Source organism: Bacillus sp. FSL M7-0791, assembly GCF_038627085.1.
Lineage (GTDB): Bacteria > Bacillota > Bacilli > Bacillales > Bacillaceae > Bacillus > Bacillus safensis.
Genome location: NZ_CP152022.1, coordinates 2,648,680 through 2,763,235 on the forward strand (window position 1 = coordinate 2,648,680; position 114,556 = coordinate 2,763,235).

Consider the following 114,556-nt stretch of genomic DNA (forward strand, 5'->3'; position numbering starts at 1 on the left):
TTTTCCCGTCTAGAATCAGTTCTTTTACCTTTCGATGGAAAGGATTGTAGCGATAATTAAAGGTGACCGTGACCTTCCCTTTACTTTCCGCCTCTTTTTCCATCACTTTTTTGGCGTCTTTTGCTGTTGTCACCATCGGCTTTTCAGTGATGACATCTAGATCATGGTCAAGTGCCTGCATGATATATGTGACATGTGTGTCATCCCTGCCTGCCACAATGACGATATCTGGTTTTGTTTCTTTGACCATCTGATCAAATGCATCTTCATGAAAAAACGAAACGCCCCGGAGTGACGGAAAACGCTCCTGACAAAGTATATACCGCTGATGATCTATATCTAGGAGCCCTGTAATCCGATAATGCTCATTGAAATCCTCTATGAGCGGTTGAATAAACATATTGAACGCACGATGGCTCAGCCCGCAAATCACGACCCGTTTCACATTCCCCACCCCATTTTCTATTGGTTTTCACGAAGCTGTTTCATGAGAGACAGCGCCTCTTCCGTCTTATCAGCATACACGGGAATGAAAGCGACCATATCTCGATGTAATTGAAAGGTATAGCCGTTGAGTTTTTTCTTTCCTTTATTGATTTGAACTGCATAATCGACCGTTTTCCCTGTCTTTTTGTCCTCGACCGTATATGGTCCTGCTGCTTGATCGCCTATTTCCATCTCTTCCAGCAGCTGAAAGCTGTCAGGATCATCATACGTTCTAAACATTTCTTCCGGAACAAGCATCACGTCCCCCTCTTTTGAGGTAATTTCAACAAGAAGCTTTTCAGGAATCGCCGGAAAGATGTGGACGCTATAAGTCTCTTGTTTCGGCTGAAAAGCCTTCTCCACTAATTGATCCTTCATTCCCTTTGACATATCAGAAAAAATCAGGACATCGATCCCGTTTGTTTTCCCCTGACAGGCAGATAAACAAATGGCAGCGATGAAACTGATGAGCCATACGGCGGCTCTTTTTTGCCTCCTCATGCCTTTTGAAAAACAGACAGCTTTTCTAGCTCAGTTAACGCCATAATAAAAGCGCCTGCCCCGTGCAAGTCATTTGTGCTCCGCTCTCTTCCAACGTAGTAATCATAAAATCCCGCAGATGTTCCAATACAAATATCATTGATGGTAAAATCACCATTTTCTTTCTCAGCCGTCTTATGCTGAATCAAGCCTTGATATGCTTTGACCACATGATCAACATAACGGAGGCTCACATACCCTTCATTCATGGCCTTTGCCATGGCGTACATGAATAAACACGACCCCGAGCTTTCAAGCCAATTGTCACTGTGATTTCCTTTATCAATGATTTGATGCCAGAGACCTGTCTTTTGATCCTGGTACTTTGCCACACTTTCCAGCATGTCTGTCAGCGTTTCCTTCCACACCTTCCGCCTTTCATGATGCTCGGGCAGGTCCTCGATCATATCTGCTAATGCAAGGACATACCAGCCAAACGATCTTGCCCAAAACTCTGGGGAACAGCCGGTCTTTTGATCAGCCCATGGCATCGTTTTTCGTTCATCCCACGCATGATAATACAAACCTGTTTGTTCATCTTTCGTATGCTTTCTCATGAGATGCTCTTGATGAATGACCATATCCACTAGTGACTCTTCACCTTTAAGCTGAGCATACTTTAAGGCAAAAGGACCGCCCATGTAGAGACCATCGAGCCACATTTGATAAGCATAATTGTCTTTATGCCAAAATCCGCCCTCAGACGTGCGGTTTAGCGTACGATAAAGTCCGCGCAGCTTCTCCGCCGCCAGCACATACCGTTTCTCTCTCGTTCGTTCGTAAAGAGGGAATAAAATGAGTCCTGCTTGAATGGCATCAAGCTCATCCCTGCGAAATAATAAATTTCCGTACTCATCAATGAGAGAGTCCGCATAGTTTTTCACATAATCGAAATACGCCTCGTTCCCTGTTGCCTCATATAGCTTCATGACACCGCAAAGGAAAACCCCTTGATGATAATGCCATCTTCCAGCTGGCGGGAGCTCAATTGGTGTATACGCTTTCATAATGGTTTGTGCTAATTTCTCTGCATGCTCAAGTGGTGATCCCTTTTCAATTGATAATGTCATTCTTCCTCATCTCCCTTTTTAATAAATACCTTCTTCCCCGAATTTCTTCGCTAAACGGTTTGCCAGCATGACCAAAATAAGTCCAACGGCTGCTTTAAATAAACCAACAGCGGTACTATAGCTGAATTGTCCTTGCTTAAGACCTGCTGTATAAACGTACGTATCAAAAATCTCTGCTACTTCCCGGTTCGTTGCGTTCAGTAATAGATAGACATGCTCAAAGCCAAGCTCAAGCGTATCACCGATTTTTAAAATAAGCAGAACCACAATGACACTTTTAATGGCAGGAAGTGTGATGTGCCACATTTGTCTCAGTCTCCCGGCCCCATCCATTTTTGCTGCTTCATATAGCTGCGGATCTACCGCTGTAATCGCCGCAAGGTAAATGATTGTTGACCATCCTGCTTCCCGCCAGATTACCTGTAAAATGTACATCGGTCTAAACCATTCCTGACTAAGAAGGAAGTTAATCTTTTCTCCTCCAAAGAAAGCAATCAATTCATTCATTAACCCGCCATCTACTGTTAACAAAACAAAAGATAAGGACACGACAATTACCCATGACATGAAGTGAGGGATATAAATCATCGTCTGTACAAATTTCTTAAACAATGCCAATCTCACTTCATTTAAAAGAAGGGCTAATAAGATCGGAATTGGAAAGAAAATCACGACATTCATGGCAAATAAAATCAGCGTATTTTTTAATAAGATGAAAAATGTTGGTTCTGTAAATAATCGAATAAAGTGTTTGAAGCCAACCCACTCACTGCCAAGAATGCCGAGAAACGGCTGGTAATCTTGAAAGGCAATGATGAGCCCCCACATTGGCACATATTTAAAAACAATAAAATAAATGAGCCCCGGCAAAATCATTAAATACAAAAACTTTTGACTAAGCAATTGATTAAGTAAGCGCTTTCTTTTTTCGCTTTTCAAAGCTGCCGCAGGCACACCCTTGGCAGTGACATCCTCTGTTTTCATTGATAAAGCCTCCCCTCATGCTAATGCATGTGTTAACTGTATCTTAAGGGTGAAAAATCCGTCTACAATCATATCAACAGATCATATTTTCATAGGTGATGCTACTCAAAACGTTACATAAAACATAAGAAAATGATCCTAATCTCAGAAAATGATTATTGACAAACCTACCAGATTTTTGGATTAATAAATTAAGGGGAAAAGATTGTTTTGTTTGAAATGGGGGGTTTTATGAAAAGAAGGCAGTACAAATTTTATTACAAGCTAGTGACGTTTTTTTTCATACTTAGTACGATTCCTGTTATCATTGTCGGCATTTTTTCTTATCAGCATTCGCAAAAAACAGCACTTGAAAATATCTCAAATGAAAAGCTCGACAGCGTTAAACAAACGCAATCCAATATTGAGCATATTTTAAAAACTGTTGATCATTCTCTCACTCACTATGTCAGTTCGCCGCCTCTCCTTCAAACACTGGCAGAACCTTTAAATCCAGACCAATTCCAGCTTTATAATCAAGTACAGCAGGAACTGAACTACCTGCAAACCTTTGACACCGATCTTTCCAATATTACACTCGTCAGTAAAATGGAAGACTGGTACATGAACAATTCGGGACTTTATCATGTCACAAGCGAAGACCAAGAAAAAGCGCTGACCTCTTACCTCAATATACCAAGTCACTCCAGCTGGGCACTTGAAGAGAATAATCCACTTGTTGCGACAAAAGAAGGAAAAGCATCCTTTTGTAAGTACAATGTGAATTTAATCAAACAACTGCCTATGAACAGCGTTCAAAAAAAGGGAATCGCTGTCGCCAGCATTCCAAGCTGCGTCATTGCTGATAACATGCCTGACTTCTCTCAATCGGATAGTATGTTTGTCATCGATACAAACGGAAAAGTGCTGCTACATAATCGCAAAGAACAAATTGGTGAATCGCTGAAACATCAAGATATCGTCAAACATGTGCTCTCACTTGAAAAACGATCAGGCCAATTTGATATGAAGATCGACGAACTCAACTATCAAATCACATTTCAAAAATCAGATTATAATGAATGGACGTACCTATCCTTTGTTTCTATTCCAGAACTTAAGCAGCAAACGAAATCAATCGGGTGGATTACCTTTATTATCTGCACTATTTTGTTAGCGCTTTCATTGCTATTTTCATGGTTCGGTTCTAGACACTTTTATAAACCAATCCGCTTGTTATACGAGTCATTTGCACGCAATGAATCATTTTTGCAAAAACAGCCTTTTCAAAATGAATTTGAGTTGATTGAATCGAGTATTAAACAAATGAAAGATCAAAACAATGATTTAGAGGAACGGATTGAGCAGCAAGTGACACACTTACAGCAATACTTTATGGTACGGCTGCTGCTTGGAAAGCTGACAGATGAAGAAGTTAACAACCGGTTCCAAAGCTTAGGCTTTCCTCAGGGCTGGTCTCATTTGTCCATGCTTGTGACCCAAATCGATACATTAAAAGGAACACCTTATGAAAAAAAAGATGCTGACTTGCTTTTATTTGCGATCAATGGACTAATCGAGCAGATTATTCCGCAAGAGGAGCACCTTCAGCCAACCGTTGTCAATCAGCATCAAACGACGATTATCCTCAACCACTCAAAGTCAGATGAAGAGTTTACTGAATATTTAAACCAATTAGCAGAAAGCATTCAGCAGCGTATCGAGGAAGAGCTTGGTTTATCGATCAGCATCGGAATCAGCCGCCAGTTTAAGGAGCTCACGATGGCAAAACACGCTTATATTGAAGGAAAGGAAGCCTTAAAATACAGACTTAAAGCAGAGAAAAAGTCCATTATCTTATATGAGCATATTCAGCAAGGAAAGACGTTCAAAACCCATTTTCCAAAGCAGCTGCAGCATGATTTATTTGATGCGATGAAAGCTGGCGATCAAGGCAAAGCGGATCACTATTTACATGTACTCCTGCAATCCATTTTCTCTAAAAATGCAGGACCGCACGAATACCATATCGCCCTCGCTCGTTTTTTAAACAATTTAATCGAGCTGATGCATTTGCTAGGCATTGAATTATTTGAGGTCGAAGATAACAAAATGCTCTATGATACGATTTTTGAATTTAAAACCTTTGAAGATACAGAAGCATGGCTGAAACATGAAATCATCCGGCCAATTATTGACCAGCTTGCTGCACGTGAAGACTCACAATACAAAAACATCTCAGAAAAAATCATTCATATTATTCATCAAGAATTCGACTCAGATCTCACATTGGATGAAATCGCCACACGCCTGCATTACAATCCAAATTATTTAAGCAGTATTTTCAGAAAGGAAATGGATATCTCCTTTAGTGAATATCTCTCTTCCTACAGACACCATGTCGCTAAAAACTGGCTAGTAGAAACCGATATGTCTGTCAAAGAAATTTCGGAAAAACTGAAATATAAAAACCCGCAAAATTTCATCCGGTCCTTTAAAAAGCTGGAAGGTACAACTCCTGGGAAATACCGCGACCAGAAAAAAGGCTCGTAAGACAAAGAGTCCCGCTCTCACAAGAAAGCGGGACTCTTTTATTTAAACTGTTCATTTAAGATGCTGTCTTCCAGCACGGAAAGCGGCTCTCCATACACACGTTCAATATGAGCTGCCCCCCAATCGCATAGCGCATTGAGAATTCTTTCGAGCGACTGTCCGTATTCACTTAATTCATATCCCACTTTAGGCGGCACTTGTTCATAGACAATCCGATTAATGACCCCGTCACTTTCAAGCTCTCTCAGCTGCTGCGTCAGCATTTTTTGTGTGATGTTTGGCATGAGCCGCTTCAATTCGCTCGTCCGTTTTTTCCCGTGTGTCAAATGACATAAAATCACACACTTCCACTTCCCGCCTATGACCTCAAGCGTTGCTTCCACAGAGATATTATATTTTTTCTTTTCCATCGAATGTTCACTCCTCTTTGTACGAACAGGCACTTTTTAGTACCTATATTACAAAAAAGTACGTACTTTTTTTTTCGTCATCTATGTTAGATAATAACTCTTGCCGATCGGCTTCGTCTATCAAAATGTCATCACAGAAGGATGTGAACTTACTTATGAAGAAAAAGCAAAACCATTTTGCTCTTCTCGCACTAGCGATTAGTGCTTTTGCTATAGGAACAACTGAGTTCATTAGTGTCGGTCTTTTGCCAATGATCTCAGAGGACTTTGGAGTGAGCGTCAGTCAGGCGGGCTGGACTGTCTCTTTATATGCACTTGGTGTGACATTTGGCGCGCCTATATTGACTTCTCTTACTTCCACGATGAAAAGAAAGACATTGCTTTTGCTCATTATGCTCGTCTTTTTGATTGGTAATACACTTGCCACCATTGCCCCGACTTTTTCAGTGCTGTTAATCGGCCGGGTGATTTCAGCTTTATCCCATGGAATCTTCATGTCCATCGGTTCTACGATTGCTGCAAGCCTTGTCGTGAAAGAAAAACGGGCAAGCGCGATTGCCTTTATGTTCACTGGTTTAACAGTAGCGACTGTGACAGGTGTGCCATTCGGGACATTTCTTGGTCACGAGTTCGGCTGGCGGACATCATTTGGTGTGATTGTGATCATTGGTCTGATCGCACTGATATCCAACTATTTTCTTGTGCCGTCTCAATTAAAGCAGGGTGTGAAAACATCTTTTAAAGATCAAGCTGTCCTATTAAAAACAAAAAGAATTTTGCTTTTATTTGTCATTACAGCCACAGGGTATGGAGGAACCTTTGTCGTCTTCACGTATTTATCTCCTCTCTTGCAGCATGTGACAGGGCTTGCGCCTGGGGCTGTGGCCTTGATCCTGCTTTTATACGGAATCACGATCGCAGCCGGAAATGTCATTGGCGGAAAAGCTGCTAATGAACAGCCAATGAAAGCACTGATCTATATGTTTATTATCCAAAGCATCATCTTGTTTATCCTTAGCTTCACTGCAGGATTCACAGTGTTAGGCATTGGAACCGTCATGCTGATGGGGCTGTTTGCTTTCATGAATGTGCCTGGGCTGCAAGTAGCCGTCGTTGATTTTGCAGAAAGATACACACCTGGAGCGGTCGACGTCGCATCTGCTATGAATATCGCTGCCTTTAATGCCGGTATTGCCATTGGATCATTTTTAGGAGGCATCGTGACAGATACACTTGGTCTTGTGCATACAGGATGGGTCGGCGGCATCATGGTCCTCATCGCAGCCATTCTTACGATGATCAGCTATCAAATGGAACAAAAAGAACAAATACAAACCATTTAAAGGAGTTTTTATGATGGAACATTTACAAAGTACAAAAACATTAAACAATGGGGTCCTCATGCCAGGCTTTGGCCTTGGTGTATTCAAGGTGGAAGATGGAGCTGAATTAGTTGATGCTGTCAAAACAGCCATCCAATTAGGCTATCGCAGTATTGATACAGCGGCTATTTACGGAAATGAAGAAGGTGTTGGACGAGGCATACAGCTTGGTTTAGCAGAAACAGGACTGCGCCGTGAGGACATCTTTGTCACCTCAAAAGTGTGGAATGCCGATTTAGGTTATGAATCTACTCTAAATGCATACGAAGAAAGCTTAAAAAAGCTTCAGCTTGACTACCTTGATCTGTATTTAATCCATTGGCCGGTTGAAGGAAAATACAAAGAAGCTTGGCGTGCACTAGAAACCTTGTATCGTGAAGGAAAGGTCAGAGCCATCGGAGTGAGCAACTTCCAGCCGCATCACCTAGACGAGCTATTAAAAGATGCAGACATCAAACCAGCGATCAACCAAGTAGAATTTCATCCAAAGCTAACGCAGGAAACACTCTCTACGTATTTGAACTCTCATGGCATTCAAATGGAAGCTTGGTCACCGCTGATGCAGGGTGAGCTGCTGCATCACCCGCTGATCACAGAGCTCGCAGACACATACGGTAAAACACCTGCTCAAATTATTTTGCGCTGGGATATACAAAAAGGTGTCATCACCATCCCAAAATCAACGAAAGCACATCGTTTAAAGGAAAACGCTGATATATTTGATTTTGTCTTATCTGATGAAGATATGAAACGTCTTTCTGACTTAAATGAAAACAAACGTATCGGTCCAGATCCAGATAACTTCGACTTTTAATGAAAACACCCCCGCTTTTTTACTTTGCGGGGGTGTTCTTTTTGATCATTTTGATTTTTTAAAGGAAGCTTCATATTCTTCTATGATTTTATTCCCACCATTTGATTTCCACTTCTCTACATCTTTCTGAAATTGATCTTCACTGATGTCACCAAGAATGAACTTATACGTCGCATCATCGATGATTTTCTTCAATTCGTTTCCACGCTCTGATGCTGTTTCTGAATAAAGGCTTTCAGCAGGATTGGCAACGATGATGTTTTGATTGTCTTCTTCTAGCTCTTCATATTTAGAACGAACTGCATCCCCTTTATTTTTCAAGTAACGTTTATCAATTCCTACAAGACTGACAAGCGGCTGTACATCTGTCTGCCAGCCTTTCACTTGGCTTTCTTCCCTGACAAATGTATTTCCTTCTTCTTTCTTATAATGCTTGCCATCTATACCGTACGTCATGAGACCATATACATCTTCTTCGGCAATACGGTCAAAGAAGGCCAAAATCCGCTTTAATTCCGCCTCTGATTTCACGCTTGTTTTAGGGAATGCGAAGATGCCATTATGCCCCCCTGATGCCCACACACGTTCTTTGCCATCTGGGCCTTTGATTCGGTTGATAATATCTACTTTCATGTTTTTATCTGTCGCATCATCTCTCAGGTTCACGGCATCTACCATATTTCCAACATAGATACCTGCTTTTCCTTGTGAGAATAATTCCTGCTGCTGTGTTTTGCTTGTCACTGGGAAGTCTTTGTTGATATAGCCATTGTCGCGCAGCTTTTTCATGTATTTCATTGTATTCATGTACTCATCTGTCATAAAGTCCGGCGTGAATTTCCCGTTTTCTTCTTTCCAGTCTGTCGGCATTCCTTCATATGAACCAAGTGTTTTAAATGCGCCATAAATTAAATCGTTCCGATCCGTAAAGCCAATTGTATCGGCTTTTCCGTTTTGATTCGGGTCTTTTTCAGTAAAGGCTTTGGCTACTTCATACAGATCATCCAATGTTTTTGGTGTATCCAAATTTAAATTTTCAAGCCAATCCTTTCGAATGACAATCCCTTGTCTTGAAAGTGGTCTTTCTCTATAGATGCCATAAAGCTTGCCGTCTATAGAAGCGTTTTTATTAATCAGTTCGTTCATCTTACTTAAATTTGGATAATCCTTTAAATACGGACCGACTTCCCAAAACATGCCTGATCTGAACGCATTAATCGCAGACGAATTTTTAATGTCTTGAATCGTCACAATTTGCGGCAAATTCCCTGCTGCAAGTGCGGAGTTTAAACGATCTTCCTTCACTGCATCAGGCACCCATGTAATATCAAGCTCTGTATTTGTGAGCTTCTCTATCTCTTTTAAAACTGAATCCTTCGGTGGCTGCTGATGATACAAAATCGCCATCCATGTCAGCTTTACCTTTTTGTCTAAATCAACCTTCTCATCTGATGAGTTTGCCCCTTTACTTGAACATGCTGACAGAAGACCGCTTGCTGCAAATAACAGGACAAACGCAATCAGCCATAATTTCTTTCTCCCCATAAGATCCCTCCGTTGTTCCATCTTTTTAACCCTTTACAGAACCTAGTAATGCCCCTTTGTTGAAATGCTTTTGAATAAATGGATAGACAAGCAGAACCGGAATGGTTGCCACAACAATGACAGCCATTTTAATCGTCTGGTCTGGCGGTGGTGTGGATGAGCCCATATCCGACATATCTCCCTGCATTCCGCTTGAGACAATGACAATCTGTCTCAGCAGTACTTGAATCGGCCACTTCACTGAATCATTTAAATACAGAATGGCAGTCATATACGTATTCCAATACGTCACGGCATAAAAAAGTGAAATAGTAGCAATGGCTGGCAAAGAAAGTGGGAGCACAATTTTAAAGAAAATCCCTAAATCGTTACAGCCGTCCATCTTCGCTGATTCCTCAAGGCTCGCCGGTATGTTTTGAAAGAAGTTTTTCAAAATGATTAAGTTGAACGCATTGATTGCAACCGGGAGAATAAGTGACCAATAGGTATCAAGCAGACCAAGTGTTTTCACCACAATAAACGTCGGAATCATACCTCCGCTAAACAGCATCGTGAAAACAACGAGAAACATCAGTGTTCTCCGGCCTTTTAGCTCCTGACGAGACAGCCCGTATGCCATAAGCGAGGACAAAAACATGCTGACAGCTGTTCCAACGAGCGTCACAAGAATGGACACAATGAGGCTGCGATACACAATATCTGTAGAAAAAATATATCGATATGCCTCTAGAGAAAACGTCGTCGGGAACAAAATAAACTTCTTCGTGATGACCTCTTCTACTGTTGCAAAAGAGGCGGCAATGACATGGATGAACGGAAGCACACATATTAATGCGAACATGAGTAGAAAAGAGTAATTAAATAAATTGAACAATCGGCCTTTAATAGAACGATCTATGTTCATCACGCCCTTTCTTTGAAAGCGTTATCATTTCATCTGAAAATAAGCTGCAGCCTGTGACGATATCGTGATTAAAATGTAACAAACGGGGGAAGAAAGCGTCTATAATCATTTTGACAGACCAACTGGATAGATCATATCAGCCGTGCTTTTATGCTCATGAAACAAAAGAATAAGATCATTAGCTCATGACATGATTATGCCTTATGCTCGATCATTTTCTTCGAGGATTTCCGTCGTATTGACATCTGGTTCATAGCCTAACTCCAGTTTCGTTTTCTCAGTAGACCACGGCTTTTCTTCATTCTCTGATACAGCATAATAGGTCCCAAAGGGAATATCTGATTCAACCGCTGCCTTTATCATACCTGTAAGATCCTCATGTGACAGCAGAGTTCTTTTTGTTCTTTGCTTTTTGTGCAATGCCTTCATCTCATCTGTTACAACTGTTCCAATTCTTAAATTGATGACAGACATTCCCGATTGATCGTGGAACAAACGTCCCAGCTGTTCGGAAGCAAACTTTAATATGCCATAGACATTTTTAGTCGCAGGCACATCGTCAGTTGTAATCTGCCGTCCAAGTAAGGAGCGTCCATCCTCTTCATAACGATCCGTCACATGGTTGCTGCTTGCAAAAATGACTTTTCGTATGCCATGCCGCGCAGCTGAACGAAACATATAATAGGTACTCCTCCAAAAAATATCAGTCATTTTTGCAAATTCTTCATGATCCATCACATCATGCGTCATGTCCATGTTTAGAAGATGCAAGATGACATCTGTATCCCGCGGAATTGCCTCATATACATTCTGTTCATTCGCTGCATCGGCTAAAATGACTCCTTCTACACAGCTTGTTAGATCAATAATCGTGACGCTGTACTCAGCAGAGAGCGCTTTTGTTAAAAGACGTCCAATCACACCGCATCCGCCAATGATGGTGATTTTTTTCATCTGTCTCCTCCTTTCTTTTGACGTAGTATGTCCAAGCGTTTCTTGATTACAGCCACTTTTTCAAAAATCGTGTCGCCTCGTGACGCATAGCGGCTGTTTCAAAATGACCTGCATGAAGACGGGTAAGCTGATAACGTTCTTTCAATGAAGCAGCTTCATAGGTTTGACTCAATACCTTTTGAATCCTTCCAACGCCTTCAGCAGGCGTAAGCTGATCAAGTTTTCCAACTAAGCTTAAATGCGGTCTTGGAAAAATCATTTCTTGAATGTCCGCTGCTGTAAAATGCTTCGCCAAGCCCGGTACATAGTAATAAAAGCCATGTCTGTCCAAATTGTTCGTTTCAATTAATGTATGATGGTCCACCTGTGCACAAAGATCAATACACACACTGACCCTCTCATCAAGTGCAGCCGTCCACCAGGAAAGAAGACCGCCCATTGACATCCCAAAGACAGCTAACCTGTCCGCCAGCACATCAGATCGAGACAGCAAATAATCAATCGCACACATACTTTCATACAGCATCATGCCCCACATCACTTTTCCTGTTAAAAGCATTTCCTTAAAAATTTCACTTTCTGTTCTTCCTCTTCTCTCACCAAACCCTGCATGATCAATGGCCAGTACACTATATCCTTTAGACGTAAACTCTTTTGCATATGAAGGCGTTTGCAAATAATGAGCACCTTTTAACAGCTCTTCCTTCCCATTCACGTAATTCCCGCCATGTGAATGCTGGAACAGCACAACGGGTCTTTTTTTCACCGTATCCTTCGGTTTCACGAAATAAGCAGGGACTTCCTCTACACCATTCATGGAGAGAATGAGAGTTTCCACTACATATGATGATTCACGTTCTTCCATTTTTAACGTATAAGCCTCCACGCGATGACGTTCTGGCATTTCTCCTAACAGACTGAGCAGTTGTTCACGTTTGCTTTCCTTTTCCATTGACGTCACTCCTCATTTTCTTGATCACCTGTTAAAATACGAGACCGATGCGGGAATCACCTTGTTTTCGACAAAATTATGTCCCGGGAAATAAAGAACACCCACCGGTTCATACCGATGGGTGTCATCATTAGTTCGCAACAATATTGACAAGCTTCCCAGGAACTGCAATCACTTTACGAATGGTTTTCCCTTCAAGCTGTTCTTTTACACGTGCATCATTTTTCGCAAGCTCTTCTAACTGCTCCCTTGTTGCATCAGCAGGAACGGTTAATTTTGCTTTTACTTTACCGTTAAGCTGTACAACAATTTCTACTTCATCGTCGACAAGCTTTGACTCATCATATTGAGGCCATGCTTCATAAGAAATAGATCCTTCATGACCAAGTTTATTCCAAAGCTCTTCTGCTAAATGCGGTGCAATTGGAGAAAGAAGCTTTACAAAGCCTTCTGCATATTCTTTCGGCAGTGTATCCGCCTTATAGGCATCGTTGATAAACACCATTAATTGTGAAATTCCTGTATTGAAACGCAAGCCTTCATAATGATCCGTTACCTTCATAACTGTTTCATGATAGCTGCGTTCTAATGCGCCGCCAGATTGCTCTGTCACTTTATCACTGAGTGAACCATCTTCATTTGTAAAGAGACGCCATACACGATCAAGGAAACGACGAGCGCCATCAAGTCCTGTTTCAGACCAAGCAATTGATGCATCTAAAGGTCCCATGAACATTTCATAAAGTCGTAATGTATCCGCACCATGAGATTCTACGATATCATCTGGGTTGACCACATTTCCTTTTGACTTACTCATTTTTTCATTGTTTTCCCCAAGAATCATACCTTGGTTGAACAATTTCATGAAAGGTTCTTTTGTTGGAACAACACCGATATCATACAAGAACTTATGCCAGAAGCGTGCATATAGAAGATGCAGTACAGCGTGTTCTGCTCCGCCGATATACACATCAACTGGAAGCCATTTCTTCAGCTTTTCAGGAGAGGCAAGCTCTTCTGTGTTATGAGGATCAATATAACGTAAGAAATACCAGCAGCTGCCTGCCCATTGCGGCATTGTATTCGTTTCGCGGCGGCCTTTTTTACCTGTAACAGGATCTACAACCTCAACCCAGTCTTTAATATTGGCTAATGGTGATTCACCTGTACCACTTGGCTTAATCTCTGTCGTCTTAGGCAAGATCAGTGGAAGCTCTTCTTCTGAAACAGCTGAAGATGTTCCGTCCTCCCAATGAATGATTGGAATCGGCTCACCCCAGTAGCGCTGACGGCTGAACAGCCAGTCTCTTAAACGATATGTGACTTTCTTTTCACCTTTTTGATGTTCTTCAAGCCATGCAATCGCTTTTTCAATCGCTTCTTCTTTTCCTAACCCATTTAGGAAATCAGAGTTAATGTGCTTTCCATCACCTGTGTAGGCTTCTTTTTCAATGTCTCCGCCTTCTACAACTTCTTTAATTGGAAGATCAAAGGTTTTGGCGAATTCATAGTCACGTTCATCATGGGCAGGAACCGCCATAATGGCTCCAGTTCCATAAGTCGCCAGCACGTAATCGGCAATCCAGATCGGCATCTTTTCACCATTTAAAGGATTGATGGCATACGCTCCCGTGAAAATACCTGTTTTCGTTTTAGCAAGATCTGTCCGCTCTAAGTCACTCTTTGATTGAATCTCTTTGATATACGCTTTAACAGCTTCTTTTTGAGCATCTGATGTAATTTTTTCAACAAGTGCATGCTCTGGTGCAAGCACTGCATATGTTGCGCCAAATAGTGTATCAGGACGCGTTGTGAAAACCGTAAACTGTTCGTCATGTCCTTCTACTTCAAAATGAACGTGCGCTCCTTCAGAGCGTCCGATCCAGTTACGCTGCATATCTTTGATGCTTTCAGGCCAATCAATGTCCTCTAAATCTTCTAACAGCCTGTCCGCATATGCTGTAATCTTTAGCATCCACTGCTTCATAGGACGTCTTTCAACAGGATGGCCTCCGCGTTCACTTTTTCCATCAATGACTTCTTCATTTGCAAGCACTGTGCCAAGCGCTGGGCACCAGTTCACTGGTACTTCATCGATATAGGCCAATCCTTTTTCGTACAATTTTAAGAAAATCCATTGTGTCCATTTGTAGTAATTCGGATCTGTCGTGTTGATTTCTCGATCCCAATCATACGAGAACCCTAGTGATTGAATTTGGCGGCGGAAGTTATTGATGTTCTCTTCTGTAAAGGCCGCCGGGTCATTTCCTGTATCAAGTGCATACTGTTCTGCCGGGAGACCAAATGCGTCCCATCCCATTGGATGAAGAACATCATATCCCTGCATACGTTTCATGCGTGATAAAATATCCGTTGCTGTATAGCCCTCAGGGTGCCCGACATGAAGCCCTGCTCCTGATGGATATGGAAACATATCAAGTGCATAAAACTTCGGTTTATCTTCCGAGTCAGATGTGGCGAATGTTTTATGTGTCAGCCAATAATCCTGCCACTTCTTTTCAATTTCCCGATGCTGAAAACTCAATGTGAAAACCTCCTTTAATATGTACGGCTTTATCTGCTTAGATGACCACTGCAAGAATTCAGATTTTTCTAAAATCAACAAAAAACCCTCATCCCTGGAAAGGGACGAGAGATTTTTTGGTTCCCGCGGTACCACCCTTGTTAGCGTAACATGCTGTTCGTACGCTCACTTAATATCTTTAACGCAGACATGCGACAGAAGCTTTAACGCAACTGCAACTCTGAGGCGAGTTCAGAAGCAGATTTGATTGACTTTCACCAGCCGTCAATTCTCTAAAGACAAATACTGCTTTCCTACTACTCCTCTTCACTGTTCTTATCGTAACCGTCATCTAAGTAGTATTTTATAGAATTATGATCATAAGTGCAAGCAGGTTTGTATACAATGGGAATGTACCCTAGACTAGGGTAAAGTAGAGGATATTATTCGTGTGGAGATCGGTTATGACGGTTGGAGCCTGCATCCTGTGAACGTTCTTCTCTCACAAAATCGAAGCTTCGCAGAACTGCTTCTCCTCCGTAACCTGAAATAATGGATAAGATGATCAAGTGCAGACTAGATTCGGGATTTGAGGATAAGACAAGCAGTGTAGCGGCAATCATCCCAACGAGCCAATCTTCAATAAACCCTAAGTAAATAAACTTTTTTGTCATTCTGGGCTTCTCTAGCCTGCCTTTTTTCTTTACGTGACCGAGAATGCCCATGACCCCTCCAATGGCGCAAGCAATAATGACTTGTTGCAGCATTTTCATCACCTTCCTAAAGCCCTTAGAATAGTAAAGCGACTTCAGGCTGTCCAGCCCCCTGTAATGCCATTCTGCTGTTCCGTCATAATCCATGTAAAAGGTCTATTCTCTCTAACGAAGAAAAAAAGCTTGTTTCTTCCATTATATGTGAATGACCTAAAAACAATCTTGATGCATTGGAATCATTTTCACCTAATCCATATTAACTATTTTTGTCATTTTATGAATGATGAGTAATTGATTCCTTCTTTTTCTAATGAAAAGTCTCCTTACTTACTCTATTCTAATGGAGGACAAACTATGATGACAAATTTAACAAAGCGTTTGCAATCGTTGAAACAGAACATATGTTATGTTACGTTTAAAAGGATTCATTTGGTTGAAAAGACAACCATTTGATATGTCTTATAGCAGCAAAGGAGGGTAATATGGTCAGCTCGAACATTTTCGGCTTGCAAAAACAGCTTGAACTCATCAAAAAAGCGCTGGATCATGCGCGGATCGGTGTTGTCATTACAGACCCTTCCTTAGAGGATAACCCTATCGTTTATGTGAATCACGGCTTTACACAAATGACTGGATACAAACCAGATGAGATTCTTGGTCGTAATTGTCGATTCCTTCAAGGAAAAGATACGGATCAAAAGCAGCTTGCTTTAATTCGCCATGGAATTCAAAACAAAACACCTATTACCACACAGCTAAAAAATTATAAAAAAGACGGCACTTTTTTTTGGAATGAACTCAATATAGATCCTCTATACATTGAACAAGATGACAAAACATTTTTCATTGGTTTTCAAAAGGATATTACGAAACAGAAAGAATATGAACAGCTCCTAGAAGATTCCTTACAGGAAGTCACCTCTCTTTCGACGCCAATCGTCCCAATCAAAAATGGTGTATCTGCTCTTCCGCTTATCGGAAAATTATCTGAAGAACGCTTTGATGCCATTGTCGCTAAGTTAACCTGTATATTAGATGATTCAAAGGATGATTATTTAATTGTCGACCTTTCTGGTTTAATCGAGGTCGATGATTCCGTCGCAGCACGTATTTTCAAACTGCATCATCTTCTCAATCTAACTGGAACCGAACTGATCATCACTGGGATTAAGCCGCAGCTTGCGCTGAAAATGAAAGACCTCGATACAGATTTCCAGAATACGATCACTTATTTGACAGTAAAAGAAGCCATAAAAGGATTACCATTAGCTGAAAACCCTGTGTAAACAGGGTTTTTCAGATTGTTGACAAAGGGCTAAAATGATCTTTATTTTAGCCCTTTGTCTTCTATTCAGCGTGATAGAAAACCTTTGCAGTCTAGGAAGGGCGAGCACCGGAGCGGAGCGAATTCGACATTCGTGAGCACCGGAGCGCAGACCTGACAACCAATGCGAGGGTTTGTCTACACGCTGGAAAACCCTGTGTAAACAGGTTTTTTTTAATTGAACCGCTCCCCAAAATGGAAAAATGAGGTATGATAGGTGTAAATAGCAATTTAGGGGGGCTGTTAGATATGTTTTTACTCATATTAGGTCTTTTATGTGTTTGTTTTGCCATCGGATATGCTGTGAATTTCTTCTTACTCAACCGCAAGAACGAGCTGATTTTTTCAAAGAAACTTTTTTATCCTTTTTTGATCATTGGTCTCTTCTTTTCCATTATGTCATTACCGCTTACTGCTGGAAATGCGCCAAAGGCACAAGCCGATCCATCTTCCGAACAGCTGTTAAAGGATCAAAAGGAACTCTCATCTGACATTTCGCGCTTAAAAGCTGATAAAGAGTCGCTTACCTCCTCTTTAGAAGATGCGGAGAAGGAAAAAGAAAAGCTGGAAAAAAAGCTAGAAACCATCACCTCAGAAAAAGAAACGGTCAAGCAGCAAGAGAAGACCATTCAATCGCTTGAAGAGAAAATAGACAAGCTCACCTCCAGCAATGAAACACTCAAACAAGAAATCAAGAATAGTAGCAGCGATACGAAGTCTTCCACCGTCCAGCGCTCCGCACCTAAAGATGAAGGAAAAAGCACAGGCGGTCATGAATCACAAAAGGAAACAAAAAAAGAATCGGCTGCCTGTAACATTAAAGGGAGTGTCAACGGTATTTACCACACACCAAGCAGCAGATACTACTCTAGAACAAAGAATGTAACCAAAATGTTCTGCTCAGTAGAAGAAGCAGAGCGTGCCGGATACAGGGCACCTAAGCAATAGCAATGTTTAATTAAGATAAAAAAGTACCTCCTGAGCGCCCAATCGGGTTTACAGGAGGTTCTTTTTTAGATTTCTCTTCTTAAAGCTGCTAATACATTCGTTTTTGTTGCCTTACGTGCCGGGTTAAGCCCTGAAATGATCGCTACCCCTGCGCTGATCACTGTCGCTGTAATGACAAGGCTGAATGGAATATAGGAAAAAGTAATCGAGAATTGATCGCTTGATCCTCCCTCAGACATGGACGACAAAATGGCTGGGATGATTAAATTAACGGCGAAACTAATCAAATATGAGATGATAATACCGATGATTGATCCGATTACTCCAATATAAGCACTTTCCATTAGGAACATCCGCTTGATAATGGATGGATTCGCGCCAATGGCTTTCATAATCCCAATCTCTTGTGTTCGCTCTGTTACCGCCATGGTCATCGTATTGAAAATTCCGATGGCAGAAATAATGACTGCAATACATCCGACAAAAATGAGTCCAATTTTGAAGACCGTAAAGAACATATCCATTCCTTCAAGCTGGTTCGTTACAGAGATGACTTGATAGCCCTCATCTGTCAGTTTATTCGTGAGCGTACCGACATTGTCGAATTTATCTGCATAAACAGAAGTCATTTTTTCGACATTTCCAGCTTCAGGAGACAGGTCGAGTATTTGACCAAATTCTTTTTCATAAGCATTCGGAATCAGAATTTTATGATCCTCCTGCCACTCCAAATTCGGCTTTTTCAAAACACCTACTACACGGAAATCAAATGTTTTTTCTTTAACGACTTCCCCTTCTTCATTTAGTTTTGGCACTTTGATTTGAATCACTTTATTTAAAATATCCTTCGTGTAGCCTTTTGGCTCCTTCGGTGTTTCTTCCCCATTTGACGTCTGGTTTAATTCTTTTTCATAGGCTTCGCGTTCTTTTTTTGTCCACAGTTGCTGCGCCATATGATATCCAACCACAATTTCGTTCGCTGATGTTGGGACTTTTCCTCGATCTAGCTCAAGCCCTGCTTCTTTTTCTTCTTTCATATCAGTCAAAGCAGCCTGCGTTTCACTTGAACGATTATCGAGCTCGATGTTAACCGATGGATTGATCGCCGTTCTTGAGACGACAGATTTCACATGATCATATTTCTTTAAATCATCAATCTTAACGTCTCCTTTTTCTTTTCCTAACACTTTAATTTCTGTGATGATTTGCTGTTTCATAATTTCATCTTGAGCTGATTTTTGCAAACCAAAACCAACAGACGCTAGAACGATTAAGAAAGAGCATGCCATTGTCGTCGCAAGAATGGTCATAAACACACGCAATCTATTTTTCTTCATATTTCTTCTAATGAATTTGACCTGATCTCTAAATTTCAATGGATTGTTCCCCTTTCTTTAATACACCGTCGTGAAGCTGGAACGTTGTGTCTGCGATTGAAGCAACTTCATCGTCATGTGTAATGATGACAAATGTAATTCCTTTTTCGCGATTGAGCTGCTGGATAAAGGCTAAAATTTCTCCTTCAGTTTCTGAATCCAGACTCCCAGTTGGTTCATCCGCTAAAATAATAGATGGATTTAAAATCAAGGCTCTTGCAATACTCACACGCTGCTGCTGTCCGCCTGACAGCTCATTTGGGTAATGTCCTGCGTGATGTTCAAGTCCTACTCGTTTCAGCATTTCTTTTACTTTCGCCTTTCGTTCAGACGGCTTCACACCTTTTAGAGTAAGCGGAAGTTCAACATTCTCATACGTTGTTAAGCTCCCGATCAACTGAAAGCTTTGAAAGATAAAGCCAAAGTGATCTAAGCGAAAGTCTGCCCATTCTTTTTCATTAAAGCCGGTCACATCGGTGCCATCAATGACAATTTTTCCGCTCGTTGGCGTAATATAGCCTGATATTAAGTTTAATAAAGTCGATTTCCCCGAACCACTTCGTCCAACAATACAAGCAATATCGCCTCTTTTGATGGACAGGTCAATCCCTTTCAGCACAGGAATTTCATTTTCCCTGCCCTTTTTACCAATTTTAAATACATGATCTAATGCTTGAATCTGAATCATCTCTACTCCCCTGCTCTCTGTTTATCTTTTTCTATAGATTAAAAAATAACTCGTTAAGGCGCCTACGACTCCACCGATGAGCATACCAACGATATAACCAAATATGGAATTATCTGAAGAAAAACCAAACCATCCAAACCCTAGAACACCGAAGACAATGACCATAATCTGAATAGGTCTATCCATACTTGAGTAAAGGAAGAAGCGGCCATTTCTTTCAATTGGATGTTTTATAAAGCTAATTAAGCCAATTAGATAAAACAGAACCACCATGACAATAGGTATAATGATTTTTTCGCCTGAGAACCAAAGAGGATAATCAGATCGGAAAGGTTCATCTATAATATAGTTGATTGGAGATATAGGCGATATCAAATAAGCGAAGCTCTTATCTAACCAACTCCCACTTGTCTTGATAATAAAATCTACATGAACAAGCGGTAATCCGATCACTAAAAAGGGTAAAATAGCTGTGCTGAACCCAACGATTGCTTGCGCAATGGAACTTCCGGTTAAAGTACCCGCTGCAAAAAATAAACTATAAAACATCAAGGAGGACACAAGCGAAATGATATAAACGCTATGAAAGCCAGGTGTTTCTAGTGGGTTAAGTCCTAAAATAAGTAAATAAGTAAGAACATAAGAAACGGCATGAGCGACTGCAATGATTCCAGCACCTAAGAAAAACTTTGTGTGATAGATTGTACTCCTGCTAAATGGTAAGGATAAGGTAAAATCCATCTGCCCTTTATTTCTCTCAAATCCAAGCTGCATGACAGCAAAGAAAATTCCCATTAGCCATGAAAGAGAGAGGAAAGGATCCGTCTTAAAGATATAAGAAAAACGTGGTGCATCCGTAATACACTCTGTATCGTTTAGACACGTTTGAAAAGACGAATATTCCATTAAGAATGCGAAGGGCGTCGCAAGCGCAGCAACAAGCATCACTAAAATGAATGTCAGCTCTGATTGCTTCCACTCCTTATATAATAATTGCCGCTTTACCATCTGCGTTTCCCTCCAAACTTCGCAATGAATACTTCTTCTAAATTCACAGGCAGTTCATGCCATACTTTTGGTTTCAGTGACTTCAAGTACTCTTTAGCTTCTTCGTCGGTTTTTAGAACAAGCGCTGTATAGAAAACGCCCGCTTGATCCAAAATCGCCACGCCATTTTTTCGAATACTTAAGTTCATATCTTCTTCAAAGGCCATTTGGATTTTGACATAGTCATTCTTTAATTCATCTAAATCCATGACACTTGTGAGTTCATTTCCTTCTAAAAATCCAATTCGATTACACATGCGCTCAATATCCTCTAAGCGGTGAGATGTAATTAAAATCGTTGTTTGTCGTTCTGCCACCTCGTCAATCATCAGCTGAAGAACGTCATTTCTTGTGACGGCATCAATACCATCAGTCGGCTCATCTAATAAAATGACCGCTGGTTTGATGGCAAAGCTTAAAATTAATGACAGCTGTTTCTTTAACCCTGTTGACAACTCACGATACTTCACTTTTTCCGGAATTTCATAGCGGTTCACAAGCTCATTGGCATAGGTCACGTCAAACTTTGGATATATATGCTTTAACAGCTGGACAAGCTGTCCGTAATTGTATCTGTCAAAGTAAGGATTCACGACTGGCATGAATACAATATTTTGCTTTACTAAAGGGTGGTCTTTCACCAGCACATCTTTAAAATAAATCTCTCCTTCATCCGGAAGAAGAATTTGCTGAATCAATCTGAGAAGTGTTGTTTTCCCGGAGCCATTCCGGCCAAGCAGACCGAAGATCTCACCTTCGCCTATTTTGAAGGAAACGTCGCTGAGTACTTCGCGTCCATTTAATTTCTTCGATACATTTCTGACCTCAATCAACTTGTTTTCCTCCTTTTAGACTTGAGCCGATCTCTTCCAGCCATTCCTTGAGCTGATGAATATCAATACCAGCATAATGAGCTTCTATGATGAGTTGTCTTAACTGTTCTTTCATCTCGAGCACCTTCCCTTCATTCAGCTTTAACTGAGCACCTTCTGTTACATACGTACCGCGGCCCCGCAGAGTTTCAATAATCCCTTCCCGCTCCAGCTCTTTATACGCTTTACTGACGGTGTTTGGGTTGGCAATAATAATGGTGGCGAGCTCTCTGACAGAGGGCAGTTTGTCACCTGGCTTCATCACGCCTTTTAAACATAAAATTTTGAGCTGCTCAATGATTTGTTCATATATTGGCGCAGCGCTTCTTGGATCTATTTGAATCATGATGACTCCCTCTTTCCTCATTCATGCTTTTGCAGTCCTATCGCTTGATCATGTCCTTGCATTAAAGGAACTGAATTGGGTATCAAATCTTTTTGAACTTCAAAACCAATGAAAACAAGAACGAAAAAAAATGTACATGCTAACGCAACAGCCAGCACCATCCACTTCAAATTGATTGGTTTTTTTTCTTTTTTCATGGTTGAACACCTTTCTTCACTTTTTAAGTGTCTGTAGTGTATTAGTTGATGTAGTACACTTAATACAATATAGACACCCAGCATAAAAGTCAATCACTTATTAAAAAAAATAAAAAACAGACCCTTAAAAGAAGGATCTGTTCATCATTCATTATCGTAAGAAATTCCTAAAATCATTTGGTTTTGCAAGCTCTGAATTTGAACACGCGCCCTGTCTAACCGTTCTCTTTGCTGGTCATTGGCGACATCTTTTAATTTTTCTAATTCATTGACCGTATTCTCAAGCATGAGCTGTGCTTTTGAAAACTCTTCCTCATTATAATGTTCCTGACGTGAGCTCAAATCAAATTGTTCATTTGCAAACTCAAGGGTTTCCGTACTTTTTTGGATAAATTCATCGATCGACTGCCTTGTTGCCATCTTACATTCCCTCCATTTCATCATCGCTCCCGCCTATTTTGCCCATGTAACGCTTTTTCACTAAAGAAAATGTTGGACAGATTCAATTGTCCTCCTTCGTGATTTTTGTTAAACTTTAAGGATGCCTATTATTATGCAAGGAGGTTACTGACTTGGATCAGCATAACCCTTTTTTATATTCAAACAGTGAAAAACGTTATCACACATGGAACTACCATTTGCGTGAACACTTTGGTCATAAAGTATTTAAAGTAGCCTTAGACGGCGGCTTTGACTGCCCAAACCGTGATGGTACTGTAGCCCACGGCGGCTGTACATTTTGCAGTGCCGCTGGATCTGGTGACTTTGCAGGAAACCGGGCTGATGATCTCATCACTCAATTTAACGAAATCAAAGACCGGATGCATACAAAATGGAAAGACGGAAAATACATGGCGTATTTCCAGGCGTATACAAACACACACGCTCCGCTACCTGTCCTAAAAGAAAAATATGAAACCGTTATGAATCTGGATGGTGTCGTAGGTCTATCCATTGCAACAAGACCTGACTGTCTGCCGGATGACGTAGTGGAGTATTTAGCCGAATTAAACGAACGCACTTACCTATGGGTAGAGCTTGGTCTTCAAACAGTACACGAACGGACAGCTATGCTCATCAACCGTGCTCATGATTATGAATGCTACGTTGAAGGTGTAGAAAAACTGCGAAAACACGGAATTCGTGTCTGCTCACATATCATCAATGGACTGCCTCTTGAAAACCGGGACATGATGATGGAAACAGCAAAAGCTGTTGCGGATTTAGATGTGCAAGGAATTAAAATTCATTTGCTTCACCTTTTAAAAGGGACTCCAATGGTCAAGCAATATGAAAAAGGAAAGCTTGAGTTTTTAAGCCAGGAGGAATATGTTCAACTTGTTTGTGATCAACTGGAGATTCTGCCGCCAGAAATGATTATTCACCGTATTACAGGCGACGGCCCAATTGAATTAATGGTTGGTCCAATGTGGAGTGTTAATAAGTGGGAAGTACTCAATGCCATTAATGCTGAGCTCGAAAGACGTAACAGCTACCAAGGGAAACGTTTCGTCAGATTGGAAGAAGCAGCCAAATGATTTTGAAACGCATGCTTCCTTTTAGTAAAGAGCTGTTAGAACGCGCTTGTCAAAAAGGCGACATCGTTATAGATGCAACAATGGGCAACGGCCACGATACACTCTATTTAGCTGACCTTGTAGGAACTGATGGACAAGTGTTTGCATTCGACGTGCAAGAGGAAGCCTTGCAGCAGACAAGCAAAAGACTTGGCGATCAATATCCTTACGTTCACCTCATCCATGATGGGCATGAAAAACTGGCGGATCATCTTCCGAAGGATGCTTATGGACAAATAGCCGGTGCAGTGTTTAACCTTGGGTATCTGCCCGGAGGCGATAAAGCCGTCACCACTCAGGCTCATACAACCATTGAAGCCATCAAGCAGCTCCTCGAATGGCTCAAACCCGGAGGTCTGATCGTCCTTGTGATCTACCACGGACATCCCGAAGGAAAAAGAGAAAAAGAAGTGCTTCTCGACTATTGCAGATCACTGCCTCATGAAGAGGTACAAGTTTTATCATATCAATACATGAATATTCAAAACGACCCGCCGTTTGTGGTCGCCATTGAAAAAAAGCTAAAATGATGTGCATTTTAGCTTTTTTCTTCTTTTCAGCGTGATAGAAAACCTTTGCAGTCTAGGAACGGGCAAGCACCGGAACGGAGCGAATTTGACATTCGTGAGTACCGGCGCGCAGACCTGACACCGAATGCGAGGGTTTGTCTACACGCTGAAGCTCAAATCCTAATGGATTTGAGCTTTTTTATGATGATTTCATCCAAGGCATTTTCTGATAGGTCCTATAGGCTCTTCCGTTAATATAGAAAAAGAACGATGTTTTCCCGCTTGATTTGATCAGCCGCTTTGCCAGCTTGTTCATCTCTTTTTGGGCTGTCACTTTTTCATCGGACAAATAGACCGCCAGTAATCCTCTGTTAATCAATTTGTGAAAGTTTTCATGCGGAATACCTTTCAGCTGCTCATCCGCTTTTTCGATAAAATGCTGAAGTCTATCCATCATCTCATGATGAGAATCATAGTATGAGCAAAAGTTCAGATCTCCCCCAAGCCGGTCCTCTTCTTGGTCTATTAAATAATCGAGTAAAATGTGCAGACCTTGAATATATGGGAAATAGCTTTCGTAAATTTGCTTCGCCTGCTTTTCTGTAAAATCAGGCTGCAGCGCATAGGCCACAAGACAGAATATCCCTAACGTTGATCCCGCACAAGCTGAAAACTCATACCATTCCATCTTCGGCAAATCCTTTTCATATTGGCGGAACCATGACTCTAGCCGTGGTACACGCTCATGAGGAACGACGTGCTTATGTACTTGCAGGTCACTATAGTAATCACACAGCGTGTGTAAATATGGCTGAATGATCGGATAATGCCGAACGCGTGTAAGCACGTCTTGACATGTGCGGACAAGCGCATGTAAATATCCATGATCCTCTTGATCATCACGGAATTGATAGTATGGCTTGAGCTCAGCATGAATATCAAGCGCATCTCTCATCGCTTGATGCAGCATATGAAAATCCTTAGGATCAAGCGACGTGCTGCGGTCACATAGGTTATCTAAGTAGTCACTGATGGTTTGATACGCCACAATGAATTCAATGCACGTTTCTTTCTCATCGCCTGCTAGAAGAGATAAAATGCCTCCGCCTTCACAGTGAAACGTTTTACTCGATATGCTCGCTAGTGCCTGCGTTCTCAGTTCTTCATTTTCAATCATTTCTGCATGAGCCCGCCACTTTTTCAGCTCCTGATGAACAAGCGGAAAAATATCTTTATACACCTTTGTCATCAGTGCAAAAGGACGCTCTGGTACTGACAAATCACTCCACCCCCAACTTAAAGCTCACAATCAAATATATTGATCTGTAAAGGCTCTTGCCGCCTTAAACACATCTTCTCTTTCTGGTTCATTAAAAATTTCGTGATACAGCTCTTCCCATTCACGGTATGATTTATTGGTTGATTCTATGCCATTGAACCATTTAATCACCCTCGTTTTATCGACGATCTTATCATCTCCCGCCTGCATTAAAAGGAGCGGGATCGATTTAAAGACATTCGTCGGCTGCATCGCCGCATCGATATTTTTGATCAGCTCTCGATACCAGCGAACCGACACCTTTGTCACGTAAAGAGAATCATTTGAGTCTGCCTCAATGACCGCCTGATTTCGTGTCGCTAGTTCAATCGACAGACCTGACTCCACTTTAAAAGACGGTGCCAGCACATTTAGACCTTTTGACGCAAAATCCATCAGCTTCTTCGGTTTAAATTGCAGACCTAAACAAGGTGATGATAAAATAAGGCCATTCAACTTCGTATGGGTATACTGCTTCATCCACTCAATTGAAATGAGTCCACCCATACTGTGTCCAAGTAAAAAAGTAGGAAGTCTGAATGATTTCGCATGTTCGATCCATTCATCGACTGTATCAATGTATTCTTGAAACGAACGAATGTGGCCTCGCGCACGTGTTGATGTGCCTTGTCCAGGCAAGTCACCCATGACGACGTGATAGCCTGCATTCCGCCACATTTCAATCAGCCATTTATATCGGCCGTGATATTCACTCGCACCATGTACAATGACAATTGTACCAACTGGTCTTTCAGCATGCCAAGTCCACAAAGTAAACACCTCACAAATGTTGTATTAAGAAAGGAAGTCGAAAAAGTGATTTATCCATATCATCAGTTTACACCTGAGATTCATGAATCGGTCTTTGTCGCAGATAACGCCACCATTACCGGTGATGTCACAATCGGAGAATATTCGAGCGTGTGGTTTCAAACCGTCATCAGAGGCGATGTTGCACCTGTGAGAATTGGAAAGAACGTCAACATTCAAGATTTATCGTGCCTGCATCAAAGTCCTGGAAAAACACTTCTTATTGAAGATGGTGCTACTATTGGACACCAAGTCACATTACATAGCTCAATCATTCGAAAAAATGCCCTCATTGGCATGGGGTCTATTATTCTCGATGGTGCGGAGATTGGCGAAGGCGCCTTTATCGGTGCAGGAAGTCTTGTCCCTCAAGGAAAGGTCATCCCAAAAGGATCACTCGCTTTTGGCCGTCCAGCCAAAGTCGTTCGGCTGTTAACAGATGAAGATATCCAAGACATGGACCGAATCCGCAGAGAATATGTAGAAAAAGGACAATACTATCGTTCCCTTTTATCTCGTTAACATCATACGTGTATCTTCACTTTATCATGTTTTTTTCAGGATATTAAGCAATAACTATGAACCGCTTGTTATTTTACCCTTTTCCACCCCTTTCTATCATGACAAAAAAGGTTTTCAGCACAAAGCTGAAAACCTTTTTTCATTAACTGAAGATGACTTCTTTCGGTTGATGATTCAATTGCTCTGGATCAATACTGCGCTCGACATAAATGCTGTGCCAAATCATAAAGATCAGGACAGTCCAAATCTTACGGCTATGATCTGCTTTACCAGCACAATGTTCATTTAATAAATCAAGCACATACGCTTTGTTAATATATTCGTCAGTTTGACTGTTTTTAATGATGTCTTTCGCCCAAGCGTTCATCTCATTTTTCAGCCAATGACGAATTGGAACAGGGAAGCCCAGCTTCTTGCGGTTTAACACATGGTCAGGCACAATGCCTTCTGCTGCTTTACGCAATAAATATTTCGTTGTGCCATCTTTTGTTTTCAGCTCTTCTGGAATTTTAGAAGCTGCTTCAAATACGACCTTATCAAGGAAAGGAACACGAAGCTCAAGAGAATTCGCCATTGTCATCTTATCTGCTTTCAGTAAGATGTCCCCGCGCATCCACGTATGAATATCAACATATTGCATTTTGTTAATATCACTGTAGCCTGCACTTTCCTCGAAGTATGTCTTCGTCACATCACGATACGTAATGTTCGGATCATACTGCTTTAAGAGGTTTTTCTTTACTGGCTCTTCAAAGATTTTCGCATTACCGATATAACGTTCCTCTAATGGTGTACAGCCGCGGACGATAAAGCTTTTTCCTTTCATTCCTTCTGGCATTAAGCGCGCCAGACGAAGAAGAAGCTTTTTCAGCATAGATGGTACAGATTCAAATGGTTTAAGAGAAAGCGGCTCACGGTAAATATTATATCCACCGAACAGCTCGTCTGCTCCCTCACCAGAAAGAACAACCGTCACTTGTTTCTTTGCTTCCTTTGCCACGAAGTACAATGGAATCGCCGCCGGATCAGCTAAAGGATCATCTAAATGCCAAACAATTTTCGGAAGCTCATTCATATATTCCTCAGGAGAAATCACCGCGCTGAAGTTTTGTAAGCCAAGCTTATCAGCCGTTTCCTTCGCTACATCAACTTCACTAAAGCCATCCTGCTGGAAGCCAACAGAAAACGTCTTCAGCTCAGGATGAAATTCCTTTGCGACAGATACGATGAAAGAAGAATCGATACCACCTGATAGGAATGAACCAACAGGTACATCACTTCTCATATGAATTTTCACAGAATCATAGATTGCATCGCGGACTTCTTCAATCAGCTTTTGTTCTTGTGTTTGCTCAGGCTTGAATTGAACCTTCCAGTAAGTCTTAAATTCAATCTCCTGTCCTGGGCGTAAAGTAAACTGATGACCTGGCTCTACTTTGTGAACCTTTTGATCAAGTGTATTTGGCTCAGGTACGAACTGGAATGACATATATTGCTGTAAGGATGTCTCATCAAATAAAATGTTCTCGTTCACTGCCATCAAGCTTTTGCGTTCAGACGCAAAGTACACTTGCTCATCCATTTGTGTAAAATAAAGCGGTTTGATGCCAAAAGGATCTCTTGCACCATATAATAATTGCGCTTCTTTATCCCAAATTAAAAATGCAAACATGCCGCGAAGCTTTGAAGCCGCTTCTTCTTTATAATGACGGTATGTGGCAAGAAGTACTTCCGTATCAGAATCTGTGCTGAACGTATAGCCTTTTTTCACAAGCTCTTCCTTCAGCTCCACATAGTTATAAATTTCTCCGTTGAAAATAATCCAATACTTTTCATCTTCATAAGAAAGCGGCTGCTTTCCGTGCTCAACATCTATAATACTTAAACGTCTAAATCCAAATCCTACATGCTCATCATGAAAGTAACCCTCATCATCCGGACCACGATGAACGATGAGACGATTCATTTGTTTAATTAGCTCTTCCTGTTCAGTAGTTTCGGACAATGGACGGTGATTAAATACACCAACAAACCCACACATATTATTGCCTCCACGTTATGTTATTTCTTAAAAGTAGACCTATAATTAGACAGTATTTTGTCCGATTTTGTTTCACATTTTTTCGCTTTTTGCAGATTTTTTTTTAATCAAAAGGAAAACCGCTTAAAATAAGCGGTTTTTTATGTTGTTATTGTCCCAATGCTTCTTTGCGAAGTGTATCGGCTTTATCCGTTTTTTCCCACGGAAGATCTAAGTCGTGACGGCCGAAATGCCCGTATGCAGCTGTTTGTTTGTAGATCGGACGGCGCAGGTCAAGCATTTTAATAATGCCAGCTGGACGAAGATCAAAGTTTGCACGAACCACTTCAATTAATTTTTCTTCTGAAGCTTTTCCTGTTCCGAATGTATCAATTGAAATCGATACAGGCTGTGCAACACCAATTGCATAAGCAAGCTGTACTTCACAAGAATCTGCAAGGCCGGCAGCTACGATGTTTTTCGCTACGTAACGTGCAGCGTATGCCGCAGAACGGTCAACCTTCGTTGCATCCTTACCTGAGAAAGCACCGCCGCCATGACGAGCGTACCCGCCATACGTATCAACGATGATTTTACGTCCAGTTAAACCAGCATCCCCTTGAGGTCCACCGATCACGAAACGGCCAGTTGGGTTAATAAAGTATTTTGTCTGTTCATCAATCAGTTCACTTGGAACGACAGGACTGATGACATGCTCTTTTAAGTCACTTTGAATTTGTTCAAGCGTCACTTCTGGTGCATGTTGCGTAGAAATAACCACTGTGTCAATACGAACTGGTTTGTTTTGCTCATCATATTCAACTGTGACTTGTGTTTTTCCGTCTGGACGAAGGTATGCAAGTGTTTCATTCTTGCGTACTTCTGTTAAACGGCGAGATAATTTATGCGCTAGTGAAATTGGCAGCGGCATGAGCTCTTCGGTTTCGTTGTTAGCAAAACCAAACATCAATCCTTGGTCACCTGCACCAATCGCATCAATTTCTTCTTCAGTCATTGTTCCTTCACGTGCTTCAAGCGCTTTGTCTACACCTTGCGCAATATCAGCAGACTGTTCATCAATTGATGTAAGTACCGCACATGTTTCCGCATCAAAACCATATTTCGCACGTGTGTAGCCAATTTCCTTAATTGTGTCACGCACCGTCTTTGGAATATCGACATAAGTAGACGTTGTAATTTCACCGCTTACTAATACGAGACCGGTTGTAACAGAAGTTTCACAGGCAACACGTGCATTTGGATCTTTCTTTAAAATTTCATCCAAAATGCTGTCTGAAATTTGATCACAGATTTTATCCGGATGTCCTTCTGTCACTGATTCTGAAGTAAATAAACGACGATTTTGACTCATAATGGCTATTTCCTCCTGTACAAGACCACATCATCCCAAGATGAGGCCTCCAATATGATACGGAACTCGTTCCCTCTTATATTTGAAAACGTTTATATTAGAGATGTTATTGGCAATTTGTTCATATGATATCCCAAAAATAAAAAAACCATTTCCTTCATTGCGAGGAAAGGGTCTGAGATCGCATGCCTTTCACTCTTATCGCTCAAGGTGTTCTTGTACCTTGCATCAGGTTAGCACCTTGGTTTCTCAGCATTTTCATGCCTTTTTCATAAAAAACCGGTTGCTGGGCTTCATCGGGCCTGTCCCTCCACCAACTCGGGATAAGAGTATCCGTTCAATAAGATATCTTATCTTAAACCCTTGCGTCATGTCAATGCTTCATAAGAATTATCTCCCTCTTTTTTCTCCTCACCATTAGCATCACCAAAAAGCATATTTTCATAGCAGAAATGAAAAAACACACACAAAAATTTTTAAATAGTATAGACTATTATTATTAATGTGTTATACTAATCGAAACAAACAAATTCAACGGTAAAGGAAGGGTTTTTTTATGAACTCAGTGGATTTAAAAGAAGATTTGCAATCATTGCTCTCATTAGAAAATACGCACCAAAATTTATCTGTTCCGAAACTTGTTGAAAAGATTTTGGCACGTAATGAAGGCGTTTTAACATCAACTGGAGCTGTCCGCGCTACAACTGGAGCCTATACAGGACGTTCGCCTAAAGATAAATTTATCGTCAAAGAAGAAAGCTCTGAACATAAAATCGATTGGGGTCAAGTAAACCAGCCGATCTCCAAAGAAGCATTTGACCGTTTATATACAAAGGTTGTGTCATACTTAAAAGAACGTGATGAACTATTCGTCTTTGAAGGGTTTGCAGGCGCTGATGAAAGATATCGTATGCCGATTACAGTTGTAAACGAATTCGCATGGCACAATCTTTTTGCCAAGCAGCTATTTATCAGACCTGACGGGTCAACACCTTCTTCAAACGAAAAACCTTTCACCATCTTATCTGCACCGCACTTTAAAGCAGATCCTGCAACAGATGGCACAAACTCTGAAACGTTTATCATCGTTTCTTTTGAAAAACGCACGATTCTTATCGGTGGAACAGAATATGCAGGAGAAATGAAAAAGTCCATTTTCTCTGTGATGAACTACCTGCTTCCTGAGCAAGACATTTTATCCATGCACTGCTCAGCAAACGTAGGTCAAGAAGGCGATGTGGCCCTATTCTTCGGACTTTCAGGTACGGGGAAAACGACGCTTTCTGCAAGCGCAAGCCGCAAGCTGATCGGAGACGATGAACACGGCTGGTCTGGCACAGGGGTCTTCAATATCGAGGGCGGATGCTATGCGAAATGTGTGAACTTAAGTGAAGAAAAAGAACCGCAGATCTACAAAGCGATCAGCTTCGGATCAGTTCTTGAGAACGTTGTGCTTGATGAAGAAACACGTGAAGCGGATTATGATGATACCTTCTTTACTGAAAATACACGCGCTGCTTACCCAATCGAAATGATTGATAACATCGTGAAACCAAGTATCGCAGGACATCCATCTGCTATTGTCTTTTTAACAGCTGATGCGTTTGGCGTCTTACCTCCAATCAGCCGTTTAACAAAAGAGCAGGCAATGTACCATTTCTTGAGCGGGTACACAAGTAAATTAGCTGGAACTGAGCGAGGTGTCACATCACCAGAAACGACATTCTCTACTTGCTTCGGTTCACCATTCCTTCCGCTTCCAGCTCACGTCTATGCTGAAATGCTCGGCAAAAAGATTGATGAACACGGTGCTAAAGTATTCCTTGTGAATACAGGCTGGACTGGCGGAGGCTACGGTACAGGCAAACGAATGAATCTCGCTCATACAAGAGCAATGGTACAGGCAGCAATCGAAGGTGACCTTGATAATGCCGAGATGATTACTGATGACATCTTTGGCTTACACATCCCGCTTCATATTCCTGGTGTACCAGATGAGGTGCTTCAACCTGCTAAAACATGGGATGACCAAGAGGCTTATCAAGAAAAAGCACACTTCCTTGCCAATGAATTTAAAAAGAACTTCCAAAAATTCAGCCACGCGGCAAGTGACATTGAAGCCAAAGGCGGACCACTCGTATAACCAAATGAAAAAAGCTGAGGAGATTCAATCCCTCAGCTTTTTTTAGTTTGTTGAATGCAATGATACAAGACGGTACGTCACCTTCGTGACATTGTCTGTCAGCTCCAGCTTTTCAACATGTGCTGTCCCTGTTTTTTCTCCGTCTTTGGTTTTGCGCACCTCAAGTGGAATATTTAACGGATAAATGCGGTATCCATCCTTCATGAGTTCAAATACATTTTCTTCAATTCTTGTCTCTTTTCCCTTTGTGACAATCATTGTATTAAATTCAACAGGCATTCCCATAATGAAAATCCCCCTACTTTCTATATTTCGTTATACTGCTTATTTTACCACATTTCCGCTTTTTCGGCTGTGCATCCATGTGGTCAGCCTTCTCACAATTTCTCGATTATGCTGCGGCGGGAAGTAGTGGTTGTATCCATGGAAATACCAGGTCTCCACAGACTTCCCGTGCTGGCGCAGCGCATCTTCTAACAAATACGCATGCTCAATCGATACATTTTGATCTTCTTCTCCGTGGATGATGAGGACAGGTGCTTCAATTTGATTCACATCATTTAAAGGGGTTCTGTTCTCATATGCCTCTGGCACCTTATGCGGCGGACCGCCAATCACACGCTTCATCATCCGTCTCATATCTACACGCTCTTCATAAGTAAGTTTCATGTCACTGACGCCTCCCCATGTGACAAAGGAAGCTGCCTCGTGTTTCATTTCAACAGCGGTCCAAATACCCATAATACCGCCTCGCGAAAAACCAAAGATATGAATTCGGTCCTTTTTCACTTTTTTATGCTGCTTTAACAGCTGAAAGGCAGCAAACGCATCTTTTCGATCTTCTCCGGCAAAATCTTCGTTCCCTTCGCCTCCTTGGTTTCCTCGGTAAAAGGGAGCAAAGACGACAAAGCCCTGCGCGGCAAATTGCACAATCCGGCCTGGTCTGACCATCCCCACATTTTTAATGCCGCCTCGTAAATACAAAAAGCCGTCGTAGAAACCTTCTCCGGCCGGTTCAGCGAGCAGCCCTTTCATCCGAAGTCCATCTGCCTCATAGGTCACTGTATATAAGTGAATATGCGGATGGGGCGACGGAAACCTTCTTTTTTCCACAATCACTCGATTTCTCTCCTTTTCATCTTTGATTACGTCCATTGCTTCAGCATCGCTTCTGCGACAAGCTGGCCTGATTTTGTCACCATCGGCGTGCCGCCGCCTGGATGACTTGATCCTCCAACAAACCAAAGTCCTTCAATATCTTTTGACTGATTATTGATGCGAAAGAACGCCTGTTTGAACGAGTTTGAAGACATGCCATAAATGGCTCCACGATATGCCCCCGTTTTCTGCTGCAGATCGAGCGGGGTTTGAACCGCTTCATATTCAATAAGCTCATCCAAATCAAAAAGACCTTTTTCCATTAATTTGTTTTTTACATGCTGACGATATGTCTCCTTTAGCATGTCCCAATCTTGCTCTTTTGTCACATAAGGTGCATTGGCCAGTACAAACAGGTTGCTTCTTCCCGGTCCTCCGCTTAAAGCTGGTTCTGAATGGCCTGAATAGCATATGTAAAGTGTCGGGTCTTGAGGCAGTTGTTTTTTCTGAAAAATATCCTTGAATTCCTGCTCATAATCCTCAGGGAAAAACACATTGTGATGGACCAGCTGTTCATAGACTTTAGGTACCCCTAATAAGAGAGCAAAGCCCGACAACGACGGTTCAATGCCAGACAGTTTTTGATTTAAAAAACGAGGACGGTCTTTTTCATCTATGAGATGACGGTATACAGTCAGCGCATCTGCTCCTGCAATGACTTGATCTGCCTCATACATCTGCTGATCCGTCTCTACTCCTTTGATGCGCCGATCCTTCACATGAATCTTGTTCACTTGTTCATTGAGGTAAATCTGAACGCCTAATTCTTTTGCCAGCGTCTCAAATGCCTCAACTAAACGATATGTACCGCCCTGTATTCCATAAATCCCTTTCTCTCCTTCTAAATACGCCATCATATTAAAAATAGCCGGCGCCTCGTAGGGAGAAGAGCCAATATAAGTGGCATACCGTCCAAACATCGCCAATGTATGGGGATGACGGAAATATTGACGCAGCAGGCGCTGAACCGATGTGAATGGTTTGACAGCAAGAAGTGCTTTCATCAGCTTTACATCCGCCTTATCCTTCCAGCTCAATAACAAACGATTTAAAAACTGCTCCTCTGCCTTTTGAAAAAGCGTCTTTGATTCCTGTAAAAATGCGCGGTATTGCTTCGCATCTTCAGGACTGAATGCAGCAATTTGTGATTCCATTAGCTCAATATTCGGCGTAAACTCGACCGTATGTCCATCTGGAAAAATATTTTTGGTCAGCGGAGAAATCGGATAAAAGGTCACATAATCCTCCATCCGTCTATGACAGGATGTAAACACTTCTTCAAAATAGGCCTTCATTGTAATGGTGCTCGGTCCTAAATCAAAAGAGTAGCCTGCCTCGTGATGGCGCTGCAATTTCCCCCCTAAAGCCGCTTCTTTTTCTAAAATGGTGACCTGAACCCCGCGTGACTGTAGACGGATCGCGGCTGATAATCCGCCAAGTCCACCGCCGATGATGATCACTTTTTTCATTCGTACCTTCTCCCTTTCCATTCATACCCTTCTTTTTTCAGACCGATTTTCATAGAAGCAAAGCCAATGGCGATCAGGCTTAAAATACTGACCGGCAATAAAAAAGCCATCGCAGATGTCCGCCCATTTTCAGTATCTATTGCCGCTTTAATCGACACACCCAGCCCATAGCAAAGAATGGCTAAGCATATGCTCAAAACATTCAGCTGAAACAATGCGATCATGAAACAAATGACAGGAACCAAATAAAGGAGGGTGTATAAACAAAAGACACTGCTTAATAAAGCAATGCTTCGATTCACACCTGGGAATAAATTTTTCCGGTAACCTTCCCAAACCTCTTGTCCACTTTCATACATTCTCATATACACAAATGGATGAATGCTTGCAAGTGTGAACGGAAAGCCTTTTTCCTTCACCCTTCTAGCCAAAGCCATATCATCAACGAGTGAATCCTTGATCGCTTCATGCCCGCCAATGTCGTGATAACAATTCTTTTCAATGGCAATAAAACCGCCATGTGCTGCGGCAAAAGCGGGGTTCTTAGATTTTCTTACCCATTTCACTGGCAGATGACAGCCAATGGTAAACATCATCATAGGAACGACAAGATGCTCAAAAAATGTACCTGTTTTTTGTTCTGGAAAACCTGACAGCATGCCCGTTTTTTGCATACATAACTGCTTGTATACTGATTCAACTGCCCCTCTTTTTAACCGGACATCCGCATCTAAAAATAGCAGCCAGTCAGAAGCTGCTGCCTCAGCGAGCTGAGAGCAGGCATATGATTTACCAAGCCAGCCCCGCTTTAATGGCTGACCTGACTGGACACGGATCCACGGGTATTTTTCTGCGAACCGCTCCACCATCGCTCTTGTCTGATCTGTCGAATGGTCATCAAGGACGATGAGCTCTTTCGGATAAAAGCGTTGATCAACGATCGACTGAAGACAGGCTTCTATTCGTTTTTCCTCATTTCTCGCTGGAATCAGAATTGATAATGAAATAGGTTCACCCGGCGAAAAGGGTGCTGGCTTTAAAACAGGAAGCTGCTTCATATTCCATATGGTGAAAATAAACTGACAGAGCAAGAGTACACTGATTACGGTTAAGAAGACCGCCATGTTTTCACCCACTTTTTAAAGGAATCAAACGCATCACTTGTTGACTGACTTGTCCTCGTCATCTGTCTAAATTCTTGATTAGTTGTAAAATCAGGATCTGCGATGACCTGTGCTTGATGTGCGTTTAGCTGCGTTTCAAGCAGATCTCTAAGCAGATGCGTCACGTCCTTGCTTCGTAGTTCTCCGCCAGATACTAAGTTATCTTCACCAAACACAGCAGATACTGTCGGCTTTTGAAATTGATTAAATGTATAATGCAAGGTCACAGGCTTCACCACAACTTGCTCAAATTGTCTCACTAAAAATGAAGCCCCGCCCTCCAATTCAAGCGGCCGCATATCCTGATGCATGATTTTCCCCTGTGGAAAAAGCCATACAGCCCCGCCAGCCTGCATGTTCTCTTTTGCCGTCATTAATGCTTGCTTCACACTTTTCAGATTCTCTTTCTGAACCGGAAAGGCACCAAGCTTTCGGAAAAAGGCATATTGCTTCAGCTGTTTCTCCTCCATCATCATATAGTGATCGAGCCCAGATGCTTTTTCTGTTAAAAGAAAGATGATCAGTCCATCCCACCATGAGCTATGATTGGCGAGATAAAGAACAGGCAGCTTCTCGTTTGGGTCCACAGTGCCTTTCATCATCACAGAGCGGAAATGTTTATGAAGTAAATACCGCTCAAGATAAAGAGAAAATATACGTCTAAACGATCGGCTTTTGTCGCTTTCTTTCAAATTGAACCCTTCCTTCACACAAAATAACAATGATCAGTGCTAAATAAAAAATGACATCGAGCCCGCCCTTTAATGCCAGCACACCAAAAAAGAACACCATTGCCTGATAAATACGGCTCGTCCAGCTCAGAGCCTTTTGATCAATCTGAACAAGCGGGAAGAGAAAGGAAAGTCCTGCTCCAATCATACCCCAGCTCACAAAATTCTCAAAAGGAATACCATAAAAACCACCGCCGTCATACCACACCCAAAATTTCCGTTCAGCCGCTACTGGGTCTAATATGAGGTCAAGCAAGACAATCCATATCCCCGTTTCGACAGCTCGTTTCCATTTCGACTGCTGATTGGATAAAAAAAGACTGTTTAAAAACACACCAACCCATGCAAAAGCAATGGTTAAAGGCACCCCTGCCACTAGAAAACCTAACGTCGGATAATAGTCATAGGCCCCGAAAGGAAAACCGGTTGTGATCCCTATCCATTCAACCGTAAATGTCAGCACCCCGACAATAGCTGTCCTTTTGATCACAAACCCCCATGAACCATAAATATTTCGCCCAATTTCTATCACACAGCAGGCATACAGCACAAGGAAAATGCCATTTGCAAACTGAAGCCATGCTGGCACTTCAAAAGAGACCATTAATATGAGTCCTACTAAATACCATCCAAGAAATACCCAACTCACTCTATACACGAAACCGCCCCTTTATTTCTGCCAAATTCAAGAAAGTATTCATGCTTCTAGTATAGAAAAAAAGACACGTTCTATAAATAAACAATGCGCTTCTTATTTTCATCTAGGCACTCACCAAAAATCCCTTTTGACATACTTTAATTAGTGATCTAGAACAAAGGAGGCGAATTACTCTTGAATCGTTCCATCAAAGTCAGACTGGCATTCATCGTCGTTGTCCTGCTCTTTATTCCATTTGTCGCCTGTAAAAAAGAACAAGAGCAGACCGTACAAGTAGCCGAGGTGACCCATTCGGTTTTTTATGCTCCGCTATATGTTGCCTTATCTGAGGATTTCTTCAAAGAAGAAGGGCTAGAGGTTGAATTAAAAACGACTTGGGGCGGTGATAAAACGATGACAGCTCTCTTATCCGGCGGTGCAGATATCGCCCTGACCGGATCTGAATCCTCTATCTATGTAGAGGCTCAAGACACAAAAGACTCTGTCATCAACTTTGCACAGCTGACACAAACAGACGGTACATTTCTTGTTTCAAGGGAGAAAGTGAGCGAATTCTCTTGGGATCAATTAAAAGGAAAAGACTTTCTTGGACAGCGGAAAGGCGGCATGCCGCAAATGGTCGGTGAATATGTCCTGAAAAAGGAAGGCATTGATGTAAAAAAGGATCTCCGCATGATTCAAAATATTGATTTTGCCAACATTTCAGGTGCTTTCTCCTCTGGAACTGGCGATTTTGTGCAGTTATTCGAACCGACAGCATCCTTAATTGAAAAAGAAGGCAAAGGGTACATTACCGCCTCCTTTGGAGAGGCTTCCGGAAAGGTGCCGTATACCACCTTCATGGCAAAGAAGAGTTACTTAGAGGAAAACAAGGAAACAGCTGAAGCCTTCACTCGCGCCATTTATAAAGCGCAGAAATGGGTAGAAGCCAAGCAGCCGGAAGAGATTGCCAAAACCATTCAATCTCATTTTCCTGACACAGAACTTGATGTTTTATCAACTGCCATTAAACGCTACAAACAGCAGGACTCCTACGCAACAGATCCCCTTCTGAATGAAGAGGAATGGAACAAATTGCAGGAAATCATGAAGGAGAGCGATGAATTGCCGAAATTTATCCCGTACAAACAACTTGTCAATTCATCCATTGCAAAGAAGGTCACAGAACACAAATAGAATAGGAGGTAGCACATGTCTTTCCTTCAAATTGACCATGTGACCCACACGTACTTCTCTTTAAAAGAAAAAACAACGGCCATACAGCACATCAATATGGAGATAGACCAAGGAGAATTTATCTCATTTATTGGTCCCAGCGGCTGCGGAAAAACCACCCTGCTGTCTATCATTGCAGGAATAACGCCGCCCTCTGAAGGCCGAATTTTAATCGAAGGAAAAGAACCGAATCAAAAGGAGCATCAAATCGGCTACATGCTCCAGCAAGATTATTTGTTTCCTTGGAAAACCATCAAGGAAAATATCATTCTCGGGTTAAAAATTACCAAGCAAGATTCACATGAAGCCACCTCCGCCGCTCTTGGCTTACTGCCTAAGCTTGGCCTTCATGATGTAGAGGAAAAATACCCGAAGGAGCTGTCAGGCGGTATGAGGCAGCGTGCGGCTCTCGCCCGAACGCTTGCAGTGAATCCCGGTCTGCTTTTACTAGATGAACCCTTTTCAGCTCTAGACTATCAAACCAAACTCACTTTAGAGGATCTCGTCTTTCATACACTCAAAAACTATCAAAAAACAGCGGTCCTTGTGACACATGACATTGGCGAAGCCATTGCGATGAGTGACCGCATTTTCTTATTCTCTAAGCATCCTGGCTCAATCAAGAGAATTTTTACCGTTCCAGATGAACTGAGGACTCTTTCTCCTTTCGATGCAAGACAGACCCAGAGTTTCCAAGAGCTCTTTCAAACGATTTGGAAGGAGCTGAAAACAGTTGAAACACAGTGATCTTTTACATGAAGCCTATCGCAAAAAATACCGAATGGAAAAACGCATGACCCGAATCTATCAGTTCATTATTTTCGCCAGCTTCTTTTCGCTTTGGGAGCTTGCCAGTCATTTTCGTCTTATCGATCCACTGATATTTAGTTCACCATCAGCAGTCTGCCAATTGTTTGTACAAAAAATATCCGATGGATCTTTAATGAATCATATGAGTATTACATTATTTGAAACGGTGCTCGGATTTCTACTTGGTACCTTTTGCGGCATTTTGCTCGCTGCCGCCTTATGGTGGTCCACCCGCCTGGCAAACGTTCTTGATCCTTATTTAGTCATTTTAAATGCCATGCCAAAAGTTGCCCTCGCCCCGATTTTAATTGTTGCCCTTGGACCTGGCATGATCAGCATCGTTGCCATGGGCGCAATCATTAGTGTGATCATTACGACGATCGTCATATATACAGCCTTTCAAGAGGTCGATGAGAATTATTTAAAGGTGATGAAAACCTTTGGTGCGAAAAAAAGCGTCGTCTTTCGCGAGGTCATTTTGCCAGCTAGTATTCCAACAATGATTTCTGCCATCAAGGTCAATGTCGGCCTTTCTTGGGTTGGGGTTATTGTAGGGGAATTTCTTGTTTCCTCAAAAGGGCTCGGCTACATGATCATTTACGGCTTTCAAGTCTTCAACTTTACACTCGTGTTCTTAAGTCTTTTCATTATTGCCGTGTTTGCGACCATCATGTACCAGCTTGTGGAATGGCTCGAACGCCGTTTTCTTCAAAAATAAAAAAGCACAGGGATTGTCGCCCCTGCGCTTTTTTTAACGAATCAAACCGTTCTTTTCTAAATAAGCAATACTTTGTCTTAACACATCATCTTTCATAATAAAACTGAAATTCTTATTTTTGGCGATGGATCTTGGCAAGTCTGCGAAAAGAACGGGTCCTTTCGTTTCAAAATACGTGTCTTGCTTCACTAGCTTTTCAATATCAGCGAAATAAATATTCTTGACAATGACCTTTTCTCTGCCCAGCACCTGATATTGACCAATATACGTTAATTCACGAACAACAGCACCCGTCTCTTCTTGAATCTCCCGTATAGCGGCTTGGTCTGCTTCTTCATCCGGCTCAACTTTCCCTCCTGGAAACTCATAGCCCCGATCCTCATGTTCAGTAAGCAGCCATTTCCCTTGGTAGCGGCAGATGGCCCAAACATGCTTAGGATGACTTGAAAAAGGCTTCTCCTCAAAAGAGAGCTTGACCGTATTATGATAATAGTCTTTAAATACATGCATGTGAAATCCCTCATATCCTGTCCTTGCTTCTTGTAAAACATCATACCACAGATCCCATTTATCTGAAGAATTTTTATCAAAAGTGAAACAAACGAGTGGTTCCAACTCGTCTGTATCTAAAATGAGGTATTGTTGCTAAAACCTTTTTATCATCTCCAACTTCACCCAATTTTAATCATGAAACCTTTTATCCCTATATAACGTAAATGAATCAGTGTTTGTCCTATGACAACGAGGAGGAAATCAGCATGAGTATAAAAAATGGGTCAAAACAAAACGCACCCCATGAGGTGATCAAGAAACACCTCGTGAAAGGGCAAAAGTTAGATTTAACAAAAGACAATCCAGCGGTCGACCAAATTCATATCGGGCTTGGCTGGGACCTGGCTGGTCAGCCAATTGATTTAGATACGCAAGTGTTTCTTTTAAATGAAGAGGACAAGCTGTTGTCTCCTAAGCATCTGATCTATTATCACCAGCAGCAAAGCTTAGATGGAGCTGTTCGTCATCTTGGTGATCATCAATTTGGCGGAGGGTATCGAGACAATGAAATGATTATTATGCAATTAAGCAGAGTCTCACCTGATATTCATAAAATTGTCGTCACAGCCACGATACATGATGCACACGAACGCCAGCATCATTTTGGACAAGTCACCAATGCCTACGTGCGACTTACGGATCAAATCTCGCAGCAAGAGATTTGTACCTTTCAGTTAACAGAGGATTATTCGTATTGTACATCCATTATATGCGCTGAACTCACGAGAGATCAGGAGGAATGGAAAATCACGGCGACCGGGCAAGGGACTACTCTAGATTTAAATGATTTATGCCGCATCTACGGATTTACATCTTGACGCAGGAAAGGAGCCGGCACCTATGGGATTTCATTTCAACACGATAGAAGAACTTACCTTACAAGCAGAAGGCAGCGGAATCTTTTTTGCCAAAAAAGGCGCCATGATTGCTGATCAAGGAAGTTTCCAATACCGCAAGCGATTACTTGGAACGAATAAAGGAAATATGGTCAGCCAAGTATTTAACCATATCAGCAGAAAATTCACAGGTGAAAACCTTGAGATGATGGAAGTGAGTGGACAAGGTACTTGCTACTTCGCGGATGCAAGCGAACATGTAACAGTGATTAATCTTGAGCCAAGCGGTCCTTGGCAGCATGTAAGTGTAGAAAGTGAAGATTTACTTGCCTTTACTGAGGAATGCCATTACGGCGTCACACCAGTAGGCGTTGGTATTTTATCACAGAAAGGACTGTTTACATCAAAACTCTCTTATCAAGGGCACGGAGCGCAAGTCGCCATTAAAACGAATGGAAATCCGCTCATTTTAAAAGCCCCCTGCCGTGTAGACCCTGACGCAATTGTTGCTTGGACAGGCAAAGCACCGAAGGTCAAACTAGATGTGAACTGGAAAACTTTCATTGGACAAACATCTGGCGAATCCTACTTATTTGAGTTTCAGGAACAAGATCAAATCGTCATTATCCAGCCATCTGAGCGCACATCTGGCTTACGGGTGGGCTTAGATGATAATCGCTACAAACCTCAGAGCCAGAGCTCCTCTCATGAATTCACCAATTCACAGCAAGAAAATAGAGGCGGCGGGATCAGTGATTTGATCGGAGGCATTTTACAACCGCGAAAATAAAGCATGTAGAGATTCTCTACATGCTTTTTCAATTCATCAAACCATTTGTCTCAATAAAGCTCCTTGTTTCTTCATTGCCGAGCTCATAAATCATTGTGTAAATCTCTTTTCTTTTTCTATCCATTTCATCATTTGGACTATCATAATGATATTCAAGAAACGGAACATGCGCCCGAAAGAAGCCTTTCCAATCTGTCATATACTGTTCATCGAAGTAGTCTCTCAGCTGCAAAATTTGATCATCATCTGCTTCTATTTGAAATTGCCAAGCCGCTGCATCTCTATGCTGCGATATCGATCCATCTTGTACGGATACATAGTATGTGTGTCTCGCCATCCGAATCATCCTTTTTGCCTTTAGTATGACCAGATATGAGGAAATTACGGCTTTTTGCGCAATTTATTTTTCAACATGTCCAATACATCAATAAACAACTGTGGAATGGGAACTCCAAGGGCTCTGGCTGTCGAGACGATTTGGTAAGATTCATAAATAATATAAAAGATGATCGCTAAATCCTTAATCGTCCCATTTGTCTTCAGCATGACATCGAAGAAATGTGCCATAGATATTAAGGAGACGGTCACGACCTTTCGAACAAGCCGCGTTAAAAACCGCTTCATTGTGAGCTGCCCAGTCAAAGATTCTCTTAGGCTTGAACAAATTAATTCAATAGCCATCAACGTCACTAAAATCATCAGTAAATATCCTGCTCCACCAAACAGAAAGCCCATCGCCGACAAACTCACTGTAACCAACGAAAAGATGCCTAAATCCTTGCTCACTTGGCATCAACATCCTTTCAAAGTGGAACTCCTTACCTCAATAGTATATGCCGAATTCTCGCAATAGCTTGGACGACAAAAAATAAAGGCGCTGTTATGTATTCAGGGAGACGAATGAGACCAAAAAAGCCGCCCATGAGGCGACTTCTCTTTTTAGACTCTGACATCAATAAATGAAGCATCTGAATCCTTTGGCTGAACAGCTTGAGGCTGCTGCTGCACTTGATCCAGCATCACCATAGCTTGTGCTGTATTCGTAGCAAGCTGTGAATTCAACAAACTAATATTGAGTGTCTTTTGAATGCTCGCTACTTGCTGACTCATCATTCCTGCAATAGAAGACATCTTCTTCCCTCCCTTCTCTTTTCTCTTCGGCTGAAAGCCCTATGATTTCAATGGGCTGTCTGTCCCTATTCCAATAAAAAAAGAATGTCGGTCTATTGATGACCGACATTCTTTTCACATACGTGTATTATCCTAAATATGCTTTAAGCATCCAGTTGTGTTTTTCAATGGATTGATGAATCGCAAGCAGCATATCACCTGTAGTTTCATCGCCAACCTCTGCAGCCAGCTCCATTCCTTTCTTTAATTCCTCAGCGATATTGGAGAAATCATTATATAGATTTTTCACCATTTGCTCCGCTGATTCTTTGCCTTCTGCTTCTTGAATGCTGGAAATTTCTAAGCACTCTTTCATTGTCGCAACAGGCTGTCCATTTAAAGCAAGCATACGCTCAGCCAAATCATCAATATATGTAGCTGTTTCTGTATATAGTTCTTCAAATTTCTCATGGAGTGTAAAGAAATCTTTTCCCTTTACATACCAATGATAGTTATGTAATTTCACGTAAAGCACAGTCCAATCAGCTACTTGTTTATTGACGACGTTTAATAATTGTTCAGACATATTTATTCCTCCTTATGTAATTGCGTTTAGTATGAGAATACCCTTTTCTTATTATACTGAAACCTGCCGTGTATTTCTTCTATTTTGACTGCATGAAATATATGTTAATATGGAAATAAGGAGGGAGTTAGATGCTGTTACTTGGGATTATCAGCTTTATCATTATCTCAATCGTTGTCTTTTTATCATTGTGGACGACATCGAAGGCTTATGAATATAAGCATAAAGTCGATTCACCACAGGATGCAGAACCAAATCAACGTCCTAATCCAAAATAAATCCGCTTTTAATGATGTGAGGTTTCTTCTTCTGCAGTAGTTGAACTCTCTTTTTTCACCTCACCTACGTGGATGTTCGTTTTCGGCATATTATGCTGCTGTTTAGCTGTCACATGGACTTGTATGATATAAAGGCCATCTTTTTTGAAGGCTGTGTGCAATTCGTATACACCTTTGTTTTCTTTCTTTGGCTGAATCATCTTGCTGTTATCCTTGTCGCCATCTTTCCACACTTCAAATTGAACATCATCTGCATCATCAACAGGCGTATCACCGTATGTGACAGCTGCTTTTACTATAACGCTTTCATTTTTCTCCACTTGCTCAGGTCCTGTGAGCTTTACTTCTAATAGCTCAGGCACTTCCCCTTTGCCGCTATTTGCTGCAGAGTTTCCACATGCACTCAATAACGTGAGTATCAGAATCATTCCCAACATTTTTCGCATCCTGCGTTTCCCCCTTCTTTTACTGACATGTCCATTTTAACAAATATCCCCTATTTTTACATCTCTGTTTGAATTCAAATAAAAAACCGGACATCTCAATGTCCGGTTCATCATTCTATTAACCAAATACTTTTAAAAGCTCTTCTTGATCCTGAGAAAGCCAGAAACGCATTAAACGTTTTGCCCCTTCAAGATCATGAAGCTTCGCTTGGCCGCATTGCTCTTCGTTTGCAGCAGGAATTTCTGTTACTTCAACCGCATCCTTGAATGTTGCATCAAGAAGTTCAACGATCTCTTTTGGAGTTGGTGCACCACTGACAACTAAATAGTAGCCTGTCTGGCAGCCCATTGGAGAAATATCAATGATATCAAAATGATCATATTTCTCTGAGTGTGTTCTAATATTAAACGCAAGCAAATGCTCTAATGTATGAATCGTATCAGGTTTCATCGCCTGCTTGTTGGGCTGACAAAAACGAATATCGAATTTATTTACTTCCCCATCTGATCCCACTTTATGAACGCCGCAATGACGAACATATGGCGCTTTTACAGCATTATGATCAAGTTCAAAGCTTTCGACTGAAGGCATAATCACCACTCCTATAATTGCAATTTCCTATATTATAACATATTTCTCCGACCAGTTTAGTTTATAAAACTTTCCTTCCTTGTTCTTTTTTCTTATACTGTGGAAGACAGACAAGGAGGAACCTCTATGAAACAAATTTTTATCGGCATAATACGCTTTTATCAAAAATGTATTTCCCCTCTGACACCGCCAAGCTGCCGGTTTTATCCAACATGCTCAAACTATGGACTAGAGGCAATCAAAACGCATGGCGCGGTCAAGGGCGGCTGGCTCACCATAAAACGGATTTTGAAATGTCATCCGCTTCATCCTGGCGGCATCGATCCTGTCCCGCCTAAAAAGGAAAAGTAACTTACTTTTCTTCATATCCGTTGACAACTAAGTCAAGCTTCCCTGTTCCAGGGTCAATGACAAGACCATGTACAGGTACATCTGATGGAAGAAGCGGGTGATTTTTTACTACAGACACACTGTCCTTCACGCTCTCTTCGACTGAACTAAAGCTTTTGAGCCACTGTTTAAAATCAATTCCTGAGTATTCCAGTACTTCAATACGTTTTTCTGGAATACCGCGCTCAACGGCTTTATTTAAAAGTGTTTGGCTGTCTATTTTGCTCATCCCGCAATCATGGTGCCCAATGACATATACCTCGTCAGCATTTAATTCGTAAACAGCAACTAAAATGCTTCGCATAATACTTCCAAATGGATGAGAAACAAGCGCCCCAGCACTTTTGACAATCTTAATATCACCATTTTTCATGTTCATGGCACGCGGAAGCAGTTCAACAAGTCTTGTATCCATACACGATAGAATGACAGCTTTTTTCTGTGGAAACTTTGTTGTTGTAAATTCTTCGTATTTCTTTTCTTCAATAAATTGTTGATTATATTCGATGATTTCATCTAAAAGTTTCATACGTTTGTCCATTCCTTTATCTTTTTTAAAAATAAATATAGCACAATGTAAGAAATTTCGTCACGTTTTGCAGCTTATTTTTTTAGAGGAAACATCTGCTGATGAAAATTTTTTATTTTCCTCTTTTCAAATCGTAATTATTACGATACAATAACTCAGGACATTAAATCGTAATCATTTCTATCTATTAGATTGAGAGGAGACATTTTCTACATGAAAAAAATCTTTTTTATTTTAACAGCTGCTTTATTCGCGATCGGTCTTGCCGCTTGCTCAAGCAGCGCGGGCACTAATGCTTCAAAAGGAAAAGCAGACGGGAAACTAATTGTTTACACCACGATCTTCCCACTCCAAGATTTCACTGAAAAAATTGGCGGCTCTCACGTTCATGCTCAAAGCGTGTATCCTGCAAATGCAGATGCACACACCTTTGAACCAAGTTCAAAAACAATGGTTGAAATGGCTGAAGGTGATGCCTTTATCTACAGCGGCACAGGGGCTGAAGCATTCGCAGACAAAACTGCTGCCACTTTAAAAGACCAAGGTGTGAAAACAGTCAAAGCAGCCGAAGGCATCAAATTGTTATCGACAAATGAAGAACATGCACATGAAGAAGGCGAAGATCATGACCATGAAGATGAAGACCATGATCATGACGGGCACGATCACGGAGATAAAGACCCTCATGCATGGTTAGACCCAGTTTATGCACAGCAAATGGCGAAAAACATTAAAGACACACTCGTCTCTTTAGATCCAGATCATAAAGACGAATACACAAAAAACTATGAACATCTAAAAAAAGATTTGCAATCGTTAGATCAAGAATTTAAAACAACGTTATCTAAAGCTAAACATAAAGAAATTCTTGTTTCTCACGCAGCTTATGGTTATTGGGAAAAGCGCTATGGCATTGAGCAAATCAGTGTTTTAGGGTTATCCGCTTCTGAGGAGCCATCACAAAAACAGCTCGAAAACATTGTACAAAAAGCGGAAAAGCATCACATTCAATACGTTATTTTTGAAAACAACGTCAGCAGCAAAGTATCAGATACAATCCGCAGTGAAATTGGGGCAAAAAGCTTAACCCTTAAAAATCTAGAATCCATTACTGAAGATGATGCCAAAAATGGAGAAAGCTACGTCAGCTTAATGAAACAAAACTTAAAGACCTTAAAAACTGCATTAAATGATTAATGCTTTGAACCCCGGTTGATCAGCCGGGGTTTTTTGCTGTAAAAAAGCACACCGTTATCAGGCGTGCTTTTTTGATTACATTTGATATTTTTTCTTAAACAGCTCGGCTCTTCCGCCTTTTTCTCCGAATTTTTGGCGTCCTGTATAAAAAGGATGCGTATCAGAGCTTGTTTCTACTTTAATGACAGGATACGTTTTCCCATCTTCCCACTCTACTGTCTCATTTGATGTCTTTGTTGATTTACTCAAGAAGCGGTAACCGCTGTTTACGTCCATAAATACAACTTCATGTGAGGTTGGATGAATATCTCTTTTCAATGTCAAAACTCCTTTCGTTAATAAAACGTAATGGTTACGTTTTATATTTATATTCTACTCCCTCTTTTACAACTTGTCAAAAAACAAGCTTTCTTAGTCAGGAAGAATAATCTAAAAATGGTGGAGAATAATAAGCATCATGAAAAAGAGAAGCGATAAGAAAGGCGGAGAAAAAATTGACTGATCTCGTTTTAGCTAGAAGCCTGTTCGGCACAACCATGGGCTTTCATATTATTTATGCCTCGCTTGGCGTTGGCATCCCGCTAATGATTTTGTTAGCTGAACTCATCTTTCAAAAAACGAAGGACCCGCATTATGCCATCATGGCCAAGCGGTGGACAAAAGCACAGGCTGTTCTGTTAGGGGTCGCCATTCCAACAGGTACTATTGCTGGTACGCAGCTTGCCCTTTTATGGCCAGGTTTTATGGAGGTCATCGGAAAGGTCATGTCACTGCCATTCCAGATTGAAATCTATGCGTTCTTTATAGAAGCATTATTTATGTCTATTTATGTGTACGCAGCGGATCGCCTATCAAATGCAATGCGCATCATTACGGTTATTTTTATCGTCATTGGTGCAGCTGCATCAGCGATTCTAATTACAAACGTACATGCTTTTGAAGGGACACCTGCCGGCTTTCAGATGGTGAATGGAGAAATCACAAATATCGAGCCTTGGAAGGCCTTTTTCAATCCAAGCTTTGCTGTAACTGCTACACATGTTGTGCTGTCTGCTTTTACAACAGGTGCTTTTGTGATTGCTTCAGTTGCAGCTTTTAAAATGCTCAAAACGAGAAAAAATGAGAAGCTCTATACATTTCATCGAAAAGCCCTTTTTCTTGGACTCATTGTAGGAGGACTTTTCTCTTTTCTAACAGCCTTAAATGGCCACGAATCCGCTCAGCTTCTGTATGAATATCAGCCTGAAAAGCTGGCTGGAGCTGAAGGTTTATTTGAAACGCAATCACATGCGCCTCTTGCAATAGGTGGTTTTACGGATGCTGATTCACAGGAAATTAAAGGTGCGATCGAAATTCCTTGGGCGCTCAGTTTTCTGGCAGGAAATAGCTTTGATACAGTGGTCAAAGGCTTAAATGATTTTCCTCGTGACGAGTGGCCGCCTTTATTTATACACACATTATTTAACGGCATGGTCATTATTGGATCGGTGCTCATTCTATTTGCGGTATTAGCACTACTTTACCGTAAAATTTTAAAACGGGACAAATTTCCGAAGTGGCTTCTTTTTCTTTACTTATTCGGCGGGCCTCTTAGTCTTTTGGCTATTGAATTTGGCTGGATCTTTGCTTGTACAGGCCGCCAGCCATGGGTTATTTATCGAATGCTCAAAACCTCAGAGGTTGTCACATCATCAGGCTCGATCGGGACACTTTTTATCCTTTTTGCCATTGTCTATCTCATCTTAGGCATAGCAACCGTCATAGTGCTGACTTACTACTTTAGGAAACATACGATTGAAGAAGACCTACGGTTAACAGAATCTTAAAAAGGGAGCGATCTTGATGCAAATGGATGTTACAACTGATGCGCTGATTGCAATCACCATCTTATGGGGATTCGTTTTTATCTATGCAGTGATGGCATCAATGGATTTCGGCGCAGGATTTTGGTCGATGATTTATATGAATAGAGAACAAACAAAGGCAGCTAATATCGCGAATAAGTATCTTTCTCCAACATGGGAAGTGACAAACGTCTTTATTGTCGCCATCGTTGTCGCATTGTTCAGCCTGTTTCCAGGTGCGACCTTTGTACTTGGTACCGTTTTATTAATACCCGGCAGCATTATTTTATTGCTTCTTGCACTGCGAAGCGGGTTTCTCGTGTTTTCTCATTCACTGCCTAAGAAATACCGAAAAGCGGTGACGTATATTTCAGGGATCAGCGGCTTTATCATTCCGTCCATCCTGATCATGGTTCTCCCAATCACCCATGGTGGCTTTATCTTTCAGGAGAACAACGTCTACTCATTAGATCTTGGACTGGTCTTTACAAGTGCAAATGTCTATTCTTTTATCGGCTTTGCCATTTTCAGCACCCTTTTTCTTTCGTCCTTGCTTTTAGCTGATTTCTCTAATGTTGCTGATGAAGATGAAGCTTACAGCATTTATAGAAGAGGGGCGCTCATTACGGGTCCACTTTCACTCATGATGGCCTTTTTTATCATGCTGACATTACGAAGCGAGGCCAATTGGCTGTTCACAAAAATGATGCAGAACATTCCTATTCTTCTTGTATCTCTCTTAATGTTTTTGCTCGCAGGACTGGCTCTATTTTTACCAAACAGCCGGTTTCAGCATCGGAAAGGGAGACCACGCCTTGCCGTCATTGCGATTACCATTCAATATTTCTTAGCAAGCTATGTGTATGGGCGTGCCCATTTGCCTTACATGGCTTATCCAGATATTACAATCATGTCTGGATTTACAGACCCTGTCACATTTAGGGCATTATTTATCACCTATATTGTAGGGTTTATCATCTTGTTTCCCGGATTTTATTTCTTCTGGAAATTATTTATGAAGGATAAGCGCTATATTCGTCAGGAAGATTAACATGAATGGACGAGCTTCATTTCGGTTACATTATAGATGAAAGACATACTCAAAAGGAGGTCATCTGTATGAGTCAAAAAATCCTTTGTGAAGTCAATAACTGTTCCTATTGGAATGCTGGAAACCGCTGTGGTGCAGATGCAATCTATGTTGTCAGCCACACAGGAAATACGGCTGAGAAAAGTGAAGAAACGGATTGTAAAACGTTTAAACCACAAGACCTTTAAGTCTCATTAAAGGAGGCGCTTCAATTTGAAACACGATCGGCTGCTTCAAACGTTTTTTGACGAAATTCATGACGCGGATGAAGCCGCATTCCACCAAGCCGCTCACTCCTTTTTAAATCTTTGGGATTATGAATATGGACATGCATCAAACATGCCAAGTGAAATTCATCAGTATATCGGACAGCTTACTTATGACAGCGAGCTGGTTGAAGAGTAAGAAAGAGCGGATCACCGCTCTTTCTTTTTTGTTCAGACAGGAAGGAAAAACTTTCTCTCACTATACCTAGATTCTATTTGGGATGCAAAAGGTGATTGCTTCGTTTTTATCTCACAAAATCATGTTTTGTAAACACGTCGATTTTATCAGAAAACGAACGGAGCGCTTGGTAATCAACTTCCACGCCCATTCCTGGTGAACGAGGCACCTCAATAAACCCATTTTCAACCTTAATTTCAGGAAAAATGATATCCTGCTCCCAAAATTTTGACGAAGCTGAAATATCACCGGGAATCGTAAATTGAGGAAGCGAAGCAAGTGCTACGTTCTGCGCTCGGGAAATACCTGTTTCAATCATCCCTCCGCACCATAACGGAATTTGATGCTCCTTACTGAACGTATGAATTTTAAGAGCCTCTGTCAATCCGCCAACTCGTGAAGGCTTCACATTAATAATTTGACAGCTGCCAAGCTCTACAGCTTTTCTAGCATCATCTAAAGAACAAATACTTTCATCTAAACAAATCGGCGTTTTTAAATGCTTTTGCAAATGGCGGTGGTCCACAATATCATCTGCAGCTAAAGGCTGTTCAATCATTAATAAACGAATATCGTCGAGCTGCTTAAGCTTGCTAATATCTTTTAATTCATAAGCAGAGTTTGCATCTGCCATTAATGGCAGATCAGGAAAAGACTCTCTGATCTTTTGAAGAAGTCCAATATCTTGCCCCGGTTTAATTTTCACCTTCACCCGCTGATAACCTTGGTCAACAAATTGCTGAATTTGCTCAAGCATATCGTCAATAGGGCCTAACCCCGCCACAACACCAGATGGTATTCTATCTTTTGTACCGCCTAATACATCGCGTAAAGACTTATTCTCACGCTTCGCATAAATATCCCAAACAGCCGCTTCAATGCCTGCTTTCGCCATCCTATTGCCTTTAAAATGATATAGACTGTCAGGGATTTCTGAAGGATGTGTAAAGGTGCGCGTCAGCACGTTCGGTATAAAGAAAGCCCTCAGCATATGATAGCAAGTCTCAATTGTTTCTTCTGTATACCACGGAGAAGAAAAAGCAGAGACTTCTCCCCATCCAGTTAATCCTGTCTGATCTTTGACTTCAACAATAATAAACTCACGCTCTGAAATGGTTCCAAGACTTGTTGTAAATGGCTGTTTAAGCTTCATCGTGACATGATATAAAATTACTCGTTCAATTTGAATCATTTGAAAACCCCTTTGATCTGAGTCTGTGCCTTTGCAATTTATTCGACGCATTTCTTGGCAGCTCGTCCACAAAGTGAAAAGCGGCGGGCCATTTATATTTGGCTAAATGCGACTCACATAAAGCATAGAGCTCATTCTCCGGTATTTTATCATCTGTTACAAGGAAAGCAGCAGGTACCTTTCCCCATCTATCATCATACATACCCGTTACTCCGGCTTCCTTTACATGCGGATGTGTTAGCAGAACCGCTTCAATTTCCGCAGGATAAATATTTTCTCCGCCAGAAATAATTAAATCTGAACGGCGGTCAAGCACAAATAAGAACCCTTCCTCATCCACATAGCCAATATCACCCGTTTTCAGCCAGCCCTCATCAAAGGCAGCCGCGGTCGCTTCTTCACGGTAAAGGTATCCTTTCATCACATTTGCACCTTTCACCATAATTTCGCCATGCTCAAAAGGACGGCAAATGCGATCACCATCTTGAATTTTCAGCTCACACCCAAAAAGAGGTTTTCCCGCTGACCCAAGCTTCTCTACACTAAATTCGGGCGCAAGGGTCACAATTTGTGAACAGGTTTCCGTCATCCCGTACGATTGAAAGACAGGAAAGCCCTTCTCTTTGCTTTCTTGAAGCATCGCATAAGGCGCAGGTCCTCCGCCTAATAAAAGACAGCGCAAAGAAGACGGACATTCTGCCAATCTGCTTAACAAACGAGATAACATCGTCTGCACAACAGAAATCATCGTTACACGATGCCGTTCAATAGAATCCTTTACTTCATCGACGTCAAACTTCTGATGAAGCACGACTGTCATTCCATATATCACAGACTTAAATAAAGCAGATAAGCCGCTAATATGAAAAAGAGGCAGGGCAATGAGCCAGCGGTCATCCTCTCTGAGACCCAGATTCAATGCAGAGGAAACAGCACTATGAAAATGATTGCCAAACGTTTGCTCTACCCCTTTTGGACGTCCTGTTGTCCCAGATGTATACATGATGGTCGCTGTTTCATTCAAATCAAATTCACTCTCGATCTTGTTGACATGGCCTTGCCCTGGTTCAGGTAAAGTTTCCATTGTATAAACGGGTAAATCACCCTCATGATCGCTTGCATAACTAGATTCTGTTAATAACGCCGCGGCTTTTGCATCCTTTAGCTGATAGCGCCTTTCAGCTTTTGTCAGCTTATTATTCAATAGCACAATTTTTAACCCTAATAAAAAACAGGCATGTACAAGCATCACCATATGAGGATGATTGTTCATCAAAAGCGCAACCGTTTCCCCTTTTTTCAATGATGCCTGAGCAAGTCTATTTGAAAGCTCTTCCGCTTCTTGAGCTAATTCGTGAAATGTCCACTCTTTCTCATGATAAATGAGTGCGACTCGATCTGGCGTTAAATAGGCACGGTGCAGCAGCCAATTAGGTTGCTTCATCATGACACCTCCTTTTTGTAAAAGAAAACAGCTTAGTCTGATGCACTAAGCTGTTGTTCATTGATATCATTGAATCAAGGGAAACGCGGGAACTGGCCGAAGTCCGGCTTGCGTTTTTCCTTAAAGGAATCGCGTCCTTCTTTTGCTTCATCTGTTGTGTAATAAAGAAGTGTCGCATCTCCTGCAAATTGCTGAATTCCAGCTAATCCATCCGTATCTGCGTTAAATGCAGCCTTCAAGAATCGTAAAGCAGTCGGGCTCTTTTCTAGCATCTCTTCACACCACTTCACCGTTTCTTCTTCAAGCTGATCTAATGGCACAACTGTGTTAACAAGTCCCATATCAAGCGCTTCTTGTGCATTGTATTGACGGCATAAGTACCAGATTTCTCTTGCTTTCTTATGACCAACAATACGTGCAAGGTAGCCTGAACCATAACCAGCATCAAAGCTGCCTACTTTTGGACCTGTTTGTCCAAAAATCGCATTATCTGCTGCAATCGTCAGGTCACACACAACGTGAAGAACGTGGCCTCCGCCAATCGCGTAACCTGCTACCATTGCGATAACTGGTTTTGGAATGACACGGATCAAACGCTGCAAGTCTAATACATTTAGACGTGGAATTTGATCGTCTCCTACATAACCGCCATGGCCGCGAACTTTTTGGTCTCCACCAGAACAGAATGCTTTTCCGCCAGCACCTGCAAGTACGATCACACCAACTTCTGAATTATCACGAGCCCGTGAAAATGCATCAATTAATTCACTAACAGTTTTCGGGGTAAACGCGTTATGTACGTGCGGACGATTAATCGTAATCTTTGCGATCCCATTGTACGTTTCATATAAAATTTCGTCATACTGACGCTCAGTTTGCCATTCAATAGCCATCAATATTTCCTCCTCTAATCTTGCGCTAAAATAAACTCACTTACTATTTTACCAAAAAAATGTGGTTGTTCCACATGAACTGTATGCCCAGCATGCTCAGCCACTATAAATTGACTTCCTTTCAGCTCCTGCTGCATACGTTTGCCGATATGGCAGAACTTTTCATCTAGCGTTCCACAAATGAACAAAGCAGGCAAATGAATATGCTTTAACGCCTTCCAAACAGACGGCTGTGAACCTGTTCCAATTCCTTCTAAGCTGCGAGCCAGTCCAAGAGGATTGGCTTTTAGTCTTCCCTCTCTCAGCTCAGTCTGCCTTTCCGCTGATAAAGTTTTCTGCGACGCAAACAAAGGGATGCTTTCCCAAAAATCCACAAACTTCACTAAGCCTTCATGTCTAATTTTTTGAGCGAGCTGATGATCATGCTTTAGTCTTGCCATCCGCTCTTTAAAAGTGCGAAGCCCAGGAGATGTACTCTCAAGAATCAATTTATTGACACGATCTGGATAACGAGCGGCAAATGATAAAGCAATACGTCCTCCCATAGAATATCCGAGAATATTCACTTTGTGAAGCTTTAATTGGTTTAAAATCTCTACAAGATCTGCCAGCTGCTGAGACATGGCATATCTTCTCACACTTTCTGGCGAGTCCGTACGCCCATGTCCAAGCAAGCTGATCTGAATCAGTCTTGTATTCTCCAAATAAGCATTCAAGAACGTCCAAGACGCTGCACTTCCAGTGAAGCCGTGTAAGCATAATGTGGCATTTGCTGCCGAAGGGTTCTGGTCCACCACTTCGTACGCTACCCCATCACGCATTCTTATGATGAGCGAAGGCATTCTTTTTTCACTTCTTCCAATATGTCATCCATCATTTGACGGTGCTTGTCTACACGGGAATGACGATCTGTTTCAATTTCAATTAAATGAAGCCCAGGTTCATCGATATGCGCCATGTACACATCATGTAACTCTTGTTTCGTTGCCGGTTTCGAATAGGTTCCCCCATATAACTTCGATGCATACTCAAAATTCAGTCCTGTCGGCGTACCGAAGAGCTTTTCATAATAAGGTTTATCAGACGCCTGCGGAAGGAAAGAAAAGATACCTCCCCCATCATTGTTTATCAAAACAACTGTCAGCGGAATGTCCATCAGCTTAGCTGCAAGCAGACCGTTCATATCATGGTAAAATGATAAATCTCCAATGACTAAAGTGACTGGCTGCTTCAAGGCTGCATACGTGCCAAGTGCTGTGGACACAACGCCGTCAATGCCATTTGCTCCGCGATTCGCCATCATTCGAAAAGGCTTGGACTGAGTCTCAAAAAATGTATCTACATCACGAATCGGCATACTATTACCGATAAAAAGGACACTCTCCTTTGGCAAGAGGTGCTGAAGCTGACGGTACACATTCCCTTCAAAGGACAAATCCTCATCTGAATAGCGGGCTGCATGCGTTCTGAATGAAGAATTAGCATTCTGCCAGCAGTTTAAGAAACTTGTCTCTTTACGTTGTACTGCTTGATTTAATGCTGCTTCTACAAAAGCAGAGACAGTACTTTCAATGACGTATGAAGCACTTAACCCAGGATCACGGAAGCCTCCGGCAGCATCAACAACAATCTGCTTTACTTCCGCATGTTTTTCCAGCCACTTGAATAAGGGCTTAGATACAGGCATCGGTCCAAAGCGAATGACCATATCCGGCAATAGGTGCTGCTGTAATGCTTCATCTTTTAATAAAGAATCATACGCATCGATGATCAGATCTTCATTTTCATGTCCGTTGCGTAAAAGAGACAGCGGGTCAGCTAAAATAGGTAAATGCAGAGCTTTCGAAAGGCGTAAAACCGCCTCTTTTTCTTCCTGTGTATGAAGTTCACCAGCCACAATCAGTCCCTTTTTGGATTGGTTCATGACGGTTACGATTTCAGACATCACTCGATCATTTGGGAAAGCCTGACCTGATGCTAATACCTTTTTCGTGTCTGATTCTTCTCGCGCGAAAGGATCAATAGACAGATCAGGAAGCAATGGTTCTCTCAAAGGTACATTGATTTGAACAGGCCCCTTTGGCTCCTGCATCGACATGTGATTTGCTCTCGCAGCTGCTGTCTGAACATAACGCAGCATCGTTTGACTTTCCTCTGGCAATGCTAAGTCTGTGAACCATTTAACAAACTTACCGAATAAGAATTGCTGATCAATCGCTTGAGGTGCCCCAACTTCCCTCAATTCGTGCGGCCGATCAGCAGTTAAAACAATAAGAGGTACACGAGAATAATGCGCCTCTACAATGGCAGGATAAAAATTAGCAGCTGCTGTACCTGATGTACAAATGAGCAGCACTGGTGATTGACTTGCTTTTGCAAGACCAAGCGCATAAAAAGCAGCAGACCGTTCGTCCACTAAAACATGGACATGGATGTCTTGATGAGCAAGGGCCAGCATCGCAAGCGGAGTTGAACGAGAACCAGGACAGACAACTGCCTCTTTCACACCACCTTGAACGAATTCATCCATCAATCTGCCTATATATGTTGTCATGATGTGATTATTCAATAGGATGACCTCCAAGAGCAGACAGCATTGGTCTTAACTTCACTTGTGTTTCCTCATACTCCTGCTTTGCAAGGGAATCCTCTACAATTCCGCAGCCAGCGAACAAACGAACACGATCTTCCTCAATAAGACCTGACCGAATGGCTACAGCAAACTCTCCATTATCCTGAGAATCAATCCAGCCTACCGGCGCTGCATACCAGCCGCGCTTAAGCGGTTCGATTTCACGAATCACTTCAACCGCCTTTTCTTTAGGATATCCGCCTAATGCCGGCGTCGGATGAAGCTGCTCAATTAATGAAAAGAGGGAACAGCTGCTTTTGATTTCTCCTACAATCGGTGTAAACAAATGCTGAATGTTTTTTGTTTTATAAAGACTTGGTTGATTTGGTTTATGCACATGAAGGCAATTCGCTTTAAATGCTTGCTCAATCATATTGACGACAATTTGATGTTCAATCAAATTCTTCTCATCATGCAGCAGTTCCTCGCCTAATGCGTGATCCTCCGCTTCATCTTTTCCGCGAACAATGGAACCTGCTAAACAGGATGAAAAGACCTCTCCACCGCTTTTTTTCACTAAGCGTTCCGGCGTGGCTCCGACAAATGCTTGTCTTCCCTGTTCAACCGCAAATACATAACTCGTTGTTTGGTGCTTTAATAATTCTGCTAATAGTGGAGCAAGTTCAATTTGATTTTTATAGTGAAGCAAGACTTCTCTTGCTAAAACAACCTTTTCATATTCGTTTGCACGAATGTGGTCTGTCGCTTCTTGGATCGCCTTCATCCACTCGTTCACATCCAGCTCTTCCATATGAACAAGTTCAGCTTGTCCACCAGTCCGTACTGGCAATGCCTCGAAACGGGAGGCTTTTTGTTCTAATTCTTGAATAAGCTGATGAACATTCCCGTCCACCTGCTTCCACTCATTGATCGTAAGAAAACTGCCTTCTTTTGAGACAGTCAGCATGATCGATGGCACAAAAAAATGAGCCTCGCCAAAAGCTTCCCAATGACGCGCCTTCTCTTCCTGCGGATCAAACGAGAATCCTCCAAATAAAAGCGGACCAACAGCCGCTTGCTTTAACTCCTTCACATCATGAAAATGGAACATGTGCTGCTTTAGCTGTTCCCATTCTTGATGGACTATATCGAATCGTTCCTTGCCTTGCTCAGATGATTTAATGACGGCCACTCTGCCAAGTCCAGAAAATATCATTTGGCTTTCTGGATCAGACCAAAAAAACCGCTCGCCTAAAAAATCCGCTTCTCCGCTTTGGAAAAAGGCAAGAGGATCCAGATCGTCAACTCTTCTGGAGTAGCTTATCAAAACAGCATGGTTGACGTTATTCGCTTCTTCTAATGTCGCGAGCGCTTCCTGCCGGAAAGTACTTTGCACTGTTGTCACCATGATACATTCCTCCAAAATCCATGAAATAACATAAAAAATAAAACCATAACAAAAAAATACATGAACATTCGAATATGTCGAATGACCTGCTTTTCTATTATAAACCTTAACAGATGAACTTAGTAAAGAAAACAGCTTTTAAAACCTCGAATCCTTATTATATCACGCTTTCAAGATTTTTTCGCTCCTGCTTATTGAAACGAGAGCATCAAAGATAAAAGGGCAGGACCTGTTCTAAAATCAAGCTTTTCTTCGATATGGCAACGATTAGCAAACATCTTTTTCCCGATTCATCGCATCAATATATTGACACCTTTTTGAACTTTGCTAAACTGGAATTTGGACGTGTACGTATTTTTTTATTTAAAGGAGTATATTTTATGCAGCATCAATCGATATCAGATCAGCTTTCACCAATAAAGCCTGATAAAAACTGGCGAATTTGGTGGAATTTACTACGACCGCATACACTAACAGCGGCATTTATTCCCGTTACTTTAGGAACTGTTTTAGCACTTCCAAGTGGTCAAATACATGTTGGGCTATTTTTAGCCATGCTGTTTGCATCTATGTTTATCCAAATCGCAACAAACATGTTTAATGAGTACTTTGATTATGTTCGCGGGCTTGACAACGAGAAATCTGTCGGCATCGGCGGAGCCATTGTAAGAAACGGTGTGAAGCCAAAGACAGTCCTCAGCCTCGCTTATGCACTATTTGCGCTTTCTTTATTACTTGGGGTATATATTTGCATGATGTCTAGCTGGTGGATTGCACTAATAGGACTTATTTGTATGGCAGCAGGCTATTTCTATACTGGCGGCCCTGTACCAATTGCATATACACCGTTTGGAGAACTTGTTTCAGGTGCTTTTATGGGATTAGGAATCATCCTGATTAGTTTCTATATCCAAACAGGCACACTGACGTCTAAAGCGGTTCTCATCTCACTACCAATTTCTATTCTAGTTGGTGCCATCTTACTATCGAACAATATCCGTGATTTAGACGGGGATAAGGAAAATGGACGAAGAACACTTGCCATTCTTGCTGGACGCAAAGCTGCAGTGAACATTTTACTTTCCATGTTTTTGGTATCATATGTACTCATTTTTGTTTATATCTTCACAGATATCGTCGGTCTTTGGAGTCTTCTTGTTTTACTGAGTGTGCCAAAAGCCTATACAGCCATTAAAGAGTTTAAGCAAAAAGAAAAACCGATTGAATTAATGAATGCCATGAAATCTACAGCTCAAACCAATACATTTTTTGGTTTTCTGCTGACGATCGCTTTAATCATACAATACTATATCGCGTAACAAAGAACGCCTGCAGCCGCAGGCGTTTTTTTAATAAGGAATTGCTTCAAATTGGAACTAGTCTTACATACAAAATTGCTCATACTAACAATATGTTTGATATGAAAGGATGATCGCTTTGTTGTCTAAAGACGTATTACATCATTTGAAGCAGCGCCTTCTTGATGAAAAGAAAGAACTTGAAGCCAAAAGCCATGACGATGAACAGAAAGTATCCTTTCCTTACGATTCGATCGGTGAATTGTCTGCCTATGATAACCACCCGGGTGATCAAGGGACAGAGCTGTTCGAGCGGGGGAAAGATATTGCTTTAAACAGCTTGGAACATGAACATATGTTAGACATCAATGAAGCACTCCAAGCCATTGCAGACGGCTCTTATGGTCTGTGCAAGGTCTGTAAAGCCCCTATTCCAAAGGAACGCTTAGAAGCCTTGCCTACTGCCGTCACATGCACAGAGCATTCAAAAGAACAGACCGTTTCACAAAACCGTCCGATTGAAGAGGATTTATTAAGTCCGCCCGCGGGACAATTTGAAAATGAAGAAAGTGCTGCATACGATGGAGAGGATGCCTACCAAGACGTAGAACGCTACGGAAACTCTGAGACCCCATCTGATATGGAATTCCCTCCTCTAACATACGATGATGTATATACACAATCAGAAGATGAAGATTATGTGGAGGACTACGAAGGATTCGCAGCTGCTGATATTGAAGGAAAAGCAAGCAAGGTGTATCCGAACAAAGCACACGAGGCCTATGAAGAAGCACTAGACGAAGAAGGTGTCATGACGGTATTTGGTGACTTGAAACCGTACGAGGAAGAACCTTATACAGAAGAAAATCATTAGTCCCCTCATATTGGGGGCTTTATGTTTATATCATGTAATTATTGGGAAATCATTTTAAGAGTGAATTTGATTGGAGGAGATTCTTGATGGCTAGAAAAAGTATCATTTGGGCGATTGTTGTCTTCTTTATTACATACGCACTATTCTCTATTGCCGGATTCTTGTTCCCCATCGACAGAGAATGGTATGACGCATTGAATAAACCAGAATGGACGCCTGGTGGCGGTGTGATTGGTGCTGTGTGGGCTGTCTTATTTGCACTCATCTCATTGTCCGCAGCGATCATTTATGGAAAATATGGATTCCAAAAAATCACTTTACCATTTTGGATTCTTTTCCTTTTAAATTATGTTTTCAATCAAGCCTTTAGCTTTTTTCAATTTACACAAAAGGATTTGTTTGTAGCTACAATCGACTGCCTTCTCGTCGCACTGACAGCACTTGCACTTGTCATCGTCTCACGTAAACTAAGCAAAGTCGTTCCAATTTTACTGATTCCTTATGTCTTATGGGGATTCTTTGCCACATACTTGTCTTATACGATCTATTCCATGAATATGTAAAAAAAAGACCGCCATGATACGGTCTTTCGTTTTGGAGAAAATAAAAAAGAGATCTTTGACAAGATCTCTTTTAAAAATGACCCGTACGGGATTCGAACCCGTGTTACCGCCGTGAAAGGGCGGTGTCTTAACCGCTTGACCAACGGGCCAGATCAATGGCGGAGAAGGAGGGATTTGAACCCTCGCGCCGCTTACGCGACCTACACCCTTAGCAGGGGCGCCTCTTCAGCCACTTGAGTACTTCTCCATTTGGCTCCGCAGGTAGGATTCGAACCTACGACCGATCGGTTAACAGCCGATAGCTCTACCACTGAGCTACTGCGGAAGATCATGGTGGGCCTGAGTGGACTCGAACCACCGACCTCACGCTTATCAGGCGTGCGCTCTAACCAGCTGAGCTACAGGCCCATGAACAGATATACAAATGGAGCGGGTGATGGGAATCGAACCCACGACATCAGCTTGGAAGGCTGAGGTTTTACCACTAAACTACACCCGCAAAAATATGTATGGGGCGATTGATGGGAATCGAACCCACGAGTGCCAGAGCCACAATCTGGTGCGTTAACCACTTCGCCACAACCGCCATACTATGAATATTTTTATAAAAGTGGCTCGGGACGGAATCGAACCGCCGACACACGGATTTTCAGTCCGTTGCTCTACCAACTGAGCTACCGAGCCAAGTATTCTTTTGAAAAATGGCGGTCCGGACGGGACTCGAACCCGCGACCTCCTGCGTGACAGGCAGGCATTCTAACCAACTGAACTACCGGACCATTTTGGTTGCGGGGGCAGGATTTGAACCTGCGACCTTCGGGTTATGAGCCCGACGAGCTACCGAACTGCTCCACCCCGCGATGATATGGGTTTTAAAAAATATGGCGGAGGAAGAGGGATTCGAACCCCCGCGGGCTTTGACACCCCTGTCGGTTTTCAAGACCGATCCCTTCAGCCGGACTTGGGTATTCCTCCGTATAGATGGTGGACCTTGTAGGACTCGAACCTACGACCGGACGGTTATGAGCCGTCTGCTCTAACCAACTGAGCTAAAGGTCCTTTATAGCGGCGGAGGGGATCGAACCCCCGACCTCACGGGTATGAACCGTACGCTCTAGCCAGCTGAGCTACACCGCCATGATCAAAATAATCTTTTAAAAAGTGGAGCCTAGCGGGATCGAACCGCTGACCTCCTGCGTGCAAGGCAGGCGCTCTCCCAGCTGAGCTAAGGCCCCATAAAAGATGGTCGGGAAGACAGGATTCGAACCTGCGACCCCTTGGTCCCAAACCAAGTGCTCTACCAAGCTGAGCTACTTCCCGATCTTAATGGCGCGCCCGAGAGGAGTCGAACCCCTAACCTTTTGATCCGTAGTCAAACGCTCTATCCAATTGAGCTACGGGCGCTTATTTATAATGCCGAGGGCCGGACTTGAACCGGCACGGTAGTCACCTACCGCAGGATTTTAAGTCCTGTGTGTCTGCCAATTCCACCACCCCGGCGTGGATGGTATAAGCGGAAGACGGGATTCGAACCCGCGACCCCCACCTTGGCAAGGTGGTGTTCTACCACTGAACTACTTCCGCATTACAGGATTTCTTTATTTTATTTGGCAATGCGGGTGAAGGGACTTGAACCCCCACGTCATAAAGACACTAGATCCTAAGTCTAGCGCGTCTGCCAATTCCGCCACACCCGCATGAAACATGGTGAGCCATGAAGGACTCGAACCTTCGACCCTCTGATTAAAAGTCAGATGCTCTACCAACTGAGCTAATGGCTCGCTTTAAAAGCGACTTGTCTATCTTACCATATGAAAGTGGTGCCGGCAAGAGGACTTGAACCCCCAACCTACTGATTACAAGTCAGTTGCTCTACCAGTTGAGCTACACCGGCTTTATCTATCCTAACATTATGTAAGAATAAATATGGTGGAGGATGACGGGCTCGAACCGCCGACCCTCTGCTTGTAAGGCAGATGCTCTCCCAGCTGAGCTAATCCTCCACTATGTAGGAATCTCTCGATCCGACAAAGATTATTATATACAGGTTTTAATCATTTGTAAAGGCTATATTAAAAAAATTTTATTTCAATTTTCATTGCGTATTTCTTTTAACAAATGATCGTCATTTCACCTATTCAAACAGCTGCTGTTCCACGTTCAGCAGCTGAACTTCTCTCTTCTATATTCTCTTTTAAAACGTTCGATTCCTTTAGAAATATTAGCAGTCCCTCATTTTTATACTTTAATGATATATGTAATCTCTTTAGCCGTAAGCATTTATAAAAATCATATAGGCTTACACATCTTTAATTTCCCTATATAAGCTGATACTCTATCTCTCTATTGTTTTTTATAGATATGTTTTATGCGATAGGCTCATTTTCTCTTTATATCCAAGTATTTTACACGCTGCTTGTGGACATAAAATGAAGCCACGATCTTTTATCAAACAAGTGAATGTATGTACCCTCAACTTGCACAAAAAAGACCAGTTCCGACTGGAACTGATCCTTATAGAAGCTTGGCGGCGTCCTACTCTCACAGGGGGAAACCCCCAACTACCATCGGCGCTGAAGAGCTTAACTTCCGTGTTCGGTATGGGAACGGGTGTGACCTCTTCGCTATCGCCACCAAACCTGATGGAGAGAATGTTCTCTCAAAACTAGATAACAATGTTCATGCTTCACATTAGAATATAGGTTAAGTCCTCGATCTATTAGTATCTGTCAGCTCCACGTGTCACCACGCTTCCACCTCAGACCTATCAACCTGATCATCTTTCAGGGATCTTACTTCCTTGCGGAATGGGAAATCTCATCTTGAGGGGGGCTTCATGCTTAGATGCTTTCAGCACTTATCCCGTCCGCACATAGCTACCCAGCGATGCCCTTGGCAGAACAACTGGTACACCAGCGGTGCGTCCATCCCGGTCCTCTCGTACTAAGGACAGCTCCTCTCAAATTTCCTGCGCCCGCGACGGATAGGGACCGAACTGTCTCACGACGTTCTGAACCCAGCTCGCGTACCGCTTTAATGGGCGAACAGCCCAACCCTTGGGACCGACTACAGCCCCAGGATGCGATGAGCCGACATCGAGGTGCCAAACCTCCCCGTCGATGTGGACTCTTGGGGGAGATAAGCCTGTTATCCCCGGGGTAGCTTTTATCCGTTGAGCGATGGCCCTTCCATGCGGAACCACCGGATCACTAAGCCCGACTTTCGTCCCTGCTCGACTTGTAGGTCTCGCAGTCAAGCTCCCTTGTGCCTTTACACTCTGCGAATGATTTCCAACCATTCTGAGGGAACCTTTGGGCGCCTCCGTTACATTTTAGGAGGCGACCGCCCCAGTCAAACTGCCCACCTGACACTGTCTCCCTGCCCGATAAGGGCAGCGGGTTAGAAGGTCAATACAGCCAGGGTAGTATCCCACCGATGCCTCCACCGAAGCTAGCGCTCCGGTTTCCAAGGCTCCTACCTATCCTGTACAAGCTGTACCAACATTCAATATCAGGCTGCAGTAAAGCTCCACGGGGTCTTTCCGTCCTGTCGCGGGTAACCTGCATCTTCACAGGTACTATAATTTCACCGAGTCTCTCGTTGAGACAGTGCCCAGATCGTTGCGCCTTTCGTGCGGGTCGGAACTTACCCGACAAGGAATTTCGCTACCTTAGGACCGTTATAGTTACGGCCGCCGTTTACTGGGGCTTCAATTCGCACCTTCGCTTACGCTAAGCGCTCCTCTTAACCTTCCAGCACCGGGCAGGCGTCAGCCCCTATACTTCGCCTTACGGCTTCGCAGAGACCTGTGTTTTTGCTAAACAGTCGCCTGGGCCTATTCACTGCGGCTTCTCGGGGCTTTAACACCCTAAGAAGCACCCCTTCTCCCGAAGTTACGGGGTCATTTTGCCGAGTTCCTTAACGAGAGTTCTCTCGATCACCTTAGGATTCTCTCCTCGCCTACCTGTGTCGGTTTGCGGTACGGGCACCTCTCACCTCGCTAGAGGCTTTTCTTGGCAGTGTGGAATCAGGAACTTCGCTACTAAATTTCGCTCGCCATCACAGCTCAGCCTTCACGGGAAACGGATTTGCCTATTTCCCAGCCTAACTGCTTGGACGCGGATATCCAATACCGCGCTTACCCTATCCTCCTGCGTCCCCCCATTGCTCAAATGGTGAGGAGGTGGTACAGGAATATCAACCTGTTGTCCATCGCCTACGCCTTTCGGCCTCGGCTTAGGTCCCGACTAACCCTGAGCGGACGAGCCTTCCTCAGGAAACCTTAGGCATTCGGTGGACGGGATTCTCACCCGTCTTTCGCTACTCATACCGGCATTCTCACTTCTAAGCGCTCCACCAGTCCTTCCGGTCTGGCTTCACAGCCCTTAGAACGCTCTCCTACCACTGTTCGTAAGAACAGTCCGCAGCTTCGGTGATACGTTTAGCCCCGGTACATTTTCGGCGCAGAGTCACTCGACCAGTGAGCTATTACGCACTCTTTAAATGGTGGCTGCTTCTAAGCCAACATCCTGGTTGTCTAAGCAACTCCACATCCTTTTCCACTTAACGTATACTTTGGGACCTTAGCTGGCGGTCTGGGCTGTTTCCCTTTCGACTACGGATCTTATCACTCGCAGTCTGACTCCCAAGGATAAGTCATCGGCATTCGGAGTTTGACTGAATTCGGTAACCCGGTAGGGGCCCCTAGTCCAATCAGTGCTCTACCTCCGAGACTCTTACCTTGAGGCTAGCCCTAAAGCTATTTCGGAGAGAACCAGCTATCTCCAGGTTCGATTGGCATTTCACCCCTACCCACACCTCATCCCCGCACTTTTCAACGTGCGTGGGTTCGGGCCTCCATTCAGTGTTACCTGAACTTCACCCTGGACATGGGTAGATCACCTGGTTTCGGGTCTACGACCACGTACTCATGCGCCCTATTCAGACTCGCTTTCGCTGCGGCTCCGCATCTTCTGCTTAACCTTGCACGGGATCGTAACTCGCCGGTTCATTCTACAAAAGGCACGCCATCACCCGTTAACGGGCTCTGACTACTTGTAGGCACACGGTTTCAGGATCTATTTCACTCCCCTTCCGGGGTGCTTTTCACCTTTCCCTCACGGTACTGGTTCACTATCGGTCACTAGGGAGTATTTAGCCTTGGGAGATGGTCCTCCCGGATTCCGACGGAATTTCACGTGTTCCGCCGTACTCAGGATCCACTCTGGAGAGAATAACATTTCAGTTACAGGGCTGTTACCTTCTTTGGCGGGCCTTTCCAGACCTCTTCGCTTATATCATTCCTTTGTAACTCCGTATAGAGTGTCCTACAACCCCAAGAGGCAAGCCTCTTGGTTTGGGCTGTTCCCGTTTCGCTCGCCGCTACTCAGGGAATCGCATTTGCTTTCTCTTCCTCCGGGTACTTAGATGTTTCAGTTCCCCGGGTATGCCTTCTCATACTCTATGTATTCAAGTATGGATACTACTCCATTACGAGCAGTGGGTTTCCCCATTCGGAAATCTCCGGATCAAAGCTTGCTTACAGCTCCCCGAAGCATATCGGTGTTCGTCCCGTCCTTCATCGGCTCCTAGTGCCAAGGCATCCACCGTGCGCCCTTTCTAACTTAACCATTTCTTACTTTAGAAAGAATCACTATGTGTGATGAACTTTGCATTGCATTCAATGTGAATGTATTACTTATTGTTATCTAGTTTTCAAAGAACAATCCTGTCTCGCTAGAGACATGTTTTGAAGGAATGATCCTTCAAAACTAAACAAGACGAAAACGTACGCTGCTCCATATATCCTTAGAAAGGAGGTGATCCAGCCGCACCTTCCGATACGGCTACCTTGTTACGACTTCACCCCAATCATCTGCCCCACCTTCGGCGGCTGGCTCCATAAAGGTTACCTCACCGACTTCGGGTGTTGCAAACTCTCGTGGTGTGACGGGCGGTGTGTACAAGGCCCGGGAACGTATTCACCGCGGCATGCTGATCCGCGATTACTAGCGATTCCAGCTTCACGCAGTCGAGTTGCAGACTGCGATCCGAACTGAGAACAGATTTATGGGATTGGCTAAACCTTGCGGTCTTGCAGCCCTTTGTTCTGTCCATTGTAGCACGTGTGTAGCCCAGGTCATAAGGGGCATGATGATTTGACGTCATCCCCACCTTCCTCCGGTTTGTCACCGGCAGTCACCTTAGAGTGCCCAACTGAATGCTGGCAACTAAGATCAAGGGTTGCGCTCGTTGCGGGACTTAACCCAACATCTCACGACACGAGCTGACGACAACCATGCACCACCTGTCACTCTGTCCCCGAAGGGAAAGCCCTATCTCTAGGGTTGTCAGAGGATGTCAAGACCTGGTAAGGTTCTTCGCGTTGCTTCGAATTAAACCACATGCTCCACCGCTTGTGCGGGCCCCCGTCAATTCCTTTGAGTTTCAGTCTTGCGACCGTACTCCCCAGGCGGAGTGCTTAATGCGTTAGCTGCAGCACTAAGGGGCGGAAACCCCCTAACACTTAGCACTCATCGTTTACGGCGTGGACTACCAGGGTATCTAATCCTGTTCGCTCCCCACGCTTTCGCTCCTCAGCGTCAGTTACAGACCAGAGAGTCGCCTTCGCCACTGGTGTTCCTCCACATCTCTACGCATTTCACCGCTACACGTGGAATTCCACTCTCCTCTTCTGCACTCAAGTTTCCCAGTTTCCAATGACCCTCCCCGGTTGAGCCGGGGGCTTTCACATCAGACTTAAGAAACCGCCTGCGAGCCCTTTACGCCCAATAATTCCGGACAACGCTTGCCACCTACGTATTACCGCGGCTGCTGGCACGTAGTTAGCCGTGGCTTTCTGGTTAGGTACCGTCAAGGTGCGAGCAGTTACTCTCGCACTTGTTCTTCCCTAACAACAGAGCTTTACGATCCGAAAACCTTCATCACTCACGCGGCGTTGCTCCGTCAGACTTTCGTCCATTGCGGAAGATTCCCTACTGCTGCCTCCCGTAGGAGTCTGGGCCGTGTCTCAGTCCCAGTGTGGCCGATCACCCTCTCAGGTCGGCTACGCATCGTCGCCTTGGTGAGCCATTACCCCACCAACTAGCTAATGCGCCGCGGGTCCATCTGTAAGTGACAGCCGAAACCGTCTTTCATCCTTGAACCATGCGGTTCAAGGAACTATCCGGTATTAGCTCCGGTTTCCCGGAGTTATCCCAGTCTTACAGGCAGGTTACCCACGTGTTACTCACCCGTCCGCCGCTAACATCCGGGAGCAAGCTCCCTTCTGTCCGCTCGACTTGCATGTATTAGGCACGCCGCCAGCGTTCGTCCTGAGCCAGGATCAAACTCTCCGAGGTATGCAGGATGCATATCACACATGCGTTGCTACACGATGTAGCGAACTTAGCATGTGATCATTTCCTGCCTCGCCAGTTTGACTGACTACCTATGAAGTATCATAGGATTTTTTATAAAAAATCGAATTAACAGGTACGTTTTGTCTTGTTTAGTTTTCAAAGATCATCTTCGCCGTCTCTCAGAGGCGACTTTATTAATATAACATTCTATCAAGATAAAGTCAACAACTTTTTTCTTAATGTTATTTATCAACCGCGCTGTTTCAGCGGCGAATACAAATATAACACCTTTTGAAAGAAGAAACAAGTATTTTTTCTAAATAATTTATTTTTCCTTATCTCTTCCTATATATTGATACAAATGCTGCTTATCTCGGGAATTATCTATTGTTGATCCTGCAGGTCTTTAGTATATTTATAATAGATTGAAACTAAATAACCGCAGGGGGAGCTTTGTGCTGAGAGTGAACATTCGTTGTTCTGACCCTTTGAACCTGTCAGTTAATACTGAAGTAGGAATGTGGAATCACTTGAATACATACGGTGTATTCAAATCGATATGTTTTCTATGAATAACATACTCATCCTTACACGGTCTCTCCTTGCTCAATTCATGAAAAAGGAGATTTTTTTATGCAGCAATCAAATCAATTGGTACGACTGATGGAAATCGCAATTATGACTTCACTTGCACTTGTATTAGATTACTTATCAGGTCTCTTTTTAAGAATGCCCAATGGCGGTTCTCTTGCGCTGATTATGATTCCCGTCATTCTCATGTCTATTAGATGGGGAATATCTACCGGATTTATCATCGGTGTGTTAATCGCAGGTCTTCAGCTGATGAATAGCCCGATCATCGCTACACCTGTTCAAGGATTCCTCGATTACTTCGTTGCATCTGTTGTCATTTCTTTAAGCGGCCTGTTTTCTGGACTGATCAAAAAAGCCATTCAGGATCAAAAGCGAAAACAGCAATTCTTCTATATTACCCTAGCTGTTTTTATTGCTAGTTTCTTCAGGCTGCTGACGTTCTTTATTTCTGGCGTCGTTTTCTTTTCTCAATATGCACCGAAAGGAACACCAGGATGGGTTTATTCTTTAGTTTATAACAGCACATATATGGTTCCTTCATTTATTATTTGCAGTATTGTTCTTTGTATACTTATCCCAAGTGCATCCCGTTTGGTTTTTCCTCATCAAAAATAACCGGCTGATTTCAGCTGGTTATTTTTTTATGCATAATTTGCTGCTCTATGGAATCTATTAATAGTAGAAGATTTCATGCTGGAGGTACGACAATGAGCCCTTACTCCATTATGCTGTGCTGTTATATTCTCAGTCTTGCTTATTTTTTGGCAGGCTTCTATGAAGCTTTAAAAATAGCAGGCGTGAAAGGAAAAGTAGAAGCTTCACCGTTTATTTCTTACATGTTGCTTGCTGTGCTCTTCACTTTTTTCTCTCATTATTACTGGAAGCTGACGATTTAATTCGCTGTACATGGTTATTCAATATAGACAGCTCCCATCCATACCCTATTTCATTATGGTTCTCGCCAGCCAGCTCGAACTGGCTGGTAACGACAAAACTAGGTTGAAGTTTTTGATAAAATTGTTTTGCCGAATTTTGTTCAAACACCCATAGCATCAACTTCTGATACCCTTTTTCTATTAAATAATCGACACCTTTAGCAATTAAGGCAATACCCGCACCTGATTTCTGTTTCTGTTGTAATAAATAGATGGCATATAGCTCTCCATCATATGTAGAATAACGTTCGTCACGTTGTTTTCCGAAAGAAGCAAAACCAAATACGCCATCCGCATCTTCTGCGACAAACGTCCCTTCAAGTGACCTTCTTCTCCAGCTCTCTTTCCGATCTTCAATGTTTAAACCATCTAAATACTCCTGCGAAATAATCCCCTGATAAGTCGTCTGCCAGCTTTTCACATGAATCTCAGCGATTTTTGGAATATCTTGATGTACCGCGTGTCTCACCTTCATCCGCGCCACTCCTACTCACTGTTTTTATCCTATTTATATTATGATAAATTCTTATTTTTTAAAATTCAATCAATAAAGGATATCCGTTGACATTTTGTCAACACACCTTTATATTGGGTACGACTTCTTCTATAGAAGAGTTGATACATAATGAAAAGGATGGCGTAGAAAATGGATATTAAGACAACAGAGCTTGGGCAAATTTTAAAGGAAAAATTGCAGCAACGCTCTTTATCTTTAAGAGAGCTCAGCACATACACAGGAATCGATAAAGCGACACTGTCCAGAATCATGAATGGAAAAAGAAAACCCACTTTGAATCATCTGCAGCGGCTTTCAGAATCTCTGAACATATCATTAGATCAACTATTGACTGCTTCAGGGTATCCAATTAAAAACGAAAAGGCGCACGGTGATACGTTCATTCAAGCGGTAGAAGAGATTGAAAAAACCCTAAAAGATCAAGAGATCTACGACGGTACGTTTAGTCAGACCAAATTGGAACAAAAGTTAAACGAATACGAAGTCTACAGCCAAACAGCTGAAGGAAAAGAAACGATTACGGCAAAGTTTGAAAAAAAGATGAAGACGCTAAGCGGCGTCGGGCCATTTCTTGAGCAGTTGAAAAACATGTACAGTTTATTCATAAATGGACGAGGAACTCCTCGAGAATTGATGCTGATGGGAGGCGCACTCCTTTATTTCATTATGCCTGTTGATTTAATACCAGATTATATTTTTCCGATCGGCTATATTGATGACGCTGCCGCGGTGCAAGTCATATTAAACCAACTGACAAATAGGGCATAGCAGGAAAAGAATCCATGAAAAAACAGTACAGCATTGACTTCGCACTTTTACTCACTGTTATTTGTTTATTTGTCATCAGCCTACTAGCTGTTTATAGCGGATCGGGACAGTATGAAACGCAAGATATGCTTTATTTCGTCAAAAGGCAAATTTTCTGGTATATCGTCGGTTTCGGTCTCATGGCAGCAGTTGCCTACTTTGATTATGAGCTGCTTGAGCGTTTATCTTTTCGGTTATTTGCAGGTGGTATTTTTCTCATTATTCTTGTGCATTTTTTCGGAACGAGTCAAAATGGTTCCCAAAGGTGGATCAGCTTCGGTTCAATCAAAATTCAGCCATCAGAGTTCATGAAAATTTTTGTGATCCTGCTGCTTGCGGCTGTCTTGAACCAATACAAGCATCAGCGATTTTCTTTTCAAGAAAGCATCATTCCTACAACTAAAGTCATTTGCTGGACGATCGTCCCTTTTTTCCTCATCTTAATTCAGCCTGATTTAGGAACAGCGCTCGTGATCTTATCCATTGCCTTTACACTGATGCTTGTATCAGGGATTTCGAGCAAGATGACGGCTACATTAATGGCTGCTTTTCTTGCACTTCTTGCCTTTTTGATCTATCTGCACAATCATCATTTTGAGCATTTTACGAAAATCATTAAGCCTCATCAGCTTGATCGCATTTATGGGTGGCTCTCTCCTGATGAATTTGATTCAACATACGGGTATCAGCTGAAACAATCGATACTCGGCATTGGATCAGGTCAATTATCAGGGAGCGGTTTTACAAAGGGGCAACAAGTACAAGGTGGCAATATCCCTGAAGCCCATACGGATTTTATATTTGCCGTCATTGGTGAGGAGTTTGGTTTTATTGGCGCCTCTCTTTTGATGTGTCTGTACTTAATGATGATTTACCGAATCATTCACGTGGCTATGCACGCTAATACACTCTATGGATTATACATATGTGCAGGTGTCGTTGGGCTGATCATGTTTCAAGTTTTCCAAAACGTAGGGATGACAATCGGTTTAATGCCTGTGACGGGACTTGCACTTCCTTTTATCAGCTATGGAGGCAGTGCGCTATTGACCAACATGATCGCCATTGGTCTCGTGTTTAGTGTCAATCTTAGATCATCATCCTATATGTTTGGTCGCAATTGGGGTTGAAGATGATGACATTCCTTTTATCCCATCTCAAAAGAATCGACCGCATTCTTGTTGGTACGATTGTGTTTCTCTGCTTATTTGGTTTACTGATGGTCTACAGTGCAAGTTATCCTTTAGGAGAAGTGAAGTATGAACAGGGCAGCTATTTCTTTATCAAACAATGGCAATGGCTCGTGATGGGGGGATTCTTTTTCTTCATTGCCGCTCTTCTCCCTTATCAGATTTATCGCAAATGGATAAAGTGGCTTGTCTTACTGTCATTGCTATGTCTCATCCTTGTCCTGCTTCCTGGAATTGGTGTTGTCAAAAATAATTCACAGCGGTGGATTCATCTAGGTTCTCTCATGCTCCAGCCTTCAGAAGCTGTGAAACTAGTGATGGTGATCTATTTTGCCTATGTGTATGCGAAAAAACAAGCGTACATTACATCTTTTAAAAAAGGTGTAATGCCCCCACTCATTCTTTTAGGGATTGCTTTTTTATTGATCTTAAAGCAGCCGGATTTAGGCACAGCTGTGTCTATTTTATTAAGCTGCGGCATTATTTTATTATGCGCTGGACTGAAAACGCGCCATCTTATTTTACTGGGATGGACTGCCGCAGCGGGAATCACTTTTTTTGCTGTGACAGCTCCTTACCGTTTAAAACGGCTGACTTCTTTTCGTAATCCTTTTCAGTATGAAAATGGGGATGGATATCAGCTGATTCATTCGTATTTCGCGATGAATTCAGGCGGGCTGACGGGAAATGGCTTAGGCGGAAGCATTCAAAAACTGGGCTTTCTTCCTGAAGCCCATACGGATTTTATCATGGCCATCATCAGTGAAGAACTGGGAATCATGGGGATTTTGCTTGTGATTGGTGCATATCTCCTCATCATGTATCGAGCCATGCGAATTGTGCAAGCTTTACACGACCCATTTGGAAAACTGTTAACGATCGGGCTCACGTTTCAAATCATGCTCCAAGCAGCCTTTAATCTAGGAGCTGTCTTCGGGCTTCTCCCCATTACAGGCATACCTCTTCCCTTTATTAGTTATGGCGGCTCCTCCTTAATGTTTATGATGATATCGGCTGGTATTCTCGTGAATCTTTCTTCATATGTAAAAAAGAATCCATATCGGGCGCATGCCAAATAGACACCTTCTGCTGGAAGGTGTCTTTTGATTTTATTCTTCTATTTGATGATTCGCTTTTTCGCTTTTTCTTGGTTGTTTGATCTCGTTTGTCAGCTCTTGAATGCTTTGCTTCACATTGCCTTTGCCAGAAAAGTTCTCAATAATTTCTTTCACATCTATTCCAGAGGATGCTTTCAGGCTTTCTTGCAGACTGGACATGAGGTTTGTGGCATAGCCAGTGACTTTATTAGCACCGCTGCCTTCTCCGTTACCGCCCGTATCCACAACAGTAATTTTATCAATGTTAGAAAGTGGTGCAGATACTTGCTTCGCATATTCAGGTAGCATTTTCACAATCATATCAAGAATGGCTGCCTGACCATACTGTTCGAATGCTTCAGCGATTTTCTCTTTCGCTTCGGCTTCTGCAAGTCCTTTTAGTCTAATGACTTCCGCTTCTGTTTCCCCTTTTGCACGATCCGCTTCCGCTTTGGCAAGCCCGTCAATACGGACTTTCTCAGCTTCTGCTTTGGCCATTGCTTCAATGCTGTATTTCTTGGCATCTGCTTCAGCGAGGCGTTTGGCTTTTTCCGCCGCAGCTGACTGCTCAACAGCATAACGGTCCGCATCTGCTTTCTTTTTCACTTCAGAATCGTATTGACGTTCACGACGCTGAATCTCTTTTTCTTCTAATTCAATTTGTTTCTGACGCTCAATGATTTTGACTTGCATTTCTTGTTCAGTTACGTGCTGACGGTTACGAGCTGTTTCTAGATCGTACGCTTGGTCAGCACTTGCTTTCGCTGTATCCTGTTCACGTCTGAATTCTGCTCTTTTCAGCTCATTAATCTTTTCTGCTTCAGCGATTTCAGTAGCACGCTCAAGCTCAGATTTCTTCGCATCTTTATCTGCTTCGGCACGTTTGATACGTGTTTCTTTATCTGCTTCAGCTGTTGCAATATCTGCATCGCGTTTTACTTGGGCAATTCTTGGTTTACCTAGAGATTCTAAATAGCCATTTTTATCACGAACATCTTTGATCGTAAACGATACAATGACAAGACCCATTTTCGCTAAATCTTGAGAAGCGACACGTTGTACTTCTTGAGAGAATTTCTCTCTATTTTTATAAATCTCTTCAACTGTCATTGATCCTAAGATGGAACGAAGATGGCCTTCTAATACTTCTCTTGCTTCGTTTTCGCGGTCTTCTTTTGTTTTCCCTAAAAATTGCTCTGCAGCAGTCGCGATTTCTTCAATCGATCCGCCAATTTTAATGATGGCTGTTCCATCCGCCATGACTGGTACACCTTGTTCGGTATAGACTTCAGGTGTTGAAACGTCTAGCTTGCTAGATAGTAAGCTGAGCGGCTCTGCTTGTTGAAAGACTGGAAGTACAAAGGTACCGCCGCCTCTCACAATCTTAATCTTGTTTCCACCTTCATCCACGTGGACATTTTTACTTCCTAGGTAACTTCCTGTGACGATTAATGCTTCATCTGGACCTGCTGTCCGGTATTTAGAAACAAATACACCAATAAGTGCAATAAGAATCACAAGCACAATTCCAATGATCACTAAAATCGTTGTTCCTGGCATAGCATTCCCTCCTAGATTTCTTCATTTGGTATAACAGATAAGACGCCTTTGTTCACTTCGACAACTAGCACACGGGTTCCATATGGAATCTCCTCTTGGTCGAAACTGACAGCTGGCTTTGAGATTTTCCCGCTATTACTGATTAACAGCACTTCTCCAAATCCGTCTTTTGGAACAGATACAATGATCTCCCCAGTTCTTCCTTTTAAATCGGCCTCCGTATAAGAGAGAGATTCTTCAGCAGAGGAAAGCGGGACTAATACAAATACATTCAAACAGGTCACAAGGATCACTGCGAGGATGGCAGATAATACTGCGCCAAGTCCACTTCCTACAATTGCTGTTTTTTCAGAGATAAACCCTCCAGCCGAGAAAAAGGTAAGAAATGCGAGGATCAATGTTGGTTGAAGGAATGGAACAGGGATCGCTTCAAATAATCCATCAAATACATCGCCGAAAAAGACGAAAACAAGTGTCAGGATTCCTGATATCATTAATATGTATAAATACAGCGTCTGAAGAGGCAGCCCGAACACATCCATCTTCCTCATCCTTTCTTCATGAAATGAACATCTTTTGTTTCATTTAGACCTCACCCACCTCCAATGTATTCCTTCTAACAGGTAATACGAACCACTTTTGTAAAGGTTTCATATTTCATCACAATTCTTCAAAGGGATTTTCGGATAGTTCAAGAATGATTGTCATGTACCCTTATGTTAAAATTTGATCTTGAGGTGATGAAGAAAATGAGTTTATTACATGAAGCAAGACAAGAATTGTGGCACGAGCTGCAAGGTTTGAACGAAGAACAATTGAACCAAAAATTATCTGATGATACTTGGAGTATTCAAGAGGTAGCAGATCATTTAAAGAAAATGGACCTAGTTGCAGCAAAACATCTAGCTGCTGAGGGGAAAAAAGCACCGATCAAAAAATATGAACCAAAGCCGGTGGAAATGGCAGAAGACCGTTCAAAAAAAGCCACTGCGCCTAGTATTGTTGCGCCTGACCGCAAGCATGTGACACCTACACATTTAAAGGATGAGCTGGATACAGCTCGTGAGCAGCTCAATCAAATTTTATCAACATTTACTGAGGAAGATTTCAAACGCGTCATTACACACCCTGTGTTTAAAGAGCTATCCCTTAAGCAATATCTTGATTTTATCGGCGCACACGAAAAACGCCATATTCATCAAATCAAAGAAATTAAAGAACAACTATAAAACATAAAAAGGACTCCCTTTAGGGAGCCTTTTTTCATTGTTACACTGTTTTAGGTGTTAACTCAAAGCAGCGAGCATAAATCCATTTGTACGCTTTTTCGTTTAAATCTCTTGGGTTTCCAACTGTTTGCGGATCTTTCATCGCTTCTTTAGATAAACGATCAATCATATCTTTTGATACACCTTGTTCTTCTAATGAAGGAACTTCTAAATCCTCCACTAAATCATACATCCAGTTCACAGCTGCTTTGGCTGCTTCCTCTGTTGTCATTCTGCTTGTATCAATCCCAAACGCTTGCGCAATTCGAGCGAATTTTTCCGGATACCCTTTCCAGTTATACTCCATCACTGGTCCCATCATCGCTGCAACACACTGACCGTGAGCGACAGGAATAATACCTCCAAGTGTTTGACTCATCGCATGTGCAGCTCCAGCTGATTCACTTCCATAAGAAAGCCCGGCAAGCATCGCAGCTTGTGCCATTCCATATCTGGCTTCTAAGTCCTCGCCATCAGCAAAGGCACGACGAATATAATGAGCTGCATATTCAATTGCCATGAGCGCTACCGCATCTGTAATCGGCTGAGCAAATTTCATCGTATAGCATTCAATCGCGTGAGCAAGCGCGTCAATTCCAGTCATTGCTGTCACATGAGGCGGCATGGACACATGAAGCTCTGGATCAATTACTGTTAGATGAGCTGCAATGAGAGGTCCACCAGTATTAAATTTGAATTCTCTTTCTTCATCAGTAATGACCGCCCACTGCGTTACCTCTGAACCTGTACCAGCTGTTGTCGGAATAGTGGTTAAAGGAGGGATTCTGTTTTCTAGCGGTTTTTTTCCCTCTGCCGCTTCGTAATCAAGGACTGAGCCTTCATGAGTCGCCTCTACTCCGATTGCCTTTGCTGTATCCATTGAACTGCCGCCGCCTACTGCGACTAATCCATTACAGCCTTCTTTTTCATATAAAGCAGATCCTTCGTTCACTAGACGGACTGGCGGATTTGGCTCTACTTTATCAAATAGAACGACATCGATTTGTGCTTCTTTTAATGAAGCAATTACTGGGTCCACCACGCCGGCTTGATAAATACCAGGGTCTGTTACAAGCAATACTTTTGAAACGCCGTATGCTTTTACTTCTTCCCCAACATGTTTCACTGCACCAATGCCGTGTTTGATAACAGTCGGAATTTCAAATGTATGGAATTTCTGCATGCTTTCAATTTTCATATTTAGTGTCATATAGAATCTCCTCCAAATGCGTAATTTTTATTTAAACCAATGAACTGCTTCAGGTTTTGTATTTCGATATAAATGCTTCAGCTCGGTATATTCTTCAAGTCCCGTGCGTCCTAATTCGCGCCCAATGCCTGATTGCTTGTAGCCACCCCAAGGTGCTTGAGCAAAATAAGGATGGAAGTCATTGATCCAAACCGTGCCCAATCTTAATTGTCGAGCCACTCTTTCGGCCTTGCTGATATCAGAAGACCACACAGCTCCTGCTAATCCATAAATCGTATCATTTGCCAGCTTGATGACTTCTTCCTCTGTACGGAAGGTTTCGACTGTCAGGACAGGTCCAAAGACTTCTTCCTGCACAATCCGCATATCTGACGTGCAGCCTGAGAATATGGTCGGCAAGTAGAAGAACCCATTTTGCAGCTCCTCTGCGTCAGGTCTTTTTCCGCCTGTCTCTAACTTAGCGCCTTCTTCTAAACCGATGCTGACGTATTTTTCTACTTTTTCTCGATGCTCAGCTGAGATGAGCGGCCCGCTCTGGGTGTCTTCATCAAAGCCGTTGCCTAGCTTGATTTTTTTCGTACGCTTCACCAGTTCTTCTAAAAATTCATCATGAATAGATTCTTCCACCAGCAAACGTGAACCTGCTGAACACACTTGCCCTGCATGGAAAAATACAGCATTCATTGCCTGGTCAACCGCTACGTCTAAATCAGCATCTTGAAACACAATATTCGGATTCTTTCCGCCAAGCTCAAGGGCTATTTTTTTCACATTCCCGCTGGCTCCCTGCATAATTTTCTTCCCTGTTTCAATACCGCCTGTAAATGAAATCAAATCTACTTGATCATTTACAGCAAGCTCATCACCAACGGTTGCCCCAGGTCCAAGCAATAGGTTTGCAACGCCTGCTGGAACGCCCGCTTCTTCCATGAGTTTAAATATTTTTATTGTGGTGAGTGGTGTGATTTCACTTGGCTTTAGAACGATTGTATTTCCCGCCGCAAGTGCAGGAGCGATTTTCCAGCTTGCTTGAAGCAATGGATAGTTCCAAGGAGTGATTTGTCCGCATACACCGACAGGCTCTCTGACTAATTCACTTTTCGAGTTTGGAATTGGTGATGCAATGATTTCCCCGCCATCTTTATCAGCCAGACCTGCGTAATATTGGAACACGTTCGCAATATCGTCCATATCTGCCTTGCTTTCCTCTAATGTTTTGCCTGTATCAAGCGATTCCAATTTGGCTAGTTCATCAAGATCACGTCTAATCAATTCAGCTATCTTAAACACAATATTTCCTCTTTCAAGTCCAGGCAGGTTTGCCCAGTCCCCTTGATCGAAGGCTTTTCTCGCTGCTTTAATGGCTAGCTGCGCGTCATTTCTAGATCCTTCGCTGACTGTCGCGATCACTTCTTGATTGAACGGATTGATGATATCCCGTGTGTCGCTACTTTTAGCGCCAACCCATTGTCCGTCTATAAATAGCGTTTGACTCATAGAAGGAACCTCCTCTGATTCTCTTTGGTAAGTTTGTTAAATAAAAATTTAACGTTTTGAACATAATTAACTTATCATGTTCAAATTTTTCTGTCAAAGGGAGATATGCTTCATTTATTTTGACATTTTGTATTCTTTCGTTAACATATAGTCCATAAAGATTTTTTTGAACGGATTGAATTTTCTTAATAGAAAGCAGGGACAAAATGAAAAAGCAGGAAAAACCGCAAGCAGAAGATCGTATTTTAGCTGCTAAAGATCTAGTCATTGATTCCATAGCTGAAACGATGGATCTCTACGGCATTACAAGAAGTGCAGGTATTCTATATGGAACGATGTATTTAAATGAGGAAATGACACTGGATGAAATGCGTGAAGAGCTGCAAATGAGTAAGCCGAGTATGAGCACGGGTGTGAAAAAGCTGCAAGACATGAATATTGTCAAAAAGACGTTTCACCGGGGCCGAAGAAAACACAGCTTTGTTGCGGAAAAAGACTTTTTTAAGTTTTTCACGAACTTCTTTCCGCAAAAATGGGAACGTGAGGTCGAGGTCAATTTAGCGGCAATTGAAGAAGCGCAAGAGCGGCTTCAAGAGGTGTCGCGTGATGATCAGCTGGAGGAACATGTAAAAGAAGAAGCGCAGCAGCTCATTGAGCAGCTTGAAAGCTCAAAAGCCTATTATGACTGGCTGAGACGATTAGCCCACTCTGTTCATTCTGGTGAAATTTTTGACTATATTCCGATTGAACAGAAAGAAAAATAGACGATGTGTTTACGTTTTACAGCTTGAATTTCATAGGAGGATTGATTATAATAAATTATGTCGTCATACCTCGGGGCATTAGCTCAGCTGGGAGAGCGCTACGCTGGCAGCGTAGAGGTCAGCGGTTCGATCCCGCTATGCTCCATACGAAAAACCATTCTTGTAAAATCAAGGATGGTTTTTTTATGTACATATCTGTTACAGTTCTGTTTGTTTTTTGTTTTTTCTTCATAACTTTATGATGCGGTATGTGATCACAGAAAGATAAGTTAGGATGAGAATGATTATGTAGGACACAGGGAAACCGCTCGTCATTCCGTGATAAATGAAATAGATGAGCAGCATTGACAGCATGATGATCTGGAACAGTTCTTTTTTCATTTTCTCTCCTCTCATGATAGGGATTTGGCCGATTATATCACAAATGAAGTCAATTTTAGTTAGCTATCAGCAAGGAAGCATTTCCTCACTTGCTGATAGCTTTTTTTATAGATCATCACTTCTTCTGTAGTTGTTCGATTTTGTTCTTCGTCTTCGGTCCGTAAATTCCGTCTGCAGCTAAGCCGTTCATGAGCTGGAACCGCTTGACCGCATTCGCCGTTTTCGGTCCATAATAGCCGTCAATCCCGTTGTTTTTTGCCCCTTTGTCTGGGTAATAATAGAGGGATGATAAGGCTTTTTGCACGGCAGTGACTTGAGGGCCTTTTGTTAAGGGCTTGGTGACTTTTAAAATGCCTGATGGCAGATTTGACGATTTCTGTTTGGAAACGGGTGTTTTGTGGCTCAAACTTTCTGCTTGAACTGGTTTTCTTGTACTTTTGCTGCCGGTATGCGTTGTGGCTATTCCAGCTTTAAACTGATCCCACCGTCCGAGAAGTTTCCTTGGACATTCTTTCCCGCTCCAATGTTTATGAGGCACTACATTTGATAAAGGAATTCCGAAATCTCCCATCAGCTTTCGAATGAGCCATTGGGCATTTTCAACTGCTTGTTCAAAATTGCCGTCTGCATTTTCACAAATTTCAATTCCAATTGATTTCATATTGCCGGTGCCTCTGCCATCCCCTGCGTGCCAGCCGTTTTCGTTTAACGGTAAATGCTGATAAATCACCTGATCATCAACGGTGTAATGCCAGCTCACCCCGGTACTTGAACGTGCAACAAATGCTGCATGACTGGCCGCATTAGCACCTTTTGCACTGTTAGATGTATTATGCACTGTAATATAGAGCGGCTTCATCGTGTTTCCGGGTCTGTTGCGATGTTGTTTTGGAATCAATGCTTGAATGATTTTTACCATGTCGTTTCTCCTTCAAGTATTATTTTGTTAGCCCTCTTTGTTTCAGAGCATCTTTTTGTAATTGGCCTTTGTAGGTCACATAATTGTTTTTAAACCAAGCTATTACCGCTGTGACCATAGTGAAAATCGTAGAACCTGCCACATAAAGTGCCTCACCAACGGTTTGTACTTGCTCCTCACTAATCGGCAGCACCGTCTGTCCAAACATGACAAGCGTTTGATTGATCAGAGCAATAAAAAGAAGCACTGTGCGAATCACAGTGCCTTTGTCGAATGTTTTCATGATATTTACCTCCTATTTTAAATTCCGTTCAATTTTGTCAAGCTTGTCGATCACGACATCATACTTCTCACTAAACTTTGCTAACACATCATTTTGCGCCTCGATTTGCTCATTGAGCTTGTTTTCTCTTTCCTTTGTTGTGTTGAGAACATAGAACAGAATCCAGCAAAAGAGAACGGCAAATGGGCCTTGGGTCATTAAGTTTTGAACAACATCTACTTCCATTGGAATCACCTTCTTTCCGGCAAAAAAATAAAGCCATTAGGCTTCGTATTTGTCTCCTGTTATGTCTTGGTAGTGATCTGTGAGTATCCATATTAACTACACAAAAAAGCTTTAGTAGTTTCATTATATGATGACTACCATAGTGGAATTTCCTCATTAATTTCAATACGTGTTACCTTTGACGGATCGTTTGCAATTAATCCATCAAATTTTAGACTACCATCTTTAGATAAAGACATCCTTGCAGACCCGTATGAACCAACCGTCGCACAAGTGAAAACAGTTAAAGAGGAAGGTACATGCGTTAAACGTGCAATTTCTGTTTCATTAGCCGAAACTATTTCAAATGATCCTCTCAAATATAAAATATTTTGTCTGACAGAATATTTCAATGGGTTGGCTGAATATTGTTTTATATTACTATTGAGATTTACATTATACCAGGCAGCATTTAAATCTGAAGACGTGAGATGTTTTTCCCATTCAGTCCATGTATAGTCAGTCTTCCTAATTCTATAAAAAGAGTTCAGACCATTCACTGCATCATATATAGTTTGTAACAGGGTATTCCCATAACTGATAACAATCATAAATGCCCTTTTGATCTCTTTTGGACCATTAAGGCCCGCATTATAAATGAGATACATTCCTGTTTCTATAATTTCGTTATAGTCGGTGGTCTCACCTATACTTTTATAAAAGGGTTGACCGTTATCCCTTGTTATTTTATGAATCTGACTGTTATTCCACTTATCTTTTTCAGCTGCTGTCGGAAGCTGCGTCCAAGTGATAGATATGTGACTAGAATAATAGTAGAAGTAATATGCATTTCCGAATGTATCTATTGCAAAACCTGTTCCAATATTATTTTGTCCCACTGTCTGTATCCCTCTAATGGCATATTGTGAAGGGCTATCCTCTATTCCACTGGGAGCATAGAATGTACATGTCCCTTTGTCTTTAATTGAGTCATAAATTTTTGTGCCGGCAGGAATATTTATAAGATGTACTCCGTCATCACCTGTAATTTTATACAGCTGCGACTCATTCCATTTCTTTTTTTCTACTTCTGAAGAGTGCTGTCTCGAATCATCGATATGATTAGTTAATTGTTCTGATATACCAGTGTCGTTATGAATCAGTATTTTCAACATATCGTTGAATAGATCAGCATGAGCTTTATCACTCGTTTCAAAAGAACGAGGAGTTTTTATATCCAATGTGTTCTCTCCTTTGTACCATTACGTAAGCTGTTTCAACTAGATTGACGAGGCTTTATAGACTTAAAAGTTTTTTAACGTTTTAAAATCTTTGTTATCTTGTTCTAAATCTGAAACCAAACGTGATAAATTCATTAGGGTTCAGATCATTAGAACAATATTGAACGCAGACTTTTCCATCAGTACCTATATATGTTCTATGAATTTGTGGCGTGTTACCTTTTCCCATGCTTGATGCTACACCAATAAAGTGAGTCGATTGCATTGGTCTGAATCCTTCTTTTAAGGTAAAAACAACAGAGTCAAAACCAACCTTACCACCGGCAATTGATCCAATAATTTCAACAACACCAAATGAATCTATACTATATTGCAAGGTATGGGGGTTACCATCAACAGAATTATATATTTTCCAACCATTTTCGAGTTGCGAAAGGTCTACCTTGTTCCACTTCACCTCTGCATCTGCATCGGACAGTAATCTACGCCAGCCTTGCCAGCCCAAATTTAAATCAAGATAATTTGTAAAGACGTTATTACGATAATCCACAGCAATCACCCATCCAAAAGTTCCCTTGTTATTATTATCAGCAGATGTAAAGTGATAAAAACCGCGTGCAGATAAAGCAGAAGGATTGTCTAGTACTCCAGCTGGTGAATAAAATGTACCGAATGTTTTCCCTGCTTGAATAATTTTATCGAGTAAGCTTTCTGTAGCTGCTACAGATACACGAACGCCACCCGTATCATTTGTAATTTTAATGAGCTGACTGCCATTCCATTTATTTTGATCAGACATGTTTGGCAGAGGCGTCCACGTTATAGAAAGATCACTGGAACCATATAGAAAAGTATAAGCATTTCCCGCTGTATCGATCGCTAAGCCTGTTCCTGCATTCGCTTGGCCAACCGTTTGGATACCTCTTAATGCATTGGTTGTTGGACTATCTTCCGTGCCACGAGGAGCGTAAAATGTACATGTTCCTTTATCCTTAATAGCATCATAGATCTTACTAGCAGCTGGGATGCTGATTAAATGTGTGCCGTTGTCTGCCGTTATTTTATAACTTTGAGAATCATTCCATTTTTGTCTCTCTGCTTCAGTTACATGTTGTTTCGTATCATTTTTATGGCGAGTGAACTGTTCCAACAGTTCAGTGTCATTTTCAAGTAAGACTTTAACCATTTCATTAAACAGGTCCGCATGGGCCTTATCACTAATTTCAAATGTTTTCGGTGTTTTCAAATCCATTTTGGACTCCCTCCATTAATAAATATCATCAATCTCAAAAACAAATTCGATGTCGCCATCTTTTTGTTTGTCTGTCATGGTGCGGATGGCGGTGAATTTACCGTCTTCGTCGACAAGTGCTAGTTCGTTGATCACTTCTCCTGCCAGTTCTCCTTCCGCGATCGTGCAGGTGTAGCGGATTTTTGCTGGTTCCATGAAAGTAAACGAATCAATATTTTTTTGAACTAGTTCTTTTTTGAGTTTTTGTTCAGTGCCGTCTAGTGAGATCGGTTTTCCATCCTGCGTTCCCCCATTTCCAAAGGCCATTTTGACGACTTTTGTAAGTTTTGTTCCTTCGGCTCTTGCCTTTGCCATTTGTTGACGTGCATACAGTGTTGTTACAGTTAATTGATCAGCCATTGTGATCCTCCTTATAAATCTATTTTTTTAGAAGTTGCTGCTAGCATTTTTGATCCGTCCAGCGGAACAGATCCATCGAGAATCCAGTAATGATCCTTGATCAGTAAGCTTCCACCCTGCTCAGTTTGGACATGTACTGGCAGACGGAACGTCATCTTCTTCTTTGTTTGATGCTGGAGCTGATTTTTTGTGCGTAAAGTCAGTGCCTCTTTTTGCTTCGTTTCATGTACCGCTCCATTCATGACATAGTTCATGCGATATGCTGTTTCTGACTGATGTTGAAGCGGCATTCTCATGTTTAATGAGTGCCGAAAACGAGCAGGCACATCCGTTGTCCCTCTTGTTCCGCTGAGATAAAACGTACCATTTAATACAAATTCACCATTGAGTAAAATGGGGATATGATCGAAAAAACCCACTCTGCTGCGCAGTGTGAGCCTCCCGTGATGATCATTTTTTTCTTGTACATCAGTATGATGAAAAGCCGTGAACGTATAAGCCAAGTGTGCGGGTTTTAACGTTTCAAGTATTTCTACAATATATCTCGTGTTTTGCAAATCATCTAGGTTCACACGTAAAGCGAAGTGATAGCGATTGGTTGTGAGACGGATGACAGCACTTGGATTCTTGAGAAAGCGATTGACTGATTTTTCTAATGAAAGGTACGTGATTGGGGGAATATTTGACATCATATTGAGTAAGCGTGCCCTGCGCAGTTCAATTGAATCATCTGATTCCCGCTGCACCTTCAGCATTCTTTCCCATCTATTCAATCCCCATGTCGCTGTTAGAGGAAAGAACTGATCCGTTAAGTCGAAAATAGATTCGTCCAATCCCTCAAATTCCGGTGCCTCTGTCTTGAGCAGGTGATCAACTTCATAAATCTCTGTAAAATATGGCGGCAGGTAGTTTTTCATTTCATCCTGTTTGCTCAATAACCTTCACCTGCCTAAGACGCGGAATCTCAATGTCCTGTAATACTAAGTTTTTCGACTCTCCATTCAATAACACATCTGCATAATCTGACACACTTTCTGAATGGTACAGAATATCATTTAAGGCGGACATTCGAATGGTACTCTTTTCAAATGCGATTGATTTCAACAGTGTCTTGACCTTTTCTTCTATTTCTTTCTGAGCGCCTTCAAGGGTCCAGTCCATTTGAAGTTCGACAGCCACTTCAATGTCGATATCCAGCCATTTGGCGCTTTCAACGGTTGCTTTCGAGCCTATAGGCGCTTGTCCTTCTCCTTCACCTGGCACTGGGTCGATATATTCCTGTACCCTTTTGACAAGAAGGTCTGATGCAACATCTAGATTGCCATCTGTGATGACAATTTTGACTGTCCCTTCTCCGTTCCAAAGCGGGAACACTTTCGCTCTGCCAACACCGGGCACTTCCTCAGCCCATTTTTTATAATGCGCCCTGTTGGCACTGACAGCCTCCCGCCTCGCACGTATTAAATATCGATCATATAAAGAAGCGTCATCTTCCTCCTCTTGACCTGGTATCACCAGTTCTTTCATCTTAATCGATTCAAGTCCTGGAATTGTATCAAGTGACAGCAGCGGCTGATCTGTTAATTGAACATTGCCAGCTTTACCAGGTGTCTCGCATTCTAGCGTACCATCCTTCGAATACTGGAAATAAACGTCTTCAATAAAAAAACGTGAGCCAGCTGGTATGTTGATATTGTTTGGCTGAATGACCGCTGACCAAACCGCTTTAGTGGCTGATTTTCTTTCGATCCCTACTTCAGCAGCCCGCCGATCTAGAAACTCTCCTTGTGCTGTGTCTGCAAAGACCAGCTCAAACACTTGGTCAAGCCAAATATAGGACTGGGCCAGTTCAGCGGCAGCAGGTGCCAAGGCATTCCAAATGACGCTGTTTTCTCTTTTATCTATATCATCTGGCAGTCTATCCAGCATTCTTTCCATTAATGCTTCGTACGTCTGTTCCTCAAACATCGCCCTCCATCACCTCCTCTATTTCTAATGTGCCCTCATCTGTGACAATCGCTAGTTTGACATGAAACGAGTCATTTTGTTTTGTGACCTCTAACTCTTCAATATGATCAATCCGTTCGTCAACGAGCAGTGCTTCCTCTATCAGCCTTGGAATCTCCATTTCTTTGTATTCATCCGTAGCTTCTGTATCCGTCAACAGCTCCTGAATTTCAGTGCCAATGTCGTGGCTGTAGATAGGATGTGCATACCGCTCTGTCCTAAGTGTCATATAAATAAATTGCCGGATTGCCTCAATACCTGAAATGGTTTCGCCTGTCAGTCTGCCAGTTTCAAAATCTATTCGATACGTCGTTGAGGTTTCGACCTCTTCATCTTCTTCTATTTCCTCGATTTCTTCCTCTGGTGAAAGTGCCACGTTCATCACCTCCCTTACAATTTGTCGATGATGTAAAAGGACTGGCCTCCTGCCATTGCAAGCACCATAATACTGTCTCCCCTTTTCAGCTCATCATCCTCACCCTTATTTAAGCGCTTCGGCCAAATCAGTAATTCTTCTGGAATGATCAGCTTATGATTTTCATTTAATCGGATGCTCAGAGGGGAAACTGCCGTGACTTCTCCGATAACAAGATCAATTGGCGATTCTGCGTCTACTGCATTTACTGCTAATCGTTTAATCGCTTCACTTAATCTCACGCTTGATCACCCTTTGGCATGGAATTTTTCTCAACAACATCAATGGTCATGGTGTGTTTCACCCCACTGAATTCATGTTTGTCTTGATCGATCCAGTAAGTTTTTTTTACGTTGATTTCAGGAATTTTCAAATAGATTGGGAGACCGCTTTGCAGCTCAGGAATTCCTAGGGCTTGTATACTTTTGACTTCTTGTTTGATGCCTTTTTTCTCTGCCAGCCGTACTTTGGCTCTTTTTTGCAGCTGCGGCTGGTTGATTTGCCCAGTGACTGTCTCAACATGCTGTAAAATACCGTATTTATTCTGACCGGCTTTATCCTGTTCAATCACCACAATCTCGGATTTACTGCCTTTTTTCTTATTCTTCCCCTGTTCATCAGCTGACGTACGCATCTTGACACGAGTGGCTGTCTCTTCGATCGAGGTGCTGTATTGATAGCTGATGAGATTGACGCCTGATTCAATGACCCAGACGTCCTCTGGATCAGGCCAGGCTCTCAGCCCCATCTTGCCTTTAGCAGAATAGATTTGATAGTTTCTTCCTGTTTGCCGCTTCGTTTCTTTCAATGCTTTCAATATCATGTCATACAAGCTCGTATCATTTTTAAACACTAGTGATTTTATGACATGTCCTGTATTGGCTATGGAGGTCATTGGAATTTGAAAGTCAGCTCCAATCCGCCTTAAGATTTGATCTGCTCTTTGATTTGAAAAAACATAGACATCTTGGTTTTTCACCAAATATTGGAGCATATCGTATGCGGTAAAGGTCATCTTCCCTTCAACAGGTGTACGGGAAAAAACAATGCCTCTAAACAGCTCTTTTCCTTTCCATTTAAAAAGAACCGTGTCCCCTTCCGAGACACGGTAATATGTTTGACTGCCTTGCTTTGTGATAATATTTGCCTGAATTGAGCGAGGGGCTTGATACCTTTGCCCCTGAAGTGTCACACTCTCTGTGACAAGCTCATACATGGTGCCGCTTCTGATGGCAAAAAGCTCGATCAATGCCAGCCCCCCTATTGTGGTATTTTTAACCTTTGTCCAGGGAAAATCCAATGCCCCGGCTGCTTAATATTGCGTCTGCTACGTTTAATCATCGCTAATTTATTGGCGTTCCAAATACGCCGCCATTTTGTACTGTCGCCATAAAACCTGCCAGAAATGGCCCATAGCGTATCCCCTTTTTTGACGGTGTACATTTTTGGTGGTGTTTTTGAAGGCCGCTTCTTTTTCGTTTGTTTTGCTTTTTTCTTTCGTTTGATTTTCCTAGGCGATGCGGTTTTATATTCCTTTAACTCGATCGTAAATTCACGATCTCCAATATCATATGACCCTTCCTTGTGGGTGAAGCTTTCAATGCTGCACGTCATATTGATTTTTGTTCCAGTTACAATCAACCGCACGGATTTCTTTGAACGCATCATTCGTTCAATTTTCGCGATCGCATTCTCTGGTGATGGAATGTTTTTATATTCAGCAATCGGCGAATATTTCTTAGGAAATAATGAGGTGAATGATACTTGTTTCGCCGATGGTACGTCAATAAAGGTCAGTTCTCCAAAAGAGGCGACCTTTACCGTTTCATTTTGTACGTTATTTGTGATTTCGAGTTCGGATGGAAGGACAGGGAATCGCAACTTGTCCTTTCCTTGGGAAATCCACAATTGATACACTGATTTACCCATCAATTACGACCCCCTTCGTTCCTGTATGAATCTCTACTTCTAGTTCATCTACAAGCATTTGTTTAATTTTTTCGACTAGCGATTGCTGATCTTGTCCATTATGGAAATGCTGATCTCCATTGAATTGAATCGTGATTTGTTTTTTACCAGGCGATGTTGTACTGCCAGTAGACTGAGCTGAGATAACTTGCTGCATCTGTGCTTCTGGTAAAGGAGCAGATGCATTTGATGGATCATATACTTGCATCCCAAGTGCTTTAGCTGCCTGCGTCAATAAATACCTTCCGCGAATGCCTCTTTCCTCAGGAATAATCCATTCGTGTTTATTTCCTTCACCGACTCTAGCAACCTGCTCTTGAGTAATCAATCCGCCATTTGCATAGCCTTTATAAGGGCCGCCTCTTCTCATACTTCGTAATCCCGGTGTGTTGAAGACTGTTCCATATCTTCCCTTAATGTAGTTAATGGCTGCTACGGCATTATGAATTGGGTTCCAAATGTCATTCATACCTTTGCCTTTATTGGAATTAAAAGTCGGTCCAATGGTTTGCATTAAGCCTTTAGAAGGTGTTCCCTTTTTGGCGTTGGAATCCCATAAGTTGATCGCTCTCGGGTTTCCATTTGATTCATGCTGCGCGATGGTCATCAAACCAGGTAGCCAGCTCATAGATGTGCCAGTTGCCATGAGAGCTGCCATAAGCCATTGCTGAACACTAAGACCTGAAGCCCCCATCCCGCTGAAGGCACCAATCAATGAACCAGCCTGATTTTCAGCAAATTTTTTCACATCAACTGAGTCAAGCCCTTTGACGACACCGATCGATGCAAATTTCCCAAGACTCATCATGACGCGTGAAGGGGAATGAATGTCTAATTCTTCTCTAAACGCCTGCTCTACTTTCTTCGCCATTTCTTTGGCCGCTTGCGTAACTTCGCTTCCTTTGGAACGCATGCCGCTGTTAAAGGCGTCAATCATTCCTGAACCCCAGCCTGGTGATTCTTGTTTCGCTTGCAGGAATGGTTGTTTAATGTTTTGATCTACGTATTGGCTCGTGCCAATTGATGTAGCATTTTGGCCTGCTGCAAAACCACTAACCGTTCCAGAACCCCAAGTGGGTGATGCTGTCATCACTTGTTGGTAGGGTGCTTTTACACGACTTTGCAAGAAGCTATCTGTTCCTGTTGGTGTCATCTGCTGACCATTTGCAAAGGCAGAAACCGTTTGCTGACCATACTTACCTGAGTCTGATGTCAATTGACTAAAAGGCTGCTGAATATTCTTTTGTTTCCATTGATCAAGGGAGATGACTTTACGGTTTAATCCTTGTTCAAAATCGTTATTAAATTGCTCGCCAATGCTAGAGGCTTGAATGCCCCCAGTCATCGAGACCGATCCGTCTATTGAACCGACAGAAGATGATGAAACTACTGCTGGAGGAGCTGGAGAGCTTGACACTCCGCTTGGTACAACAGACATTCCAAGTTGAGAAGCTGCCTGTGCCAGCAGCATTTTTCCGCGTCCTCGGTTATTTTGAGTTGGTATAACAAATTCGTTACCTGCTTCACCGACCCATGATAAGGTTGGCTGGGTGATATAGCCGCCTGTGGCTTTTTTACCAGGTTTAAAATCCTTTTTCCCGTTTTCTCGACCTTTTTCAAATTTCACAATATGCCTACCAACGAATTTTGCGCCTTCACTTTTGATTAAATCCCATGAATCTCCTAAAATATTTTTACCCCAAGATTGAACATTACTCCACTTTCTTGACCACCAGTCTTTATTAAATAGAGTTGAAGAAATAGTTGCTTTTGCAGTTGACCAAATTGTTTTTGATTGTTCCCATTTACTTTTTGACCAACTTTTTACGTTATCCCACTTTTCCCCCCACCAATCTTTGTTAAAGACCGTTTCACGAATTTTCCCTTTAATTGAATTCCATATGTCGACTGCGCCATCCCATTTTTCTCTGGTCCATTTTTTTACATTATCCCACTTCTCTCCCCACCAATCTCCGTTAAAAACAGTCTCACTAAGTTTCCCCTTAATAGAATCCCATATTTCGACTGCACCATCCCATTTTTCTTTGGTCCATTCCTTTACATTATCCCACTTCTCTCCCCACCAATCTCCGTTGAAAACGGTCTCACTAAGTTTCCCCTTAATAGAATCCCATATTTCGACTGCACTATCCCACTTTTCTTGAGTCCAGTCCTTGATAGCATCCCATTTTTCACTCCACCATTCGCCATTAAAGACAGTAGATTCTAAAACTCCTGTAACGTATCCAGCTTGTTCTGCCCACCATTCTGAATTGAACAGTGTATTCGATGCTGTTGTTTTTATATCTTCCCATTTCTCACTTAAGTTTCCTAAAGACGTTTCTGCAGAAGTTTTAACACTCCCCCACTTTTCACTCCACCATTCGCCATTAAATAAAGTGTTTGAAATATTCTCTTTAAGTTTTGAAGTATCAAATATCTCCCCTAATTTTGATCCACCATAAGTGCCAGCCATGCTTCCAGCAACACCACCAATTGCAGCTCCTACAAATGGTATTGGAATTAGAGCCTGACCAATTGCAGCTCCACTAACTCCTCCTGCAAGACCTCCAGAGAAACCACCTACTTTTTCCCCAACGTTTTCTTTGGTTGTTCCTATTAAATCTGTTGCACTTAATAAGTTCCCCAATACAGGCACTCTTTTTAATAACTTACTACTTCCTCTACCTATATTTTTTAATGAATCGCCTAAACTACTTAACCCGCCGCTACCTTTCATCAGTCCAGCAAGTCCCGCAACTGAGGCTACTATGCCTGTAGTTTTCTTCAATCCACTAGGGATTTTTTCAAAAATCTTACCTGCATTTGTTTTCAGTTTTCCTAGTCTACCTGAAGGTCTTCTATTTCTTTCAGCTCTAGAAATGGCGGTAGGATTTGCGGGCTGCCTTTGAGTACGGCCATTTCTATTTCTAGTTCTATTAGAACCACGCCTGCTTAACCCTCGAGCACAACAAGGGCAACAGCTATTACGAAACAAACCTTTTCCTTTTTGTTTATTTGGCTGCGTATTAGGAGTTGGATTTGTTGATGCTTCAGTCGTTTGACTTTGAGCTGAAGAGTTACTGTTGTTCTCGCTTGATGGATTTTTCGGGCCAAGGATCAAATCTAAGCCTTTGTTAAACCATTTATCTAAATACTCCTCAGGATTGATTTTAATCTTCTCACTAATTCGTCCGATTACTTCTTGTTTGTATGCGTCGATTTTCGTTTCAATCCAAGGGAGTGCATTATTATCCCAAAAGTTTCTAGGACTCAATTTTTCCTTCAATTTATCTGAAACGTCACCTGCATATTTTTCAATTTCTTTTAGGGCCTTATTTCCCAAATTACCCAACCAGCTCTGTTTGTTTTCATTCGTTTTTGTAGCAGCTGTTGCATTAGGTTGCTTTTTTACTTTCTTTTCTTTCACAACAGACTCTGCCTGATCTCGTTTTTTCAACTTACTTTTTGCATTGTCTTGAACAGACACTCTGATTTCGTGTTTGGACATCGTCAAGCTTTTGAGTGTCTTTTTGATTCGTTGAATTGCAGCGGTGGCTTGGTCAACCATGTTTAATCTCATATAGTACGTTCTGTTGATGAGCTGAAGGATTGATTTTTTGATCGATGACATTTTCGCTGACAATTGATCGTTTAGTTTAAACGTCAGCATAATGGGACTTGTCCCCATTTGTTTCAAACGATCTATGTTGGATTTAATGACATCCAGCCCCTTCGCTTGAAAGGATATGACCAGATGATTTGGAAACATATTTAACTGATTGTTCAATGCTTTTAGATCCCGATAGATTCCCTGATCCAGTCTCATAGAAAACACTGAAACTTTCCGCAGCGATAAAGTGAGGTTTCTTAATTTCTTTTCATCCATTTCCAGACTTATTTTCACTGGTTTTCTAAATGGTTTGAGCTGCTTCTCAAACGTTTGAAATCGTTTTTGAATGCGTAATAACTTCTTCGACACCCGGTCTTCTAATTCAAATCGTGCTGTAAGTTTCGCCAATTATTTACCTCCTTTCTTTGCTTCTTTTTCTAGCATGTCTAGCTTGTAGCTGATGAGTCCGAAAAGGAATGCTTTGAACGGTCTTGGTGATTCGTATAATTCAAGGAGTTCAGATGGGGAGTAGTGAAGCTCGTGCATTGCGTAATATAAAAACACCGCTTCTTTATCCCCATCTTTTATTAGTTTTTTGCTGCTTCTTCTAAATCTTCAATTTCATCTTCGAATCCGTTGATTTCGATCGCTTTGTTTAACCAGTTCGCATATTCACCGCCGACTGACAGGACCCGTTTTGCTACTTCAACTGGATCTTGTGTGCTGTAGGCTTCTCTTAATTCCTTTGAGCGGAAATCTGGATAAATCGTCGATTCAATCGCAATACGTGCGTAGAAGCGCTGGCTGTCTAAGTCTTTCACGCGTCCTCTGCCTTTGACATTTTTGAAGGTTGTGTTTTCTTTTTCCAATTCATCAATACGTTCAGTTGTAATAGCTTTAAAGACAAAAGGAATGACATTCCCTTTTTTATCAACAAAACGCTTAGAAATCGGTACTTTGACTTCTTCCGCTTCTACTGTTTGTCCTGGCATAAAAAATGAAAGATCAAATGTTTGTTTTTCACTCATGTTTAAAAACTCCCTTTGTTATGTTTTTTTGAATGCAAAAAAGCACATCCATTTTTGAATGTGCTTTCCAATCTTTTCATGTATAATTTAAATTGTACAATTGAACGGCTTGCTCAAGGGCGTCTGGCTCATCCCCGATAGGAAGGGGGTGATGCATATGTCAACATTTGAAGCGATTTCCCTTATGCTTTTATTCGGGATGTTTATCTTTACTTTGTTGACGTATATAGACAAAAAATAGACTCCCCCTTGAGCTGTGGAAGGTTAAAGGGAAGTCTACCTAAAGAACCTATTCGATAAGCCAGCCCCTTGAAGGGCCTCATTGTACATTGCCTGGATGTTAGAGCATCCTGGCTTCTTTTTATTTTATGCAAATTGCTTTGCAAGTAAACATATTTTAATGAATCGAATACAAGACGTTACCAGACGAAATGAAGACGGCATCAAGACGGTTGTATTACAACTGCATTATAGCATATTCAGCTGTTATTTAGCTAATTAATTAGCTAATTTCCTCCACTTTTCTTAGAATGTATTCTTCAGTTTTTCAGGCAGGTCAAAGTCCTCGAATGTGAAAGGAACTTCTTCTTCAAGTGCCTCTGAATCAACATCCAATCCAGCGATTTTAGCAGAATCAAAGTTGACATCAAATAATGTCACACGCTCAGTGCCACGGCCTGATGATTTATCGTCAATTACCGCTTGAAGAGTGAAATATGGATCTTCTCCTTTTTTCACATAATTGAGCATTAATTGAACGAAACGGGACGTAACTTTATAGAATGTTGCCGTTCCTGTTCCATTTGCTCCCGTTGTTTTATGGCCAGTCATTCGGCGGCCCATGACGTTGACTTCTGATTTGTTTTTCTCCACGTTTGCTTCGAAGGTTTTGATAAATGCAAGTTCCTCACCTTCTAAGAAAAGACGACCTTCTTTACCTGAAATTGTATTTTGCGCTTTAAAAGCCATCTTACTTCACCTCCACATTGAAATAGAATTTTTCTGCTGCATCTACTGGCTGAACCGCTAAATCGATGATAAATCCATCACGATCTTCATTGAGACCGATCACGATATCTGTTTCTGAATTAAAGCCTGTAATACCGCTGCCATCTTGAAGCTGTGTGAGATACTGGGTAATCAGTGTTTTCACAAGCTGCACACCATCATCTGATGCTGGAATGTCATTGCCATTGGCTTTACGTAATTTAATCAGATTTTTTAATTCGAATGTTAAATCATTGTTGATCGCATCAAGCACACGAATGATTTTGTTTTTCGCCATTTGCTGGTTCTTTTCAGCTGTGAAGCTTGTCAAGGAGTTAATATCTTTTTCAACACTCACCGTGCGATCTCGCGCATCAAAGGTGAAAAGGAACTCCCCTTGAGATAATCGGTATTCGACTTGATCATTGTCAAGGCGTTCTAATGTATCGACCGCTCCTTCGTATTCAACAAAGGTCAGTGACTGATTGAAATTTGCTCCGGCACTTGCACCTGCGACCCATGCTGTTGTTTGAGCAGGTGTTAGTTCGGTTCCATCTTCGAGTACAACACCGCTTGTCACATTGATGATTCCTTCTTGGTCCGCTGCATAATTCGCCACAACTCCTTGCACCTTACGTCCTTGCTTATCACGTAAACGTTCGATAAATGAAGCGAAGGTTGCTTTTAATTGCTCACTATTATCGACTGGAAGGGCAATGACATCAAAGTATTCTGTTTCTGCTGCTTCTAGGAAAGCTGTATAATCTGCGACACTTGCCACGCCATTTTTCCCGCCGCTTAGTGCCACACCAGCTGTGATGACAGCTTCACCTTCACCAGAAAATTGAACGTATTTGTTTTTCACAAGATCTTTCACATCAGTGACAACCTGTTTATCCACAATGTCTGTTCCAAGATAAGTGATCACATCGCGTTTTTTGCTATCAAGTACATTTTCGGCGACTTGTACTGTGATCTCATTTCCTTTTTGGCCGCCATAATTTGCTGTGACGACAAAATTTTCAGCAATTTCGGCTTTGGCCGGCTCTCCTTCATTGAGACGGTAAAGCAAGACCGTTTGCGCTTTTTTCTTTGCTTCACGGAAAAGAAGAAGTGTCTTATCATCAATGTTAAGTCCAACCTTTTTATTTAAATCTTCCATATTTGAAACGGAAATAAAGGTTTTTGGTTCTCCCCAGCTCATCACAAGAGGAAGTGCCACCGTACCTCGATCGCCTAAAGTAATTCGCTGCTCTGCTGTTGTTTTAAAATTAAAGTAAATGCCAGGACGCTTTTTCTCTGTACCTGGTGTAAAAGTGCCTCCGTTCATCCTTTAAACCTCCTTGGACAAAAAAGCATCAATGTGCTTTTTCGCTTCTGTTTTTGTAATTGGTTGATGTTTGATATAAAAAAGAGCCCCTTCAAGGATTTCTGGTTTGACCCCAAAAAGATCCTTACTGTGCTCCTTCAAGGCTTCAAATGAAAAGCCAAATTCTTTTTCTTCGCCGGCTGTTTGAGCAGGCTGAGCATTTTTAGTCTTGCTCACGTTTGATCACCCCATCTGAAAAGTTGATGTCTTCAAGGCTTGCCTCTTTGTCGCGGTTATACCAATAGCTGCTATCCCACGTCAGGACAATCGCTGCTACGCCTTGATCTATCATTCTTGTTTCCACTCTTTTTATACGGACATAATCATCAAGCACCTCTCCGTCTTCACTCATCATTTGAATGATTTGACGATCAGCAAGCAATGCATCAACGATTGTTTCTGCCGCATCATGTGCTTTTTCTGTATCAATATGAAAGACTTTCACTTGCAGCGAATAAGATTTCATAAAGGTAGAGACCGTATCTGGACCACTGATCACTGTCACAGGCGGCACATAAACGGATGGCACTTGAAAGCGTTCTGGCAAAAGACGATCATACATTGTCACAGGAAAGTGTGTGTAGATATAATGCATGATTGCCCCGACTTCTTGATTCATTCCATCACCTCCCAAAATGTCGATCGAACCAGCTTTGCACCTTTCGATCCAGCGACTGTTCAAACATTTGCTCATAGAGCATGACAGCATGATCCCAGTAGCCATTTCCATCAATCCATTGAGAGGCAAGCATCATTCCGGTACTTGCATTCGGATCATATTCAAAGCGGCTGCCAGTCCATCTGCCAGGCACCCATCTTCGCTCTCCACTTGAAGAAGTGGCATGTCCGTCATTGACATAGGAGGCATATTCAAGCTGCGTTCCCACTTCAAGTGTGAGACCGCCTTTTGAAATGAGAAAATGATTCTCCTTGCCGCCTTGCTTAAAGGAGCTTAGAAGCCGGCCTGTATCGACAGCATTCTCCTTGATTAATTCATCCTGAATGATGTCTAAAAACTGCAGGCCCATGTCCTCCAGCCAATCTTGATATTCTGTCTTTAAGCCGCCATCACCCGCTGTCTGAAGCTGTGAAATCAGCCGGTCAAGTCCATCAATTTTCATAGATTTTCCTTCCTGACTGCTATCACTTCGATGTGATGATTTTTCACTTTTTTAGGCTGCTGTAATTTGAGTGACACGCCATTCCACACCATTTTGTCATGCAAGCGAATATCACTTCCTAAAGGAAAATGGACAAGATAGGATTGATAAATGACTGTATTCGGCTCTTCTTGCACAAGTGACTGGTTCTTTTCTATGACATAACAAGCAAGATCGGTCAGGCTGGGAGCATCGGGATAGGAAAGTGTTATTTGTAAATCATCAGCTGGAATTCCAAATTTCCCGCGGGCGGAATCCTGCTGTTCAAGGTGAAAAAGATCACAGCGATCTGTTAATAGAGATTGATAGCTCATAATGACCTCACCTTTAACTTGGCACTGCCGCCGGTCAATGTTGGTTCAATGTAATCTACAAGCAGGGCATATACATAGGGTCTGCCTTTGACTTGATCAGCTGCCTTCGCATATGAATAATCGCCCATTTTCTCTGACGTAAAGCCTTTCATCATAGATTCATCATCATTCAGCATGGCAAAATATTGGGCCATTTTTAATAATGCGATTCTTGCTTTTTCAGGGAGGGGCTGATATTTTTCGCTTGAGAAATCGTGACCTACGATCTGAAATACCGCAGCTTCTGCTTCGATAATATCTGCTGTCAGTCTTTCCACAGATCGATTTTTCACACGATCAAAGACAGAATAGGCTTGCAGTTCTTCAGCAGAAATGATCATGGCCTGCCGTCACCTACTCTTTCACTTTCATCACTTTTGCTACAGCATCCTCTTCCTCAAATTTGCTGTCTAGCTTCGCTGTGAGGACAATAATAAATTTACGGCTGCGAATATCTTTTTCTACTTCAATTCGAATATTACGAGAGAAACCTACGATAATATTTTTAGGGTGTGTCAGCAAAATATCTGATACGTCTGTTCCCGCTTCGTCATATGGCTGCATATTGGCAAGACCTTTGACCGGCACACCAAATGCAGAAGAAAGTCCGCCTTGAATGGCCGCATCTCCAAGGCCTGTCTGGCGGTTTGCTACTTGATCCTTCCATTCAACTTCTAAGCTTGGGGATGTGTAGAAACGGAAATCCTGAGGTACACGTAAATATTTTGACGGCATCGCTTTATAGGCTTGCTTAAACATTTGGCGGCTGATTTCCGCTCCGTTTGCATCTACGATATGAGAGACTGCTTGTTTTCTCACGCCATCCATTTGAGCTAAAAATGGATCTGCTGAAGTCGTATCGCCATTGACGATGAGCTCTTCAATGTCAACGGCTGCTCGTTCAGCGAGCATTTGCATAATTGTCTGCTGAATTCCGTCTTTCTCAATATTGTTTTCAATGCTGTCATAGGTCATATGAATCTCTGCGATGACCTCTTTCGCATTTAGCTGGACAGTGCTTGTCGCTGGGACAACACGGTCTTTCGCATCAAGTGCTTTGCCTTCTTCTGCTGGGCGCAAAATACGCTGGCCAAAGCCGATTTTTTCGATTTTTTGTGAATCACTTTCCATTGGAATGATACGTGCATCATTTAAAACGGTTGGTGTATTTTGCATCATTCTAATGAATGTGTTGGATTGGGTTGCGTTCATGAGACCGCCGGTTTTTAAGCTGGCAAGTGTCATTTCGGCCTTGCGAATCAACTCTTGATTTCTCACACTGTTTCCTCCTTATTTAGGCTTATAGTAAGCCATCCCATATGGGCTTTGTACTGTCGTTTTGTGTATCGTGGATTGTTTGTTTTGACATACCGCGCGCTTTTTCAAGCATGTGAATCCGCTCTGAAATAGGCAAAAGCTGCTGCTGAAGCACTTGCTCAAGCGCTGCTTTTTCTCTGCTGGCTGATTTCTCTAAGGAAGAAAGCTGATGACGAATCGGTGCAACGACTTGCTCAAGCACCTTTTGGACAGGTTCTTCCTCTGTTTGATCTGTTTCCTGCTGTTCTGCCTGCTGTAAGACGTGTTCAATGGCCATTTTTGCTTTTTCAAGCTCTTGTACTTGCTCCGTTGTCAGAGCGGCATCTTGTTTTTGTACGGAGGCTGGCCTTTCACCAATCGTTTGAAGCACATCCTCTGTCTTCAAAATGTCCTGCACGATTGGCAGCAATTGCTCAAGCGCTGATCTTACACCCGCCTCATCACCATCATTTGACTGTAAGGCTTCCAGCAGATGGTCTATAACGCTCCAAAATTGTTGTGACATGTTTGCACCTTCCTCTTTCAAAAAGAAATTTTTCAGCAAAGAAAAAAGCCCTCTCTCATTTGTGCTTTGAGATAGGAGCTGATCTTGTTCTTCTATTGCTACGATGTCCGCCGTTCCAGCCATTGAATACCCTGTAATGTGGCCTTTCTGAATTTGATCCCAAATCTCTTGGGAAGCCTTTGTTACAAGTACCCAAGATCCTTTTCGAATCAGCTCACCGCCTACCTCAAAATCAGCGGGGGCAATGTATGATTCAACAACCTCGCCCACACCATGTTGAAAATCATGCTGCTTATCAATGTGGCGGGCATCCTTCATAAAACCATGTGCCGCTCTTTCAATTTCTTTTGCAGACATAAAGTCTTGGTGTGCATCAGGTGTATTCGGTTCATACACGACACCATACACAAGGCGATGAGCATCTTCTGCCTTTGTCAGCACACTAACCTCCTTTTGAAAGTCAGGCTGGCTTTTCTTTGCCTTCATCAAAAAGAATTTCTTTTTGTTTGCGGCTCTGTCCACATAGGAAACGTGCGTAATTTTTGCGTTTTTTAATTCTCTTGGCATATGTTCACCCCCTTTCAAAAAAGCGCATGCGCTTCGGTTTATTTCTTCAGCTGATTCGTCTCTCGTTGAGACTCTTGTTCGGCTGATGCCATGCGGCTTTCTAAAGGTCTGTGATAGAGATCCTCCGGCCATTCCTCTAACGTTTTCCCAAGGATACGTCCTGCTAGATCTCGCAAATCGTTTGGTGACACTGCCCCAGCCTGAATAAACGGTGTCAGAACCTTGGCAATCTCTAATGGATCTCTAAAGTCAGGACCATTTAATAGGAAACGAACATGCCAAATATCAAGATCCGGCAGGAAAAGTGTATTGAGCTTTCCTGTGATGAGATGCCGTTCAGGCTGAAATACCTGTTCTTCTGTTGTTTTCCGCGCCGTATCGGCTGTCGCTTTGTTATAGTCTTGAGACTCACCTGTGTAAATAGGCGGCAGGCGAAAAGCAGAGCGGATTTTGTTTCTTGTTTTTTCATCGTATTCTAAAAAGAGTGCATCTTCTTGCAAGATCTCTGCTAGGGATTTAAAATTCACTTTGACATTTGAGACATCTTCTTCTCCAGTTAACCCTTTTTCCGTCGGGAGACCTTCGACTTCAAGCAATAGAAATTTATGTGCATGATCAGAGCCTTCAATATCGTCCATATAATCCTGAAGCTGCTGATAGGAAGACTCAGACAGCATTCCATTTTCGACAATGATGGCACCAGGTACATGCCGCCCTTGTTTAAAATAAAGATAGTTCAATTCTTCTGCCTTGCGTGCCCCATACATATTGACGATGTTGCCAATCCAGCGGGGAATTCCATACGTTCCACTGCCGATTTTAAAATGAATCACTTCTGTTGCGCGCAGCGGCTCTGGGGTGGTGTCATCGTATTTGCCTGTTTCACAATGTAAAATGCGCGGATCACCATACTCCTTGAAGAAGACTTTCTTTTCATTGATCACCTGCACATATTTACGGAATCGTTTCTTTCGATTCATTGTTTTCAATTCGCCGTTTTCTGTATACCGGAATTCAACGTCAACTGGCTCACTAAGCTTGCAAATACGGATATGGAGCGCATCTAAATACTCGATTCCTGCCGGCTTTCCCTGACCATCTCGGAGAACCTCTAAAAAACCATTCCCCGTTTTCTCCCGGTCTTCGATGACATAGCCAAGCACCACATCAGCAGACTCATCATAGTTCATGTATTTCGTAAACTCTTCAAGCCTTGTCCATTCCTTCTCTGCTGCTTTCTTTTTTGCCGGTTTCACACCTTCTGCATTAAAGTCAAAGGCATATTCTACACCAAAACCAAAGCCTAAAATATTGGTCTTATACGCATCAATACATTGCTGAAGAATGGTTGAATATTCTGCCATGCTTTTTAATTCATTGATATTGTAAGGCGGGGGAACAATGTCATCCTTTTCGTAGGAAAATTCATCTGCATACATTTGTTTTGTATGATCAGACATGTTTGCCTTCATAATGGTTGCTTTCAATTGTTTCATTGTATGGACCTCCTCTCTCTGTTTGGACGGACACGCTCTGAGGCGGTCTGCTTCAAATCTGTCACTTCATAATCATCCAGCGCATACCAGATGGCTGATAAAGTGTGCGGATCGATTTGAAATTCATCTTCCTCTAGACGTCCATCCTTATCTGCCTTATAGGTTAGTGATTGAAGTTCATAGATGGTATATGGACAAGCATCAGAACAAATAATTTTCTTAAACCGTTTGATTTTTTTTGTATACTGCAAACGTGAGCCTTGGAACTTATGTGCTGCTACCATTTGAAAGCCGCGCTGCCGAAAATAGTGAATGGTTTTAGGTTCGGCTGCGTCGGCTTTAATCAGTTCCTTTGATTCAATGAACTCTTTCAAGTCAATGGCTGTTTCATCATCTGTTTTCCCGCGGTCGTAATATTCCCAATAAATATATAAGTACTTTTTTTCATGATCGACAGCTAACCGAATGAGCGCATTGTATGATTCAACAAATCCAAAATCCATGCCTGCTCGCTTCAGCGGTCTGTCAATCTGCTGAATGGCTTCTAATACATCAGAATGGCTTCTCACCTCAAATTGAGGAAAAACCTTTGTGCCATTAATGCCGAAATACCCCTTCCTCGCAATGCGATAGAGATCTGGATCATACTCTTTCAGCTCATCCAGCTGCTTCACGTAGCTTTTAGGAAGGAATAGGTTATCTTCCGCCGTGGAGTGATGGTAATACGTATCCTTGATGACAACGGTTCGCTTTTTGTATAATGTTTCGTCATCTAAAACAAATCGCTTCAGCTGTTCATCTCGAAAAAAATGTCTGTACGTCCAATTATCCTGACCAACAGGATTCGTCGATAACATCATATAAAGCGGTAAGGACGGATGCCTCAGCCTTCCAAGCAGCTCTTTAAAGCCTTCATAAGAAACCTCTGAACATTCCTCAATCCAAATGATCGAAATGTTGTTGATCGATTTCAATTTTTCAGGCTTGTCCAGTCCTTTAAATAGGATGCTGCTGCCGTTTCGAAATGTTAGTGCAAGCGGCGAACTTCGGCACTTTACCACGTGGTCGATGCCGAGGTCGCTGACGATCTCTTGTAATAAAGAAAAGGTTGATTCGCGGTGCGTATCATACACCTCCCGAATGACAAGTGCTGTCCGTTTTTCTTCCAGCAGCTTTAAAACGAGCTTTAAAGCAATGTGATAGCTTTTAGAGGAGCCGTAGCCCCCTACTAAAAATTGAAACTTCTGATTCCAATCGAATAGAAAGTGTTCAAAATGAGGATTGACTTCTTTTTCAATCAATGGCGTCATGAGTCGTCCTCTTTTCGCTTGATCATGATTTGAAGATCTTCCTCTTTTTCTTCACGCACTGCTTTTTTCGTTTTTTCGATTGTCAGTTCAATTTGCTTCAGCCTTAATCTTCGTTCATCCTTCGCATGTGCGAGCTCTTCAAACTGTTTTATTAAACGCCTGAGTTCACCCATTGCACGGGATTGTGCATTTAAAAACGTCGCATGCCGATCCCATGAAAATTGAAACGAATATTCTTCTGAGGTGATGTCTAGTTCTGTCTGAATGCCTTCTCCTGTTTCTTCTAATGAAGAAGGCATGTATGCCGCCTTTTTCAGCTCTTTGATCATGTCCTCTTGATCTGCTACATACATGATTCGCTGCGCCCGAATAATGGCTGCATATTGAATTTGAATTTGATCCCAGATTAAATCAAGCGATGTACGTCCATCCATTTTCTCCATGATTTCAATCGTTTCATCTGAAAGAAATTGATTGAAAATCGAGTGTGCTTGCTTTGACGAAGTTTTTTGTCTTTGCCATCCGTATCGCCTTTTCCACGATTTGACGGTATGGATCGAGACATTGTAATGATCAGCAATTTGCTGGTACGTCATCCCCTTCATATAATCCTGCTTGGCCTCTATCCGTTTATCTTTCATTTACATTCACCTGCCGCCTCCTTTTAATTCGAATGATTCCCTCTGAAGGAATCATTTGTGTAGGGCTAGCAAACATTCGTTTGGTCTTTCTAACTATAGGTGGCAACTGTAAGACAAGCTTTCACTGATTTATTTTCGGATAGAAAAAACGCCTATTCAGCAGCTCTGAATAGGCGTTCTTGTACTTTTTTGGACATCTTCGTCCGCGCTCTTTCCATATGTTTTTGGACAGTTCCTTTTTTGACATCCAGCATAACCGCAATCTCGCTAAACGATAACCCTTGTGTTGTGTGCATAAAGAATACGTCCTTTTCTCGATCTGTTAAAACAGACAAAGCTTCATCAATTCGTCTTTTATCTCTCTCACTGACTTCTCTTTCTTTCTCTTGAATAAGGGTATATTCATGTGATAAAGCCTCTAACACTTCTGGATTTGCGAGAATGGTACGCTGATAGACTGAACGTCTGTCTAATCCTCTGCGCGCACCTGGCTCTCTTCCGATTTGAAGCCATTCTACTACGTATTCCAGATCGCTTACCATACTGGCGATCATTTTTTTATCATGCTTGTCTTGAACGGACAGCTGATGTTCTTCTTTTTCTTTAAATGGTTCATATTGTTTTCTAGCATTCTTTAAAGCTCTTTTATATTCAATGAGTAAATCTTGCATATTGGCTCTCTCCCTTTTTTTAAGAAAATAAAAAACGGACACCAATCAAGCCCCCTTTTAGCAGGGTCTTGATCAGTGTCCGCAGGCTTTCCGTCTTGGACATAATATTGTGCTTTGATGTGTTCAGTCAGTTAGCTGATTTTAAAACCAATCTCGTGATCTACTCTTGCAAAATGACCTTTTGCCGTTTGAATAATGGTTTTTCCATGTTCAGGTACATCCATTTTATAAGCCGTTCCTACATTCCCATCTAACACGATGACTTGAATTTTTCCTTTTTCCATCTCACCGACAAATGTTTGGTTTTCTTGAATGAATAGTTGTTTTGGCTCGTTCATATGCTTGTCTCCTTTTTTGGTGATGGCCTCGTGCCACCACCTACCGTATTGATAATGATTTCAACTCTTGGACACATACTATAAAACTGGGAAACTCTTAAATCGACCATCTGCAGAGGGACTTCATCAGCTATAGAATGAAGTGCTTCTTGAATATGCTGTAGATTCGGCTGAAAGATGCTGACGTGTACTGGGCGTATCAACCCTTTTTCTGCGTATGTACGCTTTTTTTGGCAGTCAGCTATGTCAAACGGCATGTGATCAAATAAACGAATTTCAAGTGATAGTGCGCCTTTTAATTTTTGGGGGCATTGCCCTTTTGCAGCTGATCGTATTCTTTTCATCAATGTCTCTTTTGTTAACAAATGCTCATGTTCAATCATTAAATGGATGACCATGTTATGATCTCCCGTCATCCTTTGACCACTGGCGGATGTCTTGTTCGTTTTTACTCGCTTTGAGCAAGCATTTCAAAAATGTCATGATTTGCTTCCATCGTTTCACGTTGCCCTGATTCCTCCTTTTTTGTATCATCGACCTTAGCCTCCAGGAGGGTCATATATGTCTCTTTCTCTTCTGCTGTGGCAAAAACAAACATCGGTTTCTGACGATGAAAGGCGATCCAGCCGCCAGCTTGGTCTAAACAAAGCTGCGCTTCTTTTCTAGCATCAAACGTCAGCTGATGTCTCATCTTCTTCAGCTCCCTCCAAGCTGTCCTCAATTTCTGTTTGGTATCCATATCGTTTCATGTCATATAACCAATAGCTTTTTGGATAACCAAAGTCACTCATCTGAGTCACCATTGGATGTTCAATATTCATTCTGCTCGTCTCCCCTTTTCTAAGAACCGATCTTCTCTTAAAGAATTACTCTTTTCGTGTAACTTTTGGCCAAAAAAAAAGCTCTTGAACCCCGGTATTCAGCAGATCTGCAATATGCTTTGCTATTTCTAAGCTAGGCTTCGTTCTGCCCATTTCGATATTCGCATAGCCGCTTGTGTACTTATATCCCAATTTTTTCGCCATATAGGTTTGTGTTTTACCTTGCAATATGCGCTCTTCTCGTAAATTTTCAAGTTTCATCTGTCCACCTCTTACTCAATATGTGTAAGTTATATTCATTATGATAATATACACGTAACGAGTAAGTCAATCACATTTTTATTCTTTTTGTGTATTTATTTATCTTTTCCGTGTAATTCATGATAAAATTTACTCATAACATGAAAAAAGGTGTTTCTGATGGATAATTTGACTGGGAAGATTCTAACTGAATTAAGAGAGAAGCATGGATGGAGCAAGTCAACAGTTGCTAAAAAACTCGGATTAAAGGCAATGTCCACTTATGCAAACTGGGAATACGGCTTGAGAAAACCCGACGGTGAAATGATTGTGAAAATTGCCGAGTTATATGGGGTCTCAACCGATTATCTTCTCACAGGTAAGGACAAAGGCAGGCCCGATGACGATCTTGCAGACGATCCTGATTTGCAAATTGCGTTTAAAGCAGCCTCAGATTTTTCCGAAGAAGCACGAAGACAAACCATCGATTTTATTAACTACATTAGAGAGAAAGAGAAGCAAAAAGGTCGTCAGCCAAAAAAGCGTGACGACAATTGATCATCTCTTTTCATCTGCTTTACGCTGGGACAAACCCAGCTTTTTTTATACCTCTTTTTCCCTTAAAAAAGAAATAGCATATGAATAAAAAATCATGTCTTTTCCAACAAATATGTGACAATTTTCACCATAATTACTCTTTTTTTCATATATTTAATTGACAAATAATTCTATTATTATTAATATATGTATATATCAAAAAAAAAGGAGTGTTACCGATGAAAAAATTCATGAAAGCTTGTATATTGTCTTTAGCTGCTGTTGGTGCTCTTACGTTCTTCCAAACTGAAGGTGCCCATGCAGCTGCACAACCTAAAGAACCAGTTATAGAAAAAGCTCCTATTATGAATAAAGTAATTACGATCGACCGTAAAGTTAAGGTAGGATGGTCTGGTGCTTTTTCAATTCCAATCAGTAAAATAAATTTGTCAGGTAGTACTGATGCTGTTGAACTGAAACAAACTGCTCCAAATTTCACTTGGATTTACTTTTTAAAACCTGGCTTTGTTAAAGTATCTTATCTAAATTCAGATGGTGAACTTGTGATTAACAACTATACAATTACCTACTAAAACTCTTTTAAATTTATTAAACTTAAGGCGATGACATCATATCATCGCCTTTCATAATGTGACAATTCTCTAAAACGAGCTAGACATTCAATTCTTGCTATAGATCAACCAATATGTTAACTTTTATTTATAATAAGTTGACATATTAAGGGGCTGATGATGATAAAACACATATCTTTGTCTTGGGAAACGATAGCAGAGAAAGCTCTGAAAAATGAACCGATCACGGTGCAAGAGGGTCTAGACATTCTTGAAGCTGACGATAGAGAATTGTTACCTATTATGCATGCAGCCTATCAAGTGCGATTTCATTTTTTTCAAAAAAAGGTAAAATTAAATATGATTTTTAACGCAAAAAGTGGATATTGCCCTGAGAACTGTGGATATTGTTCACAGTCGATGATTTCAAAAGCACCAGTTGAAAGATATACAATGCTTGATCAAAAGACCATTATAGCTGGTGCGCGTGAGGCTCTCAAAAGAAAAGCCGGGACTTATTGTATTGTGGCAAGCGGGAGAGCGCCTTCTCATAGGGAATTAGATGAAGTCACAGCAGCAGTCAAGGAGATCACTGAAACGATGCCTTTGAAGGTGTGTGCCTGTCTTGGGTTATTAAATGAAGAAAAAGCGAAGCGGCTGAAGGAAGCGGGTGTTCATCGGTATAATCACAATATCAATACACATCATGATCATCATGCTCACATTACGACAACTCATACATACGATGACCGCGTATCGACCATTGAGCAGGTCAAACAGTCTGGCATGTCACCTTGCTCAGGGGTCATTATTGGAATGGGTGAAACCAATCAGCAAATTGTTGAAATGGCTTTTGCGCTCAGAGCACTTGATGCGGATTCAATTCCAGTCAACTTTCTTCATGCCATCGAAGGAACACCGCTTGAGCATCAAAAACGAACACACCCGATCAAAGCATTGAAAGTGCTGGCAATGATGAGATTTGTCAACCCAACAAAAGAAATTCGGGTATCCGGAGGCAGAGAGTTTAATTTACGGACACTCCAGCCGCTCGCACTGTATGCCGCAAATTCCATTTTTGTTGGTGATTATTTAACAACAAAAGGCCAGCAAGTCCAAACGGATCATCACATCATTGAAGATTTAGGGTTTGAAATAGAAGAATGTGCGTTATAAAAAAAGTCTGCCGATTCTCCGGCAGACTTTTAAGATTAGAATCTTTTATGAAAATCGACAGTTCCGCTTCCATCTTCTCGGTCAAAGCTGCCAACAAACGTCCAGTTAATATATCCACCGTCGCCATTATTGACAAACGTACCATCTTCAAATACCCAAATACCAAACGTAATACCGTCATATTCAACACTATCATAGTAAACAACATTGTTCAGACCGCTAAAATCGTGGTCTTGGCTTAAGTTTTGGACAACTACGTTGTAGTTTTGACCTGCTTCATAGAACGCACTGTATGCTGCATTTTTTACGAATCCATCACGATTTTGAGATGACTTTACTGCTTGTTCAATTTTATCGGCAATGGCTACTGGATCAATTGAGACACTTCCATCAACACCTGTTGTTGTAGCAGCTTCAGCCGTTTGACCAAAAGTCGTAAGAGATAGAGGGGCAGCAATCATTGACGTAGCGATGACAGAACCAACAAACATTTTGCTTGTTTTTCTCATTATTTCTAACTCCTCCTTTAATTGGTATGTTTATGTACTACCCCTTTATCTGTCTCTTAAACACTAATTTATGAAAAAAATTCTTATTCTACCAATTAAGAGGGTATTTTTACTGTTTAATTAGGTGGGATAACAAAAAAACTACTCTTATAAAAGAGTAGTTTACAGTATTACATGAACAGGATAAATAAAATCACACCTAGGATAATTCGGTATATCGCAAAAGGCACCAGTTTGATTTTATTGATCAGTTTTAGGAAGAATCGAACAACAAAGAGAGCCACAACAAACGCACTCACAAAGCCGACAATAAAGAATGGCAGCATGTCAGGTGTTAAATATTCGGCATTTTTCACAAGGGTTAACAAGCTTGCTCCTGCCATAATCGGCATCGCCATGATAAATGTAAAGTCTGCCGCAGCACGGTGATTCAAACCAAGAATAACCCCGCCTGCGATCGTCGAACCTGAGCGCGAGAAGCCTGGCCATAATGCTAAACATTGAAACAGTCCAATATAAAGTGCTTGTCTGTACGTCATGTTATCGACAGAGCTTGTTTCTGTTTTCCGTTTATTGATCCAGTCAGCGACAAGCATTAGAACTGCCCCTAAAATCAAACCGACAGCGACCGTTCTGACGTCAAATAAGTATTTATCAATATAATCTTCAAATAGGAATCCTAAAATGACGGCTGGAACAAGTCCAACTGCAATTTGGGCGATGGTCAGTTTATGCCCGCTGCGCTTTTGCTCTTCGGTGATATTTTTCTTTAAGCCCAATAAGTTTAAAATACGATCTTTAAACACGATCATGACAGCTAAAATTGAGCCTAACTGAATCACGACTTTAAATGTGTTGGCCGCTTCTGGCGTAATAATTTCCTTTGATTTTAACCAAAGATCATCGACAATAATCATGTGACCTGTAGATGAAACAGGTGCGTACTCTGTTAATCCTTCGACAATTCCTAAAACCAGTGCCACGAATAAATCCCATAGATTCATGATTTTCTTTCCTTTCAATTCTGATCTTTTGAACACGCCAAACATCTATGTCCACATAAAGACAAGCTTCCTTCATCGAAAGCTCGTCTTTATGATACTATATTTTTTTCAAAAAAAGATTATGACATCAAACCTTTTCTTCTTTATACAAATTGGACCGCATTTTGAACCAATCAAATAAGTGAGTCGTGATGACCTTCAGAACGGCATACGTCGGAATAGCGACAATGATGCCGACCACGTTGAACAATTTACCAGCTGTTAATATAACAAAAATAATCGTAATGGGATGAATATGAAGGTTTTTCCCCATCACCTGAGGAGAAATGAATTTCCCTTCAACTAGCTGAACCACTGTCCAGACTATAATGAGTTTTAACAGCATTACTGGTGACGTCACAAGTGCAATCACAATCGCTGGTGTAATCGCAATTGTTGGACCAAGGTAAGGCACTATGCTTGTACATGCAGCAATGATAGCAAGCAACAGCGCATAGTCAAGTCCAATGATCATATAACCGATTAACAGAAGAACACCGATACAGAAGCTGACAATGATCTGTCCGCGAATATACGAGCTCAGACGGTGGTTCATTTCGTGAAGCATGATATGTGTATGTTCCCTCATTTTACTTGGGAAAAATTTCAATAGATAGTCAGGCAGCTTTTTGCCGTCTTTTAATAGATAAAACAGAATAAACGGCACAGTCACGATCGAGATGATGACTTCTGTGAGCGCCCCTAAGAATGTTCCTACACCGGTAAAGGTGCTTTCCAAAATCTTCGTCGCTTGACTGGATGCTTTACTTACCAATTCAGACACGTTAAAGTTCATCGAGTTTTGCACTTGATTAATAAAGTTACTTCCTGTTAATTGTCTAATTTGATCTTCTACCGTATCGACGTATTTCGGAAGATTATGAAATAGACTCATGGTTTGAGCTTGTAAAAAAGGAATAATGGACACGATGGTCACTGTAATAATCCCAATAATGACAATATATAAAAGCAAAATGGAATAAATTCGCTTGATTCTTGCTTTCTCTAACAAGTTGACAATTGGATTTAATAAATAATACACGACCCCCGTTAAAATAATCGGTAAGGCAATGGTTTTGACGAGTACAATGAGCGGTGTGAAAATAAATGATGTTTTCATGAAAACAAGGATATTCAATCCAATTAATAACAGGACGAGTAAAAAGAGAACAAACTTGTTATCAAGAAAAAATTTTCTAAATCGACTGCTCCACATTTGCATAGAGTTCATATCGTTCCTCCAAACACGGGCTATTTTATGAGTAAATTGTACACTACTTGATCATGATATGGTGATCATTGTTTCAGCTTTTTTTCCCATTTTGCAATAGACATCACCCATACAATGAGAATCGGCTGTCCAATAAGCCTTATCCATAGCAAGGCTTGTTCTGTATTTTCTTGACCTGGAAATGGTATTCCCTCACGAGCAGCAAATAAGTTTGCAGGGAAAATGAGTACAAGATAGACAGCAATGGATTTTGCCGCTGTAATCCTGACATTTGGCAAAAGCAGCAGCACGGCCAGCAGCCATTCAAAACATGCAGTCGCATAGACCATTACATATGGAAATGGCCAGCCTGGCATCATGCGGGCAAAGCCGCTCGGCTCTATCACATGAAAAATACCAGCCGCTATAAATAAAAGCGCAAAGATGTATGTACTTCCTATATGCAGGACGCGCTTCATGTTTCCTCCTCTCCCTTCTATCCTGAGTATTACCCGAAGAAGGAAGAAACTACCCACTTTTCGTACATTTATATCCTTTATGTAAGACGTTTCAGCCTATATAAAGGTTTCATCCGCTTATCAATAAAAAGAATATTCTTTCATACAAACGCTTTCAAAGCATGTATAATCAGAGAAAAGCAGAAGGAGGGAATCACATGATTCGATTTGCTGTCATCGGAACGAACTGGATTACAGATCGGTTCTTACAAGCTGGTGAAGAACTAGCTGATTTTACATGTACAGCCGTCTATTCACGGTCCGCTGAAAAAGGACAGGCCTTTGCCGAAAAATATGGGATTGATACGGTTTTTACGAACTTACAACAAATGGCGGAAAGTGATACGTTTGATGCCGTGTATATTGCGAGTCCAAATGCCCTTCATAAAGAGCAAGCCATGTTGATGATGGAGCATCAAAAGCATGTTTTATGCGAAAAACCGTTCGCCTCTCATCGAAAAGAAGTGGAAGAAATGATTGCCGCAGCGAAAAAACATCACGTTTGTTTGATGGAAGCGATGAAAACGACATTTCTGCCTAACTTCCTTCAAATCAAACAGCATCTTGATCAGCTTGGACCTATCAGGCAAGTGGTCGCGCATTACTGTAAATATTCTTCAAGATACGATGCCTATCGAAGCGGCGAGCTTCCAAATGCCTTTAAGCCTGAGCTATCCAATGGTTCTTTAATGGATATCGGGGTGTACCTCGTTTACCCAGTCATATCCTTATTTGGTCTGCCGAATCAAATCACCGCGAGAGGCTATAAGCTTTCTTCTGGTGTGGATGGGAACGGTTCAGTCCTTTTACAGTATGACGGGCATCAAGCACTTCTTTTTCATTCTAAAATTTCAACGTCTCATTTATCGGCTGAAATTCAAGGCGAGGATGCCACGATGGTGATTGATCAATTCCACCGTCCGTCACAAATTACGATACATGGCCGTGACGGACATCAAACTGACATCTCTCTCAAAGATGATCAGCCAGCTATGTCTTATGAAATGAATCATTTTATTGAGTGTATTCAGCAGGGAATGGGGCAGTCTCCGGTCAATACATTTGCCTTATCTGTTCAAACCATGTCCGTCATGGACGAAGCGAGAAGACAAATGGGCGTGATGTATCCTGCCGACAGACAAAATGTATAGGGCATGAAATGATGAACAAAGGGCGAAATTATTTTTTTGTTCGCCCTTTGTTTTTTACGTTTCGTGTCAGTCATTTATTTTGCCGCTAACACATCCGCAAATGCTTTTACATACGGCGGAAGGTCTGGCGGGCGTCTGCTGGAGATGAGATGGCCATCTGTGACGACTGCCTCATCGAACCAGTCCGCACCAGCATTGGTCATATCATCTTTAATACCAGGTGTACTTGTCACTTGTCTGCCTTTCAGGATTCCTGCTGATATCAGCACCCAGCCGGCATGACAAATCTGCCCGATTGGTTTTTCCTTTGCATCAAATGTACGGACGATGTCTAATACTTCTGGATAACGGCGCAGTTTATCAGGCGCCCATCCACCAGGGACTAGCACAGCATCATAATCATCAGCTTGAATGGAATAAAAATCTGCATCGGATACCGCCGGCACACCATACTTCCCGATGTACTCATGATTTGCTTTTTCACCTACAAGATGGACAGTTGCTCCCTCTTCTCTTAATCGCAGAACCGGATACCACAGCTCTAAATCTTCAAAATCATCGCTGACAAACGCAATGACCTTCTTATCTGATAAACGCATACTATCTCTCCTCTTCTTTCGATTTCCTCTATTGTACGAGATGTCCTCTTAAAAAGAAAAGCGGTTCCCCTTGAGGAGAACCACTTGACCTTATTCACTGATCTTGAATTTTTTAATTAAATCACGTAATTCTTCCGCCATTTGAGAAAGAGTCGTGGAAGAAGAACTAATCTCTTCCATAGAAGCAAGCTGTTCTTCAGCAGATGCTGCGATATCTTGGATACTTGCTGAACTCTCTCTTGATACATCTGCAATTTCATTCACTGCTTTAGAAATTTGCTCAGATCCTTTTGAAAGCTCGCGCACCGTTGTATTCATTTCATTAATTCTTGCTGCGATTTCCGCTGTTTGTTCATTTATTTGTGAGAAGCTTTCTTTCGTTTGATCTGTAATAGTAAGACCATTTTTCACTTCTTCATTCACTGCTTTGAACATATTTTGAGATGTTTCAATTTCAGAGACGATTTCATTCACAAGCTTTTCAATCTCTTTTGCTGAATCCGATGATTGAACCGCTAATTTACGCACTTCTTCGGCAACAACAGAGAAGCCCCTGCCTGACTCGCCTGCACGCGCTGCTTCAATGGCAGCATTTAGTGCAAGTAAATTCGTTTGATCCGCAATGCCGTTAATCACGCCTAAGATGTTTGTGATATCTTTTGATTTATGCTCTAGCCCGTTGATCACGCCTTCAGCTTCTTTCACTGAATGGTCAATCGTCTTCATTTGGCCAACAGTCTGCTCCACAAGCTGTCCGCCTGTTTCCGCGACTGTTTTTGATTGAATAGATGACGCTGTGATGACATCAGACGTTTCGGCAACTTCGTTCAGACCCTCATTCATTTGTTTTAAATGAGCCGCGCTTTGCTCCACCATTTCGCTTTGATTTTCGTTGCCGTTTGAGAATGTTTCAATAGACGATGTAATATGTTCGGTTGCTTTTGTTGTTTGACCAGCGCTTGCCGTCAGTTCTTCAGATGATGAAGCGACATTCTCAACAGATGTTTGTACAGCTTGAATGACATCTCTTAGGGACTCACTCATTTCATTAAAGCTTGTGCCAAGCTGTCCAATTTCATCTTTTGAGCGGACATCAATTTTTTCTGTCAAATCTCCCTGACTGATCTTCTTCGAAGAAGAGACAAGAGTGGAAAGTGGTTTTGTAATGGAACGGATGATAAAGAAGATTAGAATCCCGCCAATGATAAGCGCGCCGGCTAAAATGAT

At 42.0% G+C, this 114,556-nt stretch carries 122 protein-coding genes, 22 tRNA genes, 3 rRNA genes, 2 riboswitches and 1 other annotated feature (2 of these 150 running past the window's edge); of the genes, 35 read left to right on the forward strand and 112 right to left on the reverse strand.

The window, feature by feature from the left end; all coding sequences use genetic code 11:
* The 4 genes in view from MHI08_RS13575 to MHI08_RS13590 are tightly spaced (at most 18 nt apart) and all read right to left on the reverse strand, a layout consistent with a single transcriptional unit that may run on beyond the window.
* Positions 1-445 carry the 5' end (the start) of a Gfo/Idh/MocA family oxidoreductase gene (locus tag MHI08_RS13575; protein WP_342499697.1) on the reverse strand. Its footprint begins 845 nt before the window's first position, so 445 of the gene's 1,290 nt are visible here — the first part of the coding sequence; the start codon lies at positions 443-445; the stop codon falls past the left edge of the window.
* Positions 446-462: 17 nt separating this feature from the next.
* A complete protein-coding gene (locus MHI08_RS13580; RefSeq protein WP_335372027.1) occupies positions 463-987 on the reverse strand; it encodes a lipoprotein YteS in 525 nt (174 codons plus the stop codon).
* On the reverse strand, positions 984-2,096 hold the full coding sequence (locus tag MHI08_RS13585) for a glycoside hydrolase family 105 protein (protein WP_268421437.1): 1,113 nt from the start codon (positions 2,094-2,096) through the stop codon (positions 984-986). The genes MHI08_RS13580 and MHI08_RS13585 overlap by 4 nt, the downstream gene beginning before the upstream one ends.
* 18 nt (positions 2,097-2,114) lie before the next feature.
* A complete protein-coding gene (locus tag MHI08_RS13590; RefSeq protein ID WP_024424886.1) occupies positions 2,115-3,080 on the reverse strand; it encodes a sugar ABC transporter permease in 966 nt (321 codons plus the stop codon).
* Between the two features lie 231 nt (positions 3,081-3,311).
* Here MHI08_RS13590 and MHI08_RS13595 point away from each other — a divergent pair, with 231 nt between their 5' ends.
* Positions 3,312-5,612, forward strand: coding sequence for a helix-turn-helix domain-containing protein (locus MHI08_RS13595; protein WP_034624283.1), 2,301 nt, complete (start codon positions 3,312-3,314; stop codon positions 5,610-5,612).
* Between the two features lie 38 nt (positions 5,613-5,650).
* Here MHI08_RS13595 and MHI08_RS13600 read toward each other — a convergent pair whose 3' ends face one another.
* Complete coding sequence (locus MHI08_RS13600; RefSeq protein ID WP_342499698.1) at positions 5,651-6,022, reverse strand: helix-turn-helix domain-containing protein; 372 nt, start codon at positions 6,020-6,022, stop codon at positions 5,651-5,653.
* 155 nt (positions 6,023-6,177) lie between these two features.
* Here MHI08_RS13600 and MHI08_RS13605 point away from each other — a divergent pair, with 155 nt between their 5' ends.
* Positions 6,178-7,365, forward strand: coding sequence for an MFS transporter (locus MHI08_RS13605; RefSeq protein WP_342499699.1), 1,188 nt, complete (start codon positions 6,178-6,180; stop codon positions 7,363-7,365).
* 10 nt (positions 7,366-7,375) lie between these two features.
* The gene (locus MHI08_RS13610) at positions 7,376-8,218 is read left to right on the forward strand and encodes an aldo/keto reductase (RefSeq protein ID WP_176365000.1); all 843 of its coding nucleotides are present in this window, start codon (positions 7,376-7,378) and stop codon (positions 8,216-8,218) included.
* Positions 8,219-8,263: 45 nt separating this feature from the next.
* On the opposite strand, the gene MHI08_RS13615 is transcribed toward MHI08_RS13610, so the two are convergent.
* The 6 genes from MHI08_RS13615 to MHI08_RS13640 all read right to left on the reverse strand — a co-directional run bounded on the left by MHI08_RS13615 (position 8,264) and on the right by MHI08_RS13640 (position 15,870).
* Positions 8,264-9,763, reverse strand: a complete 1,500-nt coding sequence (locus MHI08_RS13615) for an extracellular solute-binding protein (RefSeq protein ID WP_024426205.1) — start codon at positions 9,761-9,763, stop codon at positions 8,264-8,266.
* A 25-nt stretch (positions 9,764-9,788) separates the two neighbouring features.
* Positions 9,789-10,649 (reverse strand): carbohydrate ABC transporter permease, encoded by an 861-nt coding sequence (locus tag MHI08_RS13620; RefSeq protein ID WP_087976618.1) that lies wholly within the window; start codon positions 10,647-10,649, stop codon positions 9,789-9,791.
* Positions 10,650-10,868: 219 nt separating this feature from the next.
* Positions 10,869-11,621 carry an NAD(P)-dependent oxidoreductase gene (locus MHI08_RS13625; protein WP_025092391.1) on the reverse strand — a complete coding sequence of 251 codons (753 nt, stop codon included), beginning with the start codon at positions 11,619-11,621 and terminating at the stop codon, positions 10,869-10,871.
* A gap of 46 nt (positions 11,622-11,667) precedes the next feature.
* Complete coding sequence (locus MHI08_RS13630) at positions 11,668-12,573, reverse strand: dienelactone hydrolase family protein (protein WP_342499700.1); 906 nt, start codon at positions 12,571-12,573, stop codon at positions 11,668-11,670.
* A gap of 130 nt (positions 12,574-12,703) precedes the next feature.
* Positions 12,704-15,118 (reverse strand): leucine--tRNA ligase, encoded by a 2,415-nt coding sequence (gene leuS / locus MHI08_RS13635; RefSeq protein WP_024424893.1) that lies wholly within the window; start codon positions 15,116-15,118, stop codon positions 12,704-12,706.
* A gap of 97 nt (positions 15,119-15,215) precedes the next feature.
* Positions 15,216-15,437, reverse strand: a binding site (T-box leader).
* Between the two features lie 103 nt (positions 15,438-15,540).
* Positions 15,541-15,870: a DUF4257 domain-containing protein gene (locus tag MHI08_RS13640; protein ID WP_008343006.1), complete on the reverse strand. Its 330-nt coding sequence runs from the start codon at positions 15,868-15,870 to the stop codon at positions 15,541-15,543.
* 422 nt (positions 15,871-16,292) lie between these two features.
* On the opposite strand from MHI08_RS13640, the gene MHI08_RS13645 reads away from it, so the two are divergent.
* Together MHI08_RS13645 and MHI08_RS13650 are read left to right on the forward strand one after the other, a co-directional pair.
* Positions 16,293-17,096, forward strand: coding sequence for an STAS domain-containing protein (locus MHI08_RS13645; protein ID WP_024426208.1), 804 nt, complete (start codon positions 16,293-16,295; stop codon positions 17,094-17,096).
* Positions 17,097-17,383: 287 nt separating this feature from the next.
* Positions 17,384-18,082, forward strand: a complete 699-nt coding sequence (locus tag MHI08_RS13650; protein ID WP_198457016.1) for a hypothetical protein — start codon at positions 17,384-17,386, stop codon at positions 18,080-18,082.
* A 65-nt stretch (positions 18,083-18,147) separates the two neighbouring features.
* Here the strand turns inward: MHI08_RS13650 and MHI08_RS13655 are convergent, their stop codons facing one another.
* From MHI08_RS13655 to MHI08_RS13685, 7 genes are all read right to left on the reverse strand, one after another.
* Entirely contained in the window at positions 18,148-19,458 is a 1,311-nt protein-coding gene (locus tag MHI08_RS13655; protein WP_342499701.1) for an FtsX-like permease family protein, read from the reverse strand.
* The gene (locus MHI08_RS13660) at positions 19,448-20,146 is read right to left on the reverse strand and encodes an ABC transporter ATP-binding protein (RefSeq protein WP_024424897.1); all 699 of its coding nucleotides are present in this window, start codon (positions 20,144-20,146) and stop codon (positions 19,448-19,450) included. Before MHI08_RS13660 ends, MHI08_RS13655 begins: the two co-directional genes overlap by 11 nt.
* A 21-nt stretch (positions 20,147-20,167) precedes the next feature.
* Entirely contained in the window at positions 20,168-21,154 is a 987-nt protein-coding gene (locus tag MHI08_RS13665) for an ABC transporter permease subunit (RefSeq protein ID WP_024426210.1), read from the reverse strand.
* The gene (locus MHI08_RS13670; RefSeq protein WP_024424899.1) at positions 21,148-22,026 is read right to left on the reverse strand and encodes an ABC transporter ATP-binding protein; all 879 of its coding nucleotides are present in this window, start codon (positions 22,024-22,026) and stop codon (positions 21,148-21,150) included. Before MHI08_RS13670 ends, MHI08_RS13665 begins: the two co-directional genes overlap by 7 nt.
* A complete protein-coding gene (locus tag MHI08_RS13675; RefSeq protein WP_019743690.1) occupies positions 22,019-22,411 on the reverse strand; it encodes a GntR family transcriptional regulator in 393 nt (130 codons plus the stop codon). Before MHI08_RS13675 ends, MHI08_RS13670 begins: the two co-directional genes overlap by 8 nt.
* 17 nt (positions 22,412-22,428) lie before the next feature.
* Positions 22,429-22,608: a hypothetical protein gene (locus MHI08_RS13680; RefSeq protein ID WP_024424901.1), complete on the reverse strand. Its 180-nt coding sequence runs from the start codon at positions 22,606-22,608 to the stop codon at positions 22,429-22,431.
* Between the two features lie 144 nt (positions 22,609-22,752).
* Positions 22,753-23,028 carry a YtzC family protein gene (locus tag MHI08_RS13685; RefSeq protein WP_024424902.1) on the reverse strand — a complete coding sequence of 92 codons (276 nt, stop codon included), beginning with the start codon at positions 23,026-23,028 and terminating at the stop codon, positions 22,753-22,755.
* Positions 23,029-23,180: 152 nt separating this feature from the next.
* On the opposite strand from MHI08_RS13685, the gene MHI08_RS13690 reads away from it, so the two are divergent.
* Both MHI08_RS13690 and MHI08_RS13695 read left to right on the forward strand, forming a co-directional pair.
* Complete coding sequence (locus MHI08_RS13690) at positions 23,181-24,146, forward strand: TIGR01212 family radical SAM protein (RefSeq protein ID WP_017358356.1); 966 nt, start codon at positions 23,181-23,183, stop codon at positions 24,144-24,146.
* Positions 24,143-24,715 carry a class I SAM-dependent methyltransferase gene (locus MHI08_RS13695; protein ID WP_024424904.1) on the forward strand — a complete coding sequence of 191 codons (573 nt, stop codon included), beginning with the start codon at positions 24,143-24,145 and terminating at the stop codon, positions 24,713-24,715. Before MHI08_RS13690 ends, MHI08_RS13695 begins: the two co-directional genes overlap by 4 nt.
* A 178-nt stretch (positions 24,716-24,893) precedes the next feature.
* Here the strand turns inward: MHI08_RS13695 and MHI08_RS13700 are convergent, their stop codons facing one another.
* Both MHI08_RS13700 and MHI08_RS13705 read right to left on the reverse strand, forming a co-directional pair.
* Positions 24,894-25,973, reverse strand: coding sequence for a tetraprenyl-beta-curcumene synthase family protein (locus MHI08_RS13700; protein WP_025092387.1), 1,080 nt, complete (start codon positions 25,971-25,973; stop codon positions 24,894-24,896).
* Positions 25,974-26,003: 30 nt separating this feature from the next.
* The gene (locus tag MHI08_RS13705) at positions 26,004-26,783 is read right to left on the reverse strand and encodes an alpha/beta hydrolase (protein WP_024424906.1); all 780 of its coding nucleotides are present in this window, start codon (positions 26,781-26,783) and stop codon (positions 26,004-26,006) included.
* A gap of 45 nt (positions 26,784-26,828) precedes the next feature.
* On the opposite strand from MHI08_RS13705, the gene MHI08_RS13710 reads away from it, so the two are divergent.
* Entirely contained in the window at positions 26,829-27,344 is a 516-nt protein-coding gene (locus MHI08_RS13710) for a gamma carbonic anhydrase family protein (protein WP_024426216.1), read from the forward strand.
* Positions 27,345-27,486: 142 nt separating this feature from the next.
* On the opposite strand, the gene asnB is transcribed toward MHI08_RS13710, so the two are convergent.
* The gene (gene asnB, locus MHI08_RS13715; RefSeq protein WP_024426217.1) at positions 27,487-29,385 is read right to left on the reverse strand and encodes an asparagine synthase (glutamine-hydrolyzing); all 1,899 of its coding nucleotides are present in this window, start codon (positions 29,383-29,385) and stop codon (positions 27,487-27,489) included.
* A 148-nt stretch (positions 29,386-29,533) separates the two neighbouring features.
* On the reverse strand, positions 29,534-30,736 hold the full coding sequence (gene metK / locus MHI08_RS13720) for a methionine adenosyltransferase (RefSeq protein ID WP_024424909.1): 1,203 nt from the start codon (positions 30,734-30,736) through the stop codon (positions 29,534-29,536).
* A gap of 195 nt (positions 30,737-30,931) precedes the next feature.
* Positions 30,932-31,066: riboswitch (SAM riboswitch) on the reverse strand.
* Between the two features lie 226 nt (positions 31,067-31,292).
* On the opposite strand from metK, the gene pckA reads away from it, so the two are divergent.
* Positions 31,293-32,879: a phosphoenolpyruvate carboxykinase (ATP) gene (gene pckA / locus MHI08_RS13725; RefSeq protein ID WP_024424910.1), complete on the forward strand. Its 1,587-nt coding sequence runs from the start codon at positions 31,293-31,295 to the stop codon at positions 32,877-32,879.
* A gap of 42 nt (positions 32,880-32,921) precedes the next feature.
* Here the strand turns inward: pckA and MHI08_RS13730 are convergent, their stop codons facing one another.
* Genes MHI08_RS13730 through MHI08_RS13755 form a run of 6 tightly spaced genes read right to left on the reverse strand, consistent with a single transcriptional unit; the run spans position 32,922 to position 38,058 of the window.
* On the reverse strand, positions 32,922-33,164 hold the full coding sequence (locus MHI08_RS13730; RefSeq protein ID WP_025092385.1) for a DUF2584 domain-containing protein: 243 nt from the start codon (positions 33,162-33,164) through the stop codon (positions 32,922-32,924).
* Positions 33,165-33,203: 39 nt separating this feature from the next.
* Positions 33,204-33,998 carry a prolyl oligopeptidase family serine peptidase gene (locus tag MHI08_RS13735; RefSeq protein WP_087978089.1) on the reverse strand — a complete coding sequence of 265 codons (795 nt, stop codon included), beginning with the start codon at positions 33,996-33,998 and terminating at the stop codon, positions 33,204-33,206.
* Between the two features lie 26 nt (positions 33,999-34,024).
* Entirely contained in the window at positions 34,025-35,506 is a 1,482-nt protein-coding gene (gene crtI / locus MHI08_RS13740) for a phytoene desaturase family protein (RefSeq protein ID WP_342499702.1), read from the reverse strand.
* On the reverse strand, positions 35,503-36,630 hold the full coding sequence (locus MHI08_RS13745; protein ID WP_163114931.1) for a glycosyltransferase: 1,128 nt from the start codon (positions 36,628-36,630) through the stop codon (positions 35,503-35,505). The genes crtI and MHI08_RS13745 overlap by 4 nt, the downstream gene beginning before the upstream one ends.
* Positions 36,615-37,361 (reverse strand): lysophospholipid acyltransferase family protein, encoded by a 747-nt coding sequence (locus MHI08_RS13750; RefSeq protein ID WP_056768323.1) that lies wholly within the window; start codon positions 37,359-37,361, stop codon positions 36,615-36,617. Before MHI08_RS13750 ends, MHI08_RS13745 begins: the two co-directional genes overlap by 16 nt.
* Positions 37,330-38,058, reverse strand: a complete 729-nt coding sequence (locus MHI08_RS13755) for a carotenoid biosynthesis protein (RefSeq protein WP_056768325.1) — start codon at positions 38,056-38,058, stop codon at positions 37,330-37,332. Before MHI08_RS13755 ends, MHI08_RS13750 begins: the two co-directional genes overlap by 32 nt.
* 174 nt (positions 38,059-38,232) lie before the next feature.
* Between MHI08_RS13755 and MHI08_RS13760 the strand changes: the two genes are divergently transcribed.
* The 3 genes from MHI08_RS13760 to MHI08_RS13770 are packed head-to-tail and all read left to right on the forward strand — an operon-like array spanning position 38,233 to position 40,801.
* A complete protein-coding gene (locus MHI08_RS13760) occupies positions 38,233-39,234 on the forward strand; it encodes an ABC transporter substrate-binding protein (protein ID WP_024426224.1) in 1,002 nt (333 codons plus the stop codon).
* A 15-nt stretch (positions 39,235-39,249) separates the two neighbouring features.
* The gene (locus MHI08_RS13765; protein WP_024426225.1) at positions 39,250-40,020 is read left to right on the forward strand and encodes an ABC transporter ATP-binding protein; all 771 of its coding nucleotides are present in this window, start codon (positions 39,250-39,252) and stop codon (positions 40,018-40,020) included.
* Positions 40,007-40,801 (forward strand): ABC transporter permease, encoded by a 795-nt coding sequence (locus tag MHI08_RS13770; RefSeq protein ID WP_024424919.1) that lies wholly within the window; start codon positions 40,007-40,009, stop codon positions 40,799-40,801. Before MHI08_RS13765 ends, MHI08_RS13770 begins: the two co-directional genes overlap by 14 nt.
* 33 nt (positions 40,802-40,834) lie before the next feature.
* Here MHI08_RS13770 and ytkD read toward each other — a convergent pair whose 3' ends face one another.
* Complete coding sequence (gene ytkD / locus MHI08_RS13775; protein ID WP_024425789.1) at positions 40,835-41,311, reverse strand: RNA deprotection pyrophosphohydrolase; 477 nt, start codon at positions 41,309-41,311, stop codon at positions 40,835-40,837.
* Between the two features lie 248 nt (positions 41,312-41,559).
* On the opposite strand from ytkD, the gene MHI08_RS13780 reads away from it, so the two are divergent.
* A complete protein-coding gene (locus MHI08_RS13780) occupies positions 41,560-42,171 on the forward strand; it encodes a TerD family protein (RefSeq protein WP_046312174.1) in 612 nt (203 codons plus the stop codon).
* Positions 42,172-42,193: 22 nt separating this feature from the next.
* Complete coding sequence (locus tag MHI08_RS13785) at positions 42,194-42,979, forward strand: AIM24 family protein (protein WP_342499703.1); 786 nt, start codon at positions 42,194-42,196, stop codon at positions 42,977-42,979.
* Positions 42,980-43,007: 28 nt separating this feature from the next.
* Here the strand turns inward: MHI08_RS13785 and MHI08_RS13790 are convergent, their stop codons facing one another.
* The 4 genes from MHI08_RS13790 to MHI08_RS13805 form a co-directional block, all read right to left on the reverse strand.
* Complete coding sequence (locus tag MHI08_RS13790) at positions 43,008-43,316, reverse strand: hypothetical protein (protein ID WP_024425787.1); 309 nt, start codon at positions 43,314-43,316, stop codon at positions 43,008-43,010.
* A gap of 44 nt (positions 43,317-43,360) precedes the next feature.
* Positions 43,361-43,765, reverse strand: a complete 405-nt coding sequence (locus MHI08_RS13795; protein ID WP_024424924.1) for a phage holin family protein — start codon at positions 43,763-43,765, stop codon at positions 43,361-43,363.
* Positions 43,766-43,918: 153 nt separating this feature from the next.
* Positions 43,919-44,110, reverse strand: a complete 192-nt coding sequence (locus MHI08_RS13800; protein ID WP_024424925.1) for a hypothetical protein — start codon at positions 44,108-44,110, stop codon at positions 43,919-43,921.
* A 127-nt stretch (positions 44,111-44,237) separates the two neighbouring features.
* Positions 44,238-44,675, reverse strand: a complete 438-nt coding sequence (locus tag MHI08_RS13805; protein ID WP_133744337.1) for a Dps family protein — start codon at positions 44,673-44,675, stop codon at positions 44,238-44,240.
* A 131-nt stretch (positions 44,676-44,806) separates the two neighbouring features.
* Between MHI08_RS13805 and ytzI the strand changes: the two genes are divergently transcribed.
* Positions 44,807-44,953: a YtzI protein gene (gene ytzI, locus MHI08_RS13810; RefSeq protein WP_003217544.1), complete on the forward strand. Its 147-nt coding sequence runs from the start codon at positions 44,807-44,809 to the stop codon at positions 44,951-44,953.
* A gap of 8 nt (positions 44,954-44,961) precedes the next feature.
* Here the strand turns inward: ytzI and MHI08_RS13815 are convergent, their stop codons facing one another.
* On the reverse strand, positions 44,962-45,399 hold the full coding sequence (locus MHI08_RS13815; RefSeq protein ID WP_024425786.1) for a FixH family protein: 438 nt from the start codon (positions 45,397-45,399) through the stop codon (positions 44,962-44,964).
* A gap of 118 nt (positions 45,400-45,517) precedes the next feature.
* Positions 45,518-45,991, reverse strand: coding sequence for an S-ribosylhomocysteine lyase (locus MHI08_RS13820; RefSeq protein ID WP_003217624.1), 474 nt, complete (start codon positions 45,989-45,991; stop codon positions 45,518-45,520).
* Positions 45,992-46,117: 126 nt separating this feature from the next.
* Here MHI08_RS13820 and yidD point away from each other — a divergent pair, with 126 nt between their 5' ends.
* The gene (gene yidD, locus MHI08_RS13825) at positions 46,118-46,342 is read left to right on the forward strand and encodes a membrane protein insertion efficiency factor YidD (protein WP_024425785.1); all 225 of its coding nucleotides are present in this window, start codon (positions 46,118-46,120) and stop codon (positions 46,340-46,342) included.
* Between the two features lies 1 nt (position 46,343).
* Here yidD and MHI08_RS13830 read toward each other — a convergent pair whose 3' ends face one another.
* Positions 46,344-46,910 (reverse strand): carbonic anhydrase, encoded by a 567-nt coding sequence (locus MHI08_RS13830; RefSeq protein WP_024424929.1) that lies wholly within the window; start codon positions 46,908-46,910, stop codon positions 46,344-46,346.
* 213 nt (positions 46,911-47,123) lie between these two features.
* Here MHI08_RS13830 and MHI08_RS13835 point away from each other — a divergent pair, with 213 nt between their 5' ends.
* Entirely contained in the window at positions 47,124-48,107 is a 984-nt protein-coding gene (locus MHI08_RS13835; protein ID WP_342499704.1) for a zinc ABC transporter substrate-binding protein, read from the forward strand.
* A gap of 75 nt (positions 48,108-48,182) precedes the next feature.
* Here the strand turns inward: MHI08_RS13835 and MHI08_RS13840 are convergent, their stop codons facing one another.
* Positions 48,183-48,425: a type B 50S ribosomal protein L31 gene (locus tag MHI08_RS13840; RefSeq protein ID WP_034665302.1), complete on the reverse strand. Its 243-nt coding sequence runs from the start codon at positions 48,423-48,425 to the stop codon at positions 48,183-48,185.
* Between the two features lie 176 nt (positions 48,426-48,601).
* Between MHI08_RS13840 and MHI08_RS13845 the strand changes: the two genes are divergently transcribed.
* The 4 genes from MHI08_RS13845 (at position 48,602) to MHI08_RS13860 (ending at position 51,446) form a co-directional block, all read left to right on the forward strand.
* Positions 48,602-49,933, forward strand: a complete 1,332-nt coding sequence (locus MHI08_RS13845; protein WP_024424932.1) for a cytochrome ubiquinol oxidase subunit I — start codon at positions 48,602-48,604, stop codon at positions 49,931-49,933.
* 22 nt (positions 49,934-49,955) lie between these two features.
* The gene (locus MHI08_RS13850) at positions 49,956-51,002 is read left to right on the forward strand and encodes a cytochrome d ubiquinol oxidase subunit II (RefSeq protein WP_342500197.1); all 1,047 of its coding nucleotides are present in this window, start codon (positions 49,956-49,958) and stop codon (positions 51,000-51,002) included.
* 68 nt (positions 51,003-51,070) lie between these two features.
* Positions 51,071-51,229 (forward strand): DUF1540 domain-containing protein, encoded by a 159-nt coding sequence (locus MHI08_RS13855; protein ID WP_008360682.1) that lies wholly within the window; start codon positions 51,071-51,073, stop codon positions 51,227-51,229.
* A gap of 25 nt (positions 51,230-51,254) precedes the next feature.
* Positions 51,255-51,446, forward strand: coding sequence for a hypothetical protein (locus MHI08_RS13860; protein WP_342499705.1), 192 nt, complete (start codon positions 51,255-51,257; stop codon positions 51,444-51,446).
* Positions 51,447-51,552: 106 nt separating this feature from the next.
* On the opposite strand, the gene menC is transcribed toward MHI08_RS13860, so the two are convergent.
* The 6 genes from menC to MHI08_RS13890 form a co-directional block, all read right to left on the reverse strand.
* Complete coding sequence (gene menC / locus MHI08_RS13865; protein WP_024424935.1) at positions 51,553-52,677, reverse strand: o-succinylbenzoate synthase; 1,125 nt, start codon at positions 52,675-52,677, stop codon at positions 51,553-51,555.
* The gene (locus MHI08_RS13870) at positions 52,664-54,124 is read right to left on the reverse strand and encodes an o-succinylbenzoate--CoA ligase (RefSeq protein ID WP_342499706.1); all 1,461 of its coding nucleotides are present in this window, start codon (positions 54,122-54,124) and stop codon (positions 52,664-52,666) included. The genes menC and MHI08_RS13870 overlap by 14 nt, the downstream gene beginning before the upstream one ends.
* Positions 54,125-54,195: 71 nt before the next feature.
* Positions 54,196-55,014 (reverse strand): 1,4-dihydroxy-2-naphthoyl-CoA synthase, encoded by an 819-nt coding sequence (menB, locus tag MHI08_RS13875; protein ID WP_024424937.1) that lies wholly within the window; start codon positions 55,012-55,014, stop codon positions 54,196-54,198.
* Between the two features lie 14 nt (positions 55,015-55,028).
* A complete protein-coding gene (gene menH, locus MHI08_RS13880) occupies positions 55,029-55,856 on the reverse strand; it encodes a 2-succinyl-6-hydroxy-2,4-cyclohexadiene-1-carboxylate synthase (protein WP_056766981.1) in 828 nt (275 codons plus the stop codon).
* A complete protein-coding gene (gene menD / locus MHI08_RS13885) occupies positions 55,838-57,583 on the reverse strand; it encodes a 2-succinyl-5-enolpyruvyl-6-hydroxy-3-cyclohexene-1-carboxylic-acid synthase (RefSeq protein ID WP_056766979.1) in 1,746 nt (581 codons plus the stop codon). Before menD ends, menH begins: the two co-directional genes overlap by 19 nt.
* Positions 57,576-58,994, reverse strand: a complete 1,419-nt coding sequence (locus MHI08_RS13890; RefSeq protein ID WP_056766977.1) for an isochorismate synthase — start codon at positions 58,992-58,994, stop codon at positions 57,576-57,578. The genes menD and MHI08_RS13890 overlap by 8 nt, the downstream gene beginning before the upstream one ends.
* Before the next feature lie 380 nt (positions 58,995-59,374).
* On the opposite strand from MHI08_RS13890, the gene MHI08_RS13895 reads away from it, so the two are divergent.
* The 3 genes from MHI08_RS13895 to MHI08_RS13905 all read left to right on the forward strand — a co-directional run bounded on the left by MHI08_RS13895 (position 59,375) and on the right by MHI08_RS13905 (position 61,729).
* Positions 59,375-60,313 (forward strand): 1,4-dihydroxy-2-naphthoate polyprenyltransferase, encoded by a 939-nt coding sequence (locus tag MHI08_RS13895; protein WP_025093657.1) that lies wholly within the window; start codon positions 59,375-59,377, stop codon positions 60,311-60,313.
* 118 nt (positions 60,314-60,431) lie between these two features.
* Positions 60,432-61,166: a TraR/DksA C4-type zinc finger protein gene (locus MHI08_RS13900; RefSeq protein WP_056766975.1), complete on the forward strand. Its 735-nt coding sequence runs from the start codon at positions 60,432-60,434 to the stop codon at positions 61,164-61,166.
* 86 nt (positions 61,167-61,252) lie between these two features.
* Positions 61,253-61,729 carry a tryptophan-rich sensory protein gene (locus MHI08_RS13905; protein ID WP_024424942.1) on the forward strand — a complete coding sequence of 159 codons (477 nt, stop codon included), beginning with the start codon at positions 61,253-61,255 and terminating at the stop codon, positions 61,727-61,729.
* Between the two features lie 77 nt (positions 61,730-61,806).
* Here the strand turns inward: MHI08_RS13905 and MHI08_RS13910 are convergent.
* The 24 genes from MHI08_RS13910 to MHI08_RS14025 form a co-directional block, all read right to left on the reverse strand.
* A tRNA-Glu gene (locus tag MHI08_RS13910) sits at positions 61,807-61,878 on the reverse strand.
* A 7-nt stretch (positions 61,879-61,885) separates the two neighbouring features.
* Positions 61,886-61,976 (reverse strand) — tRNA-Ser (locus MHI08_RS13915).
* 3 nt (positions 61,977-61,979) lie between these two features.
* Positions 61,980-62,054: transfer RNA gene (locus MHI08_RS13920), tRNA-Asn, on the reverse strand.
* A gap of 6 nt (positions 62,055-62,060) precedes the next feature.
* Positions 62,061-62,137, reverse strand: a tRNA-Ile gene (locus MHI08_RS13925).
* Between the two features lie 17 nt (positions 62,138-62,154).
* Positions 62,155-62,228, reverse strand: a tRNA-Gly gene (locus MHI08_RS13930).
* 11 nt (positions 62,229-62,239) lie between these two features.
* Positions 62,240-62,315: transfer RNA gene (locus tag MHI08_RS13935), tRNA-His, on the reverse strand.
* A 25-nt stretch (positions 62,316-62,340) separates the two neighbouring features.
* A tRNA-Phe gene (locus MHI08_RS13940) sits at positions 62,341-62,413 on the reverse strand.
* A gap of 18 nt (positions 62,414-62,431) precedes the next feature.
* Positions 62,432-62,508 (reverse strand) — tRNA-Asp (locus MHI08_RS13945).
* Positions 62,509-62,512: 4 nt separating this feature from the next.
* Positions 62,513-62,589 (reverse strand) — tRNA-Met (locus MHI08_RS13950).
* A gap of 22 nt (positions 62,590-62,611) precedes the next feature.
* Positions 62,612-62,704, reverse strand: a tRNA-Ser gene (locus MHI08_RS13955).
* A gap of 7 nt (positions 62,705-62,711) precedes the next feature.
* Positions 62,712-62,788, reverse strand: a tRNA-Ile gene (locus tag MHI08_RS13960).
* Positions 62,789-62,792: 4 nt separating this feature from the next.
* Positions 62,793-62,866 (reverse strand) — tRNA-Met (locus tag MHI08_RS13965).
* Between the two features lie 25 nt (positions 62,867-62,891).
* Positions 62,892-62,964 (reverse strand) — tRNA-Ala (locus MHI08_RS13970).
* Positions 62,965-62,972: 8 nt separating this feature from the next.
* Positions 62,973-63,049, reverse strand: a tRNA-Pro gene (locus tag MHI08_RS13975).
* A gap of 7 nt (positions 63,050-63,056) precedes the next feature.
* Positions 63,057-63,133, reverse strand: a tRNA-Arg gene (locus MHI08_RS13980).
* A gap of 10 nt (positions 63,134-63,143) precedes the next feature.
* Positions 63,144-63,229: transfer RNA gene (locus tag MHI08_RS13985), tRNA-Leu, on the reverse strand.
* A gap of 12 nt (positions 63,230-63,241) precedes the next feature.
* Positions 63,242-63,313, reverse strand: a tRNA-Gly gene (locus tag MHI08_RS13990).
* Between the two features lie 30 nt (positions 63,314-63,343).
* Positions 63,344-63,426 (reverse strand) — tRNA-Leu (locus MHI08_RS13995).
* An 8-nt stretch (positions 63,427-63,434) separates the two neighbouring features.
* Positions 63,435-63,510 (reverse strand) — tRNA-Lys (locus MHI08_RS14000).
* Between the two features lie 37 nt (positions 63,511-63,547).
* Positions 63,548-63,623, reverse strand: a tRNA-Thr gene (locus MHI08_RS14005).
* A 33-nt stretch (positions 63,624-63,656) separates the two neighbouring features.
* A tRNA-Val gene (locus MHI08_RS14010) sits at positions 63,657-63,732 on the reverse strand.
* Positions 63,733-64,251: 519 nt separating this feature from the next.
* Positions 64,252-64,367, reverse strand: a 5S ribosomal RNA gene (gene rrf / locus MHI08_RS14015).
* 61 nt (positions 64,368-64,428) lie between these two features.
* Positions 64,429-67,359 (reverse strand): 23S ribosomal RNA (locus MHI08_RS14020).
* 182 nt (positions 67,360-67,541) lie between these two features.
* Positions 67,542-69,090, reverse strand: a 16S ribosomal RNA gene (locus MHI08_RS14025).
* Together the 16S, 23S and 5S rRNA genes form the textbook arrangement of a ribosomal RNA operon.
* A gap of 434 nt (positions 69,091-69,524) precedes the next feature.
* Positions 69,525-69,626: riboswitch (TPP riboswitch) on the forward strand.
* A gap of 97 nt (positions 69,627-69,723) precedes the next feature.
* On the opposite strand from MHI08_RS14025, the gene thiT reads away from it, so the two are divergent.
* Positions 69,724-70,299, forward strand: a complete 576-nt coding sequence (gene thiT, locus MHI08_RS14030) for an energy-coupled thiamine transporter ThiT (protein WP_024423228.1) — start codon at positions 69,724-69,726, stop codon at positions 70,297-70,299.
* Positions 70,300-70,539: 240 nt separating this feature from the next.
* Here thiT and MHI08_RS14035 read toward each other — a convergent pair whose 3' ends face one another.
* Positions 70,540-71,094, reverse strand: coding sequence for a GNAT family N-acetyltransferase (locus tag MHI08_RS14035; protein WP_024423230.1), 555 nt, complete (start codon positions 71,092-71,094; stop codon positions 70,540-70,542).
* 171 nt (positions 71,095-71,265) lie between these two features.
* Between MHI08_RS14035 and MHI08_RS14040 the strand changes: the two genes are divergently transcribed.
* Genes MHI08_RS14040 through ftsW form a run of 3 tightly spaced genes read left to right on the forward strand, consistent with a single transcriptional unit; the run spans position 71,266 to position 74,212 of the window.
* Positions 71,266-71,904 (forward strand): helix-turn-helix domain-containing protein, encoded by a 639-nt coding sequence (locus MHI08_RS14040; protein WP_024423231.1) that lies wholly within the window; start codon positions 71,266-71,268, stop codon positions 71,902-71,904.
* A 14-nt stretch (positions 71,905-71,918) separates the two neighbouring features.
* Positions 71,919-73,073, forward strand: a complete 1,155-nt coding sequence (gene rodA, locus MHI08_RS14045; RefSeq protein ID WP_151863281.1) for a rod shape-determining protein RodA — start codon at positions 71,919-71,921, stop codon at positions 73,071-73,073.
* A complete protein-coding gene (gene ftsW / locus MHI08_RS14050) occupies positions 73,070-74,212 on the forward strand; it encodes a putative lipid II flippase FtsW (RefSeq protein WP_187470518.1) in 1,143 nt (380 codons plus the stop codon). The genes rodA and ftsW overlap by 4 nt, the downstream gene beginning before the upstream one ends.
* Positions 74,213-74,242: 30 nt before the next feature.
* On the opposite strand, the gene MHI08_RS14055 is transcribed toward ftsW, so the two are convergent.
* Both MHI08_RS14055 and MHI08_RS14060 read right to left on the reverse strand, forming a co-directional pair.
* Positions 74,243-75,790: a flotillin family protein gene (locus MHI08_RS14055; protein WP_024425881.1), complete on the reverse strand. Its 1,548-nt coding sequence runs from the start codon at positions 75,788-75,790 to the stop codon at positions 74,243-74,245.
* An 11-nt stretch (positions 75,791-75,801) separates the two neighbouring features.
* Positions 75,802-76,332 (reverse strand): hypothetical protein, encoded by a 531-nt coding sequence (locus MHI08_RS14060; protein WP_034284306.1) that lies wholly within the window; start codon positions 76,330-76,332, stop codon positions 75,802-75,804.
* 207 nt (positions 76,333-76,539) lie between these two features.
* Between MHI08_RS14060 and MHI08_RS14065 the strand changes: the two genes are divergently transcribed.
* Entirely contained in the window at positions 76,540-77,019 is a 480-nt protein-coding gene (locus tag MHI08_RS14065; protein WP_277722880.1) for a DinB family protein, read from the forward strand.
* A gap of 40 nt (positions 77,020-77,059) precedes the next feature.
* On the opposite strand, the gene MHI08_RS14070 is transcribed toward MHI08_RS14065, so the two are convergent.
* Both MHI08_RS14070 and betB read right to left on the reverse strand, forming a co-directional pair.
* Positions 77,060-78,268, reverse strand: a complete 1,209-nt coding sequence (locus MHI08_RS14070) for an iron-containing alcohol dehydrogenase (RefSeq protein WP_025094230.1) — start codon at positions 78,266-78,268, stop codon at positions 77,060-77,062.
* Between the two features lie 27 nt (positions 78,269-78,295).
* The gene (gene betB / locus MHI08_RS14075; RefSeq protein ID WP_339240173.1) at positions 78,296-79,765 is read right to left on the reverse strand and encodes a betaine-aldehyde dehydrogenase; all 1,470 of its coding nucleotides are present in this window, start codon (positions 79,763-79,765) and stop codon (positions 78,296-78,298) included.
* A 206-nt stretch (positions 79,766-79,971) separates the two neighbouring features.
* Between betB and MHI08_RS14080 the strand changes: the two genes are divergently transcribed.
* Together MHI08_RS14080 and MHI08_RS14085 are read left to right on the forward strand one after the other, a co-directional pair.
* A complete protein-coding gene (locus MHI08_RS14080) occupies positions 79,972-80,529 on the forward strand; it encodes a GbsR/MarR family transcriptional regulator (protein WP_024425886.1) in 558 nt (185 codons plus the stop codon).
* Positions 80,530-80,601: 72 nt separating this feature from the next.
* A tRNA-Ala gene (locus tag MHI08_RS14085) sits at positions 80,602-80,674 on the forward strand.
* An 83-nt stretch (positions 80,675-80,757) separates the two neighbouring features.
* Here the strand turns inward: MHI08_RS14085 and MHI08_RS14090 are convergent.
* From MHI08_RS14090 to MHI08_RS14255, 34 genes are all read right to left on the reverse strand, one after another.
* Positions 80,758-80,910: a hypothetical protein gene (locus MHI08_RS14090; protein ID WP_164512158.1), complete on the reverse strand. Its 153-nt coding sequence runs from the start codon at positions 80,908-80,910 to the stop codon at positions 80,758-80,760.
* 115 nt (positions 80,911-81,025) lie between these two features.
* Positions 81,026-81,829: an N-acetylmuramoyl-L-alanine amidase gene (locus tag MHI08_RS14095; RefSeq protein ID WP_212051103.1), complete on the reverse strand. Its 804-nt coding sequence runs from the start codon at positions 81,827-81,829 to the stop codon at positions 81,026-81,028.
* A 19-nt stretch (positions 81,830-81,848) separates the two neighbouring features.
* The gene (locus MHI08_RS14100; RefSeq protein ID WP_008361671.1) at positions 81,849-82,112 is read right to left on the reverse strand and encodes a phage holin; all 264 of its coding nucleotides are present in this window, start codon (positions 82,110-82,112) and stop codon (positions 81,849-81,851) included.
* A gap of 12 nt (positions 82,113-82,124) precedes the next feature.
* Positions 82,125-82,337 carry a BhlA/UviB family holin-like peptide gene (locus MHI08_RS14105; RefSeq protein WP_017367922.1) on the reverse strand — a complete coding sequence of 71 codons (213 nt, stop codon included), beginning with the start codon at positions 82,335-82,337 and terminating at the stop codon, positions 82,125-82,127.
* A 134-nt stretch (positions 82,338-82,471) separates the two neighbouring features.
* Complete coding sequence (locus MHI08_RS14110) at positions 82,472-83,557, reverse strand: pyocin knob domain-containing protein (RefSeq protein WP_120207580.1); 1,086 nt, start codon at positions 83,555-83,557, stop codon at positions 82,472-82,474.
* Positions 83,558-83,651: 94 nt separating this feature from the next.
* On the reverse strand, positions 83,652-84,809 hold the full coding sequence (locus tag MHI08_RS14115; RefSeq protein ID WP_025094226.1) for a hypothetical protein: 1,158 nt from the start codon (positions 84,807-84,809) through the stop codon (positions 83,652-83,654).
* Between the two features lie 15 nt (positions 84,810-84,824).
* Positions 84,825-85,208, reverse strand: a complete 384-nt coding sequence (locus MHI08_RS14120) for a phage tail protein (protein WP_286098699.1) — start codon at positions 85,206-85,208, stop codon at positions 84,825-84,827.
* Between the two features lie 11 nt (positions 85,209-85,219).
* Positions 85,220-86,143 (reverse strand): YmfQ family protein, encoded by a 924-nt coding sequence (locus tag MHI08_RS14125; RefSeq protein ID WP_122632086.1) that lies wholly within the window; start codon positions 86,141-86,143, stop codon positions 85,220-85,222.
* Complete coding sequence (locus MHI08_RS14130; protein WP_332284761.1) at positions 86,127-87,176, reverse strand: baseplate J/gp47 family protein; 1,050 nt, start codon at positions 87,174-87,176, stop codon at positions 86,127-86,129. Before MHI08_RS14130 ends, MHI08_RS14125 begins: the two co-directional genes overlap by 17 nt.
* A complete protein-coding gene (locus tag MHI08_RS14135) occupies positions 87,169-87,591 on the reverse strand; it encodes a DUF2634 domain-containing protein (protein ID WP_234107325.1) in 423 nt (140 codons plus the stop codon). The genes MHI08_RS14130 and MHI08_RS14135 overlap by 8 nt, the downstream gene beginning before the upstream one ends.
* Before the next feature lie 14 nt (positions 87,592-87,605).
* Positions 87,606-87,872 (reverse strand): DUF2577 family protein, encoded by a 267-nt coding sequence (locus MHI08_RS14140; RefSeq protein WP_024423253.1) that lies wholly within the window; start codon positions 87,870-87,872, stop codon positions 87,606-87,608.
* Positions 87,869-88,879 (reverse strand): phage portal protein, encoded by a 1,011-nt coding sequence (locus MHI08_RS14145; protein WP_286098701.1) that lies wholly within the window; start codon positions 88,877-88,879, stop codon positions 87,869-87,871. Before MHI08_RS14145 ends, MHI08_RS14140 begins: the two co-directional genes overlap by 4 nt.
* Before the next feature lie 11 nt (positions 88,880-88,890).
* Positions 88,891-89,559 carry a LysM peptidoglycan-binding domain-containing protein gene (locus MHI08_RS14150; RefSeq protein WP_041085438.1) on the reverse strand — a complete coding sequence of 223 codons (669 nt, stop codon included), beginning with the start codon at positions 89,557-89,559 and terminating at the stop codon, positions 88,891-88,893.
* Positions 89,552-93,619: a transglycosylase SLT domain-containing protein gene (locus MHI08_RS14155; RefSeq protein WP_342499707.1), complete on the reverse strand. Its 4,068-nt coding sequence runs from the start codon at positions 93,617-93,619 to the stop codon at positions 89,552-89,554. Before MHI08_RS14155 ends, MHI08_RS14150 begins: the two co-directional genes overlap by 8 nt.
* The gene (locus MHI08_RS14160; protein ID WP_095357030.1) at positions 93,620-93,757 is read right to left on the reverse strand and encodes a hypothetical protein; all 138 of its coding nucleotides are present in this window, start codon (positions 93,755-93,757) and stop codon (positions 93,620-93,622) included.
* A 41-nt stretch (positions 93,758-93,798) separates the two neighbouring features.
* Entirely contained in the window at positions 93,799-94,239 is a 441-nt protein-coding gene (locus tag MHI08_RS14165; protein ID WP_012011040.1) for a phage portal protein, read from the reverse strand.
* Between the two features lie 525 nt (positions 94,240-94,764).
* Entirely contained in the window at positions 94,765-95,208 is a 444-nt protein-coding gene (locus MHI08_RS14170; protein ID WP_024423257.1) for a phage tail tube protein, read from the reverse strand.
* A gap of 1 nt (position 95,209) precedes the next feature.
* Entirely contained in the window at positions 95,210-96,556 is a 1,347-nt protein-coding gene (locus tag MHI08_RS14175) for a phage tail sheath family protein (RefSeq protein WP_342492028.1), read from the reverse strand.
* Between the two features lie 3 nt (positions 96,557-96,559).
* Complete coding sequence (locus tag MHI08_RS14180; protein ID WP_024425900.1) at positions 96,560-96,772, reverse strand: hypothetical protein; 213 nt, start codon at positions 96,770-96,772, stop codon at positions 96,560-96,562.
* Complete coding sequence (locus tag MHI08_RS14185; protein WP_024425901.1) at positions 96,759-97,214, reverse strand: hypothetical protein; 456 nt, start codon at positions 97,212-97,214, stop codon at positions 96,759-96,761. Before MHI08_RS14185 ends, MHI08_RS14180 begins: the two co-directional genes overlap by 14 nt.
* 4 nt (positions 97,215-97,218) lie before the next feature.
* On the reverse strand, positions 97,219-97,716 hold the full coding sequence (locus MHI08_RS14190) for an HK97 gp10 family phage protein (protein WP_248351151.1): 498 nt from the start codon (positions 97,714-97,716) through the stop codon (positions 97,219-97,221).
* Entirely contained in the window at positions 97,713-98,069 is a 357-nt protein-coding gene (locus MHI08_RS14195; RefSeq protein WP_248351150.1) for a YqbH/XkdH family protein, read from the reverse strand. The genes MHI08_RS14190 and MHI08_RS14195 overlap by 4 nt, the downstream gene beginning before the upstream one ends.
* A complete protein-coding gene (locus MHI08_RS14200; protein ID WP_024423261.1) occupies positions 98,066-98,449 on the reverse strand; it encodes a DUF3199 family protein in 384 nt (127 codons plus the stop codon). The genes MHI08_RS14195 and MHI08_RS14200 overlap by 4 nt, the downstream gene beginning before the upstream one ends.
* A gap of 13 nt (positions 98,450-98,462) precedes the next feature.
* A complete protein-coding gene (locus MHI08_RS14205) occupies positions 98,463-99,386 on the reverse strand; it encodes a phage major capsid protein (RefSeq protein WP_024425904.1) in 924 nt (307 codons plus the stop codon).
* A 22-nt stretch (positions 99,387-99,408) separates the two neighbouring features.
* On the reverse strand, positions 99,409-100,497 hold the full coding sequence (locus tag MHI08_RS14210; RefSeq protein WP_024423263.1) for an XkdF-like putative serine protease domain-containing protein: 1,089 nt from the start codon (positions 100,495-100,497) through the stop codon (positions 99,409-99,411).
* A 38-nt stretch (positions 100,498-100,535) separates the two neighbouring features.
* Entirely contained in the window at positions 100,536-101,993 is a 1,458-nt protein-coding gene (locus tag MHI08_RS14215; RefSeq protein WP_248351149.1) for a phage portal protein, read from the reverse strand.
* On the reverse strand, positions 101,990-103,291 hold the full coding sequence (locus MHI08_RS14220) for a PBSX family phage terminase large subunit (RefSeq protein ID WP_192929568.1): 1,302 nt from the start codon (positions 103,289-103,291) through the stop codon (positions 101,990-101,992). The genes MHI08_RS14215 and MHI08_RS14220 overlap by 4 nt, the downstream gene beginning before the upstream one ends.
* Before the next feature lie 8 nt (positions 103,292-103,299).
* On the reverse strand, positions 103,300-103,944 hold the full coding sequence (gene terS, locus MHI08_RS14225) for a phage terminase small subunit (RefSeq protein ID WP_024425907.1): 645 nt from the start codon (positions 103,942-103,944) through the stop codon (positions 103,300-103,302).
* 152 nt (positions 103,945-104,096) lie between these two features.
* A complete protein-coding gene (locus MHI08_RS14230) occupies positions 104,097-104,615 on the reverse strand; it encodes a sigma-70 family RNA polymerase sigma factor (RefSeq protein WP_024423267.1) in 519 nt (172 codons plus the stop codon).
* Positions 104,616-104,746: 131 nt separating this feature from the next.
* Positions 104,747-104,953: an XtrA/YqaO family protein gene (locus MHI08_RS14235; protein WP_024423268.1), complete on the reverse strand. Its 207-nt coding sequence runs from the start codon at positions 104,951-104,953 to the stop codon at positions 104,747-104,749.
* Positions 104,950-105,351, reverse strand: coding sequence for a hypothetical protein (locus MHI08_RS14240; RefSeq protein WP_024423269.1), 402 nt, complete (start codon positions 105,349-105,351; stop codon positions 104,950-104,952). Before MHI08_RS14240 ends, MHI08_RS14235 begins: the two co-directional genes overlap by 4 nt.
* Before the next feature lie 50 nt (positions 105,352-105,401).
* A complete protein-coding gene (locus MHI08_RS14245) occupies positions 105,402-105,644 on the reverse strand; it encodes a hypothetical protein (protein WP_029706250.1) in 243 nt (80 codons plus the stop codon).
* Positions 105,622-105,774 carry a hypothetical protein gene (locus tag MHI08_RS14250; protein ID WP_162860191.1) on the reverse strand — a complete coding sequence of 51 codons (153 nt, stop codon included), beginning with the start codon at positions 105,772-105,774 and terminating at the stop codon, positions 105,622-105,624. Before MHI08_RS14250 ends, MHI08_RS14245 begins: the two co-directional genes overlap by 23 nt.
* 45 nt (positions 105,775-105,819) lie before the next feature.
* A complete protein-coding gene (locus MHI08_RS14255; protein ID WP_259455901.1) occupies positions 105,820-106,035 on the reverse strand; it encodes a helix-turn-helix transcriptional regulator in 216 nt (71 codons plus the stop codon).
* A 159-nt stretch (positions 106,036-106,194) separates the two neighbouring features.
* On the opposite strand from MHI08_RS14255, the gene MHI08_RS14260 reads away from it, so the two are divergent.
* The 3 genes from MHI08_RS14260 to bioB all read left to right on the forward strand — a co-directional run bounded on the left by MHI08_RS14260 (position 106,195) and on the right by bioB (position 108,299).
* Positions 106,195-106,572, forward strand: coding sequence for a helix-turn-helix transcriptional regulator (locus tag MHI08_RS14260; RefSeq protein WP_024425910.1), 378 nt, complete (start codon positions 106,195-106,197; stop codon positions 106,570-106,572).
* A gap of 218 nt (positions 106,573-106,790) precedes the next feature.
* A complete protein-coding gene (locus MHI08_RS14265; protein ID WP_056765941.1) occupies positions 106,791-107,144 on the forward strand; it encodes a hypothetical protein in 354 nt (117 codons plus the stop codon).
* Between the two features lie 159 nt (positions 107,145-107,303).
* Complete coding sequence (gene bioB, locus MHI08_RS14270; protein WP_248351148.1) at positions 107,304-108,299, forward strand: biotin synthase BioB; 996 nt, start codon at positions 107,304-107,306, stop codon at positions 108,297-108,299.
* Positions 108,300-108,334: 35 nt separating this feature from the next.
* On the opposite strand, the gene MHI08_RS14275 is transcribed toward bioB, so the two are convergent.
* From MHI08_RS14275 to MHI08_RS14290, 4 genes are all read right to left on the reverse strand, one after another.
* Positions 108,335-108,808 (reverse strand): hypothetical protein, encoded by a 474-nt coding sequence (locus tag MHI08_RS14275; protein ID WP_024423274.1) that lies wholly within the window; start codon positions 108,806-108,808, stop codon positions 108,335-108,337.
* A gap of 170 nt (positions 108,809-108,978) precedes the next feature.
* Positions 108,979-109,812: an undecaprenyl-diphosphate phosphatase gene (locus MHI08_RS14280; RefSeq protein WP_025094210.1), complete on the reverse strand. Its 834-nt coding sequence runs from the start codon at positions 109,810-109,812 to the stop codon at positions 108,979-108,981.
* A gap of 127 nt (positions 109,813-109,939) precedes the next feature.
* The gene (locus MHI08_RS14285; RefSeq protein ID WP_024423275.1) at positions 109,940-111,082 is read right to left on the reverse strand and encodes an AI-2E family transporter; all 1,143 of its coding nucleotides are present in this window, start codon (positions 111,080-111,082) and stop codon (positions 109,940-109,942) included.
* A gap of 65 nt (positions 111,083-111,147) precedes the next feature.
* Positions 111,148-111,540, reverse strand: coding sequence for a DoxX family protein (locus MHI08_RS14290; RefSeq protein ID WP_024423276.1), 393 nt, complete (start codon positions 111,538-111,540; stop codon positions 111,148-111,150).
* Positions 111,541-111,737: 197 nt separating this feature from the next.
* Between MHI08_RS14290 and MHI08_RS14295 the strand changes: the two genes are divergently transcribed.
* Positions 111,738-112,730 carry a Gfo/Idh/MocA family oxidoreductase gene (locus tag MHI08_RS14295; RefSeq protein ID WP_248351147.1) on the forward strand — a complete coding sequence of 331 codons (993 nt, stop codon included), beginning with the start codon at positions 111,738-111,740 and terminating at the stop codon, positions 112,728-112,730.
* A gap of 74 nt (positions 112,731-112,804) precedes the next feature.
* Here the strand turns inward: MHI08_RS14295 and MHI08_RS14300 are convergent, their stop codons facing one another.
* Entirely contained in the window at positions 112,805-113,329 is a 525-nt protein-coding gene (locus MHI08_RS14300; RefSeq protein ID WP_076839891.1) for a type 1 glutamine amidotransferase domain-containing protein, read from the reverse strand.
* Positions 113,330-113,419: 90 nt separating this feature from the next.
* Positions 113,420-114,556, reverse strand: the 3' portion of a protein-coding gene (locus tag MHI08_RS14305; RefSeq protein WP_248351146.1) for a methyl-accepting chemotaxis protein. The gene runs 855 nt beyond the window's last position; only the last 1,137 of its 1,992 coding nucleotides appear in the window; its start codon lies beyond the right edge, outside the window; it ends in the stop codon at positions 113,420-113,422.

Bases quoted from the DNA above. Each gene is read 5' to 3' on its own strand.
- MHI08_RS13580 (WP_335372027.1), bottom strand. From the start codon at position 987: ATGAGGAGGCAAAAAAGAGCCGCCGTATGGCTCATCAGTTTCATCGCT.
- MHI08_RS13585 (WP_268421437.1), bottom strand. From the start codon at position 2,096: ATGACATTATCAATTGAAAAGGGATCACCACTTGAGCATGCAGAGAAA.
- MHI08_RS13590 (WP_024424886.1), bottom strand. From the start codon at position 3,080: ATGAAAACAGAGGATGTCACTGCCAAGGGTGTGCCTGCGGCAGCTTTG.
- MHI08_RS13595 (WP_034624283.1), top strand. From the start codon at position 3,312: ATGAAAAGAAGGCAGTACAAATTTTATTACAAGCTAGTGACGTTTTTT.
- MHI08_RS13600 (WP_342499698.1), bottom strand. From the start codon at position 6,022: ATGGAAAAGAAAAAATATAATATCTCTGTGGAAGCAACGCTTGAGGTC.
- MHI08_RS13605 (WP_342499699.1), top strand. From the start codon at position 6,178: ATGAAGAAAAAGCAAAACCATTTTGCTCTTCTCGCACTAGCGATTAGT.
- MHI08_RS13610 (WP_176365000.1), top strand. From the start codon at position 7,376: ATGATGGAACATTTACAAAGTACAAAAACATTAAACAATGGGGTCCTC.
- MHI08_RS13615 (WP_024426205.1), bottom strand. From the start codon at position 9,763: ATGGGGAGAAAGAAATTATGGCTGATTGCGTTTGTCCTGTTATTTGCA.
- MHI08_RS13625 (WP_025092391.1), bottom strand. From the start codon at position 11,621: ATGAAAAAAATCACCATCATTGGCGGATGCGGTGTGATTGGACGTCTT.
- MHI08_RS13630 (WP_342499700.1), bottom strand. From the start codon at position 12,573: ATGGAAAAGGAAAGCAAACGTGAACAACTGCTCAGTCTGTTAGGAGAA.
- MHI08_RS13640 (WP_008343006.1), bottom strand. From the start codon at position 15,870: ATGAAAATGCTGCAACAAGTCATTATTGCTTGCGCCATTGGAGGGGTC.
- MHI08_RS13645 (WP_024426208.1), top strand. From the start codon at position 16,293: ATGGTCAGCTCGAACATTTTCGGCTTGCAAAAACAGCTTGAACTCATC.
- MHI08_RS13650 (WP_198457016.1), top strand. From the start codon at position 17,384: ATGTTTTTACTCATATTAGGTCTTTTATGTGTTTGTTTTGCCATCGGA.
- MHI08_RS13660 (WP_024424897.1), bottom strand. From the start codon at position 20,146: ATGATTCAGATTCAAGCATTAGATCATGTATTTAAAATTGGTAAAAAG.
- MHI08_RS13665 (WP_024426210.1), bottom strand. From the start codon at position 21,154: ATGGTAAAGCGGCAATTATTATATAAGGAGTGGAAGCAATCAGAGCTG.
- MHI08_RS13675 (WP_019743690.1), bottom strand. From the start codon at position 22,411: ATGATTCAAATAGATCCAAGAAGCGCTGCGCCAATATATGAACAAATC.
- MHI08_RS13680 (WP_024424901.1), bottom strand. From the start codon at position 22,608: ATGAAAAAAGAAAAAAAACCAATCAATTTGAAGTGGATGGTGCTGGCT.
- MHI08_RS13685 (WP_024424902.1), bottom strand. From the start codon at position 23,028: ATGGCAACAAGGCAGTCGATCGATGAATTTATCCAAAAAAGTACGGAA.
- MHI08_RS13695 (WP_024424904.1), top strand. From the start codon at position 24,143: ATGATTTTGAAACGCATGCTTCCTTTTAGTAAAGAGCTGTTAGAACGC.
- asnB (WP_024426217.1), bottom strand. From the start codon at position 29,385: ATGTGTGGGTTTGTTGGTGTATTTAATCACCGTCCATTGTCCGAAACT.
- metK (WP_024424909.1), bottom strand. From the start codon at position 30,736: ATGAGTCAAAATCGTCGTTTATTTACTTCAGAATCAGTGACAGAAGGA.
- pckA (WP_024424910.1), top strand. From the start codon at position 31,293: ATGAACTCAGTGGATTTAAAAGAAGATTTGCAATCATTGCTCTCATTA.
- MHI08_RS13730 (WP_025092385.1), bottom strand. From the start codon at position 33,164: ATGGGAATGCCTGTTGAATTTAATACAATGATTGTCACAAAGGGAAAA.
- crtI (WP_342499702.1), bottom strand. From the start codon at position 35,506: ATGAAAAAAGTGATCATCATCGGCGGTGGACTTGGCGGATTATCAGCC.
- MHI08_RS13745 (WP_163114931.1), bottom strand. From the start codon at position 36,630: ATGGCGGTCTTCTTAACCGTAATCAGTGTACTCTTGCTCTGTCAGTTT.
- MHI08_RS13765 (WP_024426225.1), top strand. From the start codon at position 39,250: ATGTCTTTCCTTCAAATTGACCATGTGACCCACACGTACTTCTCTTTA.
- ytkD (WP_024425789.1), bottom strand. From the start codon at position 41,311: ATGCATGTATTTAAAGACTATTATCATAATACGGTCAAGCTCTCTTTT.
- MHI08_RS13780 (WP_046312174.1), top strand. From the start codon at position 41,560: ATGAGTATAAAAAATGGGTCAAAACAAAACGCACCCCATGAGGTGATC.
- MHI08_RS13785 (WP_342499703.1), top strand. From the start codon at position 42,194: ATGGGATTTCATTTCAACACGATAGAAGAACTTACCTTACAAGCAGAA.
- MHI08_RS13790 (WP_024425787.1), bottom strand. From the start codon at position 43,316: ATGGCGAGACACACATACTATGTATCCGTACAAGATGGATCGATATCG.
- MHI08_RS13800 (WP_024424925.1), bottom strand. From the start codon at position 44,110: ATGTCTTCTATTGCAGGAATGATGAGTCAGCAAGTAGCGAGCATTCAA.
- MHI08_RS13805 (WP_133744337.1), bottom strand. From the start codon at position 44,675: ATGTCTGAACAATTATTAAACGTCGTCAATAAACAAGTAGCTGATTGG.
- ytzI (WP_003217544.1), top strand. From the start codon at position 44,807: ATGCTGTTACTTGGGATTATCAGCTTTATCATTATCTCAATCGTTGTC.
- MHI08_RS13815 (WP_024425786.1), bottom strand. From the start codon at position 45,399: ATGCGAAAAATGTTGGGAATGATTCTGATACTCACGTTATTGAGTGCA.
- MHI08_RS13820 (WP_003217624.1), bottom strand. From the start codon at position 45,991: ATGCCTTCAGTCGAAAGCTTTGAACTTGATCATAATGCTGTAAAAGCG.
- yidD (WP_024425785.1), top strand. From the start codon at position 46,118: ATGAAACAAATTTTTATCGGCATAATACGCTTTTATCAAAAATGTATT.
- MHI08_RS13830 (WP_024424929.1), bottom strand. From the start codon at position 46,910: ATGAAACTTTTAGATGAAATCATCGAATATAATCAACAATTTATTGAA.
- MHI08_RS13835 (WP_342499704.1), top strand. From the start codon at position 47,124: ATGAAAAAAATCTTTTTTATTTTAACAGCTGCTTTATTCGCGATCGGT.
- MHI08_RS13850 (WP_342500197.1), top strand. From the start codon at position 49,956: ATGGATGTTACAACTGATGCGCTGATTGCAATCACCATCTTATGGGGA.
- MHI08_RS13855 (WP_008360682.1), top strand. From the start codon at position 51,071: ATGAGTCAAAAAATCCTTTGTGAAGTCAATAACTGTTCCTATTGGAAT.
- menC (WP_024424935.1), bottom strand. From the start codon at position 52,677: ATGATTCAAATTGAACGAGTAATTTTATATCATGTCACGATGAAGCTT.
- MHI08_RS13870 (WP_342499706.1), bottom strand. From the start codon at position 54,124: ATGATGAAGCAACCTAATTGGCTGCTGCACCGTGCCTATTTAACGCCA.
- menB (WP_024424937.1), bottom strand. From the start codon at position 55,014: ATGGCTATTGAATGGCAAACTGAGCGTCAGTATGACGAAATTTTATAT.
- menH (WP_056766981.1), bottom strand. From the start codon at position 55,856: ATGCCTTCGCTCATCATAAGAATGCGTGATGGGGTAGCGTACGAAGTG.
- MHI08_RS13890 (WP_056766977.1), bottom strand. From the start codon at position 58,994: ATGGTGACAACAGTGCAAAGTACTTTCCGGCAGGAAGCGCTCGCGACA.
- MHI08_RS13895 (WP_025093657.1), top strand. From the start codon at position 59,375: ATGCAGCATCAATCGATATCAGATCAGCTTTCACCAATAAAGCCTGAT.
- MHI08_RS13905 (WP_024424942.1), top strand. From the start codon at position 61,253: ATGGCTAGAAAAAGTATCATTTGGGCGATTGTTGTCTTCTTTATTACA.
- thiT (WP_024423228.1), top strand. From the start codon at position 69,724: ATGCAGCAATCAAATCAATTGGTACGACTGATGGAAATCGCAATTATG.
- MHI08_RS14035 (WP_024423230.1), bottom strand. From the start codon at position 71,094: ATGAAGGTGAGACACGCGGTACATCAAGATATTCCAAAAATCGCTGAG.
- MHI08_RS14040 (WP_024423231.1), top strand. From the start codon at position 71,266: ATGGATATTAAGACAACAGAGCTTGGGCAAATTTTAAAGGAAAAATTG.
- rodA (WP_151863281.1), top strand. From the start codon at position 71,919: ATGAAAAAACAGTACAGCATTGACTTCGCACTTTTACTCACTGTTATT.
- MHI08_RS14055 (WP_024425881.1), bottom strand. From the start codon at position 75,790: ATGCCAGGAACAACGATTTTAGTGATCATTGGAATTGTGCTTGTGATT.
- MHI08_RS14060 (WP_034284306.1), bottom strand. From the start codon at position 76,332: ATGGATGTGTTCGGGCTGCCTCTTCAGACGCTGTATTTATACATATTA.
- MHI08_RS14065 (WP_277722880.1), top strand. From the start codon at position 76,540: ATGAGTTTATTACATGAAGCAAGACAAGAATTGTGGCACGAGCTGCAA.
- MHI08_RS14070 (WP_025094230.1), bottom strand. From the start codon at position 78,268: ATGACACTAAATATGAAAATTGAAAGCATGCAGAAATTCCATACATTT.
- betB (WP_339240173.1), bottom strand. From the start codon at position 79,765: ATGAGTCAAACGCTATTTATAGACGGACAATGGGTTGGCGCTAAAAGT.
- MHI08_RS14080 (WP_024425886.1), top strand. From the start codon at position 79,972: ATGAAAAAGCAGGAAAAACCGCAAGCAGAAGATCGTATTTTAGCTGCT.
- MHI08_RS14090 (WP_164512158.1), bottom strand. From the start codon at position 80,910: ATGAAAAAAGAACTGTTCCAGATCATCATGCTGTCAATGCTGCTCATC.
- MHI08_RS14095 (WP_212051103.1), bottom strand. From the start codon at position 81,829: ATGGTAAAAATCATTCAAGCATTGATTCCAAAACAACATCGCAACAGA.
- MHI08_RS14100 (WP_008361671.1), bottom strand. From the start codon at position 82,112: ATGAAAACATTCGACAAAGGCACTGTGATTCGCACAGTGCTTCTTTTT.
- MHI08_RS14105 (WP_017367922.1), bottom strand. From the start codon at position 82,337: ATGGAAGTAGATGTTGTTCAAAACTTAATGACCCAAGGCCCATTTGCC.
- MHI08_RS14115 (WP_025094226.1), bottom strand. From the start codon at position 84,809: ATGGATTTGAAAACACCGAAAACATTTGAAATTAGTGATAAGGCCCAT.
- MHI08_RS14120 (WP_286098699.1), bottom strand. From the start codon at position 85,208: ATGGCTGATCAATTAACTGTAACAACACTGTATGCACGTCAACAAATG.
- MHI08_RS14130 (WP_332284761.1), bottom strand. From the start codon at position 87,176: ATGTTTGAGGAACAGACGTACGAAGCATTAATGGAAAGAATGCTGGAT.
- MHI08_RS14150 (WP_041085438.1), bottom strand. From the start codon at position 89,559: ATGGGTAAATCAGTGTATCAATTGTGGATTTCCCAAGGAAAGGACAAG.
- MHI08_RS14160 (WP_095357030.1), bottom strand. From the start codon at position 93,757: ATGCACGAGCTTCACTACTCCCCATCTGAACTCCTTGAATTATACGAA.
- MHI08_RS14165 (WP_012011040.1), bottom strand. From the start codon at position 94,239: ATGAGTGAAAAACAAACATTTGATCTTTCATTTTTTATGCCAGGACAA.
- MHI08_RS14170 (WP_024423257.1), bottom strand. From the start codon at position 95,208: ATGGCTTTTAAAGCGCAAAATACAATTTCAGGTAAAGAAGGTCGTCTT.
- MHI08_RS14175 (WP_342492028.1), bottom strand. From the start codon at position 96,556: ATGAACGGAGGCACTTTTACACCAGGTACAGAGAAAAAGCGTCCTGGC.
- MHI08_RS14185 (WP_024425901.1), bottom strand. From the start codon at position 97,214: ATGAATCAAGAAGTCGGGGCAATCATGCATTATATCTACACACACTTT.
- MHI08_RS14190 (WP_248351151.1), bottom strand. From the start codon at position 97,716: ATGAAAATTGATGGACTTGACCGGCTGATTTCACAGCTTCAGACAGCG.
- MHI08_RS14195 (WP_248351150.1), bottom strand. From the start codon at position 98,069: ATGAGCTATCAATCTCTATTAACAGATCGCTGTGATCTTTTTCACCTT.
- MHI08_RS14200 (WP_024423261.1), bottom strand. From the start codon at position 98,449: ATGATCATTTCTGCTGAAGAACTGCAAGCCTATTCTGTCTTTGATCGT.
- MHI08_RS14210 (WP_024423263.1), bottom strand. From the start codon at position 100,497: ATGCCAAGAGAATTAAAAAACGCAAAAATTACGCACGTTTCCTATGTG.
- MHI08_RS14215 (WP_248351149.1), bottom strand. From the start codon at position 101,993: ATGAAACAATTGAAAGCAACCATTATGAAGGCAAACATGTCTGATCAT.
- terS (WP_024425907.1), bottom strand. From the start codon at position 103,944: ATGAAAGATAAACGGATAGAGGCCAAGCAGGATTATATGAAGGGGATG.
- MHI08_RS14230 (WP_024423267.1), bottom strand. From the start codon at position 104,615: ATGCAAGATTTACTCATTGAATATAAAAGAGCTTTAAAGAATGCTAGA.
- MHI08_RS14235 (WP_024423268.1), bottom strand. From the start codon at position 104,953: ATGAACGAGCCAAAACAACTATTCATTCAAGAAAACCAAACATTTGTC.
- MHI08_RS14240 (WP_024423269.1), bottom strand. From the start codon at position 105,351: ATGGTCATCCATTTAATGATTGAACATGAGCATTTGTTAACAAAAGAG.
- MHI08_RS14245 (WP_029706250.1), bottom strand. From the start codon at position 105,644: ATGAGACATCAGCTGACGTTTGATGCTAGAAAAGAAGCGCAGCTTTGT.
- MHI08_RS14250 (WP_162860191.1), bottom strand. From the start codon at position 105,774: ATGAATATTGAACATCCAATGGTGACTCAGATGAGTGACTTTGGTTAT.
- MHI08_RS14255 (WP_259455901.1), bottom strand. From the start codon at position 106,035: ATGAAACTTGAAAATTTACGAGAAGAGCGCATATTGCAAGGTAAAACA.
- MHI08_RS14260 (WP_024425910.1), top strand. From the start codon at position 106,195: ATGGATAATTTGACTGGGAAGATTCTAACTGAATTAAGAGAGAAGCAT.
- MHI08_RS14265 (WP_056765941.1), top strand. From the start codon at position 106,791: ATGAAAAAATTCATGAAAGCTTGTATATTGTCTTTAGCTGCTGTTGGT.
- bioB (WP_248351148.1), top strand. From the start codon at position 107,304: ATGATAAAACACATATCTTTGTCTTGGGAAACGATAGCAGAGAAAGCT.
- MHI08_RS14275 (WP_024423274.1), bottom strand. From the start codon at position 108,808: ATGAGAAAAACAAGCAAAATGTTTGTTGGTTCTGTCATCGCTACGTCA.
- MHI08_RS14280 (WP_025094210.1), bottom strand. From the start codon at position 109,812: ATGAATCTATGGGATTTATTCGTGGCACTGGTTTTAGGAATTGTCGAA.
- MHI08_RS14285 (WP_024423275.1), bottom strand. From the start codon at position 111,082: ATGAACTCTATGCAAATGTGGAGCAGTCGATTTAGAAAATTTTTTCTT.
- MHI08_RS14290 (WP_024423276.1), bottom strand. From the start codon at position 111,540: ATGAAGCGCGTCCTGCATATAGGAAGTACATACATCTTTGCGCTTTTA.
- MHI08_RS14295 (WP_248351147.1), top strand. From the start codon at position 111,738: ATGATTCGATTTGCTGTCATCGGAACGAACTGGATTACAGATCGGTTC.
- MHI08_RS14300 (WP_076839891.1), bottom strand. From the start codon at position 113,329: ATGCGTTTATCAGATAAGAAGGTCATTGCGTTTGTCAGCGATGATTTT.